At 70.4% G+C, this 112,022-nt stretch carries 103 protein-coding genes and 1 other RNA gene (2 of these 104 running past the window's edge); 44 read left to right on the forward strand and 60 right to left on the reverse strand.

All coding sequences use genetic code 11. The features are described from left to right. From accC to scpA, 4 genes are all read right to left on the reverse strand, one after another. Positions 1–742, reverse strand: partial view of an acetyl-CoA carboxylase biotin carboxylase subunit gene (gene accC, locus ACZ5PP_RS09125; RefSeq protein WP_004314673.1) — the start only. It extends 1,247 nt beyond the left edge of the window; only the first 742 of its 1,989 coding nucleotides appear in the window; the start codon lies at positions 740–742; the stop codon falls past the left edge of the window. A 23-nt stretch (positions 743–765) separates the two neighbouring features. Further along, positions 766–2,298: an acyl-CoA carboxylase subunit beta gene (locus ACZ5PP_RS09130; protein WP_004314669.1), complete on the reverse strand. Its 1,533-nt coding sequence runs from the start codon at positions 2,296–2,298 to the stop codon at positions 766–768. Between the two features lie 15 nt (positions 2,299–2,313). After that, the gene (gene meaB, locus ACZ5PP_RS09135) at positions 2,314–3,357 is read right to left on the reverse strand and encodes a methylmalonyl Co-A mutase-associated GTPase MeaB (RefSeq protein WP_004314668.1); all 1,044 of its coding nucleotides are present in this window, start codon (positions 3,355–3,357) and stop codon (positions 2,314–2,316) included. Positions 3,358–3,565: 208 nt separating this feature from the next. Continuing rightward, on the reverse strand, positions 3,566–5,731 hold the full coding sequence (gene scpA / locus ACZ5PP_RS09140; RefSeq protein ID WP_464826982.1) for a methylmalonyl-CoA mutase: 2,166 nt from the start codon (positions 5,729–5,731) through the stop codon (positions 3,566–3,568). A gap of 410 nt (positions 5,732–6,141) precedes the next feature. Here scpA and ACZ5PP_RS09145 point away from each other — a divergent pair, with 410 nt between their 5' ends. Further along, positions 6,142–6,813, forward strand: a complete 672-nt coding sequence (locus ACZ5PP_RS09145) for a GntR family transcriptional regulator (protein ID WP_004314663.1) — start codon at positions 6,142–6,144, stop codon at positions 6,811–6,813. A 186-nt stretch (positions 6,814–6,999) separates the two neighbouring features. Here the strand turns inward: ACZ5PP_RS09145 and paeA are convergent, their stop codons facing one another. The 3 genes from paeA to ACZ5PP_RS09160 all read right to left on the reverse strand — a co-directional run bounded on the left by paeA (position 7,000) and on the right by ACZ5PP_RS09160 (position 10,704). Continuing rightward, positions 7,000–8,298 carry a polyamine export protein PaeA gene (paeA, locus tag ACZ5PP_RS09150; RefSeq protein WP_012585973.1) on the reverse strand — a complete coding sequence of 433 codons (1,299 nt, stop codon included), beginning with the start codon at positions 8,296–8,298 and terminating at the stop codon, positions 7,000–7,002. A gap of 406 nt (positions 8,299–8,704) precedes the next feature. Then, complete coding sequence (locus ACZ5PP_RS09155; RefSeq protein WP_004314661.1) at positions 8,705–10,384, reverse strand: cation acetate symporter; 1,680 nt, start codon at positions 10,382–10,384, stop codon at positions 8,705–8,707. Next, positions 10,384–10,704, reverse strand: a complete 321-nt coding sequence (locus tag ACZ5PP_RS09160) for a DUF485 domain-containing protein (protein WP_353799366.1) — start codon at positions 10,702–10,704, stop codon at positions 10,384–10,386. Before ACZ5PP_RS09160 ends, ACZ5PP_RS09155 begins: the two co-directional genes overlap by 1 nt. Positions 10,705–10,871: 167 nt before the next feature. Between ACZ5PP_RS09160 and ACZ5PP_RS09165 the strand changes: the two genes are divergently transcribed. Further along, positions 10,872–11,654: an enoyl-CoA hydratase/isomerase family protein gene (locus ACZ5PP_RS09165; protein ID WP_004314659.1), complete on the forward strand. Its 783-nt coding sequence runs from the start codon at positions 10,872–10,874 to the stop codon at positions 11,652–11,654. 231 nt (positions 11,655–11,885) lie between these two features. On the opposite strand, the gene ACZ5PP_RS09170 is transcribed toward ACZ5PP_RS09165, so the two are convergent. From ACZ5PP_RS09170 to ACZ5PP_RS09185, 4 genes are all read right to left on the reverse strand, one after another. Then, complete coding sequence (locus ACZ5PP_RS09170) at positions 11,886–12,530, reverse strand: DUF3299 domain-containing protein (protein WP_004314658.1); 645 nt, start codon at positions 12,528–12,530, stop codon at positions 11,886–11,888. 77 nt (positions 12,531–12,607) lie between these two features. Then, positions 12,608–13,903: an FtsX-like permease family protein gene (locus ACZ5PP_RS09175; RefSeq protein WP_012585976.1), complete on the reverse strand. Its 1,296-nt coding sequence runs from the start codon at positions 13,901–13,903 to the stop codon at positions 12,608–12,610. After that, complete coding sequence (locus ACZ5PP_RS09180) at positions 13,900–14,625, reverse strand: ABC transporter ATP-binding protein (protein ID WP_012585977.1); 726 nt, start codon at positions 14,623–14,625, stop codon at positions 13,900–13,902. The genes ACZ5PP_RS09175 and ACZ5PP_RS09180 overlap by 4 nt, the downstream gene beginning before the upstream one ends. Positions 14,626–14,633: 8 nt before the next feature. Next, on the reverse strand, positions 14,634–15,194 hold the full coding sequence (locus ACZ5PP_RS09185; RefSeq protein ID WP_464826983.1) for a DUF2796 domain-containing protein: 561 nt from the start codon (positions 15,192–15,194) through the stop codon (positions 14,634–14,636). A gap of 169 nt (positions 15,195–15,363) precedes the next feature. Between ACZ5PP_RS09185 and ACZ5PP_RS09190 the strand changes: the two genes are divergently transcribed. The 5 genes from ACZ5PP_RS09190 (at position 15,364) to ACZ5PP_RS09210 (ending at position 18,966) form a co-directional block, all read left to right on the forward strand. Next, positions 15,364–15,822, forward strand: coding sequence for a Fur family transcriptional regulator (locus tag ACZ5PP_RS09190; protein WP_004309844.1), 459 nt, complete (start codon positions 15,364–15,366; stop codon positions 15,820–15,822). Beyond that, positions 15,819–15,986: a hypothetical protein gene (locus ACZ5PP_RS09195; protein WP_004309846.1), complete on the forward strand. Its 168-nt coding sequence runs from the start codon at positions 15,819–15,821 to the stop codon at positions 15,984–15,986. The genes ACZ5PP_RS09190 and ACZ5PP_RS09195 overlap by 4 nt, the downstream gene beginning before the upstream one ends. Beyond that, positions 15,983–16,879 (forward strand): metal ABC transporter ATP-binding protein, encoded by an 897-nt coding sequence (locus ACZ5PP_RS09200; RefSeq protein WP_012585979.1) that lies wholly within the window; start codon positions 15,983–15,985, stop codon positions 16,877–16,879. Before ACZ5PP_RS09195 ends, ACZ5PP_RS09200 begins: the two co-directional genes overlap by 4 nt. Before the next feature lie 35 nt (positions 16,880–16,914). Further along, positions 16,915–17,781 carry a metal ABC transporter permease gene (locus ACZ5PP_RS09205; RefSeq protein ID WP_004309850.1) on the forward strand — a complete coding sequence of 289 codons (867 nt, stop codon included), beginning with the start codon at positions 16,915–16,917 and terminating at the stop codon, positions 17,779–17,781. A gap of 246 nt (positions 17,782–18,027) precedes the next feature. Next, a complete protein-coding gene (locus tag ACZ5PP_RS09210; RefSeq protein WP_012585980.1) occupies positions 18,028–18,966 on the forward strand; it encodes a metal ABC transporter solute-binding protein, Zn/Mn family in 939 nt (312 codons plus the stop codon). A 174-nt stretch (positions 18,967–19,140) separates the two neighbouring features. On the opposite strand, the gene rhtB is transcribed toward ACZ5PP_RS09210, so the two are convergent. Continuing rightward, positions 19,141–19,764, reverse strand: coding sequence for a homoserine/homoserine lactone efflux protein (rhtB, locus tag ACZ5PP_RS09215; protein WP_012585981.1), 624 nt, complete (start codon positions 19,762–19,764; stop codon positions 19,141–19,143). A 34-nt stretch (positions 19,765–19,798) separates the two neighbouring features. Further along, positions 19,799–20,605 (reverse strand): sulfite exporter TauE/SafE family protein, encoded by an 807-nt coding sequence (locus ACZ5PP_RS09220; RefSeq protein WP_012585982.1) that lies wholly within the window; start codon positions 20,603–20,605, stop codon positions 19,799–19,801. Between the two features lie 158 nt (positions 20,606–20,763). Between ACZ5PP_RS09220 and ACZ5PP_RS09225 the strand changes: the two genes are divergently transcribed. Beyond that, complete coding sequence (locus tag ACZ5PP_RS09225) at positions 20,764–21,927, forward strand: sensor histidine kinase (protein WP_012585983.1); 1,164 nt, start codon at positions 20,764–20,766, stop codon at positions 21,925–21,927. Continuing rightward, a complete protein-coding gene (locus tag ACZ5PP_RS09230) occupies positions 21,924–22,670 on the forward strand; it encodes a response regulator (RefSeq protein ID WP_043743171.1) in 747 nt (248 codons plus the stop codon). The genes ACZ5PP_RS09225 and ACZ5PP_RS09230 overlap by 4 nt, the downstream gene beginning before the upstream one ends. Here ACZ5PP_RS09230 and ACZ5PP_RS09235 read toward each other — a convergent pair. The 5 genes from ACZ5PP_RS09235 to ilvD form a co-directional block, all read right to left on the reverse strand. After that, positions 22,627–24,084 carry a TrkH family potassium uptake protein gene (locus ACZ5PP_RS09235; RefSeq protein ID WP_043743169.1) on the reverse strand — a complete coding sequence of 486 codons (1,458 nt, stop codon included), beginning with the start codon at positions 24,082–24,084 and terminating at the stop codon, positions 22,627–22,629. The two genes, ACZ5PP_RS09230 and ACZ5PP_RS09235, sit on opposite strands and share 44 nt — an antisense overlap. A 178-nt stretch (positions 24,085–24,262) precedes the next feature. Further along, positions 24,263–24,446, reverse strand: a non-coding RNA gene (gene ssrS, locus ACZ5PP_RS09240) — 6S RNA. 23 nt (positions 24,447–24,469) lie between these two features. Continuing rightward, positions 24,470–24,772 (reverse strand): cell division protein ZapA, encoded by a 303-nt coding sequence (locus tag ACZ5PP_RS09245; RefSeq protein WP_004309870.1) that lies wholly within the window; start codon positions 24,770–24,772, stop codon positions 24,470–24,472. Positions 24,773–24,776: 4 nt separating this feature from the next. After that, positions 24,777–24,971 (reverse strand): hypothetical protein, encoded by a 195-nt coding sequence (locus ACZ5PP_RS09250; protein WP_004309871.1) that lies wholly within the window; start codon positions 24,969–24,971, stop codon positions 24,777–24,779. A gap of 50 nt (positions 24,972–25,021) precedes the next feature. Further along, positions 25,022–26,872, reverse strand: coding sequence for a dihydroxy-acid dehydratase (gene ilvD, locus ACZ5PP_RS09255; RefSeq protein ID WP_043743167.1), 1,851 nt, complete (start codon positions 26,870–26,872; stop codon positions 25,022–25,024). Positions 26,873–27,020: 148 nt separating this feature from the next. Between ilvD and ACZ5PP_RS09260 the strand changes: the two genes are divergently transcribed. The 12 genes from ACZ5PP_RS09260 (at position 27,021) to ACZ5PP_RS09315 (ending at position 37,340) form a co-directional block, all read left to right on the forward strand. Then, positions 27,021–27,698 (forward strand): YceH family protein, encoded by a 678-nt coding sequence (locus tag ACZ5PP_RS09260; RefSeq protein ID WP_004309873.1) that lies wholly within the window; start codon positions 27,021–27,023, stop codon positions 27,696–27,698. Positions 27,699–27,777: 79 nt separating this feature from the next. Further along, complete coding sequence (gene lgt / locus ACZ5PP_RS09265; protein ID WP_004309874.1) at positions 27,778–28,575, forward strand: prolipoprotein diacylglyceryl transferase; 798 nt, start codon at positions 27,778–27,780, stop codon at positions 28,573–28,575. 121 nt (positions 28,576–28,696) lie between these two features. Beyond that, positions 28,697–30,079 (forward strand): malonyl-CoA decarboxylase domain-containing protein, encoded by a 1,383-nt coding sequence (locus tag ACZ5PP_RS09270; RefSeq protein WP_004309875.1) that lies wholly within the window; start codon positions 28,697–28,699, stop codon positions 30,077–30,079. A gap of 7 nt (positions 30,080–30,086) precedes the next feature. Continuing rightward, a complete protein-coding gene (locus ACZ5PP_RS09275; RefSeq protein WP_464826984.1) occupies positions 30,087–32,552 on the forward strand; it encodes an EAL domain-containing protein in 2,466 nt (821 codons plus the stop codon). After that, the gene (locus ACZ5PP_RS09280; protein ID WP_273423401.1) at positions 32,549–33,751 is read left to right on the forward strand and encodes a hypothetical protein; all 1,203 of its coding nucleotides are present in this window, start codon (positions 32,549–32,551) and stop codon (positions 33,749–33,751) included. The genes ACZ5PP_RS09275 and ACZ5PP_RS09280 overlap by 4 nt, the downstream gene beginning before the upstream one ends. Continuing rightward, on the forward strand, positions 33,738–34,196 hold the full coding sequence (locus tag ACZ5PP_RS09285; protein ID WP_464826985.1) for a hypothetical protein: 459 nt from the start codon (positions 33,738–33,740) through the stop codon (positions 34,194–34,196). Before ACZ5PP_RS09280 ends, ACZ5PP_RS09285 begins: the two co-directional genes overlap by 14 nt. A gap of 91 nt (positions 34,197–34,287) precedes the next feature. Continuing rightward, positions 34,288–34,482: a hemin uptake protein HemP gene (gene hemP / locus ACZ5PP_RS09290; protein WP_245537160.1), complete on the forward strand. Its 195-nt coding sequence runs from the start codon at positions 34,288–34,290 to the stop codon at positions 34,480–34,482. Positions 34,483–34,532: 50 nt separating this feature from the next. Beyond that, positions 34,533–34,772 carry a (2Fe-2S)-binding protein gene (locus ACZ5PP_RS09295; RefSeq protein WP_004309881.1) on the forward strand — a complete coding sequence of 80 codons (240 nt, stop codon included), beginning with the start codon at positions 34,533–34,535 and terminating at the stop codon, positions 34,770–34,772. Further along, entirely contained in the window at positions 34,769–35,248 is a 480-nt protein-coding gene (gene bfr, locus ACZ5PP_RS09300) for a bacterioferritin (protein ID WP_004309883.1), read from the forward strand. Before ACZ5PP_RS09295 ends, bfr begins: the two co-directional genes overlap by 4 nt. A gap of 150 nt (positions 35,249–35,398) precedes the next feature. Next, positions 35,399–36,160 (forward strand): energy transducer TonB, encoded by a 762-nt coding sequence (locus ACZ5PP_RS09305; RefSeq protein WP_052484388.1) that lies wholly within the window; start codon positions 35,399–35,401, stop codon positions 36,158–36,160. Between the two features lie 2 nt (positions 36,161–36,162). Next, a complete protein-coding gene (locus tag ACZ5PP_RS09310; protein WP_012585994.1) occupies positions 36,163–36,924 on the forward strand; it encodes a MotA/TolQ/ExbB proton channel family protein in 762 nt (253 codons plus the stop codon). Then, the gene (locus tag ACZ5PP_RS09315) at positions 36,924–37,340 is read left to right on the forward strand and encodes an ExbD/TolR family protein (RefSeq protein ID WP_004326359.1); all 417 of its coding nucleotides are present in this window, start codon (positions 36,924–36,926) and stop codon (positions 37,338–37,340) included. Before ACZ5PP_RS09310 ends, ACZ5PP_RS09315 begins: the two co-directional genes overlap by 1 nt. A gap of 108 nt (positions 37,341–37,448) precedes the next feature. Here ACZ5PP_RS09315 and ACZ5PP_RS09320 read toward each other — a convergent pair whose 3' ends face one another. After that, on the reverse strand, positions 37,449–37,868 hold the full coding sequence (locus ACZ5PP_RS09320) for a Fur family transcriptional regulator (protein WP_004326360.1): 420 nt from the start codon (positions 37,866–37,868) through the stop codon (positions 37,449–37,451). Between the two features lie 172 nt (positions 37,869–38,040). Continuing rightward, positions 38,041–39,042, reverse strand: coding sequence for a cytochrome-c peroxidase (locus ACZ5PP_RS09325; protein ID WP_004326361.1), 1,002 nt, complete (start codon positions 39,040–39,042; stop codon positions 38,041–38,043). 284 nt (positions 39,043–39,326) lie between these two features. Here ACZ5PP_RS09325 and ACZ5PP_RS09330 point away from each other — a divergent pair, with 284 nt between their 5' ends. From ACZ5PP_RS09330 to ACZ5PP_RS09350, 5 genes are all read left to right on the forward strand, one after another. Continuing rightward, positions 39,327–40,643 (forward strand): efflux RND transporter periplasmic adaptor subunit, encoded by a 1,317-nt coding sequence (locus ACZ5PP_RS09330; RefSeq protein WP_287472007.1) that lies wholly within the window; start codon positions 39,327–39,329, stop codon positions 40,641–40,643. Further along, positions 40,640–42,655: a MacB family efflux pump subunit gene (locus ACZ5PP_RS09335; RefSeq protein ID WP_287472006.1), complete on the forward strand. Its 2,016-nt coding sequence runs from the start codon at positions 40,640–40,642 to the stop codon at positions 42,653–42,655. Before ACZ5PP_RS09330 ends, ACZ5PP_RS09335 begins: the two co-directional genes overlap by 4 nt. After that, positions 42,652–44,067: an efflux transporter outer membrane subunit gene (locus tag ACZ5PP_RS09340; RefSeq protein WP_464826986.1), complete on the forward strand. Its 1,416-nt coding sequence runs from the start codon at positions 42,652–42,654 to the stop codon at positions 44,065–44,067. Before ACZ5PP_RS09335 ends, ACZ5PP_RS09340 begins: the two co-directional genes overlap by 4 nt. Before the next feature lie 229 nt (positions 44,068–44,296). Then, entirely contained in the window at positions 44,297–46,465 is a 2,169-nt protein-coding gene (locus ACZ5PP_RS09345) for a TonB-dependent receptor (RefSeq protein WP_464826987.1), read from the forward strand. 58 nt (positions 46,466–46,523) lie between these two features. Then, entirely contained in the window at positions 46,524–47,702 is a 1,179-nt protein-coding gene (locus ACZ5PP_RS09350; RefSeq protein ID WP_004307531.1) for a DUF1513 domain-containing protein, read from the forward strand. A gap of 238 nt (positions 47,703–47,940) precedes the next feature. Here the strand turns inward: ACZ5PP_RS09350 and ACZ5PP_RS09355 are convergent, their stop codons facing one another. The 3 genes from ACZ5PP_RS09355 to rpsD form a co-directional block, all read right to left on the reverse strand. Further along, complete coding sequence (locus ACZ5PP_RS09355) at positions 47,941–48,624, reverse strand: hypothetical protein (RefSeq protein WP_012586001.1); 684 nt, start codon at positions 48,622–48,624, stop codon at positions 47,941–47,943. A 504-nt stretch (positions 48,625–49,128) separates the two neighbouring features. Then, the gene (locus tag ACZ5PP_RS09360) at positions 49,129–49,425 is read right to left on the reverse strand and encodes a hypothetical protein (RefSeq protein ID WP_464826988.1); all 297 of its coding nucleotides are present in this window, start codon (positions 49,423–49,425) and stop codon (positions 49,129–49,131) included. Then, a complete protein-coding gene (gene rpsD, locus ACZ5PP_RS09365; RefSeq protein WP_464826989.1) occupies positions 49,422–50,033 on the reverse strand; it encodes a 30S ribosomal protein S4 in 612 nt (203 codons plus the stop codon). The genes ACZ5PP_RS09360 and rpsD overlap by 4 nt, the downstream gene beginning before the upstream one ends. Positions 50,034–50,306: 273 nt before the next feature. Between rpsD and feoB the strand changes: the two genes are divergently transcribed. The 3 genes from feoB to ACZ5PP_RS09380 all read left to right on the forward strand — a co-directional run bounded on the left by feoB (position 50,307) and on the right by ACZ5PP_RS09380 (position 54,326). Continuing rightward, positions 50,307–52,271 carry a ferrous iron transport protein B gene (gene feoB, locus ACZ5PP_RS09370; protein ID WP_464826990.1) on the forward strand — a complete coding sequence of 655 codons (1,965 nt, stop codon included), beginning with the start codon at positions 50,307–50,309 and terminating at the stop codon, positions 52,269–52,271. Positions 52,272–52,283: 12 nt separating this feature from the next. After that, the gene (locus ACZ5PP_RS09375; RefSeq protein ID WP_464826991.1) at positions 52,284–52,538 is read left to right on the forward strand and encodes a ferrous iron transport protein A; all 255 of its coding nucleotides are present in this window, start codon (positions 52,284–52,286) and stop codon (positions 52,536–52,538) included. A 147-nt stretch (positions 52,539–52,685) separates the two neighbouring features. Then, on the forward strand, positions 52,686–54,326 hold the full coding sequence (locus ACZ5PP_RS09380) for an acyl-CoA synthetase (RefSeq protein WP_464826992.1): 1,641 nt from the start codon (positions 52,686–52,688) through the stop codon (positions 54,324–54,326). A gap of 100 nt (positions 54,327–54,426) precedes the next feature. Here the strand turns inward: ACZ5PP_RS09380 and ACZ5PP_RS09385 are convergent, their stop codons facing one another. The 8 genes from ACZ5PP_RS09385 to ACZ5PP_RS09420 form a co-directional block, all read right to left on the reverse strand. Beyond that, positions 54,427–54,753 (reverse strand): AzlD domain-containing protein, encoded by a 327-nt coding sequence (locus ACZ5PP_RS09385; protein WP_004323583.1) that lies wholly within the window; start codon positions 54,751–54,753, stop codon positions 54,427–54,429. Then, positions 54,750–55,454 (reverse strand): AzlC family ABC transporter permease, encoded by a 705-nt coding sequence (locus ACZ5PP_RS09390; RefSeq protein ID WP_004323582.1) that lies wholly within the window; start codon positions 55,452–55,454, stop codon positions 54,750–54,752. The genes ACZ5PP_RS09385 and ACZ5PP_RS09390 overlap by 4 nt, the downstream gene beginning before the upstream one ends. Continuing rightward, positions 55,454–56,029 carry a TMEM165/GDT1 family protein gene (locus ACZ5PP_RS09395; RefSeq protein WP_004323580.1) on the reverse strand — a complete coding sequence of 192 codons (576 nt, stop codon included), beginning with the start codon at positions 56,027–56,029 and terminating at the stop codon, positions 55,454–55,456. Before ACZ5PP_RS09395 ends, ACZ5PP_RS09390 begins: the two co-directional genes overlap by 1 nt. 30 nt (positions 56,030–56,059) lie before the next feature. Beyond that, complete coding sequence (locus ACZ5PP_RS09400) at positions 56,060–59,137, reverse strand: efflux RND transporter permease subunit (RefSeq protein WP_464826993.1); 3,078 nt, start codon at positions 59,135–59,137, stop codon at positions 56,060–56,062. Beyond that, entirely contained in the window at positions 59,134–60,129 is a 996-nt protein-coding gene (locus ACZ5PP_RS09405; RefSeq protein ID WP_043743146.1) for an efflux RND transporter periplasmic adaptor subunit, read from the reverse strand. The genes ACZ5PP_RS09400 and ACZ5PP_RS09405 overlap by 4 nt, the downstream gene beginning before the upstream one ends. A gap of 72 nt (positions 60,130–60,201) precedes the next feature. After that, entirely contained in the window at positions 60,202–61,116 is a 915-nt protein-coding gene (locus ACZ5PP_RS09410; RefSeq protein ID WP_004324921.1) for an adenylate/guanylate cyclase domain-containing protein, read from the reverse strand. Between the two features lie 172 nt (positions 61,117–61,288). Further along, complete coding sequence (locus ACZ5PP_RS09415; protein ID WP_004324923.1) at positions 61,289–62,188, reverse strand: ribose-phosphate diphosphokinase; 900 nt, start codon at positions 62,186–62,188, stop codon at positions 61,289–61,291. A 123-nt stretch (positions 62,189–62,311) separates the two neighbouring features. Continuing rightward, the gene (locus ACZ5PP_RS09420) at positions 62,312–63,892 is read right to left on the reverse strand and encodes a thymidine phosphorylase family protein (protein WP_004324925.1); all 1,581 of its coding nucleotides are present in this window, start codon (positions 63,890–63,892) and stop codon (positions 62,312–62,314) included. Between the two features lie 235 nt (positions 63,893–64,127). Between ACZ5PP_RS09420 and ACZ5PP_RS09425 the strand changes: the two genes are divergently transcribed. Beyond that, on the forward strand, positions 64,128–64,550 hold the full coding sequence (locus ACZ5PP_RS09425) for a CBS domain-containing protein (RefSeq protein ID WP_004324928.1): 423 nt from the start codon (positions 64,128–64,130) through the stop codon (positions 64,548–64,550). 72 nt (positions 64,551–64,622) lie between these two features. On the opposite strand, the gene ACZ5PP_RS09430 is transcribed toward ACZ5PP_RS09425, so the two are convergent. The 13 genes from ACZ5PP_RS09430 to arsS form a co-directional block, all read right to left on the reverse strand. Then, a complete protein-coding gene (locus ACZ5PP_RS09430; protein ID WP_004324930.1) occupies positions 64,623–65,720 on the reverse strand; it encodes a DUF5924 family protein in 1,098 nt (365 codons plus the stop codon). Beyond that, a complete protein-coding gene (locus ACZ5PP_RS09435) occupies positions 65,717–66,457 on the reverse strand; it encodes an SDR family oxidoreductase (protein WP_012586007.1) in 741 nt (246 codons plus the stop codon). The genes ACZ5PP_RS09430 and ACZ5PP_RS09435 overlap by 4 nt, the downstream gene beginning before the upstream one ends. Further along, entirely contained in the window at positions 66,454–67,077 is a 624-nt protein-coding gene (locus ACZ5PP_RS09440; protein WP_004323243.1) for a class I SAM-dependent methyltransferase, read from the reverse strand. The genes ACZ5PP_RS09435 and ACZ5PP_RS09440 overlap by 4 nt, the downstream gene beginning before the upstream one ends. Before the next feature lie 59 nt (positions 67,078–67,136). Continuing rightward, a complete protein-coding gene (locus tag ACZ5PP_RS09445; protein ID WP_004323235.1) occupies positions 67,137–67,880 on the reverse strand; it encodes an SDR family NAD(P)-dependent oxidoreductase in 744 nt (247 codons plus the stop codon). Beyond that, positions 67,877–69,157 carry an ABC transporter ATP-binding protein gene (locus ACZ5PP_RS09450; RefSeq protein WP_004323234.1) on the reverse strand — a complete coding sequence of 427 codons (1,281 nt, stop codon included), beginning with the start codon at positions 69,155–69,157 and terminating at the stop codon, positions 67,877–67,879. Before ACZ5PP_RS09450 ends, ACZ5PP_RS09445 begins: the two co-directional genes overlap by 4 nt. Then, positions 69,154–70,185: an ABC transporter ATP-binding protein gene (locus ACZ5PP_RS09455; protein WP_004323232.1), complete on the reverse strand. Its 1,032-nt coding sequence runs from the start codon at positions 70,183–70,185 to the stop codon at positions 69,154–69,156. The genes ACZ5PP_RS09450 and ACZ5PP_RS09455 overlap by 4 nt, the downstream gene beginning before the upstream one ends. Then, on the reverse strand, positions 70,182–71,141 hold the full coding sequence (locus ACZ5PP_RS09460) for an ABC transporter permease (RefSeq protein ID WP_004323229.1): 960 nt from the start codon (positions 71,139–71,141) through the stop codon (positions 70,182–70,184). Before ACZ5PP_RS09460 ends, ACZ5PP_RS09455 begins: the two co-directional genes overlap by 4 nt. Positions 71,142–71,167: 26 nt before the next feature. Next, positions 71,168–72,151 carry an ABC transporter permease gene (locus ACZ5PP_RS09465; protein WP_043743138.1) on the reverse strand — a complete coding sequence of 328 codons (984 nt, stop codon included), beginning with the start codon at positions 72,149–72,151 and terminating at the stop codon, positions 71,168–71,170. Between the two features lie 167 nt (positions 72,152–72,318). Beyond that, complete coding sequence (locus ACZ5PP_RS09470) at positions 72,319–73,914, reverse strand: ABC transporter substrate-binding protein (RefSeq protein WP_004323225.1); 1,596 nt, start codon at positions 73,912–73,914, stop codon at positions 72,319–72,321. Positions 73,915–74,129: 215 nt separating this feature from the next. Continuing rightward, positions 74,130–74,591 carry a CopD family protein gene (locus ACZ5PP_RS09475; protein WP_004323223.1) on the reverse strand — a complete coding sequence of 154 codons (462 nt, stop codon included), beginning with the start codon at positions 74,589–74,591 and terminating at the stop codon, positions 74,130–74,132. A gap of 82 nt (positions 74,592–74,673) precedes the next feature. After that, positions 74,674–75,306 carry a TIGR04282 family arsenosugar biosynthesis glycosyltransferase gene (locus tag ACZ5PP_RS09480; protein WP_012586010.1) on the reverse strand — a complete coding sequence of 211 codons (633 nt, stop codon included), beginning with the start codon at positions 75,304–75,306 and terminating at the stop codon, positions 74,674–74,676. Next, positions 75,303–76,007, reverse strand: a complete 705-nt coding sequence (locus tag ACZ5PP_RS09485) for a TIGR04283 family arsenosugar biosynthesis glycosyltransferase (RefSeq protein WP_245537197.1) — start codon at positions 76,005–76,007, stop codon at positions 75,303–75,305. Before ACZ5PP_RS09485 ends, ACZ5PP_RS09480 begins: the two co-directional genes overlap by 4 nt. Further along, entirely contained in the window at positions 76,004–77,017 is a 1,014-nt protein-coding gene (gene arsS / locus ACZ5PP_RS09490) for an arsenosugar biosynthesis radical SAM (seleno)protein ArsS (protein WP_464826994.1), read from the reverse strand. Before arsS ends, ACZ5PP_RS09485 begins: the two co-directional genes overlap by 4 nt. Positions 77,018–77,193: 176 nt before the next feature. Here arsS and ACZ5PP_RS09495 point away from each other — a divergent pair, with 176 nt between their 5' ends. From ACZ5PP_RS09495 to ACZ5PP_RS09505, 3 genes are all read left to right on the forward strand, one after another. Next, on the forward strand, positions 77,194–78,342 hold the full coding sequence (locus ACZ5PP_RS09495) for an FAD-dependent oxidoreductase (protein WP_464826995.1): 1,149 nt from the start codon (positions 77,194–77,196) through the stop codon (positions 78,340–78,342). Between the two features lie 69 nt (positions 78,343–78,411). Next, complete coding sequence (locus ACZ5PP_RS09500) at positions 78,412–79,521, forward strand: methyltransferase domain-containing protein (RefSeq protein WP_012586012.1); 1,110 nt, start codon at positions 78,412–78,414, stop codon at positions 79,519–79,521. A gap of 46 nt (positions 79,522–79,567) precedes the next feature. Beyond that, positions 79,568–81,736, forward strand: coding sequence for an FAD-dependent oxidoreductase (locus ACZ5PP_RS09505; RefSeq protein WP_464826996.1), 2,169 nt, complete (start codon positions 79,568–79,570; stop codon positions 81,734–81,736). Between the two features lie 13 nt (positions 81,737–81,749). Here the strand turns inward: ACZ5PP_RS09505 and ACZ5PP_RS09510 are convergent, their stop codons facing one another. Beyond that, on the reverse strand, positions 81,750–83,003 hold the full coding sequence (locus ACZ5PP_RS09510) for an MFS transporter (RefSeq protein WP_012586014.1): 1,254 nt from the start codon (positions 83,001–83,003) through the stop codon (positions 81,750–81,752). A gap of 156 nt (positions 83,004–83,159) precedes the next feature. On the opposite strand from ACZ5PP_RS09510, the gene ACZ5PP_RS09515 reads away from it, so the two are divergent. The 3 genes from ACZ5PP_RS09515 to ACZ5PP_RS09525 all read left to right on the forward strand — a co-directional run bounded on the left by ACZ5PP_RS09515 (position 83,160) and on the right by ACZ5PP_RS09525 (position 86,598). Beyond that, positions 83,160–83,993, forward strand: a complete 834-nt coding sequence (locus ACZ5PP_RS09515; RefSeq protein ID WP_004326273.1) for a class I SAM-dependent methyltransferase — start codon at positions 83,160–83,162, stop codon at positions 83,991–83,993. Between the two features lie 157 nt (positions 83,994–84,150). Beyond that, positions 84,151–85,146 (forward strand): ankyrin repeat domain-containing protein, encoded by a 996-nt coding sequence (locus ACZ5PP_RS09520; RefSeq protein WP_464826997.1) that lies wholly within the window; start codon positions 84,151–84,153, stop codon positions 85,144–85,146. A gap of 273 nt (positions 85,147–85,419) precedes the next feature. Next, on the forward strand, positions 85,420–86,598 hold the full coding sequence (locus ACZ5PP_RS09525) for a multidrug effflux MFS transporter (protein WP_004326277.1): 1,179 nt from the start codon (positions 85,420–85,422) through the stop codon (positions 86,596–86,598). Positions 86,599–86,611: 13 nt separating this feature from the next. Here ACZ5PP_RS09525 and ACZ5PP_RS09530 read toward each other — a convergent pair whose 3' ends face one another. Together ACZ5PP_RS09530 and ACZ5PP_RS09535 are read right to left on the reverse strand one after the other, a co-directional pair. Beyond that, positions 86,612–89,683 carry an ATP-binding protein gene (locus ACZ5PP_RS09530; RefSeq protein ID WP_464826998.1) on the reverse strand — a complete coding sequence of 1,024 codons (3,072 nt, stop codon included), beginning with the start codon at positions 89,681–89,683 and terminating at the stop codon, positions 86,612–86,614. A gap of 101 nt (positions 89,684–89,784) precedes the next feature. Next, complete coding sequence (locus tag ACZ5PP_RS09535; protein WP_012586017.1) at positions 89,785–90,657, reverse strand: peptidoglycan DD-metalloendopeptidase family protein; 873 nt, start codon at positions 90,655–90,657, stop codon at positions 89,785–89,787. A gap of 210 nt (positions 90,658–90,867) precedes the next feature. Here ACZ5PP_RS09535 and ACZ5PP_RS09540 point away from each other — a divergent pair, with 210 nt between their 5' ends. Both ACZ5PP_RS09540 and ACZ5PP_RS09545 read left to right on the forward strand, forming a co-directional pair. Continuing rightward, positions 90,868–92,313 (forward strand): alanine/glycine:cation symporter family protein, encoded by a 1,446-nt coding sequence (locus ACZ5PP_RS09540; protein ID WP_004311272.1) that lies wholly within the window; start codon positions 90,868–90,870, stop codon positions 92,311–92,313. 83 nt (positions 92,314–92,396) lie between these two features. Next, the gene (locus tag ACZ5PP_RS09545) at positions 92,397–93,257 is read left to right on the forward strand and encodes a fused MFS/spermidine synthase (RefSeq protein ID WP_004311274.1); all 861 of its coding nucleotides are present in this window, start codon (positions 92,397–92,399) and stop codon (positions 93,255–93,257) included. A 30-nt stretch (positions 93,258–93,287) separates the two neighbouring features. Here ACZ5PP_RS09545 and ACZ5PP_RS09550 read toward each other — a convergent pair whose 3' ends face one another. From ACZ5PP_RS09550 to ACZ5PP_RS09605, 12 genes are all read right to left on the reverse strand, one after another. Further along, complete coding sequence (locus ACZ5PP_RS09550; RefSeq protein ID WP_004311276.1) at positions 93,288–93,563, reverse strand: hypothetical protein; 276 nt, start codon at positions 93,561–93,563, stop codon at positions 93,288–93,290. 163 nt (positions 93,564–93,726) lie between these two features. Then, entirely contained in the window at positions 93,727–94,002 is a 276-nt protein-coding gene (locus ACZ5PP_RS09555) for a hypothetical protein (RefSeq protein ID WP_004311278.1), read from the reverse strand. Between the two features lie 146 nt (positions 94,003–94,148). Then, positions 94,149–94,697 carry a DUF3617 domain-containing protein gene (locus ACZ5PP_RS09560; protein ID WP_004311279.1) on the reverse strand — a complete coding sequence of 183 codons (549 nt, stop codon included), beginning with the start codon at positions 94,695–94,697 and terminating at the stop codon, positions 94,149–94,151. Positions 94,698–94,913: 216 nt separating this feature from the next. Beyond that, positions 94,914–96,026, reverse strand: coding sequence for an ADP-ribosylglycohydrolase family protein (locus ACZ5PP_RS09565; protein ID WP_004311281.1), 1,113 nt, complete (start codon positions 96,024–96,026; stop codon positions 94,914–94,916). Next, complete coding sequence (locus ACZ5PP_RS09570; RefSeq protein WP_004311283.1) at positions 96,026–96,754, reverse strand: peptidoglycan recognition protein family protein; 729 nt, start codon at positions 96,752–96,754, stop codon at positions 96,026–96,028. The genes ACZ5PP_RS09565 and ACZ5PP_RS09570 overlap by 1 nt, the downstream gene beginning before the upstream one ends. Before the next feature lie 97 nt (positions 96,755–96,851). Next, positions 96,852–96,977, reverse strand: coding sequence for a hypothetical protein (locus ACZ5PP_RS09575; protein ID WP_004311285.1), 126 nt, complete (start codon positions 96,975–96,977; stop codon positions 96,852–96,854). Between the two features lie 111 nt (positions 96,978–97,088). Then, positions 97,089–97,712 (reverse strand): hypothetical protein, encoded by a 624-nt coding sequence (locus ACZ5PP_RS09580; RefSeq protein ID WP_004311287.1) that lies wholly within the window; start codon positions 97,710–97,712, stop codon positions 97,089–97,091. A 12-nt stretch (positions 97,713–97,724) separates the two neighbouring features. Continuing rightward, positions 97,725–98,867, reverse strand: a complete 1,143-nt coding sequence (locus ACZ5PP_RS09585) for a chitosanase (RefSeq protein WP_004311289.1) — start codon at positions 98,865–98,867, stop codon at positions 97,725–97,727. Between the two features lie 24 nt (positions 98,868–98,891). Beyond that, the gene (locus ACZ5PP_RS09590) at positions 98,892–99,812 is read right to left on the reverse strand and encodes a hypothetical protein (protein WP_004311291.1); all 921 of its coding nucleotides are present in this window, start codon (positions 99,810–99,812) and stop codon (positions 98,892–98,894) included. Beyond that, entirely contained in the window at positions 99,809–100,120 is a 312-nt protein-coding gene (locus tag ACZ5PP_RS09595) for a hypothetical protein (protein ID WP_004311293.1), read from the reverse strand. Before ACZ5PP_RS09595 ends, ACZ5PP_RS09590 begins: the two co-directional genes overlap by 4 nt. Before the next feature lie 178 nt (positions 100,121–100,298). Continuing rightward, positions 100,299–102,482 carry a 5-histidylcysteine sulfoxide synthase gene (gene ovoA, locus ACZ5PP_RS09600; RefSeq protein ID WP_004311294.1) on the reverse strand — a complete coding sequence of 728 codons (2,184 nt, stop codon included), beginning with the start codon at positions 102,480–102,482 and terminating at the stop codon, positions 100,299–100,301. 335 nt (positions 102,483–102,817) lie between these two features. Next, positions 102,818–104,116, reverse strand: coding sequence for an MFS transporter (locus ACZ5PP_RS09605; protein WP_273422443.1), 1,299 nt, complete (start codon positions 104,114–104,116; stop codon positions 102,818–102,820). Between the two features lie 284 nt (positions 104,117–104,400). Here ACZ5PP_RS09605 and ACZ5PP_RS09610 point away from each other — a divergent pair, with 284 nt between their 5' ends. The 4 genes from ACZ5PP_RS09610 to ACZ5PP_RS09625 all read left to right on the forward strand — a co-directional run bounded on the left by ACZ5PP_RS09610 (position 104,401) and on the right by ACZ5PP_RS09625 (position 108,680). Then, a complete protein-coding gene (locus ACZ5PP_RS09610; protein WP_012586022.1) occupies positions 104,401–104,580 on the forward strand; it encodes a hypothetical protein in 180 nt (59 codons plus the stop codon). Between the two features lie 230 nt (positions 104,581–104,810). After that, positions 104,811–105,683 (forward strand): hypothetical protein, encoded by an 873-nt coding sequence (locus ACZ5PP_RS09615; RefSeq protein ID WP_043743251.1) that lies wholly within the window; start codon positions 104,811–104,813, stop codon positions 105,681–105,683. 14 nt (positions 105,684–105,697) lie between these two features. Continuing rightward, positions 105,698–106,510: a hypothetical protein gene (locus ACZ5PP_RS09620; RefSeq protein ID WP_464826999.1), complete on the forward strand. Its 813-nt coding sequence runs from the start codon at positions 105,698–105,700 to the stop codon at positions 106,508–106,510. Positions 106,511–108,047: 1,537 nt separating this feature from the next. Further along, positions 108,048–108,680: a LysE family translocator gene (locus tag ACZ5PP_RS09625; RefSeq protein WP_012586025.1), complete on the forward strand. Its 633-nt coding sequence runs from the start codon at positions 108,048–108,050 to the stop codon at positions 108,678–108,680. Between the two features lie 74 nt (positions 108,681–108,754). On the opposite strand, the gene ACZ5PP_RS09630 is transcribed toward ACZ5PP_RS09625, so the two are convergent. Continuing rightward, a complete protein-coding gene (locus ACZ5PP_RS09630) occupies positions 108,755–109,657 on the reverse strand; it encodes a LysR family transcriptional regulator (RefSeq protein WP_004313300.1) in 903 nt (300 codons plus the stop codon). Positions 109,658–109,774: 117 nt separating this feature from the next. Between ACZ5PP_RS09630 and ACZ5PP_RS09635 the strand changes: the two genes are divergently transcribed. Both ACZ5PP_RS09635 and ACZ5PP_RS09640 read left to right on the forward strand, forming a co-directional pair. After that, positions 109,775–111,013, forward strand: coding sequence for a benzoate/H(+) symporter BenE family transporter (locus ACZ5PP_RS09635; RefSeq protein ID WP_004313301.1), 1,239 nt, complete (start codon positions 109,775–109,777; stop codon positions 111,011–111,013). A gap of 79 nt (positions 111,014–111,092) precedes the next feature. After that, positions 111,093–112,022: the 5' portion of an MATE family efflux transporter gene (locus ACZ5PP_RS09640; protein ID WP_464827000.1), read on the forward strand. It continues 489 nt past the right edge of the window; only the first 930 of its 1,419 coding nucleotides appear in the window; it begins with the start codon at positions 111,093–111,095; the stop codon falls past the right edge of the window.

The raw sequence follows: 112,022 nt of genomic DNA on the forward strand, positions 1-112,022 counted from the left end.
CGACGAAGGGGCTGGGGGCTTCCTCGATGACCTTCTGGTGACGGCGCTGGATGGAGCAGTCGCGCTCGTTCAGGTAGACGTAGTTGCCATGCGAGTCGCCCAGCACCTGGATCTCGATGTGGCGCGGCTCGAGCACGTACTTCTCGATGAAGACGCGGTCGTCGCCGAAGGCGTTGCGCGCCTCGTTGACGCAGGAGGCGAAACCCTCGTGCGCCTCCTTGTCGTTGAAGGCGACGCGCAGGCCCTTGCCGCCGCCGCCGGCGGAGGCCTTGATCATGACCGGGTAGCCGATCTTCTTCGCGATCTCGACCGCCTCGTCGGGGCCGGAGATGGCGTCGTTGTAGCCGGGGATGGTGTTCACGCCGGCCGCGATGGCGAGCTTCTTGGACTCGATCTTGTCGCCCATCTTGGCGACCGAGTAGTGCTTCGGGCCGATGAACTTGATGCCTTCCTCTTCGAGGCGGCGCGAGAACTCGGCGTTCTCGGACAGGAAGCCGTAGCCCGGGTGGACCGCCTCGGCGCCGGTCTGCTTGCAGGCGGCGATGATCTTGTCCATGACCAGGTAGGACTCTTTCGAGGCCGCCGGGCCGATGCAGACGGCTTCGTCGGCGAGTTCGACGTGGAGCGCGTTCTTGTCCGCCTCGGAGTACACCGCGACGGTCTTGATGCCCATCTTGCGGGCGGTCTTGATGACGCGGCAGGTGATTTCACCGCGGTTTGCAATCAGGATTTTCTTGAACATTTGGTCGGTTCCTCGTGCGCGGGTCAGAGCGGGATGTTGCCGTGCTTGCGCCACGGGTTGTCGAGCTGCTTGTCGCGCAGCATGGCCAGCGAGCGGCAGATGCGCTTGCGGGTGTTGTGCGGCATGACCACGTCGTCGATGAAGCCGCGGCTGGCGGCGACGAAGGGGTTGGCGAAACGGGCCTTGTATTCGGCTTCGCGCTGGGCGAGCTTCTCGGGGTCGCCCTTCTCTTCGCGGAAGATGATCTCGACCGCGCCCTTGGCGCCCATCACCGCGATCTCGGCGCTCGGCCAGGCGAGGTTCACGTCGCCGCGCAGGTGCTTGGACGACATCACGTCGTAGGCGCCGCCGTAGGCCTTGCGGGTGATCAGGGTGACCTTGGGCACGGTGCACTCGGCGTAGGCGTAGAGCAGCTTGGCGCCGTGCTTGATGATGCCGCCGTATTCCTGCGCGGTGCCGGGCATGAAGCCGGGGACATCGACCAGGGTGACGACCGGGATATTGAAGGCGTCGCAGAAGCGCACGAAGCGGGCGGCCTTGATCGAGCTCTTGATGTCGAGGCAGCCGGCCAGCACGAGCGGCTGGTTGGCGACGATGCCCACCGGCGAGCCTTCCATGCGCGCCAGGCCGATGATGATGTTCTTGGCGTAGTCGGGCTGCAGCTCGAAGAAATCGCCGTCGTCGACCATCTTGAAGATCAGCTCCTTCATGTCGTAGGGCTGATTCGGGTTCTCCGGGACCAGGGTGTCGAGCGACAGGTCGATGCGGTCGGCGGAGTCGGCGCAGGGGATCGCGGGCGGCTTCTCGCGGTTGCTGGAGGGCAGGAAGCCGATCAGGCGACGCGTCATCATCAGCGCCTCGACGTCGTTCTCGAAGGCGAGGTCGGCGACGCCGGACTTGGTGTTGTGGGTGACGGCGCCGCCGAGCTCCTCGGCGGTGACTTCCTCGTGGGTCACGGTCTTCACGACCTCGGGACCGGTCACGAACATGTAGGACGAGTCCTTGACCATGAAGATGAAGTCCGTCATCGCCGGGCTGTACACCGCGCCGCCGGCGCAGGGGCCCATGATCAGCGAGATCTGCGGGATGACCCCGGAGGCCAGCACGTTGCGCTGGAACACGTCGGCGTAGCCGCCGAGCGAGTCCACGCCTTCCTGGATGCGCGCTCCGCCCGAGTCGTTGAGGCCGATGACCGGGGCGCCGACCTTCATGGCGTGGTCCATGACCTTGCAGATCTTCTCGGCGTGGGTCTCGGAGAGCGAGCCGCCGAAGACCGTGAAGTCCTGCGAGAACACGAAGACCAGGCGGCCGTTGACGGTGCCGTAGCCGGTGACCACGCCGTCACCGGGGATGTGCTCGGCATCCATGCCGAACTCGGTGCAGCGGTGCTCCTTGTACATGTCCCACTCTTCGAAGCTGTCGTCGTCGAGCAGCAGTTCGATGCGCTCGCGCGCGGTGAGCTTGCCCTTGCGATGCTGCGCGTCGATGCGCTTCTGGCCGCCACCGAGGCGGGCCAGTTCGCGCTTTTTCTCGAGCTGGCGAATGATGTCTTGCATGAGTGCGATCTCCTGTCAGATCTCGGTTTCGGCCGGCTGTCGCGGCAGTCGGCCCTGTTCGTTGGATTGGAGGTGGCCGAGCAGCCGGAAGGCCGCGGCCGCGGGCGTGGTGTCGCCCTCCTCGACCGCGCGTGCGAGGGCGGGAAGTTCCTCGCGCACGCGGGGATGGCTGCGGAAACGGCTGCGCAGCCCGGAATCGATCATCTCCCACATCCAGGCCAATGCCTGGTGGCGACGCTTGGCGGCGAACTCCCCGGAGGCGCCGAGCGCCTCGCGGTAGTCGCACACCGCCTTCCAGAAGTCGGCGATGCCCTGCTTCTGGAGCGCCGACAGGGTGAGCACCGGCACGGTCCAGTTGGGGCTGGCCGGGCGCAGCATGTGCAGCGCGGTCTTGATCTGCGCCTTGGCGCGCATGGCCGCACCGGCGTCGATGTCGGCCTTGTTGATGACGATCAGGTCGGCGATCTCCATGATCCCTTTCTTGATCGCCTGCAGGTCGTCACCGGCGTTGGGCAGTTGCAGCAGGCAGAAGATGTCGGTCATTCCGGCGACCGCGGTCTCGGACTGCCCGACGCCGACGGTCTCGACGATGATGACGTCGAAGCCCGAAGCTTCGCACACCAGCATGGTCTCGCGCGTCTTTTCGGCCACGCCGCCGAGGCTGCAGGCCGAGGGGCTGGGGCGGATGAAGGCCGCGGGGTTCTGTGACAGCAGCTCCATGCGCGTCTTGTCGCCGAGGATGGAGCCACCGGTGACCGACGAGGACGGATCGACCGCGAGCACCGCGACGCGCAGGCCCTGCTCGATGAGGTAGAGCCCGAGCGCCTCGATGAAGGTGCTCTTGCCCACGCCCGGCACACCCGAGATCCCCACCCGCATCGCCCCGCCGGTATGCGGCAGCAGCGCCTCGAGCACCTTCTGCGCGCGCGCCTGATGGTCCTCGCGCTGCGATTCGATCAGCGTGATGGCCTTGGCCAGCGGCCGCAGCTGGCGCGCCAGCACGCCAGCGACCAGCGACTGGTCGGCGGGATCGAGAGGGGTGGATATCGGAGCAGGCATGTCGGGTCTTATAGGGGGCGTCCGTTCTACGGTTTGCGGTTCGTGGTTCTTGTAGGAGCGACGCAAGTCGCGATTCCCGCCTCGACGATGCGCACGCCGCCCGCTGATCCGCTGCAATCGCGACTTGCGTCGCTCCTACGGGAAGCGTGAGGTCGGCGGCGCCTGCCCGGGCGCTGCGATCGCGACTTGCCTCGCTCCTACATCGACCTTACGTCGCCTTGCGTGCGGCGCGGATCTGCTTCAGCACCTCGCGTGCGGCCGCCGGGATCGGCGTGCCGGGGCCGAAGATCCCCTTGGCGCCGGCGGCGTACAGCGTGTCGTAGTCCTGCGCCGGGATCACGCCACCGACGAAAGTGATGATGTCGTCGGCGCCGAGGCGCTTCAACTCGTCGATGACGGCCGGGACCAGGGTCTTGTGGCCGGCGGCGAGGCTGGAGCAGCCGACCGCATGGACGTCGTTCTCGACCGCGTGGCGGGCCGCTTCTTCCGGGGTCTGGAAGAGCGGGCCGATGTCGATGTCGAAACCGAGGTCGGCGAAGGCCGAGGCCACCACCTTGGCGCCGCGGTCGTGGCCGTCCTGGCCGAGCTTGGCGATCATCACGCGCGGGCGGCGGCCTTCTTCGGCGATGAAGGCCTCGATGTCGGCCTTGAGGGTCTTCCAGTCTTCCTGTTCTTCCACGACGGCTCCATAGACGCCGGAAACGGCTTGCGGATTGGCACGGTAACGGCCGAAGACCTTCTCGAGCGCGTCGGAGATCTCGCCGACGGTGGCACGCAGGCGAATGGCCTTGACCGACAGGTCGAGCAGGTTGCCTTCGCCCGTCTCGGCGCACTTGGTGAGCGCAGCGAGCGCGGCCTGCACCGCGGCGGTGTCGCGGGTGGCGCGGATCTTGTCGAGGCGGGCGATCTGCGCCTCGCGCACCGCATGGTTGTCGATGTCGAGGATGTCGATCGGGTCTTCCTTGGCGAGCTTGTACTTGTTCACGCCGACGATCACGTCCTTGCCCGAGTCGATGCGCGCCTGCTTGTCGGCGGCGCACTCCTCGACCTTCATCTTGGCCCAGCCGGATTCGACCGCGCAGGTCATGCCGCCCATGGACTCGATCTCCTCGATCAGCGCCCAGGCCTTGTCGGCCATGTCCTGGGTGAGCTTCTCCATCATGTAGGAGCCGGCCCAGGGGTCGACCACGTTACAGATGTGGGTCTCTTCCTGGATGATGATCTGGGTGTTGCGCGCGATGCGGGCGGAGAACTCGGTAGGCAGGGCGATCGCCTCGTCGAGCGCGTTGGTGTGCAGCGACTGGGTGCCGCCGAACACCGCAGCCATGGCCTCGATCGTGGTGCGCACGACGTTGTTGTAGGGGTCCTGCTCGGTGAGCGACCAGCCGGAGGTCTGCGAGTGCGTGCGCAGCATCATCGACTTGGCGCTCTTGGGGTTGAACTGCTTCATGAGCCGCCACCACAGCAGGCGCGCGGCGCGCATCTTGGCGATCTCGAGGTAGAAGTTCATGCCCACCGCCCAGAAGAAGGACAGGCGGCCGGCGAAGGTGTCGACGTCCATGCCGGAGTTGATGCCGGTGCGCACGTACTCGACACCGTCGGCGAGCGTGAAGGCGAGCTCGATGGCCTGGTTGGCGCCCGCCTCCTGGATGTGGTAACCGGAAATCGAGATGCTGTTGAACTTCGGCATGTGCTGCGCGGTGTAGCCGAAGATGTCGGCGATGATCTTCATCGACGGGGTGGGCGGATAGATGTAGGTGTTCCGCACCATGAACTCTTTCAGGATGTCGTTCTGGATCGTGCCCGAGAGCTTGTCCTGGCTCACGCCCTGCTCCTCGGCGGCGACGATGTAGCCGGCGAGGATCGGCAGCACGGCACCGTTCATGGTCATCGACACCGACACCTTGTCGAGCGGGATCTGGTCGAACAGGATCTTCATGTCCTCGACCGAGTCGATCGCCACGCCGGCCTTGCCGACGTCGCCGGTCACGCGCGGATGGTCGGAGTCGTAGCCGCGGTGGGTCGCCAGGTCGAACGCGACCGACACGCCCTGGCCGCCGGCGGCGAGCGCCTTGCGGTAGAAGGCGTTGGACGCTTCGGCGGTGGAGAAGCCGGCGTACTGGCGGATGGTCCACGGCTTGACCGCGTACATGGTGGGCTGCGGGCCGCGCAGGAAGGGCTCGAAGCCGGGCAGCGTGTCGGCGTGCTGCAGGCCTTCGGTGTCGGCCTTGGTGTACAGCGGCTTGACCGAGAGGCCCTCGGGCGTGATCCAGTTCAGCTTGTCGAGGTCGCCCCCCGGCGCCTGCTTGGCGGCAGCCTTTTTCCAGGCCTCGATGTCGGGCTGGGGATAGACGGGATCGTTGGCTTTCGACATGGGAAACCTCGTGAGATCTGCGGCGGCCTGGGGTACAGGCGCGACCCGGATTGGTGATTTATCGGCAAGCCAAACCCCCCCGGGGCGGCGACGAAGCCGCCCGTGGCGATCCCACGAGCGGCCGTCGACGCTCCGGCAAGCGACGCGTCCCCTCTCTTCCGCCGGGTGGTCCCGGCGCCTCCCATGACGCATCGCGCTTCGGAAGTTGACTTGCACTGCAGGAAAAATAATACTTTATCCATAATTATGAATGCAATAGGCGGCAGCGGGCGAATGCGTTCCGACGGTCGGAAAGGGCGCGCAGCGAGCCGGGCCCGTCCGGCGAGAGAGGGCATGCACGCGCCACCACCACCCGTGATGGCCCTGCCCCGCGCCACCTTTTGAATCCGCTCCGAAGAAAGAATCCGCCCATGAACGCCACCCGCATCGCTCCGATCGCGCTCTACCAGGAAGTGGCCGAGCGCCTGCGCCAGCGGATCTTCTCGCACGAGCTGCCGCCCGGCACCTGGGTGGACGAACAGGCGCTGGCCGAGCACTACGGCATCTCGCGCACACCGCTGCGCGAGGCGCTGAAGGTACTGGCCTCCGAGGGCCTGGTGACGCTCAAGCCGCGGCGCGGCTGCTACGTGACCGAGATCTCGGAGCGCGATCTCGACGAGGTGTTCAGCGTGATGTCGATGCTCGAAGGCGAGTGCGCCCGGCTGTCGGCTGCGCGCGCGACCGAGGACGACCTCGCCCGCCTGCGCGCGATCCACGCCAACCTCGAGAAGGCCGCCGGCAAGCCCGACATCGACCGCTTCTTCGAGGCCAACCAGGCCTTCCACCTCGCCCTGCAGGAGATCGCCGACAATCGCTGGTTGCTCCACGTGATCGAGGACCTGCGCAAGGTGATCAAGCTGTCGCGCCACCACTCGCTGTTCTCGGAGGGCCGGCTGGAGCAGTCGCTCGCCGAGCACCGCGACATCCTCCAGGCCTTGCTCGACCGCGACGGCGCGCGCGCCGAGACCCTGATGCGCACCCACATCCTCAGCGGCCGCGCCGCCCTCGCCCGCATCGCCGAGGCGAAGACGCAGGCCGCGTGAGGCCTGGCCACATTGATTTCGTGTGGGAGCGACCCGGCCGACACGCCCGCAATCGCGACTCGCGTCGCTCCTACATCCCACCGAAGCCGCCGCCGGTTTTCGTGGGAGCGACGCAAGTCGCGATTGCGGCGATTCCGCACCCGACAGGCGCCGACGCGGACGACGGGCGTCGGAACCGGCTTGTTGTTACACGGCGCCGACCGGGGTCTCGCGGGTGACCAGCACTTGGTCGATGCGGTAGTTGTCGATGTCGACCACCTCGAACTTGTAGCCGAGGTAGGTCACGAAGTCGGTGCGCTTGGGGACCTTGCGCAGGCGGTACATCAGGAAACCGGCGACGGTCTCGTAGTTCTGGAAGCCCTCGAAGACCTCGATCTCGAGCGCCTGCATGACGTCCTCGATCGGCGTGGCGCCGTCGATGAGCCAGGAGTTGTCGTCTCGGCGCACGATGAGCTCTTCCTGGAAGGGGCTGACGAGATCGCCCATCACCGTGTTCATCACGTCCTGCAGCGACAGCAGGCCCACCACCAGCGCGTATTCGTTGAGGATGAGCGCGAAATCCTCCTTGGCGTCGCGGAAGCGCTCGAGCGCCTCGAAGAGCGTGAGCGTGTCGGGCAGCATCAGCACCTTGCGCACGATCGGCTGGGTGCGCAAGGACAGATCCTGGCCCTGCACGATGCGCGGCAGGATGTCCTTCGAGTCCACATAGCCGATCACGCTGTCGATGCCGTCCTCGCACACCGGAAACTTCCCGTGCGGGTGGGCGGCGATCTTGCGCCGGATGCTCTCCTCGGACTCCGACAGGGTGAGGAAGACGATGTTCTCGCGCGAGGTCATCGCCGAGGGCACGATGCGCGAGTCGAGCTCGAACACGTTGCTGATCAGGTGCTGCTCCTGGCGCAGCAGCGCGCCGGCCTGGGCACCGGCGTCGGCCATGGCCATGATGTCGTCGGCGGTGATGTCCTCGATGCGCACGCTCGGCAACTTGAACCAGCGGAAGATGAGGTTGGCCGCGCCGTTGAAGACCCACACCAGCGGCGCGAACAGCCACATGCACACCTGCATCGGCTGCACCACCGCCACCGCGATGCGTTCGGGCTGGACCATGGCCAGGCGCTTGGGCATGAGGTCGGCAAAAAGCACGAACAGCGAGGTGACGAAAACGAAGGAGACGACGAAGGCGATGGTGTCGAGCATCGGGCCGGCGTAGGCCCGGCGCAGCAGCTCGGTGACGTAGGGAGAAAGCGCCTGTTCGCCGACTACGCCGCCGAGAATGGCGACGGCGTTGAGGCCGATCTGCACCACGGTGAAGAAGTGGCCCGGACTGTCCTGCAGCGCAAGCACGCGCCGGGCGTTGAGATGCCCTGCCTCGGCCATGACGCGCAGCTTGATCTTGCGCGCAGCCGCGAGGGAGATCTCGGACATGGAAAAGAAGGCGCTCGCTGCGATCAGCAGCAGGATGACGAGCAGTTCGTTGACAGGCACGACGACTCCTTTGGGATGAAGGTCCCGCCGGAAGGCAAAACCAGAATCTAGTCTGCGAGTCTACCACCGCGGCCTGAAGGGCAATCGGTGCCCCGGCGCATCGCCGCCCCCCCCGGGAAGGGATGGAGGAGGAATGCAGGAGGAATGTAGGAGCGACGCGGGTCGCGATTGCGCCCCCGCAGCCCTTTCCGGCCGCGCATCGCCCGCCACATCGCCCGATCGCGGCTGGCGTCGCTCCCACGAAAACCGTCGTGGCCCGACCAGCGCCTCGAGTTTCTTGCAGGAGTGACGCCCGTCGCGATCCGGCGGCGAAGAGGCGCACCGCCGGTCGACGAAAAACCCGCCCGGCGCGGGAGCGCGGGGCGGGTCGGGGATGCGGCGCGGTTCGGGGAACCGCGCGCTTCGGTCAGTGCGACGAGGCGGTCGCGGCGCCGACACCGGTCTGGGCGCGCACGTACTGGTCCTCGAAGGCTTCCTTCTCGGCCTCGGCCGCCTTGCTCTTGTCGAGCGTGGAGAACAGCCAGGTCATGAAGAAGGCGATCGGCATCGAGAACAGCGCCGGCTGGGTATAGGGGAAGATCGCCGAAGCGTTGCCCAGCACATCCACCCACACCGACTTGGACAGCAGCACGAACAGCACTGCGCTGACCAGGCCGGAGTAGCCGCCCACGAGGGCGCCCTTGGTGGTGAGGCCCTTCCAGTACATCGACAGGATCAGCACCGGGAAGTTGGCCGAAGCGGCCACGCCGAAGGCGAGCGCGACCATGAACGCGATGTTCATCTTCTCGAAGGCCATGCCGAGCAGCACCGCGACCACACCGAGGCCGATGGTGGCGAACTTCGACACCCGCAGTTCGGTCGCTTCGTCGGCCTTGCCCTTCATGATGACGCGCGAGTAGATGTCGTGCGAGATCGCCGAGGCACCGGCCAGCGCCAGGCCGGCCACCACCGCGAGGATGGTCGCGAAGGCCACCGCCGACAGGAAGCCGAGCAGAAGGTTGCCGCCGACCGCGTTGGCCAGGTGCATGGCGATCATGTTGCCGCCGCCGATGACCTTGCCGCCGATCACGCCGCCTTCGAAGAACTGCGGGTTCTGGCCGACGATGATGATCGCGCACAGGCCCATGATGGCGATGACGTTGAAGAAGTAGGCGACGATACCCGAGGCGTAGAGCACGGACTTGCGCGCTTCCTTGGCATCGGTCACGGTGAAGAAGCGCATCAGGATGTGCGGCAGGCCGGCGGTGCCGAACATCAGGCCGAGGCCGAGCGAGATCGCGGTCACCGGATCGGCGAGCAGGCTGCCGGGGTTGAGCAGCTTCTGGCCCAGCTTGTGCACTTCCATCGCACGGTTGGTGAGCTCGTCGAACGAGAAGCCGAACTGGCTGAACGCGAGCACGCCCACCGCGGTACCGCCGATCAGCAGCATGCAGGCCTTGATGATCTGCACCCAGGTGGTGGCGACCATGCCGCCGAAGGTGACGTACACCATCATCAGCGCGCCGACGACGACGAGCGCGATGTTGTAGTCGAGACCGAACAGCAGCTTGATGAGCTGGCCGGCACCGACCATCTGCGCCACCAGGTAGAAGCACACCACGGTCAGCGAGCTCACCGCGGCCATCGTGCGCACCTTGCCCTGGTCGAGGCGGTAGGCAGTGATGTCGGCGAAGGTGAACTTGCCCAGGTTGCGCAGACGCTCGGCCATCAGGAACAGGATGATCGGCCAGCCCACGAAGAAGGAGAGCATGTAGATGTAGGCATCCACACCCTGCGCGTACATCATCGCGGTGAGACCGAGCAGCGTGGCGGCGGACATGTAGTCGCCGGCGATCGCGAGGCCGTTCTGGAAGCCGGTGATGCCACCGCCGGCGGTGTAGAAGTCGGCGGTCGACTTGGTGCGGCTGGCCGCCCAGTAGGTGATGCCCAGGGTCATCAGCACGAACACGAAGAACATGCCGATGGCGTGGAGGTTGAGCGGCTGCTTCTCGGCGGCGTCCATCGCGGGACCGGCGGCGAGCACCAGCGGGCTGGCGGCCAGCGCGAGCAGGCCGGCGGCGCTACGGGAAAGGCTACGGGCGTTCATCATTTTTCCTCCTTCCAGGCGGCCTTCACGAGTTCCTTGTTGATGTCGTCGAACTCGCCGTTGGCGCGGCGGACGTACACCAGGGTCAGGACCCAGAAGAAGATGAACTGCAGCAGGCCGGCGAGGATGCCGAAGGTCAGGTTGCTGCCCTCGAACAGACGCTTGCCGATGAGCTCGGGCGCGAACGCCACGAGCAGCACGAAGCCGTAAAAGACGATCAGGACGATCGCCGCCAGAATGCCCGCGAAGCGGGTGCGCTTGGCGACAAGCTCCGCGAACCGCGGGTTGCGCCGGATGTGCGCATACATCGAGCTAGACACTTTCACTCCCTCCCAAGGATAAGCAACACGAACTGCTTTGCCTCCACCTTTCCTCCTGCCTCGGCGGCCGTCTGACGCGGCATCGTAGGCGAGCGGATGATATATCATCCATAAGACTCCATACACATCCGTATGGAAAAATTTTATTTATCGAAAACGGCGAACCGATGAACACAAGAATCGACCTCGACATCGACCAGGGCATCGCCACCGTGACCCTGCACAACCCGACCAAGCTGAACGCTGTGAACGCGGCGATGTGGCGCGGACTCTCGGCGGCGATGGCGCGCATCGCCGCCGACGATTCGGTGCGCTGCGTGATCGTGCGCGGCGCGGGCGAGAACGCCTTCGCCGCCGGCGGCGACATCGAGGAGTTCCGCAGCGTGCGCGCGACGGTGGACGATGCGCTGCACTACCACGAGGACCTGGTGGCGAGCGCGCTGAACGCGATCCGCGACTGCGCCGTGCCCACCGTGGCGGCGATCCGCGGCGCCTGCGTGGGCGGCGGGCTGGAGATCGCCGGCTGCTGCGACATCCGCATCGCGGGCGAGTCGGCACGCTTCGGCGCGCCGATCAACCGCCTGGGGTTCTCGATGTATCCGGGCGAGATGGCCGGCCTGCTCGCCCTGGTCGGCCCGGCGGTGGTCCTGGAAATCCTGCTCGAGGGCCGCATCCTGGATGCGCGCGAGGCGCTGCAGAAGGGCCTGCTGACCCGCGTGGTGGACGACGAACGCGTATTCGAGGAGGCCGCCGTGTCGGCCGAGCGCATCCGCGCGGGCGCGCCGCTGGTGGCGCGCTGGCACAAGCAATGGGTGCGCCGGCTGACCACCGGCGTGGCGCTGGACGAGGAGGAGAAGCGCCGCGCCTTCGACTTCCTCGCCACCGCGGACTATCGCGAGGGCCTTGCCGCATTCAGCGAGAAGCGGGCACCGGTGTTCCGGGGGCGCTAGCCGCGGCGCCGCAATCGCGACTTGCGTCGCTCCTACGGCACGTCACCGCGCTTCCGAAGGCGCCTGTAGGAGCGACGCGAGTCGCGATCGGGCGATCCGGTCGGCGATGCGCGGCCGGCGAGGACTGCGGCGCCGCAATCGCGACTTGCGTCGCTCCCACGGCACGTCACCGCGCTTCCGAAAGCGCCTGTGGGAGCGACGCGAGTCGCGATCCCGGCGCGGGCAGGCGCTTCATCGCCGCTTCGGCTTCTCCTCGACGTACTCCTCCACCTTCACCGCGCGCAGCTGGTAGCCCGCGGTACCCATGTCGGAATCGATGCGCCCCACCGCCATGACCCCGTCCACCCACACCGGCAGCATGTTCCAGCCGCCCGGCACGGGCTTGTCGGGGATGACGTGGATGAGCTGGTTGGCGGGCGGCGGCGGGACGTGCACGCAGGCACCGAAATACGGGACGAGGAGAAACTCGCGGATCTTCTCGCCGCTGGTCTCGAGCGGCACGACGAAGCCGGGGATGCGCACGCGCGCACCGGCCATGCGCTCGACCAGGGGCGCACGGTCCCACTCCTCGCGCATGCGCTGCAGCGCCTCGGCGGCGCGCGGGTCGTTGTCCTCGAGCTTGTCGAGCTCGAGGCCCGAGAGGAAGCCCTCGGGGTTCCAGTCGGCAGGGATGAGGTCGTCCCAGCTGATCTCGCGGAACTCGCCCTTTCCCGGCGCGGGCGCAGCGAGGCGGTCGCCCACCGCGTACTGGCCGGCGGACTCGCCGGCCGGGGCCTGCGCGCCAGCCGGCAGCGGCGCGAACGCCAACAGGGCAAGCAGCGGTACGACGCGCAGCGCGCGCGGGACCAAGCGGGCGAGGTGCAGATTCGTGTTCATTTCCTGCCTCCGGTTGCAGGCGTGCGGTGATGGATCCGGGCCCTCCCGGCCCCGCGAACGAGGCGGTGCATCCCGCCTCAGGTCCGCACGGTCATGCCGTCGGCGAGCGACTGGCGGTAGGCGCGCAGCGCCGGCAGCAGGCTGGCGACCAGGCTGGCGGCGAGCACCGCGCCGAGCAGGCGCCATTCGCCCGCCGCGGGCCAGCCCAGGCTCGGCTGCAGACCATGCTGCGCGGCGAGCCAGGGGGCGAGCGCGGCGCCCGCACCATACAGCAGCCCGAGGCCGAGCGCGATGCCCGCAGTGGCGAGCAGCAGGCTCTCAAGCGCGAGCAGCGCGAAGACCTCGCGCGGGCTGGCACCCAGCGCACGCAGGATGGCGAGCTCGCGGCGGCGCTCGCCCAGGCTTGCCAGCACCACCGCCACCATGCCCGTCAGGCCGACCACGACCACCAGGGCCGAGACCGCGAGCAGCGCGCGCTCGGCGATGCCGACGAGGTCCCACAGCTGCTGCAGGGTCGCACCGGGCAGGATGGCGGTGAGCGGTTCGCCGGCGTAGGCGTTGATCTGGCGCTGCACGCGGAACACCGCGCTGCGGCTGTGCAGCCCGACGAGCGCGGCCGTGACGGATTTGGGGCGCAGGTCGAACTTGCGCACCTGCTCGGGCGTGATCTTCAGGCCCGGGATGGGCGCGCCGCCATGCCAATCGACATGAATCGCCTCCAGGCCCTCCAGGCTCACCAGCACGGCGCGGTCGAGCGGCGTGGCGCTGGGCGCGAGGATGCCGACCACGGTGAAGGGCTTGTCGGCGTGCTCGGCGAAGCGCGCTCCGCCCTCCCCCGCGCCGCCGCCGTGGCTGAGCACGATGCGCTCGCCGAGGCGGTAACCATGGCGGGCGGCGACCTCGGCGCCGATCACGGTCTGGAAGAGGTCCTCGACGCGCGCGGTTGCGCCGGCGAACGGGCCGCCGGCCGCGAAGACCAGACTGCGCCCCTCGCCATGGCGGTATTGCGCGAAGAAGTCCGTGGTGGTGCCGACCACGCGGTGACCGCGGTGCGAGTCGCCGAGCGCGAGCGGTACCAGCCACTTCACCTGGGGCAGCGCGGCGACGTGCTCGATGCTGGCCCACGACAGGTTGGCGGTGGCGTCGCCGATGTGGAAGACCGAGTACAGCAGCAGCTGCACCGGGCCGCTGCGCGCGCCCACCACCAGGTCGGTGGCGGAAATCGTCTGCGCGAAGCCCGCGCGCGCATCGTTGCGCAGGCGCTCGACCCCGAGCAGCAGCGCCACTGCCAGCGCCACCGCGACCACGGTGAGCGCGGCCGACAGCCTGCGGTTGGCGATGCTGCGCAGCGACAGCATGAAGACGGGGCTCATCGCGCGTCCTCCGCAGCGAGGCCGGCGCGGACGAGCGCACCGAGGTCGAGCACGCGGTCGAAGTGCGCTGCCAGGCGCTGGTCGTGGCTGACGAAGAGCAGCGCGGCGCCGACCGCGGCGCATTCGTCGAGCAGCAGGTCGATGAAGGTCTGCTGACGATCGGCGTCGAGCGCGGAGGTGGGCTCGTCCGCCACCACCAGGCCGGGACGGCCGATCAGCGCGCGCGCCGCGGCCACGCGCTGCTGCTGGCCGACCGAGAGCTGCGTGGCCGGGCGCTCGAGCAGCTCGACGCCGAGGTCGAGCCGCGCCGCCAGGCGCGCCGCCTCGGCAGCCGGCGTGCTGCCCGCGGCCGCGATACGCGCGCGCCGCTGCGGCGCGAAGCGGCAGGCGAGCAGGATGTTGTCGCGCGCGGACAGCCAGGGCAGCAGGTTGAAGAGCTGGAACACGAAGCCGACGTGGTCGGCACGGAAGCGGTCGCGCGCGCCCGCCGACAGCGCGCCGAGCGCCTGCCCGCCGACCTCGACCGTGCCGGCCTGCGGCAGGATCACCCCGCCGACCAGCGACAGCAGCGTGGTCTTGCCGCTGCCGCTCGGCCCGCGCAGGAAGACGCGCTCACCGGCGCCGAGCTGCAGCGCGTCGATCGCCAAGCAGTCCTGCGCGCTGCCCGGCCAGCGGTAGCGCAGGCCGGAGATGCGCACCGCCGGCGTCGGGTGCGCTCGCACTGCCGCGCTCACAGCGCGAGCGCGGCGGCGCCCGAGGTGAGCACACCGCCCCCCTGGCCGCGCGGGGTGGCGAACTCGGCGCGCACGCGCTGCAGGCGCGGGAAGTGCTTGAAGACGCGCAACTCCAGCCGACGCAGCGCCTCGGGATGCGCGCACTCGAAACCGTAGCTTGCCACCATGTCCTCGTGATCGCCGCGGGCCGGCCGGTTGTGGTCGCGTGTTTGGCCCCGACCGTGTTCGCGCCCGCTGTCCCGCCACGGCGATTCGATGCCGACCTCACGGGTCACGCAGCCAGCTTCCGGCGGGAGCGCGAACACCGCCTCGCTGTCGCGCAGAAGGCGCTCCGCATCGGCGAGCGCACCGCGCTGCGTCTCGTTCGCCGGCGCATGCTCGAAGCCGACGAGGTTGTCGAGCGGCGAGATCAGCTCCAGCTGCAACATGCGGCCTTCCAGTACAACGGTCAGTTCGGCGACGCCGTGCTGGTGTGCGCCATGCGCATGCTGTGCCGGCGCGGCGACAGGGAGCGCGAGGGCCAGGACGATGACGCTGGAGAGGAGGATCGGACGCAAGCAGGCTGGCATGGTCGTGGGAAGTGGAGACAAGCGATTCGGGGCGCGTGACGAGTGCTGAAAACCATGCAGCGCGGGGCACGCAAGTCTAATGCTACAATGTTGCATCAAAAGCGACCGCCCTGCCACAAGAGCCGTTTCCCCGCGCCCCGCCGCAACAGGCTTCGATATGCCCCTGCACGAACACCCTGCCGCCACCGACGCTGCCCGCGAGCTCATCGCCGCACGCGGCGGCCGCGTCACGCGCACGCGGGTGGCGGTGATCCAGGCCTTGCAGCGCAGCGCCCATCCGCTCTCGCACGACGAGCTCGGCGCCGCGCTCGACGGGGCGGGCATCGCCCACGACCGTGTCACCCTCTACCGCGCGCTCGACTGGCTGGTGGAACAGGGTATTGCGCAGCGAATCGCGGGGGGCGAACGCGCCTGGCGCTTCGAGATCCGCCGCGACGGCGACCACCGCCACGCCCATTTCCACTGCGAGCGCTGTGGCCAGATCGTGTGCCTGGAGGACGTGTCCGCCGCCGCGCCGACCCTGCCCGCCGGCTTCGCGGTCGCACGCGCCGAGCTGGTGCTGCATGGCGCGTGCGCCGATTGCGGCCGCGAGGGCGTGGAGAGGAAGGAACGATGAAGCGCGCGCCCCCCGTCCTGCACGGCACCGATCCCCAAGCCGACGACGACACGCGCCCCTTCCCGGCACGTAGCCTGCTGGGCGCGGGCCTGGCCGCGCGCCTCGCCCTGGTCGCCGGCGCGCTGGCGCTGCTATGGGCGACCGTGCTGTGGGCCTTGCAATGAACCGCCTCGCGCTGCCGATGATCCGCCTCGACAACCTCACCCTGGGCTACGACCGCCACCCGGCGGTGCATCACCTGTCGGCCGAGATTCCCGCGGGCGCGCTCGTCGCCGTGGTGGGCCCCAACGGCGCAGGCAAATCCACCCTGCTCAAGGGCCTCGCCGGCGAGCTGCGGCCGATCGGCGGGCGCATCCTGCTGCCCGAGCTGCCCGCGGGGGGGCTGGCCTACATGCCACAGCGCGGCGAGATCGACCACAGCTTCCCGGTGTCGGTGTTCGACGTGGTCGCGATGGGCCTGTGGCACGAGATCGGCGCCTTCGGCGGCGTCTCGCGCGAGCAGCGCCGACGCGTGCGCGCCGCGCTCGAGGCGGTGGGCATGGCGGGCTTCGAGTCGCGCCCCATCGGATCGCTCTCGGGCGGCCAACTGCAGCGCGCGCGTTTCGCCCGCCTGATGTTGCAGGACGCGCCGCTGATCCTGCTCGACGAGCCCTTCGCGGCCATCGACAGCCGCACGGTGGACGATCTCGTGGAGCTGATCCTGGGCTGGCACGACGAGGGCCGCACCATCCTCACCGTGGTGCACGACCTCGAGCAGGTGCGCCGCCACTTCCCGACCGCACTGCTGCTGTCGCGCGAGCCGGTGGCCTTCGGCCCCACCGCCGAGGTGCTGACGCCCGAGCGCCTGGCGCGCGCGCGCCGCCTGTCGGAAGCCTTCGACGAGCACGCGCACGAATGCCACATCGAGGAGTTGACGGTCGCGGTGGCGCCCGATGCGGCGGCACATCCGCACGCGCATGACCATGGACATGCGCACGACGAAGGCCACGGCCACGCCCATCCGCACCCCGCGGCACACACCGCGCCGCGTCCGCGCCGCGGTCTTCCCCGCCACTGAATCCGCAACCCGCGCCAGCAAACCAGGCCTTCGCAGTGTTCGACCTCCTCATCTCCCCCTTCACCGAGTTCGCCTTCATGCGCCGCGCGCTCGCCGGCTGCCTGGCGCTCGCGCTCGGCGCCACGCCGGTGGGCGTGTTCCTGCTGCTGCGCCGCATGAGCCTGATGGGCGACGCGATGAGCCACGCCATCCTGCCCGGCGCCGCGCTCGGCTACCTCGCCTTCGGCCTGTCACTGGGCGCGATGACGGTGGGCGGCATCGTCGCCGGCCTGGTGGTGGTGTTCGCCGCGGGGCTGGTGACGCGCGCCTCGGTGCTCAAGGAGGACGCCAGCCTGGCCGCCTTCTACCTGCTCTCGCTCGCCGCGGGGGTCATGATCGTGTCGCTGCGCGGGCAGAACCTCGACCTGCTGCACGTCCTCTTCGGCTCCGTGCTCGGGCTCGACGACGCCTCGCTGCTGCTGATCGCGAGCATCGCCAGCGTGACCCTGGCGAGCCTGGCGCTGCTGTTCCGCCCGCTCGTCATGGAGTGCTTCGACCCCGCCTTCCTGCGCGGGGTGAGCCGGTGGTCGCCGGTGGCGCACTACGGCTTCCTGATGCTGGTGGTGGTGAACCTGGTGAGCGGCTTCCACGCGCTCGGCACGCTGATGGCGGTAGGCATCATGATCCTGCCCGCGGCCGCGGCGCGCCTGTGGACGAACGGCCTGCCGATGCTGCTGCTGCTCGCGGTGCTGTTCGCCTTCGGCAGCGGCGCGAGCGGGCTGCTGCTGTCCTTCCATGCCGACGTGCCTGCCGGGCCGGCGATCGTGCTGGTGTGCGGCGTGGTCTATTTCGTGTCGCTGCTCGCGGCCCCCGGTGGCCTGCTCGCCGGACGCCTGCCGGTACGGCACCACCTCGAGTCGTGAGGCCCGATGTCGCCTGCGGGCAGCTCGACTGCTCCGGCAGGAGCGACGCGGAGACGTGATGGCTCTTGTGGGCGCGACGCAAGTCGCGATCGCAGCGCTTGGTCAGTCGCCGACACGAGCGACCGCCCTGCGACCGGAGTCGCGACTTGCGTCGCTCCTACGAAAGCGATCGCGGCGGAAATCCGCGGTGGGGCCCTGCGGCTCGAGTACACCTTCTTTCCTTTCTTCAACCCGGACCCGACGACGATGAGATTCCCCTACCGCTTGCGCCGCCTGCGCATCCTCGCGGCCTGCGCCGCCCTGCTCCTGGGCGGCAGCGCCCACGCCCAGGCGCTCGAAGTGGCGACCAGCTTCAGCATCCTCGGCGACCTCGTCGCCCAGGTCGGCGGCGAGCGCATCAAGGTGCGCACCCTGGTCGGTCCCGACGAGGACGCCCACGCCTTCCAGCCGCGTCCCTCGGACGCGCGCGAGATCGGCAAGGCTGCGCTGGTGGTGGTCAACGGCCTCGGCTTCGACGACTGGATGACGCGGCTGGCGCGCGCCGGCGGATTCAAGGGGGCGGTGGTGGTGGCGAGTGCGGGGATCTCGACGCTGGAGATGAGGCGCGACGACGGGCACGACCATGGCCACGATCATGGCAAGGGCAAGGCGGTCGACCCGCACGCCTGGCAGGACGTGGCGAACGTGCGCCGCTACGTCGCCAACATCGCCGCCGCCCTCGCCACCGCCGACCCGGACGGCGCGGCCATCTACCGCGCCGCGGCCGCACGCTACGACGGCGAGTTGCAGGCGCTCGACGCGGAGATCCGTGCCGCCTTCGCGGCGCTGCCCGCCGAGCGCCGCAAGGTGGTGAGTTCGCACGCGGCCTTCGGGTACTTCGCGCGCGCCTACGACATCCGCTTCCTGTCGCCCGTCGGCGTGGCGAACAACGCCGAGCCCACCGCCAAGGGCGTGGCCGGCCTGATCCGCCAGCTCGCGGCGGAAAAGGTGCCGGCGGTGTTCATCGAGAACATCGCCGATCCTCGCCTGATCGAGCGCATCCGCAGCGAAAGCGGCGCGGTCGTGGGCGGCACGCTGTATTCCGACGCACTGTCGAAGGCTGACGGCCCGGCGCCCAGCTACGTACGCATGATGCGCGCCAACCTGGCGACGCTGCAGAAGGCACTCGCGGCACCCGAGCGCTGAACCGGATCGGTTTCCACGGAGCGGCGGCGGGTCTCGGGGCGCGGGGGATCGCGACTTGCGTCGCTCCTGCCGGGGCTCGGGGGCGGCGGAGCGTTCTTGTGGGAGCGACGCAAGCCGCGATTGCGGCGCCGCCGTTCGCGCCATCGCCCATTGCCGGCCCGGACCCGGGGCGGCTCAGCGGCTCGAGGCCGCCAGCATCGCCCCGGCGCCGACGAAGAGGCCGCCGAACAGGCGGTTCTGCAGGCGCAGCAGGCGCGGGTCGCGCAGCAGGGGGCGGAAACGCGTGGCGAGCAGCGCATAGCAGGACATCACCATCACGTCGACCCCGACCATGGTTGCGCCGATGATCGCGAACTGCGGCCACTGCGGCCGGTCGGGCACGATGAACTGCGGCACCAGCGCGGCGATGAACACGATCGCCTTCGGGTTGGTCAGGTTCACCAGGATGCCCTGAGCGTAGAGCTGGCGGCGCGACTGCACCCGCACGCCCTCGCCGTCCCCGTCGATCGGCTCGGGCGGCGAGCGCCACTTCTGCACGCCGAGCCAGATCAGGTAGGCCGCGCCGGCGAATTTCACCACCGCGAACGCCGTCTCCGAGGTCGCGAGCACCGCACCGAGGCCGAGCGCCACGACGCCGAGTTGCAGCAACAGCGCGATCTCCAGGCCGGTGATCGCGCGCAGCGCGGCGGTGTAGCCGTAGCGCAGGCCGGTCGACATCGACAGCACGGCGCCCGGTCCCGGCGAGACCGCGATCACCAGTGCGGCGGCAAGAAAGCCAAGCCACATCGTCCAGCTCATGGAAGTCTCCGGCAGATTCGTCCAGCGAGTTCGTTCAGGCGAAGATGCTGTGCAGCATCTTGGCACACAGCAGGACCAGCATCCCGGCAAACACCTTCTTCAGCGTCGCCACCGGCAGGCGGTGGGCCAGCTTCGCGCCGAGCGGGGCGAAGAAGGTGCTGACCACGGAGACCAGCACCAGCGCCGGCAGGTACACATAGCCGAAGGTGAGCGCCGGCATGTCGGGTGCGCCCCAGCCATTGACCAGGTAGCCGACCGTGCCGGCGAGCGCGATCGGCAAGCCGATCGCCGCGGAGGTACCGATCGCGTTCTGCATCTTGACGTTGCACCAGGTCATGAAGGGCACCGACAGCGAGCCGCCGCCGATCGCGACCAGCGCCGACACACCGCCGATGCCGAGGCCGGCCGCGCTCATGCCGAGTGCCCCGGGCAGCTCGCGCGCGGGCTTGGGCTTGATGTTGAGCAGCATCTGGATCGACACGTAGGCCATGAAGACGGCGAAGAAGATCGCCAGCGGCACGGTGGACACGCGCGCGGCGATGAAAGTGGCGGCGAAGGTGCCGACGAGGATGCCGGGCGTGATCGCGCGCACCACGTCCCAGCGCACCGCTCCACGCGCGTGGTGCGCACGCAGGCTGGACACCGAGGTCAGCACGATGGCCGCCATCGAGGTGCCGAGCGCCATGTGCACCACCTGGGACTGCGGGAAGCCCTGGGCAAGGAAGAAGGTCGTCAACATCGGCACCATGATGCCGCCGCCGCCCACACCGAGCAGGCCGGCGAAGAAGCCCACCGCCGCGCCGAGCACCGGGTAGGCGAGCCACCAGAGGTCGAAGGTCATTGCGTTTCCGTTCGGGTTCGAGGCACGCCGCGTGTTGCAGTGCGCAAGGAGCGGAACTATCGGTCAAAGCCGAGGGGCAGTGCAAGCGGACCGTGGGAATCCTCCCGGGCAGGGCCGGCGCGGACGCGGCGGGATGGGCACGCTGGTACCATCGCGGCATGGCCCTGCCGACACCACGCGACCGCCTTCCCGACCGCGCCCCGCTGCGCAATTACCTGCTCGCTGCGCTGGCGGCGGGTGCGGTGGCGCTGGTCGGTGCGCCGCTGCTCGGGCAGTTCGATCTCGCCAACATCGCCATGCTGTTCCCGCTCGCGGTGCTGTTCGCAGCGATCCGGCTCGGTCGCGGGCCGGCCGTGTTCGCCGCCTTCCTGGCGGTGGCGCTGTTCGACTTCTTCTTCGTGCATCCGCACTTCACGCTGGCGGTCTCGGACCTGCAGTACCTGCTGACCTTCGCCGTGCTGCTCGCGGTGGCACTGACCACCGCGGAGCTGGCCGCGCGCCTGCGCCGCGAACGCGACTCTGCCGAGGCGCGTGCGGAAGAGGCGGCACAGGCGCGCCTCGCCGCCGACACCGAGCGCCTGCGCAACACCTTGCTCGCCTCGCTGTCGCACGACCTGCGCACGCCGCTGACCGCACTCGCCGGACTCGCCGAGTCGCTCCCGCTGGCCGGACCGCCGCTGCCCCCGGCGCAGGCCGAGCTGGCCGAGGCGATCCGCGCCGAGGCCTTGCGCACCCATGCGCTCGCGCGCGACCTGCTCGACCTCTCCCGCCTGCAATCCGGGGCGCCGCGCCTCGCGCTCGACTGGCTGGCGGTGGACGAGCTGCTCGGCAGCGCGCTGCAGGCGCGCGCCCACGCCCTGCGCGCGCACGTGTTCGCGCTCGAGCTGCCCGAGGAACTGCCACTGCTGCACGCCGACGCGGTGCTGATGGAGCGGGTGGTGTGCAACCTGCTCGACAACGCGATCGCGCACACCCCGGAGGGAGGGCACATCGTGCTGGCGGCGCAGGTGGGCGCCGACTGGATCCGCATCAGTCTGTGCGACGACGGTTGCGGCCTGCCGCCGGGGCGCGAGCAGGCGATCTTCGAGCGCTTCGTGCGCGCCCCCCATCCGCGCGGCGCGGCCGACGCAACGACGGCGACCGGCGATGCCGGCACCGGGCTGGGTCTGGCGATCGTGCACGCCATCGTCGCGGCACACGGCGGCAGCGTGAGCGCACACAACCGCGCCGGCGGCGGCGCCTGCTTCGTGCTGCAGCTGCCGCTGCCACGCCAGCCGGACCGACCGCCTCCCGAGGACGAGGCCGGAGCGCCCCCACGATGAAGAGCGCCCAGCCCCCCTCCCCGGTCGTGCTGCTGGTCGAGGACGAGGCCGGCATCCGCCGTTTCGTGCGCACGGCGCTGGAATCCGAGGGCTGCACGGTGCGCGAGGCCGCCGCGCTCGAGCGCGGCCGCATCGAGCTCGCCAGCCGCCGGCCCGACCTGCTGGTGCTCGACCTCGGCCTGCCCGACGGCGACGGCACGGCGCTGCTGGCCGAGCTGCGCGGCTGGAGCGGCATGCCGGTGCTGGTGCTGTCGGCGCGCAGCGACGAGACCGACAAGGTCGCGGCGCTCGACGCCGGCGCCGACGACTATCTAGCCAAGCCCTTCGGCGTCGCCGAGTTGCTCGCCCGCGTCCGCGCCCTGCTGCGCCGCGCGCTGCGTCCGCCGCAGGCCGCGGCGTGCATCGCCTTCGGCGACGTGGAACTCGACCTCGAGCAGCGCCGGGTGACGCGTGGCGGCGCGCCGGTCCACCTGACCCCGATCGAGTTCCGCCTGCTCGGCCTGCTCGCCACCGCAGCGGGTCGCGTGGTGACGCAGCGCCAGCTGCTGGCCGGCGCCTGGGGCCCGAACCACGTCGAGCACGCACATTACCTGCGCGTCTATATGGCCGGTTTGCGCCGCAAGCTCGAACCCGACCCGCGCCTGCCCGTCCACATCCTCACCGAACCCGGCGTGGGCTACCGGCTGGTGCCCGAGCCGCTCAGCGCCGCCAGAACGCCGGCGTCAGCACCACCAGCAGGGTGAAGATCTCCAGGCGGCCGAGAATCATCGCAAAGCTCATCACCCAAGTCTGGAAATCGCCCAAGCCCTGGTAGTTGCCCGCCGGCCCCAGCGCGGCCAGCCCTGGCCCGGCATTGTTGATGCAGGCCACCACGCCCGAGAACGCGGTGATCAGGTCCAGCCCGGAAGCGGCGAGGATCAGCGTCAGGCTGACGATGCTGACCATGTACATGAAGCTGAACGCGAGTACCGCGTGCAGCACGTTGTCGGACACCGGCTGCCTGCCCAGACGCAGCGGCACCACCGCGCTCGGATGCAGCGAGCGCACGATCTCGCGGTGAACCTGCTTGTACAGGATGATCGCGCGCATCATCTTGATGCCGCCACCGGTCGAGCCGGAGCAGGCGGCGAAGCTGCTCAGGAACAGAATCCACACCTGCGCGAACATCGGCCACACCGTGTAGTCGTAGGTCGCCAGACCGAGCGAGGTCGCTAGCGAGACGGCGTGGAAGGAGACGTGGCGGAACGCGAGCGCGCCATCCCGATAGGCGCCCGATTCGAGCAGATACACGGTCAGAAAGACCACGGTGACCCCGAGCACGCCGAAGAACCAGCGTAGCTCGGGGTCCTCGCCGTAAGGGCGCGGCGTGCGCCGCACGAGGGCGAGGTAGTGGGTGGCATAGTTGATGCCCGAGAGCAGCGCGAACACGATGGTGACGGTCTCGATCGGCACGCTGTCGAAGGCGCCGAGGCTGGCGTCCCGGGTGGAGAAGCCGCCCAGCCCCATGATCGAGAAGGCATGGATCAAGGCATCCCACGGCGCCATGCCGGCCTGCGAGAGCGCGAGGGTGCAGCCTGCGGTGAGCACTACATAAACGCCCCACAGGCCCTTGGCGGTCTCGGCGATGCGCGGGGTGAGGCTGGACTCCTTCATCGGCCCGGGCGTCTCGGCGCGGAAGATCTGCCGCCCGCCGATGCCCAGCAGCGGCAGCACCGCGACCATCAGCACGATCACGCCCATGCCGCCCACCCAGTGCATGAAGCAGCGCCACAGGTTGATCGACACCGGCATCGTGTCGAGCCCGGTAAGCACCGTGGCACCGGTCGTGGTGAGCCCGGAGGCGGCCTCGAAGTAGGCGTCGGTGAACGAGAGTTCCGGAAGGTAGAACAGCAGCGGCAGCGCCCCGAACACCGGCGTGATCAGCCAGGTCGCGGCCACGAGCAGGAAGCCGTCGGAGACGTGCAGGTCGCGCCGCGCCCGCCGGCCCGCGGCCCACATGAGCAGCCCGGTCGCGAAGGTGGCGAGGATGGCGAGGTCGTAGGCCTCGGTGGCACCGTCTTCGAGCGCGAAGGACACCGCGAGCGGAAAGCCCATCACCAGCCCGAACAGCATCAGCATCATGCCGAGCACACCGAGGACGGGGAAATAGGCTTGCATCGCGACAAGGACGGCAAACGCCGCGAGACTGTGTATGGACGCTGCGGATACTAGGCGGCCATGCGTAAAGATTGCGTTAAGAGTTTGCAGTGCAGCATGAGCGTGAGGCGCAGGGAGCGAGGTGTCGGGCGCGTGGACGTGAAGAGGGCGCGGTGATCGCTCACCGCGCCCTCTTGTAAGGCCCCCCGCCTGTGCCGTCTCCGCCGGGCATCCTGAACCTTGGGTTCAGGGAGGTCGCGTCCCTTCCGCTTCAGGATCACCCGGCGAGGGGCGTTCACACCAGCGGCATCGATGGTTGGCGACCGAGTCTCTCGACTATTGGTTCAAGGAATCTACGACTTCGACGAACACTGCAGGGGATTGACCGGTACTGCTCGAACTGCCTTCAGAAAAGCTTGTCCTGCTGCCCCAGAACACCGTCCAGGCGCGCTTTCATGAGACCGATTCTACGCTTCATGCCCGGCATGTCAAACCCGTTGCCGCGCTGGTGCAGGAGGAACTCGTGGGCGATGTTGAGCGCGGTCATGACCGCCAGCTTTTCGCCGGAGGAGCCGGTGCGGGCACCGATCTCACGAAGCTTGTCGTCGAGGAAGGCGACGGTGGCGAGCAGTTCGTCGCGCGATTCGGGCGTGCAGGAGATGCGGTACTCCTTGCCCAGCAGCATCATGTCGAGGTGATCGGCGGACATCGCTTCAAGCCTCCGGCAGTTTGTCGAGCAGGCCCGCGAGGCGGTCCGCGGCGACGCGGACCTTGTCGGAGAGCCGGCGATTCTCGCCCTCGAGCTGCACGACGCGACCGCGCAGGGCGGCGTTGTCGGCCTTCAGGCGCTCGTAGTGGCTGATCAGGTGCTCGAGCTGGGCTTCGAGCTGTGCGAGTTCGGTATCCATGGCGTCGATGGTAGTGAGCGGCCGATGACGGGTCAATCGGCCGGGGTCGATCAGCGCTGGACCTGGGTGACGTCCCGCACCGCGCCGGTGTCGGCCGAGGTGGTGAGCGCGGCGTAGGCCTGCAGCGCGGCGGAGACCACGCGTTCGCGCTTCACCGGCTTCCAGGCCGCATTGCCCTTCGCCTCCATCGCGGCACGACGGCGGGCGAGCTCGGCGTCGGCGACGGCGAGGTGGATGCGGCGCGCGGGGATGTCGATCTCGATCGTGTCGCCGTCCTCGACCAGCGCGATCGCACCGCCGCAGGCCGCCTCGGGCGAAGCATGACCGATCGACAGGCCCGAAGTGCCGCCCGAGAAGCGTCCGTCGGTGAGCAGCGCGCACTGCGCGCCCAGGCCGCGGCTCTTCAGGTAAGAGGTGGGATAGAGCATCTCCTGCATGCCGGGGCCACCCTTCGGGCCTTCGTAGCGGATCACCACCACGTCGCCCGCCTGCACCTGCTCGCCGAGGATGCCCTCCACCGCGTCTTCCTGGCTCTCGTACACCCTGGCCTTGCCGGTGAACTTCCAGATGGATTCATCCACCCCGGCGGTCTTCACGATGCAGCCCTTCTCGGCGATGTTGCCGTAGAGCACGGCCAGCCCTCCGTCGGCCGTGAAGGCATGTTCCTTGTTGCGGATGATGCCGTGCTCGCGGTCGGCGTCGAGCGACTTCCAGCGCCGGTCCTGACTGAAGGCGACCTGGGTCGGCACCCCGCCCGGCGCAGCACGGAAGAAGGTGTGCACCGCTTCGTCTTCGGTGCGCTTGATGTCCCACTTGTCCAGGGCTTCGCCCAGGCTCGCGCTGTGCACGGTCGGCACATCGGTGTGCAGCAGGCCGGCGCGGTCGAGTTCACCAAGGATGGACATGATGCCGCCGGCACGATGCACGTCCTCGATGTGCACGTCGGCGATCGCGGGCGCGACCTTGCACAGGCAGGGCACGCGGCGGCTGACGCGGTCGATGTCCTTCATCGTAAAGTCCACGCCGGCCTCGCGCGCGGCGGCGAGCAGGTGCAGCACGGTGTTGGTCGAGCCGCCCATGGCCACGTCCAGGCTCATCGCGTTCTCGAAGGCCTGGAAGCTGGCGATCGAGCGCGGCAGCACCGAGGCGTCGTCCTTTTCGTAGTAACGACGCGCGAGATCGACGATGCGGCGGCCGGCTTCCTTGAACAGGCGCTCGCGGTCGGCGTGGGTGGCGAGCGTGGTGCCGTTGCCGGGCAGCGACAGGCCGAGCGCCTCGGTGAGGCAGTTCATCGAGTTGGCTGTGAACATGCCCGAGCACGACCCGCAGGTCGGGCAGGCCGAGCGCTCGATGGCGTCGACTTCCTCGTCCGAACACGACTTGTCGGCCGCCTTGACCATCGCATCCACGAGGTCGAGCGAGATCACCTTGGCTTCCCACTTGACCTTGCCGGCCTCCATCGGACCGCCGGAGACGAAGATCGCCGGGATGTTCAGGCGCAGCGCGGCCATCAGCATGCCCGGGGTGATCTTGTCGCAGTTCGAGATGCACACCAGCGCGTCCGCCGTGTGCGCGTTGCACATGTACTCGACGCTGTCGGCGATGAGCTCGCGCGAGGGCAGCGAATACAGCATGCCGCCGTGGCCCATGGCGATCCCGTCATCGACCGCGATGGTGTTGAATTCCTTGGCGACGCCGCCGGCGGCCTCGATCTCGCGCGCGACGAGCTGACCGAGATCCTTCAGGTGCACGTGGCCGGGCACGAACTGGGTGAAGCTGTTGGCGATCGCGATGATCGGCTTTTCGAAGTCGCCGTCCTTCATGCCGGTGGCGCGCCACAGGGCGCGGGCGCCCGCCATGTTGCGGCCGGCGGTGGACGTGCGGGAACGGTACTGGGGCATGGGGCGCTCCGGGAAATCGGCGGGAAAGGGTTCGATTCTAACGCGCGTGGGGCGAGCGTCGGCAAGCTGCGGTGCATGCGGGGACGCCGCGGTGGGGCGGACGATCCGGCTGGCGTATCATCCGAAGTCCGACACCGCAGGAGGCTCCATGCAGGACACGACCCCCACGACCGAGGCCGGCTTCGACCTCGACCCGGCCGAGATCCGCGTGCTCGGCGTGCTGATCGAGAAGTCCTTCATCACCCCCGACGCCTATCCGCTGTCGATCAACGCCATCACCACCGGATGCAACCAGCTCACCGCGCGCGAGCCGGTGATGAGCCTGTCCGAGGCCGAGGTGCAGGACGCGGTCGACCGCCTGATCGTCCGCCGCCTGGTGTCCAAGCGCGACCAGCAGAGCGCGCGCGTGGCCAAGTACGAGCACCTGGTCCGCCTGCGCCACTCGTTGCCGCCGGCCGAACAGGCCGTATTGGCGATCCTGCTGCTGCGCGGCGCGCAGACCGCGGGCGAGCTGCGCCAGCGCTGCGAGCGCCTGCACCGTTTCGACGACGTCGCCGCGGTCGATGCCGTGCTCGAGCACCTGGCCGAGAAGTACCCGCCGCTGGTCGCCGAGCTGCCGCGTGCGCCCGGCACCAAGGAGACCCGCCACGTTCACCTGCTCGGCGGCGACGCCGCGGTGCAGGAGATGGCCGAGGCGCAGTCCGTCGGCACGGCAGGCGGCGGGCGCGGGCGCATCGGGGAACTCGAGGACGAGGTCCGCCGTCTGCGCGAGGAACTCGAGGCACTGCGCGGAGCGTTCGCGGAGTTCCGCAAGCAGTTCGACTGAAGGCCGGCAGCCCTGCGCTCGGCGCCTCACACCTCACACCTCACACCTCACACCTCGCGCCTCGCGCCTCGCACACTCCATGCTCGTCCACCCCCAATTCGACCCGATCGCCTTCTCCCTCGGCCCGCTTTCGGTGCGCTGGTACGGGCTGATGTACTTGGTCGCCTTCGTGCTCTTCGTCGTGCTCGGCCGCCTCCACGCGCGGCGCCGTCCGGAGCTGGGCTGGGACGAGCAGGGGATCGACGACCTCCTGATGTACGGTGTGATCGGGGTGATCGTGGGCGGGCGCCTCGGCGAGGTGTTGTTCTTCCAGCCCGGCTACTATCTGCAACACCCGGGCGAGATCCTCGCGGTGTGGAAGGGCGGGATGAGCTTCCACGGCGGCTTCCTGGGCGTGCTGGTGGCGATGTGGCTGTACGGTCGCCGGCACGGCAAGGGCTTCTGGCAGGTCACCGACTTCATCGCGCCGCTGGTGCCGACCGGGCTGGCGGCCGGGCGGCTCGGCAACTTCATCAACGGCGAACTGTGGGGCCGGCCGGCGGAGACGGAGCTGCCGTGGGCCATGATCTTCCCCTGGGTGGATGCGCTGCCGCGCCATCCCTCGCAGCTCTACCAGGCCGCTGGCGAGGGATTGCTGCTGTTCCTGCTGCTGTGGTCTTACTCGGCCAGCCCGCGCCCGCTGCGCGCGGTGTCGGCGATGTTCCTGGTCGGCTATGGCGCGCTGCGCTTCGTCGCGGAGTTCTTCCGTACGCCCGATCCGGGCATCTTCGGCACCTTGTCGCTCGGCCTGTCCACCGCACAATGGCTTTGCGTGCCCATGGTGCTCGCCGGGCTGCTGATGCTCGCCGCCGCGCGCACGCGCGGGACCGGAAGGTAGGCGGGGCTGCGGCAGGGACGTGAATATCGCACACAGTCCATTCGCAGGCTGCACAAGCGACTCCCCAAAGCGGGCTATCATGTAAGCACGATATCCGAACTGAATCGGACAGGAGGACGACATGGGCGGTGCAGGACTGGTCTCCCGGGGACTGAACCGCGTTCGCGAGCTCGTCGCGAGCGCCGCGCACCTGGGCAAGCCCCCGGATGAGAGCGATCTCGAGCGCCTGCGCACGCAGTTGCAGGAGTGCGCCGAGGGCCGCGGCGGCGAAGTATCGACGCGCCAGCGTGCCGCCCGCCTGGCCGAGACCTATCTGCGCCTGGACGACGTCGGCCGCCACGCCTTCCTGCGCCTGATCGCCCACGAGTTCGGCCCCGATCCGGCGCGGGTGGCGCAGGCGCACGCCGCCTACCAGGCCGCGGTCGGCACGCCGCGGCAATGGGACGCGGAAGCCGAGCTGCGCGCCGCGCTGCGCTCGCGCCGGCTGCGCATCCTCACCCAGTTCAACGCGATCCCGCAGGGGGTCAAGTTCCTCGTCGACCTGCGTGCCGACCTGCTGCGCTTCATCGCCGACGATCCGCTGCTCAAGCCGCTCGACCGCGAGCTCGAGACGCGCCTGTCGGCGTGGTTCGACGTCGGCTTCCTGGAACTGCAGCGCATCACCTGGAGTTCGCCCGCCGCCCTGCTCGAGAAGCTCGTCGAGTACGAGGCGGTGCACGAGATCCGCTCCTGGAAGGACCTCAAGAACCGGCTCGACTCCGACCGCCGCTGCTACGCCTTCTTCCATCCGCGCATGCCGCTCGAGCCGCTGATCTTCGTTCAGGTCGCACTGCTCGAGGAGATCGCCGACGACGTGCAGCGCCTGCTCGACATCGAGGCGCCGCTCGCCGATGCGAGCCGGGCGACGACCGCGATCTTCTATTCGATCAGCGCCACGCAAAAGGGCCTGCGCGGGGTGAGCTTCGGCAACTTCCTGCTCAAGCGGGTGATCGACGACCTCAAGCGCGACTTTCCGCGCCTGAAGACCTTCGCCACGCTGTCGCCGATGCCGGGCCTGGTGCGCTGGGCGCAGCGCGACCCGGAGGCCTTCGCCGAGGCCTTCACCGCCACCGACTGGAAGCGCCTGGCGACGCTCGGCATCGAAGGCGTCGACTCGACGGGCCTCGCCGCGGTGCTCGCCGGCGACCCGGCGTGGGTCGAGGACGAGGCGCTCGCCGAGTCCTTGCGCGAGCCCCTGCTGCGGCTGGGCGCACGCTACCTGAGCGAGGCACGCCGCGGCGACCGCCCGGTCGACACGGTGGCGCGCTTCCACCTCGGCAACGGTGCCCGCATCGAGCGCCTGAACTGGCTCGCCGACCGCTCGGACAAGGGCCTGCGCCAGTCTTGGGGATTGATGGTCAATTATCTGTACGACCCGGACCGCCTGGAAGCCAACCTGGAGAGCTTCGCTGCCAACGGCAGCATCGCAGCCTCGTCCGCGGTGCGCAGGCTCGCCCGGCGCTGAGGTTCGCGTGCCGCCCGAAACATCGCCGAGCTCGTTCGCCCTCCGCCCCTCGTCGATCCGCATCCGCCTGTTGCTCGCGAGTACGGTGGTGCAGGTGGTGTTGCTGAGCATGTTGCTCGCGAACAGCGTGCGGCTGATGAACAACGCAATGTCGGCGAGCCTGGAGACGACGATCGGTCAGACCGCGAGCATGCTGCACGCGATGGCCACCGCCTACGGCGAGCAGGGCCGGCTCGACGGGCTCGAGGACGTGCTCGGCGAGCTTCTTGCCGACGCCGACGAAGGCCTGCTCTATGTGCGCATCCGCGACGCGCGCGGTCATCTGCTGGTGAGCGCCGGCATGCCCGGGCTGGAGCAGGTGCCGGAGCCGGACGAACAACGCCACCGTTTCTTCGAGACCCTGCTCGCCGACGACCTCGTGCATGTGCGCCGGCAACTGCTGCTGCCGCGCAACCAGGTCGGCGTGCTGCAGTTCGGAGTCTCGGTCTCGGTACTCGCCGCGGCCCGCGAGGCGATCATGCAGCAAGGCCTGGCGATCGCGATCGCGGAGATCCTGCTCACCTTCGTCCTGCTCTCCTCGCTCGGCTATCTGCTCACCCGCAACCTGCGCCTGCTGCTGGAGGGCAGTCGTGCGATCGCCAACGGCTTCCTCGCGCACCGCGTCGAGTCGCGTGGCAAGGACGAGCTGGCGGTGATCGCCAACCACTTCAACCTGATGGCCGAGGCGCTGCAGAACCGGATCGCCGAGCTGCAGGATACGGCGGTGCGCCTGCGGGCGAGCGAGGAGCGCCATGCCCTGGCCCTGCGCGGGTCCAACGACGGCCTGTGGGACTGGGACATCGACGCCGACGACGTCTATTACTCCGAGCGCTTCTGCCAGATCCTCGGGGTCCAGCCGGGAACCCTGTCGAACCGGCCGGAGGACATGCTTGCCTACCTCCACCCCTACGAGCGCGACGCCTACCGCCAGCGCCTGGTCGAACACCTCAAGGGCGACAGCAACCATTTCATCATGGAACTGCGCGTCCGTCTGCCCGACGGCGCCTACCGCTGGGTGCTGATGCGCGGAGTCGCCGATCGCGACGAGAACCTGCATGCCTACCGCATGGCTGGTTCGCTCGGCGACATCGACCTGCGCAAGCGCGCCGAACAGCAGCTGGTGCACGATGCCTTGCACGACGGGCTCACCGGCCTGCCCAACCGGGCAATGTTCATCGAGCACGCCAACCGCGCGCTTGCCCAGCGCCGGCGCGGGGACCTCACCCAGATCGCGATCCTGGCGATCAACCTGGAGCGCTTCAGCCTGGTCAACGACAGCTACGGGCACCTCGTGGGCGACGAACTGCTGCGCCGGATCGGTGCCCACATCGCGGCCCTGATGCGCGATGGGGACGTGTGCGCGCGGGTGGGGGGTGACCAGTTCGCGGTGCTGCTCAACGGTGTGGAGAGCTCGATCGACGCGCTGCGCATCTGCGAGCAGCTGGTCGCGCTGCCGGCCTTCGCACCCGACGACGACGGTCAGCAACTGCACCCGCGCTGCCGGGTGGGCGTCGCCATCAGCGACAACGAGCGCGAGGACGCCGAATCGCTGCTGCGCGATGCCGACAACGCACTGCACAAGGCCCGTCGCAGCGAGCGGGGGCCGATCGAATTCTTCCACACCGAGATGCACGCCGCCGCGGTGCGCGCGCTGCAGGTCGAGGCCGAACTGCGCAAGGCGCTCACCCAGGGCGGGCTGCAGGTGTGGTACCAGCCCATCGTCGAGCTCGCGAACCTGCGTACGACCAGCTTCGAGGCCCTGGTGCGCTGGCCGCACCCGACGCTCGGCCTGCTCTCGCCGGGCGAGTTCATCCCGCTCGCCGAGGCGCTCGACCTGATCCACGACATCGGCACGCTCGTGCTCGAGCGCGTGTGCGCCGACCTGCGCGAATGGGCGGGCCGGCTGCCAGCCGACGCGCCGCTGCGCGTCAGCGTGAACCTGTCCGCGCGCCAGCTCGCACGCCCGGATCTCGCCGCCGAACTGCTCGCCGCCATCGACCGCATCGGCGTGGCGCGCGAACGCATCCGCTTCGAGGTCACGGAGAGCGTGCTCGCCCATCCGGACGGCCCGGCGATCGACCACCTCCATGCCCTGCGCGCCGCCGGACTCGACATCCTCATCGACGACTTCGGCACCGGCTACTCGACGCTGAGCTACCTGCACACGATGCCGTGCAACCAGGTCAAGCTCGACGGCTCCTTCGTGCGCTCGCTGCCGTACGACCAGCGCCTGCGCGCGATCGTGCGGCACAGCATCGAACTCGCCCACGACCTCGGCATGACCGTCGTCGCCGAGTGCATCGAGGATGAGGCCCAGCTCGAGATCCTGCGCGCGATGGGCTGCGATTTCGGACAGGGCTACCTGTTCTCGCGGCCGCTCGACCGCGACGCCACCTTCAACCGCTTGCACAATCCCGCTCCGGAGCGCCGATGACCCCTCGCCGCACCTTGTTGCTGCTCGCCGGCATCGCCGCGCTGGCGTCCAGCCCCGGCACGGGCGCCGCACCCGACCTGCAGGTGTCGGGCTTCGCGACCGCCGGGGCGGTCTACAGCCGCGCGGACGACCTGGAGTTCGCCCGCGTCGGGATCGACGCGCCGGGCGGCAACCGCGTCGACACCGGGCCGGACTCGGTGCTCGGGGTACAGCTCGGCTGGCAGTCCGGTGACGGCACCGGAGCGGTGCTGCAGGTCGTGACGCGCGAGACCCAGCGCGGCGACTACACGCCGCGGCCTGCCCTGGCCTTCCTGAGCCACGCCCTGAGCCCCGCGCTGACCGTGCGTGCCGGGCGCCTGCGCAGCCCCTTCTTCATGCTGTCCGAGACCGCCGACATCAACTACAGCCAGCCCTGGGTCCGCCCGCCGGCAGAGGTCTACGCGCTCAACCCCTTCGCCGACATGGATGGCATCGACCTGCTGCATCGCAGCCCGATCGGCGGATCCTTCATCGAGCTGCACCCGTATCTTGGCAGCAGCCGCATCCCCGTGATCGGTGGCGGACGCGCGAATCTGCGCCGGCTGCGCGGCCTCACCGTGACGCTGGAGCGCGACGAGTTGAGCTTCAGCGCGAGCCACGCGGAGGCGGAGCTGGCGGTGATCCGGACCTCGCAGTCGTACCGGGACCTCGTCGACACCTGGCGGATCCCGCCCGACCTGCAGGCGCGATTGAGCGGGAAGGGTGCCCACGCCAGCTTCAGCTCCCTCGGCATGCAGTGGGACGACGGGCGCTGGCGGGTGATCGCCGAGCTCGGGCGCCTGCAGGCGGACGCCTTCGTCAACAGCGCGACCGGAGCCTATCTCGCGGTCGGGCGGCGCTTCGGCGCATGGATGCCTTATTTCGGTCTCGCCCGCCAGCGCCAGGACGCGCCGCTGGCCGACCCCGGGCTGGCGGACTCGCCACAAAGCGCCGCAGCGGTCGCGGTCTTCAACCGCTCGCGCAACCAGGCCCAGCGCAGCGTGACCCTCGGCACGCGTTGGGACTTCACGCCGAATTCGGCGGTGAAGGCGGAATTCAGCCACATCGAAACCGATCGCGGCGCGCACGGCAGCTTCATCGCGCGGGGCAACCCCTTCGCCCCCGGTCTCGACGATCGCAGCATCAATCTGCTGAGCGTGTCGGTCGATGTGGTGTTCTGATCCGGCGCGCCTGCTCCGACGGCTCGGCCTCGCGCCGATGCTGACGCTCGTGCTCGCCCTCTGGCAGGCCGGAGCGCACGCGCAAGGCGTCGTCCTGGTCAGCGCCCACGCCGGAGGCATCGCCGAAGTCGACCGCGAGACCGCCGCCCAGCTCTACCTCGGCCGCCGCACCACCCTGCCCGACGGGCGTGGCGTCCGCCTGCTCGACCTGCCGGCCGGCGCCGAACGCGACCTCTTCTATCAGCGCCTGACCGGCAAGAACCCCAGCCAGATCCGCGCCTACTGGTCGCGGATGGTCTTCACCGGGCGCGCCCATCCGCCCCACGAGGCGGCCGACGCGGCCGACGCGCTCGGCCGCGTGCTCGCCGACCCGAACGCGCTCGCCTACCTGCCTGCCGCCTCTGCCGCCAACCAGCCCCTGAACGTCCTGATGCTCCTGGAGTGAAGCCAGCGGGCAGCGGATGCGCGCCGGCATTGCATGCGTCGGCGACTCGTGATTTAATGCGAATCATTCGTATTTTTAACGTCGTTCGATCATGCAACCTTGCGAATTCCCCGTTTCCGCCGCCATGCCGGCCAGCCGGCCCGATGCGGATTCGACTGCACAGCGGCGCCCCCTGCTCACCAGCAAGGAGCTCCTCGGCGGCCGGCGCGAGTTGCGGATCGAGCACGAGGGCAGCGAGTACATCTTGCGCACGACGCGCAACGGCAAGCTGATCCTCACCAAATGACCTTCCAGGCGATGCCATATCGGGGCAAAACCCCGTCAGGAGGCTAGACTATGTACGTGTGCGTATGCAACGCGGTCACCGAACGCCAGATCCACCACGCCGCGGCGCAGGGCGCGCGGACCCTGCGCGACCTGCGCCATTCGCTCGGCGTGACCGCAGAGTGTGGTCGCTGCGCCCGCTGCGCGCACGAGTGCCTGCGCTCGGCCGTACCCGCCACGCCCCGCCCGGGCGTGACCGCGCTGTTCGCAGGCATCGCTCCGGCATTCACCGCATCCCTGGAGGCAACATGAAAGGCGACAAGAAAGTCATCCAGTACCTCAACAAGCAGCTCACCATCGAACTCACCGCGATCAACCAGTACTTCCTGCATGCGCGCATGTACAAGAACTGGGGTTTCACGCGGCTCGGCAAGCACGAGTACGACGAGTCGATCGAGGAGATGAAGCACGCGGACATGCTGATCGAGCGCGTGCTCTTCCTGGAGGGGCTGCCCAACCTGCAGAATCTCGACAAGCTGCTGATCGGCGAGAACGTGCCCGAATGCATGCAGGGGGATCTCAAGCTCGAGCTCGGCGGACGCGCCAACCTGATCGAGGCGATCGCCTACTGCGAGTCCAGCAAGGATTACGTGTCGCGCGAGCTCTTCGAGCACATCCTGGAAGACACCGAGGAACACATCGACTACCTGGAGACGCAGCTCGGTCTGGTCGACAGCGTCGGCCTGCAGAACTACCTGCAGTCGCAGATGGACCCCGGCGCCTCCTGATCCCGGCCCGCCCGATCGCTCCCGACCAACCCAACGCTGCCTCCGCGGAGGCGGCTCGTCGCCTCCGCCCCGATGCACCCAGCTGCCCAAGCATTGTCGCTGTTGCCTTCCCCTTCGCCGTCGCTGTCCACGGATCCTGAGGCGCAGCCCATGCGCGCCCCTGCCTCCGGAGCGGAAGTCGCTCCGCGCCCGACCGCGGCAGCGCGCGGGAGCTCGCCGCTGCGGCGCGGCGCCCTCCTCGGCCTGATCGTCGCCGCCCACCTCGGCGGGCTGGCGATGCTCGCCAGGCTCGCCGGCGAGCGCCCCGTGCCCGCCGAGCTGATGCCGATCCAGGTCGCACTCATCGCAGCGCCCGCGGTCGCCGAGCCCTTACCGGCGCCTCCCGAACCCGTCGTGGAGCCGCCGCGCCCGCCTGAACCTCGGCCGGTGGCGCGCCCGCCCGAGCCCACGCCGCCAACCCCGCCGATGGTGAAGAAGCCGACGCCCAAGCCCGTGGTGAAGAAGCCGGCGCCAGTCACCGAGTCGCCCACCGCGCTGAGCGCGGCCGAAGAACCCGCAGCCCCTCCGCCGCCCGCGCCGGCACCACCCGCCGCAGCACCCGCAGCGACGGCCGCGCCCGCCACGGTCACCGCCGCGCGCTTCGACGCCGCCTATCTGAACAACCCGCATCCGGCCTACCCGGCGCTGTCGCGCCGCCTGCGCGAGGAGGGCCAGGTGACGCTGCGCGTGCTGGTGTCGCCCGACGGCCAGCCCGCCCAGGTCGAGCTGCGCACCAGCTCCGGCTCCGAGCGCCTCGACCGCGCCGCGCGCGAGGCGGTGGCGCGCTGGCGCTTCGTGCCCGCACGGCGCGGCGACAGCGCGATCGAATCCTGGGTCCTGGTGCCCATCGTCTTCAAACTTCAAGGAAACTGAGCATGGACAGTTCGCAGGCCTTCGGCCTCGCCCACCTGTGGGCGCAATCCGACAACATCATCCGCGCGGTGGCGCTGATCCTGCTGGTGATGTCGATCACCAGCTGGTACCTGATCCTCAGCCGCTCCCTGCGTCAGCTGCGTGCGCGCAGCCACAGCGGCGCCGTAGAGGCCTTCTGGGCCGCCCCCGACCTCGACGCCGGTCTGCGCGTGCTCGCCGAGCGCGCCCCGGAGTCGCCCTTCGAGGCGCTTGCCCAGCAGGGCGCCGCCGCCGCCCAGCACGTGCGCCGGCACACCCACAGCAACACCCTCGGCGGCAAGCTCGACACCGACGAGGTCATCACCCGCGCGCTGCGCAAGTCGATCGCGCTGTCGACCGCGGCGCTCGAGTCCGGCCTCACCGTGCTCGCCTCGATCGGCTCGACCGCCCCCTTCGTCGGCCTCTTCGGCACGGTGTGGGGCATCTACCACGCGCTGGTGAACATCAGCGTTTCGGGCATGGCGACGCTGGACAAGGTGGCGGGCCCGGTCGGCGAGGCGCTGATCATGACCGCCTTCGGCCTCTTCGTCGCCATCCCGGCGGTGCTGGCCTACAACGGCATCACGCGCGCCAACCGCGTCGAGCTCTCCGAACTCGACGCCTTCGCCCACGACCTGCACGCCTGGTTCGCCACCGGCGCACGCATCGCTGCAGTGCCCGGCGCCGCGCCACGCGCGGCCGAAGTCGCCACGGGCACGCCGGCCGGCGCGCACGGAGCGGCGTGATGGCCTTCGGGGGATTCAGCCAGGGCGAGACGCGCGCCCCGCAGAGCGACATCAACATGGTGCCGCTGATCGACGTCATGCTGGTGCTGCTGATCGTGTTCATGATCACCGCGCCGCTGCTGACCCACTCGGTCAAGATCGACCTGCCGCAGGCCTCCAGCGCGCCGACCGAACAGAAGCCGGAGACGGTGGCACTGTCGATCGACGGCGACGGCCGCGTGTTCTGGAACAACGAGGCGGTCGACGAGGTGGCCCTTCCCGCCCGTCTGAGCGCCGCCGCGGCGCAAAAGCCCCAGCCGGAGCTTCACCTGCGCGCCGACCGCAACACGCGCTACGAGGTGATCGCGGAGGTGATGGCCGAGGCGCGCAGCGCCGGCATCGAGAAGATGGGCTTTGTGACCGTGCCGGAACGCTGAACGTCGAGGAAGGAATGAAAGGAGGCGCCAGGATGCGGAGCGATTCCGCGCCCTGGCGCCCTTATTTCGATTGCGGCCCCCTCGCTCCCGGCTCCCGGGAGCAGGCGATCAGACGGCGCGGTTGCGCACGCGGACGATGACGTCGATTGCGTCGAGCACCACGCCCGCGGGCAGGCGGGGCTGGCCGATCACGCGCAACTCGTCGTCCGAGATGTCGCGCACCTCGCCGCTGTCGATGTTGTAGAGGTGGTGGTGCGGCGCGGTCGTGGAGTCGTACACCACGCGCTGGGGATCGACGAACAGCTCGCGGATCATCTTCTTCTCGCTGAACAGCCGCAAGGTGTTGTACACCGTGGCGCGCGAGACGTCGGGCGAGGCCTCGAGCACCTTCGCCCAGATCTGGTCCGCCGAGAGATGCACCGGCGCCGAAAACAGGGCGCGTGCAATCTCGATGCGCTGGTGCGTGACCGGAATGCCGGCCTGGCGCAGGCAGGCGATGGCGTCGGAGGATGCGTAGGTGTTCATCATGGCAGTCGACCTTCTGGTTGCGCATCCGCACCCCGTGCGGATTTGCATTGGACCCTGTCTGAATGCTGGACCGGGTCCCGGATCGTGTCAATAATCCATGAGAACTAGTACCGGGGCACGAACCTGCGTCCGTGCCCCGGCATTCCTGCGACAAGCCGGATGGCTTTTCGGATTACTTGAACGGATCGGGACGCGGCGTCGCGTTGCTCGACGGCGGCAGCACCGGCATCGCGATCTGCGGCAGTTCGCCGGTCAGCGTCTTCAGGAAGGCGACGATCTGTCCGATCTCATCCTTGCTGTAGGTGCGGCCGAGCTGCAGGCGCCCCATGGTATCCACCGCCTGCTCGAGCGTCGCCGCCTCGCCGTCGTGGAAGTACGGGTAGGTCAGCGCGACGTTGCGCAGGGTCGGCACCTTGAAGTTGAAGCGGTCGGCATCGGCACCGGTGACCGCCGAGCGGCCTTCGGCGGGCGAGCTGCTCTTGTACGGCTCGACCACGCCCATGCGCTGGAATGACGTGCCGCCGGCCGCCGGACCGTTGTGGCAGGCCACGCAGCCGCTTTCCTTGAATAGGGTGTAGCCGGCGAGCTCTTTCTCGGACAGCGCCTTGTCGTCGCCCCTGAGCCACTTGTCGAAGCGCGAATCGGGCGTGACCAGGGTCTTCTCGAACTCGGCGATCGAGTCGGTGATCATGTCGATGTCGATCTTGTTCTTGCCGTACACCGACTCGAACTCTTCGACGTAGCCCGGGATCGACTGCAGGATGCCGACCGCCAGGGTGTGCGGCATGTTCATCTCGACGCCGGCCTGGATCGGGCCGCCGGCCTGCTCCTTGAGGTCGGCCGCACGGCCGTCCCAGAACTGGGCGATCGCCAGGCTGGAGTTATAGACGGTCGGCGAGTTCACCGGACCGGCTTTCCAGCCGTGGCCGATCGAGGTCTTGAGGTTGTCGGTGCCCCCCATCGACAGGTTGTGGCAGGTATTGCAGGAGATGATGCCCGACATCGACAGGCGCGGCTCGAACCACAACTTCTTGCCGAGCTCGACCTTGGCGGCGTTCTCCACCTTCGCCGGCTCGATCGGCTTGATCGGTTCGTCCCGCACCGCCACGGCCGCCCAGGCGCTGCCAGCCACCACCAATGCCACCGCCACGCTCGTTGCCTTCAACTTCATCATGATGCTTCTCCTTGCCAGTTCGGCGAATTGTCGCTTCTTGGTTTCCCACCCTGCCCGGAGCAGGATGTTCCGACGCGCTAATTAGACTCTGTCTAAACAAGCCATTTCTTGATTACGGTCAACGTTTTGGAGTCGCGCGCCGGAACGATGCGTCCCACGGGCGGTCTCTCCAGCCGTAAACGACGCGGCTTCAATCCGATACAAGCGCAGGTCTCGCGGGCCGCTATGCTCTTGCCCACGAATCGATGCAGCGCCCGGCGGTCCGCCGGCAAGCCCTGAGCCCAATGAACGAAGACAAGCCCTCCAACCGAACCGCCCGCCCGCGCTGGGGACGCCGCGCCCTGCTGATCCTGGTGCCGCTGCTGCTCGCCGGCGCCTGGTACGGTCGCAGCGCCTTCATCGGTGAGCGCGACCCCACCGCCAACTACCAGTTCACCACCGTGCAGCGCGGCGACGTCGAGGACGTCGTCACCGCCACCGGCACCCTGCAGCCGCGCGACTATGTGGACGTGGGCGCGCAGGTCTCCGGTCAGTTGCGCAAGATCCACGTCGAGGTCGGCGACACGGTCGAGGCCGGCCAGCTGCTTGCGGAGATCGACCCCACGGTCTATCGCGCCCGCGTCGACGCCTCGCGCGCCCAGTTGAAGAACCTGCGTGCGCAGCTGAAGGACCGCGAGGCCCAGCTCGCCCTTGCGCAGATCCAGCAGCGCCGCCAGCGCGCGCTGATGGCCGAGGACGCCACCACCAAGGAGAGCCTGCAGACCGCCGAAGCCTCGGCGATGTCGGCGGAGGCTCAGCTCGAGGCGCTGCGCGCGCAGATCGAGCAGATCGAATCGACCCTGCGCGCCGACGAGGCCAACCTGCAATACGCCCGCATCCTGTCGCCGATGGCCGGCACCGTGGTGTCGATCACTGCGCGCCAGGGCCAGACGCTCAACACCAACCAGCAGGCACCGGTGGTGATGCGCATCGCCGACCTGTCCACGATGACCGTGCAGACCCAGGTATCGGAAGCCGACATCGGCCGCCTGAAGCTCGGCATGGAGGCCTACTTCACCACCCTGGGCGGCAGCGGCAAGCGCTGGCAGGGCAAGCTCGAGAAGATCGAGCCCACGCCCACGGTGACCAACAACGTGGTGCTCTACAACGCGCTCTTCGACGTCCTCAATCCCGACGGCCGGCTGATGACGCAGATGACCGCACAGGTCTTCTTCGTGGTCGCGCAGGCCAAGGATGCGCTGCTGATCCCGATGGCCGCACTCGCCCAGGGCCAGGCGCGCCCGCCCCAGGCAGGGGCCGGCCCCGCCCCCGCAGCCCCGCCCGGCGCCGGGGCGCCCGCAGGCAATGGCATGGGCTCGGGGCGCGGCATGATGAGCCAGGGGCGCGGCGCAGCGTCGGGCACCTCCGGCGCCGGACCGCGCCAGGGTACGGTGCGGGTCGCCGATGCACGCGGCGCGCTGGAAGAACGCAGGGTCGAGCTCGGCGTCTCCAACCGCGTGCAGGCACAGGTGCTGTCCGGGCTGGCCGAGGGCGAACGCGTCGTCTCCGGGCTGGTGGTCGGAAACGGCGCCGGTCGCCCGCAAATGACGCCGCGGCTATGAAGATCGAACGCCTTCCCGACGAGGACGCGACCTCGTCCGCCAGCGCGCGCGCAGCGGCCACGCGGCCCGCCGCCCCGCCCACGACCGCAACACCGCTGATCGAGCTCTCGGGCATCACGCGCAGCTTCGTCAATGGCGAGGTCGAGACCCGCGTGCTGCACGGCATCGACCTCACCATCCACCCTGGCGAGTTCGTCGCCATCATGGGCACCTCGGGTTCGGGCAAATCCACGCTGATGAACATCCTCGGCTGCCTCGATCGCCCCACCGGCGGCACCTACCGCTTCATGGGCACGGACGTCGCGGCGCTGGACCGCGACGCGCTCGCGCGCCTGCGCCGCGAGGCCTTCGGCTTCGTCTTCCAGAGCTACAACCTGCTCGGCGGCGCCTCCGCGCGCGACAATGTCGAGGTGCCGGCGGTGTATTCCGGCATGCCACGCGAGGAACGCCATGCCCGTGCCGAGGCGCTGCTGGCGCGCCTCGGGCTCGGCGAGCGCATCCACCATCGCCCCGGCCAGCTCTCCGGCGGCCAGCAGCAGCGCGTGTCGATCGCGCGCGCGCTGATGAACGGCGGCCGCATCATCTTCGCCGACGAGCCCACCGGCGCGCTCGACAGCCGAAGCGGCGCCGAGGTCATGAAGCTGCTTGCCGAGCTCTCCGCCGCCGGCCACACCATCGTGCTGATCACCCACGAGCGCGAGGTGGCCGAGCAGGCGCAGCGCATCATCGAGATCCGCGACGGCCGCATCGTCGCCGACCCCGGGCCGCACCCGCCGCAGGAGCCGGAGCCCGACTTCGCCCCCCACATCGATCGCACCTCGCCGCTGTCGGACGTGGTGGAGGCCACCCGCACCGCGCTGCGCGCGCTGCGCGCCAACCTCTTCCGCACCGTCCTGACCCTGCTCGGCATCGTCATCGGCGTCGCCTCGGTGATCGCCATGCTGGCGATCGGCGACGGCGCCAAGCAGAAGGTGATCGACCAGGTCAGCGCGATGGGCACCAACCTGCTCACCGTGCGTCCGGGCGCACCCAACACGCGCGGACGCGATGCCCCCGCCACCCTGGTGATCGAGGACGTGCAGGCGATCGCCGAGTTGCCCAACGTGCTCGCCTCGGTGCCCGAGCAGGGCGCCACCATCACCCTGCGCGCAGGCAACATCGACCACCGCAGCAGCGTCAACGGCACCTCGGCCGACTACGTCGTGGCGCGCAACTGGGCACCGGCGAGCGGCACCTTCTTCAGCGCGGAGGACGAGGCGCGCTACGCCACGGTCGCCGTGCTCGGCCAGACGGTGGCGCGCGCCCTGTTCCCCGGGCGCGACGCGGTGGGCGAGTTCATCCTGGTCAACAACATCCCCTTCCAGGTCATGGGCGTGATGACGCCCAAGGGCGCCACGCCCTGGGGGCAGGACCAGGACGACATCGTCTTCATGCCCTACACCACGGCGAGCCTGCGCATCACCGGCCAGCGATTCCTGCGCAATGTGACCGTGGCGGTCGAGGACGTCGGGCAGATCGACGACACCCAGGCCGCGGTAAGCGCGCTGCTGCTCGCCCGCCACGGCGTGGAGGACTTCCAGATCCGCAACATGGCCTCGGTGATCGATACCGTGTCGGAGACGCAGAACACGCTCACCGTGCTGCTCGGCACGGTGGCGGCGATCTCGCTGCTGGTGGGCGGCATCGGCGTGATGAACATCATGCTGGTGTCGGTGACCGAGCGCACCCGCGAGATCGGCATCCGCATGGCCACCGGTGCACGCACCCGCAACATCCTGCAGCAGTTCCTCATCGAGGCCCTGGTGGTGTCGGCGGTGGGCGGGCTGATCGGGGTCGCGGCCGGGCTCGGCGCCGCCGCGATCATCGAGGCCTTCGGCACCGCGGTGCAGTACTCGCTGACGCCGGTCGTGCTCGCCTTCAGTTGTGCCTTCCTCACCGGGCTGGTGTTCGGCTACCTGCCCGCGCGCAAGGCTGCCCGACTCGACCCCGTCGTCGCCCTCGCCTCCGAATGACAAATCCATCCGGTTTCCCCCTGCGCACCCGTCTGCTCCCTGCCCTGCTCGCCGCCCTGACCGCCGGCTGCGCGCTCACCGAGCCCGTCGTGCGTCCCGAGCAAGCGCTGCCGGCGCAGTGGGCGGAACCCGCCCGGGCGGCAGAACCCGCCACACCGCCGCATGACACCTGGTGGCAGGACTTCGGCTCGGCCCGGCTCGATGCCTTCGTCACCGAAGCGCTGGCCACCACCCCCGACCTGCGCATCCAGGCCGAACGCGTGGTCCAGGCCGAGCTTGCGCTGCGCCAGGCCGGGGCGTCGCTATTGCCGTCACTTGACGTGAGCGGCGGGAGCAGCGCGCGCAATGTCGACAGCAATGAATCCAGCTCGACCGGCATCGACCTCGGCGCCAGCTACGAGATCGACCTCTGGGGCCGGATCGCCGCCGGTGTCGACGCCAGCCGCGCCGGTCTCATGGCCACCCGCTTCGACTATGACGCGGCCCGCCTGTCGATCAGCGCCAGCGTCGCCACCACCTGGTTCCAGGTCCTGGCGCTGCAGGAGCGCCTGGACATCGCGCGCCGGAACCTCGCCACCGCCGAGCGCGTGCTGCGCGTGGTGCAGGCGCGCTACGACAACGGTGCGGCCTCGGCGCTCGATCTGAGTCAGCAGCGCACCACGGTGCTTAACCAGCGCAAGGCCATCGAGCCGCTCGAGGTGCAACTGCGCCAGACGCGCAGCGCGCTCGCGATCCTGCTTGGCCGCAACCCTCAGGCCGGACCCACCCCCGACGGCGCTGGCGGCATCGAGCGCCTGGGCGCCCTGCAGGTGCCCACGGCCGATGCCGGGTTGCCGTCGGAGCTGCTGCTGCGCCGCCCCGACCTCGCCGCCAGCGAAGCCCGGCTCGCCGCCGCGGCCGCCAACATCGCGGCCGCGCGCGCCGCGCTGCTGCCCGGGATCAGCCTGTCGGCCGGTGCGGGCGTGGGCAGCGCCGCACTGCTGGCGCTGGCCGACACCACACGCACGCTGTCGATCTCGGCCAGCGTGCTGCAGAAGATCTTCGACGGCGGCCGCCTGCGCGCGGACGTCGACATCCAGCGCTCGCGCCAGCGCGAACTGGTCGAATCCCACCGCCGCGCGATCCTCGCCGCGCTCAAGGAAGTCGAGGACGCCCTCGCCAACGGCGTCCGCGACACCAACCAGGAGGCCGCCGAGCGCGAGATCCTCGCCGAAGCCGAGCGCAGCCTGCGCCTGGCCGAACTGCGTTACCGCGAAGGCGCGGACGGCCTGCTCACGGTACTCCTCGCCCAGCGCACCCTGTTCGCGTCGCAGGACCAACTCGCCCTCACGCGCCTGGCCCGACTCACCGCTGCAGTGAATCTGTACAAGGCGCTCGGGGGCGGGTGGAGCGCGGGGCAGGCGGGCAACTGAGCCGCAGCCGGCACGCGCACCGCGGGCCGCAAGCCGCTTGGCGGAGCGAGAACAACACGACCACGAGCCGGGATCCATCTCGACTCACTGAAATTTGTTGCGAACGATTCTCGTTTTTTACATAATTCTCAACGTCTCGCCCAGCCAGCCACCTGAAACGGTCATCGTCACTCCGTCGATCGGGAAGCCAGCCAGCACCGACTTCCCGATCCAACCCTAGAGAGTCACGATGAAAGCTGCCGTTCGTTCCGGCGCGGCGCAGTCCGCGCACGCCCCCGCCCGCCCGCTGCTACCCCTGAGCGCGATCATGCTCGCCGTCCTGTCGGCGGGCGCGCAGGCGCAATCCACCCCGTCCTCGGCCAAGACGCTCCCGACGGTCACCGTCAACGCTGCCGAGGAAGCCCCCCACGACGGCCACCGCGCCACCGCCACCCGTGTCGGCAAGGTCCTGCAGGACCCGCACGACATCCCCCAGGCGGTCACCACGGTCACCAACACCCTGATGGAAGAGCAGCAGGTCGGCAGCCTCAAGGAGGCGCTGCGCAACGTCTCCGGCCTGTCGTTCAACGCCGCCGAGGGCGGCCGCTCGGGCGACAACATGAACCTGCGCGGCTTCTACACCTTCGGCGACATGTACCTCGATGGCATCCGCGACACCGCGCAATACAACCGCGAGACCTTCAACCTCGAACAGATCGACGTGCTGCGCGGCTCGGCCGCGATGCTGTTCGGCCGCGGCCAGGCCGGCGGCGTCATCAACCAGGTCACCAAGACGCCGCTGCTCGGCAACCGCGGCAGGATCACCGGCAGCGTCGGCATCGACGACTATCGGGAAGTGACTGGCGACTTCAACAAGGAGCTCGGCGACACCACCGCCGTGCGTCTGAACGTGATGAAGCGCGACGAGGGGAGCTGGCGCAGCAACCCGGCCGATGGCGCCGAACCGGAGATCCACCGCGAGGGCGCCGGCCTGAGCCTGGTCACCGGCCTGTACACCGACAACGAGTTCACCTTCAACCATTACTACCTGAAGACGCGCGACAACCCGGACTACGGCATCTCCTTCGATCCGGCGACCAAGCGCCCGACGAAGAACTTCTCCGCCGACACCTTCTGGGGCACGAACAACACCTTCGACGACAGCGACACCTCGATGACTTCGCTGGTGCACCAGTACAAGCTGTCCTCGCAGGCCGAGATCCGCACCCAGCTGCGCCATGCGAGCTACGAGCGCGTGTACTGGGCGCAGGCACCCGAGCGCATCAACCCGCCGAGCTTCGATGGCAGCACCGGCAGCCCGAAGGTGCGCCAGACCGACACCGAGAACCTGACCCTGCAGTCCGACCTCACCGCACGTGCGGAGCTCCTCGGCATGAAGCACGAGCTGCTCGCCGGCGTCGAGTACCTGAAGGAAGACTCGAGCCGCTGGGGGCTGCGGGATCTGGATCCCGGTGCAGGCCGCTTCTATCGTCCGGGCGCCTTCACCTCGGCGCCGGCGATCACCTACCAGGGCGACACGCTCGCCTTCTACGCCCAGGACACGATCGAGTTCGTGCCGAACTGGAAGCTGACCCTGGGTGCAAGGCATGACTCGCTCGACGCCGAGTATTCCAGCCTCAACTCGCCGCAGCTCGACTTCAGCGAGACCAGCCTGCGCACCGGCCTGTCCTGGCACCCGAACGCATACACCCACTACTACATCAGCTACAGCGACTCCTTCAGTCCGACCGCCGACCTCTACCAGCTCTCCGGCGGCAGCTACCCGGCCGAGCGCAGCAAGGTCACCGAACTCGGCGCCAAGTGGATGCTGATGGAGGGCGACCTCGCCCTGCGCGCCGCGTTGTACCGCGCCGACAAGGAGTGGGAGCGCAACACCGACCTCGAGTCCACCGCCGCAATCCTGACGAAGAAGCGCCGCACCGACGGTCTGGAGCTCGAGGTCGCCGGTCGCGTCACGCCGAACTGGGAGGTCTTCAGCGGCTTCTCGCTGATGGACGCCGAGATCCTCGAAGTCGCCCCGGGCGCGGACGTCCGCCTCGAAGGCCAGCGCCCGCGCAACACGCCCAAGCTCACCTTCAACCTGTGGTCGACCTACGCGCTCGGCGGCGGCTGGAAGATCGGCGGCGGCGTCGAGGCCAAGAGCGACCGCTACGCCTACGTGCCGACGGCTGCCAACGCGAACAGCAACTTCGTCAACGGCAAGTTCTCGCCCAACACGGCACCCGGCTACGCGCGCTGGGACGCGATGCTGGCCTACGAGCAGAAGAGCTGGGCCGCGCGCCTCAACGTCAAGAACATCTTCGACCGGGTGTACTACGACGCGGTGTATGACCAGGGCGGCTTCGCCATCCCCGGCAGCGGCCGCGCGATCATCCTGACCGGCGAATACAAGTTCTGATCCGAGCCTATCGATCGGCGGGCCCCTGCGGGCCCGTCGCTTCCACTGGAACATCCCGATGAACAAACGCGACTTCCTGCGCACACTGGGCGGCGGCCTCTCGCTCGCCCTGCTGCCCCGCACCCTGTTCGCCGCCACCACGCCCGGCGAACTCCCCGCAATCCGCCTGATCGCCGCCTGGCGCAGCCTGCACGACCTTGGCCGCGACGGCGCCTCGCGCGGCGCGAAGGCGGAGGGCAGTACCGACTACGTCGGCATCCTGGCCACCGACTGGCAGCAAGGCCTCGCCCGCATCGAGACCGCGGTCGCGGTTCCCGATCGGGTCCACGGCCTGCTGCCCGACCGCGACGGCGGTTTCCTGGTGTGCGCCAACCGTCCCGGCCCCTGGCTGATGCGCTGCGCCGCCGACGGCGAAGTGCTCGCCCGCCAGGTCCTCGAGGACGAGAAGAGCGGGCGTACGCTCAATGGTCACGCGGCCTTCGACCCCGCGGGCGAGTGGCTGTACACCACCGAATCCGAGACCGGCTCCACCCAGGGCTGGATCGCCGTGCGCCGGCGCGACAGCCTGCGCAAGGAGGCGGAGTTCTCCACCCGCGGGATCGAGCCGCACGAGCTGCTGTTCGACGCCGAGGGCAAGCTGGTGGTCGCCAACGGCGGCATCCTGCGCGCCGCGGGCGACCGCAAGCGCGACCTCGAGCGCATGGACTCCTCGCTGGTGCGGCTCGATCCGCGCAGCGGCGAGCGCCTGGGCCAGTGGTGGCTGAAGGACAAGCGCCTGAGCCTGCGCCACCTCGCCCTCGGCTCCGCGCCGGCAGCGGGCGGCCCTGCGCTGGTAGGTATCGCACTGCAGGCCGAGCACGACGACCCTGCCGAGCGCGCCGCCGCCCCCATCCTCGCGGTGTGGAATGGCGACAGCCTGGCAATCCCCAGCCGCGAGACCGTCGGCGCGGGCTACTGCGGCGACATCGCCACCGGCATGGACGGCGGCTTCTACCTCTCCGCCGAGCGCAGCCATCGGGTAGCGCGCTGGCATCCGGCGGCCCCCGCGCGCCTGGAGATCATCGCCGAGCTGAACAAGGCGGGCGCGCTGGCCGAACTCCCGCTCGACGGTACCCACGCCAGCCTGATCGGCTCACCGCGCGGCCTCGGCTTCTGGCACCCGCAGCACGATCCGATGCTGCTGCGCTGGCCGGTGGAGATCGCGCCGGACAACCACTGGACGCTGGTCGGAGCCTGAACCCCGCCACCCGCCTGGATCGCCGTATCGCGACTCGCGTCGCTCCTACAGGAAGCTCCGAAGCGGGGGTTTTCTGCAGGAGCGACGCGCGTCGCGACATGGAGCGGAGAATTCGCCCCGACGCGTTTCCCGCTTACGGGAAACGACCGCCACGACGACCCGCGGCTCTCGAGAAAACGCGCTACAAGTTGGTATTTTCTTTGCGAACCCATTCCACCGCGGGCGGGGGATGGGACGCTCAGAACTCCCAGGCCACGCCCACGTTGGCGATGTTGCGATCGTTGCCGCGACCGACCGCGCCAGAGATCTTCACGCCCTCGGCGATCGTGTAGCGCAGACCGACCTGGCGATCCGGGCCGGAATGCTCCGCACCGAAGGTCTCGACGACGAAGTCGAGCTGCTCGCCGAGCGGCACGTCGAGGCCGATGCCCCAGAAGTCGAGGTCCTCGTCGTCGCGCGCCCACTCGCGGCCGAGGTTCACATGCACCCGCGGGCCCTGCTCGAACGCCCAGGTCGCCAGGCCGGCGAGCGCGTCGACACGCGAGGAGTCCTCGCCGCTGACGCGCTCGCGCCCATACTCGTATTTCAGGCCAGCCGAAAGCCCGCGCTCGGACTGCAATGGCACCCATTTGACCGCCGCGCCGACGGCGCGGATCTTCGCGTCTGGATCGGCGTCACGATCCTTCCCGCGGCCATAGCCCACCTCCACTTCGACATTGTCGATCGGACCGAAACCGGCCGCGCCCTCGTAGCCGCGCACCGCGTCGTCGCGGCTCCAGCCGAACTCGAGCTTGGCGCCGCCGCGCTCGAGCGTGCCGGCATCATCGACCGCCATCGGGCGTTCGGCGAGAGCCGGAGGGGAACACAAGGCGAACAGCGAGGCCAGCACGATCGGGCGCAGCCCGGACTTGCGTTGAGACATGACGATTCCTTTGCAGGGAGAGGTGGACAAAGACGGGCCGCCCACACGAGCGGCCCGAAAAGGGATGCGCAACTCCGAACGACCGGGGCTACGAGGTGATCGCTAGACAAGACCCACGCCGTCGATGCGGCAGGGACGCCCGACACTCGGGCCTCGGACGTGCCCGCATGCGCCCGGAGGGGCTTCTTACTCGAACACCTGGCCAGACACGGAAAGGGCTGTGCGGCCATGTTCGAGCACCGCATCGCGATCGAGCTTCCCGGAATATTCGGCCCCCGCCTCAATGCAGCCGATGATCGCGGTCGCCGGGCCTGGGGATGGGTTAAAAAATATTAACCGCAACAACAATCATTACCGTTTGATAATCATCAACAGCGCGCGGGATTCCGGCTTACTTTGCGCGCCGCGGACATCCCTTGCAGGGCTTGTCCTTCCTGCAGCATTTCTTGCTCATGGACTTCTCCTCGTGGAATGGAAAGGACGGACACGATCGAACCGGACTGCTCAGTGCAGCGCCCGCGGATCATGGCCGCCATCGCCCGCATCGCCCAGCATTGCATAGGCCTCCCACTCCGCCACCAGCCGGGCGGCGCAGTCGCGCACGCAAGCGGAAAGGCGCTGATCGCTGCCGATCACCCGGAAGTGACCGGCGATCGCCTGCGCCAGCGCGGGCGAGCGCCGCGCCGGGAAGCGCGACAGCAGCTGCAGCACCGCCGCCAGCGCGAGCTCGGGATGGGTGTCGTACTCCGGCCCCGCGTTCGCGGCAACCCTTCGCCGGCTGGCGGATGAATGCGCGCTCACAGCCGCACCGCGTAGTACTCGACGACCTGCTGGACGTCGACCGGGAAGGGCACCTCGTCGGGCGAAGGGGTGCGCGTCACCGTCGCCGCGAACGCCCCTTGGTCGAAGGCGATCCACTCGGGGCGGGTCAGCGCCGGCTCGGCGAGCGCCTCGACCACCACCGGGATGCGCCGCGCACGCTCGGTAAGCTGGATGCGGTCGCCCGGCCGGATGCGGATGGAGGGGATATTCACCGCCCGCCCGTTGAGCAGCACGTGCTTGTGGCGCACGAGCTGGCGCGCCGCCACCGCGGTGGGCGCGAAGCCGGCGCGGAACACGAAGTTGTCGAGGCGGCGCTCGAGCAATTCCAGCAGCTTGTCGCCGGTCGGGCCACGGTCGCGCTTGGCCTCGCGGAACAGGCGCTGGATCTGCTTCTCGCCGAGACCATAGTTGAAGCGCAGCTTCTGCTTCTCGATCAGCTGCACGCCGAAGCCGGACTTGCGCCTCGGGCGCCGGCCGTGCTGGCCAGGGGGATGGTTGCGCTCACCCAGCGGCTTGCGCGACAGGCCGGGCAGCTCGGCGCCGAGGGCACGCATCACTTTCAGGCGGGGGCCGGTGTATCGGGACAATGGGTTCTCCTTCATTCAGGGATTCTTGCTGCGCCGACGCACGAAGAGCGCCAGCAGGACAGCCTCGAAGTCGAGACAGGGTCGGTTGAATATCGTCTTTGCGAATGATTCGCCATATCGTTAAAATCCGAATCACTGTCAAGCCTCTCTGTCCTGCGGTCCGGACCGCATCGAATACACGCCGGGCGCACGACCTTTGAGCTAGATCAGTAAAAGTCATAATGCGACCCATTATCGTTCTAGGCTTACTCCGCCCTCCGGACACCCGAGTTCATGGACTGCGCCACTTCGCCCTCCTCCCCCGCCGCCGCCGCGCTGCGCACCCTGGCCCTCGTCGGCCACCCCAACGTCGGCAAGTCGGTGCTGTTCCACCGCCTCACCGGCACCTACGTCACGGTGTCCAACTATCCCGGCACCACGGTCGAAGTCTCGCGCGCCACGCCACGCTTCGACCGCGAGGCCTCGCTGCTCGACACCCCGGGCGTGCTCGCCCTGCCCTCGCGCAGCGACGACGAGCGCGCCACCATGCGCGCGCTGCTCCATGAGGACATGCGCACGCTGATCCAGGTCGGCGACGCCAAGAACCTGCGCCGCACGCTCAACCTCACCGCGCTGCTGGCCGAACTCGGGGTGCCGATGGTGATGGCGCTCAACATGACCGACGAGGCCAAGGCGCGCGGGGTCACGGTGGATGCCGCGGCCTTGTCGGAGGCACTCGGCGTGCCGGTCGTGGCGACGGTGGCGACCGGCGGGGAAGGAGTTTCCGCGCTCACCGAAGCGCTGCAGCGTGCGGCGGTGCCGGCACCACTGCTGCGTTACGACCCGGTGCTCGAACGCGACATCGCGCGTGTCGAACAGCTCATCCTGGTCAACTGCCCGCACCCGCGCCTGGCCGCGCGCGGGCTGGCCATCCTCGCCATCGGGCGCGACCCGGAGGTGGACGCCTGGCTCGCCGCGCAGGCGAACAGTGCGACCGTGCGCGCCGTGCTCGCCGAACTCACCGCCGCCACCGGCCGCGACTCGCTCCCGGCGCGGCTCGCGCGCGAGCGCGGCGGCGCCGCCGAGGCGCTCGCGCGCACCGTCACCCAGCAGGCTGCCGGCAAGGACCGCACGCTGTCGATGCTGCTCGGCCGCGTCGCGGTGCACCGGCTGTGGGGCTGGCCGATGCTGCTCGGCGTGCTGTATCTGGTGTATCTCTTCGTCGGCGACTTCGGCGCCAGCACCCTGGTCGGGCTGCTCGAAGAAGACTTCTTCGGCGAGGTCCTCAACCCGGCGGTCACCGAGTTCGTCACGAGCCACATCTCCACGCCCTGGCTGGCCGACCTGATCGTGGGCGAATACGGCCTGTGGACCATGGGCATGACCTACGCGCTCGCGCTGATCCTTCCCATCGTCACCACCTTCTTCCTCGCCTTCGGCGTGCTCGAGGATTCGGGCTACTTCTCGCGCCTGTCGGTGATCGCCAACCGCATGTTCGCCGCCATCGGCCTCAACGGCCGCGCGGTGCTGCCGATGGTGCTCGGCCTGGGCTGCGTGACCATGGCCACGCTCACCACCCGCATCCTGCACACCCCGCGCGAGCGCCTGATCACCATCTACCTGATGGCGCTGGCAATCCCGTGCTCTGCGCAGCTCGGCGTGGTGCTCGGCCTGCTCGGCGGCATCTCCTTCGGCGCCACGCTGATCTGGGTGCTGGCGATCGTCGGCGTGCTGCTGTTCACCGGCTGGCTGGCGAGCAAGGTCGTGCCGGGCCGCCGCGTGCCGCTCGTCACCGAACTGCCGCCGATGCGCATGCCGGTGCTGGGCAACGTGCTCAAGAAGACCGGCGGCCGGCTCAAGTGGTACCTGATCGAGGTGATCCCGCTGTTCCTGATCGGCACCCTGATCATGTTCGGGCTCGACCGCAGCGGCGCGCTGCCATGGATCATCGAGGCCGGCGAGCCGCTGGTGGTGGGCTGGCTCGGCCTGCCGCCGGAGGCGAGCGCCGCCTTCGTGATGGGCTTCCTGCGCCGCGACTTCGGCGCCAGCGGGCTCTTTGCGCTGCAGAGCGAGCTGTCGATGATCCAGGCCGTGGTGGGCATGGTCACGATCACGCTCTTCGTGCCCTGCATCGCCAGCCTGATGATGATCATCAAGGAGCAAGGCATGAAGGTCGCCCTGCTGATGCTGGCGATGATCATCCCCACCGCCTTCCTGATCGGCGGCCTGCTCAACCACGGCCTGCACCTGATCTTCTGAGGAATCCGCGCCATGAACGCCACACACGTCCAGCCCCACGAGCGCATCCGCCTGATCGGCACCCCGGTCGGGCGCATGGTGCGCATCGACGACTTCGACGACGAGATCGACCCGCTGCAGCGCGAGCAACTGCACGCCTACGGGCTCTCTGCCGCGCACGCGGTGAAGGTGCTGCAACAGCAACCGATGACGGTGCTATTGTGCGAGCACGTCGAGCTCGCGATCGAGCACGCGGTGTCGCGCCATATCTGGGTGCAGCCCGCCTGAGCGCTCCAACCTGCCTTCGCAAACGTTGCGCGCGGGAGAACTGCAGACAAGACCGACGCCATCCTCCATACTATACAGTATGGACCGAACCCCGCGTGGGACGCCGGCCCGACCAGTTTGTTTGACAATGAACGGGAGAGGAAAAGGATGTCGCAAAACGCATATCAGCAAGGCCTCGACAAGAACGCGGCCAACTACGTGCCGCTGTCCCCGCTGAGCTTCATCGAGCGCACCGCCATGGTCTATCCGACGCGCACCAGCGTCGTCCATGGCACGCTCGCCTACACCTGGAGCCAGACCTACGAGCGCTGCCGCCGCCTCGCGAGCGCCTTGGTCGCGCATGGCGTGAAGAAGGGTGACACGGTCGCCTGCATGCTGCCCAACGTGCCGTCGATGTTCGAGGCCCACTTCGGCATACCGATGACCGGCGCGGTCCTCAACACCCTCAACACCCGGCTCGACGCCGACGCCATCGCCTTCATGCTGCAGCACGGCGAAGCCAAGGTGCTGATCACCGACCCCGAGTTCGCCGGCGTGGTCCGCGCCGCGCTCGAGCTGCTGCCGGGAGACAAGCCCCTGGTGGTCGACGCCCTCGACCCCGAGTATCCGGGCACCGAGCGCATCGGCACCGTGCTCTACGAGGACTTCCTCGCCGGCGGCAACCCCGACTTCCAGTGGAAGCTGCCCGAGGACGAGTGGGACGCGATCGCGCTCAACTACACCTCCGGCACCACCGGCAACCCGAAGGGCGTGGTCTACCACCACCGCGGCGCGTATCTCAACGCCGCCTCCAACATCATCAGCTGGGGCATGCCGCAGCACTCGTCCTACCTGTGGACGCTGCCGATGTTCCACTGCAACGGCTGGTGCTTCCCGTGGACCATGGCGGCCAACGCCGGCGTCAACGTCTGCCTGCGCAAGGTCGACCCGGCGCTGATCTACGAGCTGATCCGCCGCCACAAGGTCACCCACATGTGCGGCGCGCCGATCGTCTACGGCATGCTGATCAACGCCCCCGAGGGCCTGCGCGCCGGCATCGAGCACAGCGTCGCCGGCCTCATCGCCGGCGCCGCGCCCCCGGCGGCGATCATCGAGGGCGCCGAGAAGATCGGCTTCGACATCACCCACGTGTATGGCCTGACCGAAACCTACGGCCCGGCCTCGGTGTGCGCCAAGCACCCCGAGTGGGATGCGCTGCCGATCGACCGCCGCGCCGAGCGCAACGGCCGCCAGGGCGTGCGCTACCACATGCAGGAAGCGATCACCGTGCTCGACCCGGTGACCATGGAGCCGGTGCCCGCCGACGGCGAGACCATGGGCGAGATCATGTTCCGCGGCAACCTCGTCATGAAGGGCTACCTCAAGAACGAGAAGGCCACCCAGGAGTCCTTCGCCGGCGGCTGGTTCCACACCGGCGACCTCGCGGTCATGCACCCGGACGGCTACGTCAAGATCAAGGACCGCTCCAAGGACGTGATCATCTCGGGCGGCGAGAACATCTCCTCGCTCGAGGTCGAAGAGGTGCTGTACCGCCACCCGGCGGTGCTGACCGCGGCGGTCGTCGCCAAGCCCGACGAGAAGTGGGGCGAGGTGCCGGCGGCCTACATCGAGGTCAAGGAAGGCGCCGGCGTGACCGCCGACGACATCATCGCGCACTGCCGCGAACACCTGGCGCGCTACAAGGTGCCCAAGTTCATCGAGTTCTGCGTGCTGCCCAAGACCTCGACCGGCAAGATCCAGAAGTTCGCCCTGCGCGAGATGGCGAAGTCGGCCTCCGCGATCGAGTGATCGTGTCACGCGGTCGGCCCGTCGGGGCCGACCGCACTCGCCGCGCGCCGATGCCGCGTTCCGTCACCGGACGGACGCGGCATTTTTCCTTCCACACGTACTACCAGCCGAATCCCTTGCGCAGCAACAGCAGCATCGCCATGCCGAGGATGAAGGGCAGCCACGGATTGCGCGAGCGCAGCGCGACCAGGATCACGACTCCCCCCGCCGCGAGCTTGGGATTGAGCGGATCGAACGCACCGCCATCGAGCAGCAGGTCGGGCATCACCAGCGCCGACAGCGCCGCCGCCGGCGCGTAGCGCAAGGCACGCTGCAAGGCTGGCGGCAGACGCCCCTTCTCGCCGGCGAGGATGAAGCTGCCACGCGTCATGATCGTCGTCGAGCCGATGGCCAGCAGCGTCAGCCATAACCACAACCCCTCGCTCATCGCGCGGCCCTCCCTGCCAGCGCACGCTCGGCAATGAAGCCCGCGCCGATGCCGAGCGCGATGCCGGCAATCAGCCCCAGGCGCAGCGGCAGCTCGCGCAGCAGCACCGCACCCAGCCCGCCCACCAGCGCAGCCACCCACATCGGTCGCTCGCGCAGCATGGGGATCATCATCACCGTCAGCGCGATCGTGGTCATGAACTCCAGCGACCAGTCGCGCGGAATCGCCCCTGCGCCGAACACGCCGACCGCACCGCAGAGCTGCCAAAGCAGCCAGCAATACACCGAGGGCACGATGTAGTACCCCCATCGCCAGTGCGGATCGTCGGCCCTTTGCAGCTTGTCCGCGCCGACTGCGAACATGCCGTCCACCAGCAGATAGCTCGACGCCAGCCGGCGCATGAAGCGGTGATCATGGAAGACCGGCGCCAGCGCGGCACTGAAGATGATGAAGCGCAGGTTGAGCACCAGCGCAGTGAGAAAGATCAGCCATAAGGGTGCACCGCTGCCGATCAGCGGCAGCGTGCCGAGCTGGGCGGTGCCGGCATAGACCAGCAGGTTCATGCCCATGGACTCGGCCGGGGACAGGCCGATCGAGCGCATGGCGATGCCGGTCACGATCGCCCAGGGCACCAGGCCGACCGAGAGCGGCAGGAAGTCGCGCATGCCCTCGCGGGCACCGCGGCGGAACGAGGATTCCATCAGAACCCCAGTCCCTCGCCCGCACCGGCCAGGGTCGCGATGCCCAGGCCGAGGAAGATCGCCGCGGCGATGCCGTGCACCAGCTTCACCGGCATGCGCGTGGCGATGCGGTCGCCGAGCAGCACCGCGGGCACGTTGGCGATCATCATGCCGAGCGTGGTGCCGGCCACCACCGCGACCAGGGCCTGGTACTGCGCCGCCAGCGCCACCGTGGCGATCTGCGTCTTGTCGCCCATCTCGGCAAGGAAGAAGGCCACCAGCGTGGCGCCGAACACGCCCAGGCGCGGCAGCCTGGCCTCGTCCTCGTCGAACTTGTCGGGGATCAGCGTCCACACCGCCATCGCGATGAAGGACAGGCCGAGCACCCAGCGCAGGGTGTGCGGCCCCATCAGCGTGGTCAGCCAGGTGCCGACCGCGGCGGCGAAGGCGTGGTTGGCCAGCGTGGCGACCAGGATGCCGAGCACGATCGGCCACGGCCGGCGGAAGCGTGCGGCAAGGATGAAGGCGAGCAGCTGCGTCTTGTCGCCGATCTCGGCGAGGGCCACGATGGCGGTGGAGACGAGAAAGGCGTCCATGGGAATTCAGGTGGTGGCGGGAGCGCGATTCTAGCCGCCACCGCGCTGCATCGCCATCCGATACACCAGCGGCACCGCGAACAAGGTCAGCACCGTGGAAAAACCCAGCCCCCACACGATGCTCGCCGCCACCGGTCCCCACATCAGCGACTTGCCGCCCAGGCCGATCGCCAGCGAAAGCAGCCCGCCGATGGTGGTGGTGGAGGTGATCAGGATCGGCACCACGCGCCGGCGCGCGGCGTAGATCGCGGCGTGCTGCACGCTCATGCCGACGGCGCGGCGCTCGTTGGCGGCGTCGATGAGCACGATCGCCGAGTTCACCGCGATGCCGGTGAGCGCGATCACCCCATACAGCGTGTATAGCGACAGCGGATTGCCCGACACCAGCAGTCCGAGCACCACCCCGGTGAAGGCGAGCGGCACGGTCAGCAGGATGATCAGCGGCTGCCAGTAGCTGCGGAACTGGGTGGCGAGGATCAGGTAGATCAGCCCGACGCCGAGCGCGAACAGCTTGCCCATCGCATCCAGACTCTCCTGGATGTCCTCCAGTTCGCCGGAGAAATCCAGCTCCACGCCCGGGAAGCGCGGCTGCAGCTGCGCCCACGCGGCCTTCAGGCGGTCGTTGGCTTCGACCGTGTCGAGGCGCTCGCGATCGAGCTCGGCCTCGACGGTGATCGCGCGCGTGAGCTGGTAGTGGCGGATGTAGCCCTTCGACAGCAGCAGCTGCCGGCTCACCAGCTCGCCCAGCTGCACGCTGCGCCCGTCGGCCAGCGGCACCGGGCGCTGCAGCAGCCCGGTGACGTCATCCAGGCTCTCCTGGCGGGCGCGCACCACCACCTCCACCTTCTCGCCGCCGTCGCGCGTCGTGGCAACGATCTCGCCCTCGCCGTACAAACGCAGCAAGCGCGCCACCTCGGCCGGCTGCACCCCGGCACGCGCCAGCTTCTCGCGATCGAGCGCGAGGCGCATCTCGCCGCGCCCGGGCACATCGTCGTCGGTGAGATCGCGCACCCCGGGCAGCTTTGCCGCCTCGGCGAGGAGCGCATCGGCCGCGGCGCGCAGCTGCGGGTAGTCGTCGGACTTCATCTTCACCGAGATCGGCTTCGCCGTCGGCGGCCCGCCCTTCATCTCCATGAAGGAGAGCTTCGCTTCGCCGGCGAGCGCCTCGATCGCCGGACGCACCGCGTCGATGATTTCGCCGGTATCGCGCCCGCCGGCCGCGCGCGGCAGCAGCGAGACCAGCACCTGGGCGTACTGGTCGCCATACACCGGCTCGGTCTCGGTGAACTTCAGGCCCGCATACACCGCGACCGCGCGCAGCTCGTCGGCGCCGATCGTCTCGCCCAGCACCTTCACCGCGCGCTCGGCCTCGGCCAGCGTGCGCTGGGGCACGACACCGGCAGGCATGTCGACGTTCACATAGAAGAGCCGCATCGAGTCGAAGGCGAAGAACTGCACGCGCACCAGGCCGGTCGCCACCGCCGCGCCGGCACCCGCCATCATCAGCACCAGGACCGCGACGGTGAGGCGGCGGCGGCGCATCACCGCCACCAGGGCACGCGCATAGGCGATGCGGATGCGCAGGGTGAAGCGCTCGCGCAGCCGCTGCGACCGCGAGGGCCGCTGCGCCGGCTGCGGGCGCAGCGCCAGGATGTGGGTGGGCAGGATCCAGTAGGCCTCGACCAGGCTGACCAGCAAGCCGACGGTCACCACGAAGGGCACCACGAACATGAACTTGCCGAGGATGCCGGGCAGCAGCATCAGCGGCAGGAAGGCGGCGATGGTGGTCAGCACCGAGGACAGCACCGGCAGGCCGACCTCCTCCACCCCGGCCACCACCGCCTCGTGCGGAGGATCGCCGCGCTGCAGGCGGTAGTAGATCGCCTCGACGATCACCACCGCGTCGTCGACCAGCATGCCGAGCGCGATCACGACCCCGAGCAGCACGGTGAGGTTGAGCGTGGAGCCGATCAGGTCGACCGCGATGAAGGTGCCGGCAAGCGCGAACGGCACGCCCAGCCCGACCAGCACCGACAGGCGCGAGCCGAGGAAGATCCAGCACATCGCCAGCACCGCGAACAGGCCGAACACCGCGTTCGACTCCATCACCCCGATCGCGTGGCGGGTGGCGTGGGTCTGGTCGTCGATCAGGCGCAGCTGCACGCCCTGGTCGGCGAGCAGCGGGTTGCGCCGGGCAGCGAAGTCCTGCAGGCGCTCGACCAGCTCGAGCGTGTTGGCGTCGGCATCCTTGGTGATCGACAGCATCAGCGCCGGCGCGCCGTTGTAGCTCACGAGCTGGCCCGGACGCTCGTGGCCGCGCGCCACGCTGGCAACCTCGTCGAGCGCCACCCGGCCCGCCGGCGTCACCACCGCAGCCTGGGCGAGCGCCTCGGGGTCGGGCGTCTTGCCCTCCATGCGCACCAGCCACTCGCGGTCCTGCACCCGCACCCGGCCGGCGAGGGTGTTGCGGAACCAGGCCGCCACGCTGTCGGCGACCTGCAGCGGCGACAACCCGGACGCCGCCACCCGGGCGGAATCGAAATCGACGTGGAGCTGCGGATCTTCCAGGCCGGCGGCGATCACCTGGTCCACGCCGTCCAGGCCCTCGAGCTCCTTCTTCATCACGAAGCCTGCGCGCCGCAGGGTCTCGCCGCCGGCGCCATGGAGCACCAGGATCGCGGTCGGGAAGCCGTTCGAGCTGGTGAACTCGACCACCACGGGGTCGTTGGCGTCCGGCGGCAGCTCTGCCGAGGCCTTGTTCTGGATCTCGCGGCGCAGGTCGTTCACTCGCTTGTCGAACACCCGCTCGGGGAGCTCCTCGAAGCGCACCAGGATGGACGACACCCCCTCGCGGCTGGACGAGGAGCTGAAGCGGATGTCCTTGACCTGCTTGAGCGCGTCCTCGAGCGGCCCGGTGAGGTCGCGCTCGACGTCCTCCGCCGAGGCGCCGGGCAGTGCGGTGACGATGCTGACCCAGTTGAAGTTGATCTCGGGGTCCTGCGCCCGCGGCATGGAGAGATAACTGAACAGGCCGCCGAGCAGCACCATCACGAAGGCGATGTTGGCGAGCGGGTGATTGTCGATCAGCCGCCGGTACAAGCCGTTCAACGCGAGCCCCCGGCCGCCGCGGTCGGCGCCCGCAGTCCGAGCGCGAAGCGCCCCGCGTCCACCACCCGGGTGTCCGCGGGCCAGTCGACCGCGACGGGGCGGCCGGCCTGCGCGTCGGGGAGCGCCACGAACGCCGGCTCGCCGCCGCGCACCAGCCAGGCGCCGAGGCGGCCCTCGCGCTGCTGCAGGTAGGCGGCCGGCAGGTGCGGCACGACGCTGCGCCAGCGCAGCTCGCCGGCCAGGCCCGGCGGCAGCGCGGGCGCGGCGGCGAGGATCACGTCGCGCGCCTGGCCCGCGGCATCGAGCACCGGCGACACGCGCACGATGCGCAGCGCATGTTCCGCGCCGCCCGCGACCAGCACCGGCGGCGCAGCGGCGAGCAGTCCGTCTATCTGCGCTGCGGGCACGCGCGCGTGCACCTCGGCGCCGGCGCTCGCCGCCAGGCTCAGCAGCGGCGTGCCGGGGGCGGCGAGATCGCCCACCGCGGCGAGGCGCTCGCGCACCACGCCGGCAAAAGGCGCGCGGATCACGGTGCGGGCGAGCGCGAGCTCGGTGGCGGCCTGGGCCGCGCGTGCCGCGTCGCGCTCGCGCTGCAGCACGCCGAGTTCGGTCTCGCGGATGCGCAGGCCGTCGGCGCTGATGAAGCCGCGTCCGGCGAGCGCGCGCGCCTGGTCGAGCTGGGCGCGCGCCAGCCCGATGCGGCTGTCGATCAGCGCCACCTGGGCGCGCGCGCGGTCGCGCTCGATGCGGAAGGCGGCCTCGTCCAGGCGCACCAGCTCGGTGCCGCGCGCGACCTCCACGCCGGTACGCGCCGGCATCGCGACGATGCGCGCGCCGACTTCGGCGGCGATGCGCGCCTCTTCGCCCGCGACCACGCTCGCCGGGGCGCGGAACTCGGGATACACCGCGATCTCGCCGAGCGCACGCGCGCTCCAGTCCTGGGCGGTCGCACAGAAAGGCAGCAGGAGCAGGAGGATACTCAGGATTCGCATCGGAACACACCGCAATGCATGGGCGAGGCCGCAGACGGCGGGCGCACCCGCAGACCCGTCGTGCATGGGCCCTCAGCCTTCGTCTATGACGCGGAAGGAGAGCGTGGGTGCGGTGAAATCGTCGGGGGCGGCGCCGAGGCCGATCTCCCCCTCGCCGTAGAGCGTGCAGCTGTCGCGGCGCAGCACCACGGGCGCCGAGTTGCCGCGCAGGCGCACCCAGCTGCCGTTGCTGCTGAAATCGGTGAGCACGCACTGCCCGGCGGTCCATTCCAGGCGCGCATGGCGGCGCGACACGCGCGCGTCCTCGACCGGGAAGCCGGCACCGTCGCCACGCCCGAGAATCAGCGGGGGATCGTCGGCGTGCAGTTCGACGCGCTGGTCGAGGCGCTCCAGATCGACCCGGCGCACCGGGCGCACGCCCGCGACGAGGTCGTCGAAACCGAGCAGCGTGGTGAGCGTGGTCTCCGCGGTGCGGGCGAAGTCCACCCGCCACACGCGCATCGGCTCGGCCTTGCCCTTGATGCTGATGCGGTCGAGGCTGTGGCAGGCCACGCGCAGCCCCTCGGGGAGGCTGGCGAACACCGCCTCGCCGATCAAGGTCTCGCCGGTCTGGGCGCGATCGCTCAGGCGCGCGGCGACGTTGACCGGATCGCCGTAGCAGTCGCCATCATGCTCGACGATGGGGCCGAGCGCGATGCCGGTCTTGACCCCGATCGGAGCCCGCCGCAGCTCGGCGCTGGCCAGCTCCTCGAGCACGTCCTGCAGGCGCGAAGCCGCCTGCACCGCGGCGACCGGATCGTCGAACAGCACCAGCACGCCATCGCCGAGATACTTGACGATGCGCCCGCCGGCACAGGCGAGGTGGCGGCCGAGCGCGTGCGTGCACCGGGTGACGATCTGCGTCGCCGCCACGTTGCCAGCCGATTCGAACAGGCCTGTGCTGCCTGTCAGATCGGCGAAGATCACGGTCCTGACCGCTTGCTCCACTGAATTCCTGCCCCGACGGATGTGCGGGCACTGCCCGCGACCCCGAAAAGCGGGGCTCGCTGCAGTGCGCAAGCAAGAATCCTAGCATTAAGGACCGTGATCGTCATCGCCGCGCACGCGACGATGCGCCCGCGGCAAGGCACGCGCGGGGCCGGGTGCGCGCTGCAGGACGCTAGTCGGCGAGGACGGCCCGCAGGGCCTCGGCCAGCATCGGCGCGATGTGAACGGCATTGCTCGGGTGGGCGATGCAGTCGGTGCTCCAGACTTCGCCCACGCCGGCGGCACGGATCACCTCGAGCGCGTCGCCGGCGAACAGCGCGTGGGTGACCGCGACATCGACCGAGGCCGCACCCGCCGCGCGCAGGCGCTCGGCCGCACGCGCGAGGGTGTGCCCGGAGCTGGCGACGTCGTCGAGCAACACCACCGCACGCCCGGCCACCTGCGCGCCCTCGGGCAGCGCGATATCGACCTCGCGGTCGCCGTGGCGGAGCTTGGTGCACACGATGGCATCGAGCCCGTGGCGCCGCGCCGCGGTCTCGACCCACTGCGCCGACTCGGCATCCGGCCCCACCAGCAGCGGGCGGTCACGGCGCGCGACCGCCACGTCGGCGAGCAGGCCGGCGCCCGAGAGCGCGACCGCATGCGGCACCGGAATCGCCTCGGCGAGGCTGGAGATGCGGTGCAGGTGGGGATCGACCGTGATGACGCCGTCGAACAACCCGGCCAGGAATCCGCCGACGATGCGCTGGCTCACCACCTCGCCCGGATGAAAGGCCTTGTCCTGGCGCATGTAGGCCAGATAGGGCGCGACCAGGATGAGGTGGCGCACGCCGCCGCGCCCGGCGCTGCGCGCCACCAGCAGCAGCTCGAGCAGTTTCTCGTTGGGACGGTGCAGGCTGCGGAACAGCACCGCGTTGGCCGGCAGTTCGGCCGGCAGGCGCAGGCGCAACTCGTCGTCGGGGAAGCGGTGGCGCTCGATCTCCGCCGCCTCGAGTCCCGCCGCACGCGCGAGGCGCAAGGCTTCCTCGCGCTCGTCGTCGAAATGCAGCAGCAGGGTGTCTTCAGTACTCATTGGCAGAAGATTACACGCCGTGCGGCGGCGGTCGCCGCGCAGAAATTCACGCCCCGGCTGCAAAACGGAACGCGGTCCGCGGTCCGCCCGGAAGCCTGTCACGTCGCCTCGGCAACGTCGAGTTCAGAACTCCACGAACAGATGCGGCACACCATCCGCCGTCCCCAGCGCGTAGCCGCTGGCGCGCACGCTGGCCTGGCGGGCGAACTCGAGATCGGCCGGATAGTCGGCGTGGACGCGGTAGAGAGGCTCGCCCCTGCCCACCGGCTCGCCGAGCTTCCTGAGCAGATCGACGCCCGAGCCCTGCATCTTGGGCGCCCCCGCCAGGCGGGCGATGCGCGCGAGCTGGTGGTTGTCGATCGCCACCACCACACCGTCGGCCTCGGCGCACACCTCGAAGCTCAGGCGGGCGAGCTGCGGCGCGTTGTGGTCGAAGGCGCGCGCGCCCTGGGCGCGGATGATCGCGTCCATCTTCGCCAGCGCGCGACCCGAGTCGAGGATGTCGCGCGCGATCGCGAAGCCGTCGCCGCCGCGCACGTCGGGGTCGAACTCGAGCATGCGCCCGGCCAGACGCAAGGCCTTCTGGCGCAGGTCGTAGGGCGCGCGCGGGTCGTTCTCGAGCACGCGCATCACATCGCGCGCCTCCAGCACCGGCCCGATCCCGCTGCCGATCGGCTGGCGGCCATCGGTGATGACCACGTCGATGGTCAGGTTCATGCGCCCGGCGACGAACTCGAAGAGCTTGCGCAGCTTCTGCGCCTCGGCCATCGAGCGCACCTTGGCCGTCGGTCCCACCGGGATGTCGAGTACTAGGTGGGTCGAACCCGCGGCGAGCTTCTTGGACAGGATGGAGGCCACCATCTGCCCCGGCGAGTCGATCGACAGCGGACGCTCGACCGAGATCAGCACGTCGTCGGCCGGCGACAGGTTGGCGGTGCCGCCCCAGGCGAGGCAGCCGCGATGCTCGCGCACGATGCCCGACAGCTCCTCGGTCGGCAGCTCGACGCGCGCGAGCACCTCCATGGTGTCGGCGGTCCCCGCGGGCGAAGTGATCGCGCGCGAGGAGGTCTTGGGGCACAGCATGCCGTGCGCGGCGACGATCGGCACCACCAGCATCGAGGTGCGGTTGCCGGGGATGCCGCCGATGCAATGCTTGTCCACCACCGGGCGCTCGTGCCAGTCGATGCGGTCGCCCACCGCCGCCATCGCCTCGGTGAGGAAAGAGACCTCCTCGCGATCGAGTTCGCCCTGGTTGGTGGCGACCACGAAGGCGGTGAGCTCGATCTTGGAATAGCGGTGCTCGGCGATGTCGCGGACGATGGCGCGGAAGTCCTCACGGGCGAGCCGCTCGCCGGCGATCTTGCGATGCAGCGCCGGGATGGAGGACGGCGGCTCGGCCTGCGCGATCATCGCGGGATGGCCGTCATCGACGCCGAGCTGGAAGAAGGCGTCGATCGACACCCCGAGTTCTTCGGGCTCGACGATGCAGCCGTCGTCGACGACGTTGAGGGTGGCGAGGATGCGGCGCCCGTTGGCCCGCACCTCGACCTTGGAAAGGGCCTGGAAACCCTCGGCGCGATAGATCGCGCAGTCGCGGTGCAGGTAGGCGACGTTCTCGCGCCAGGTATCGATCGCCACCCTGCGCAGGCGCAGGGGAGAGGCCGACTCGGCGGTGGCGGGAAGCGGTCCGGCTTGTGGTTCCATAAATTCAGCCTACACCCGCATGGACAGACGAAACAGGACGCAGTTCACACGCAGACGGCGCCACGACGGCGGCGATCGGCGGCGCGGCGAGTCTCTCGCCACCGCGAGACCGTGCCGAAGCCACCAGGCCCCTTCGATCGATACCCATGAACCTTAACCAATATCAAGATCGCGCTCCGGTATTCGTCCTATGGTGTGACAGAAATCACACCAAGCAGAACAAGAGGAGGCCGCCATGACCAACCGCAACATCTCCTTCATCGTCAAGGACCAGAACCCGCTGATGCTGCGTCCCACGGACACCGTGCAGACGGCCTGCCGCAGCATGTGCGAACGCAGCGTGGGCGCGGTGCTGGTGACCGACGCGCGCGCGCACCTCAAGGGCATCTTCACCGGCCGCGACGCGGTGCAGGTGATCGCCAACGGCGGCGACCCGGCCAAGGTGCAGCTGTCCGAGGTCATGACGGCGAAGCCCGACACCATCGACCCCGAGCACAAGGCGATCGACGCGCTGCACATGATGTGCGACGGCGGCTACCGCCACCTGCCGGTGGTGGTCGACGGCAAGGTGGTCGGCATCGTCTCGCGCAGCGACTTCAAGGGCCTGGAGCTCGACCAGTTCGAGGACGAGCAGAGCCTCTGGGAACGCATCTGCTAGCCGCCACGGCAAGCCGGCCGGCAAGACGTCCAGGCCCGCGCGCACCACGGCAGGGGCGCGCGGGCCTTTTCTTCACTCCACCCTGAAGCGCAGCGTGCCGATCATGCGGTCGTCGGCGGCGAGCACCTGCACCTGCCAGCGCCCGCGCGGGTCGTCCGGGAAGTTGCGCTTGCGCGTCCACGCCCGGTAGCCCTCGGCACGGCCGCCGTTCACCTCCAGCTCGATACGGTCCACCACGCGTCCCTCGTGGCGCCACACGTGCACGACCTTCTCCGACAGGCCCAGCGGCGCATGGATCGCGGTGTAGGCGTACAGGCCCTCGGCGAGCAGCTGCCCGGCCTCGATCTGGCGCAGGCTCTCGGCGGGCGCGCGCTGCGCCTCGTCCACCACGCTGGTCACCGCGACCTGGGTCAGGCGCAGCGTGGCCGGCGGCACCCACAGCCGCGCCAGCCAGCCCGCAGCGCCGAGCGCGGCCAGCAGCGCCAGCACCAGCAGCCCGCGCCACCAGCGCGGCACGCTGATCGCCCCGGTCAGCGTCGGGAAGGACAGCACCACCGCGAGCGCGAGCGCGAGCTGGTAGCTCGCCAGCGCCGGCACCTGCAGCACCAGCGGGAACACCACCAGCAGCAGCGCGAACAGGGTCAGCGTGTGGTAGCCGAGGAAGAGCCAGCGCCGTGTCGCCAGGCGGCCGAAGTAGACCGGGTCGAGGATCGCCACCAGCGCCATCAGCCCGAGGGCGCCGGTAAACACCGCCTGCCCGCTGTTCCACGAGGTACTCGCGAAGAAGAAGGGCAGAGCGAAGAACAGGCTCTCCTGGTGGGTGAACTGGGTCAGGTAGCGCACCAGCGCCGGCGGCAGGCCGAAACCGAAGCGCCGCTCGAGCGCGCGGTCGAGCACGCGCTCGAGCACCAGCAGCAGCCAGCCCGCCAGCATCGCCACCGCCATCGCGCGCGCCACACCCTCGTGGCGCTCGACCAGTAAGAAGCTCGACACCCCGGAGACGAAGCCGAAGGTGGCGATCAGCCCGGGATGGCGGCGCAGCCACACCACCACGCACAGGCCGCGCCGCTTCAGGCGGGCGAGGCGGCTCCCACTCGTCCCCGGCGCCGACTCGGTTTCCTGAAGCGAGGCGACCAGGGCCTCGGTCGTCGGGTAGGACTCGTCCTTCATCGTCCGAGGTCGCGCAGGTCGGCCACCGCCTCGCGGCCGAAGTCCTCGTCGAGCAGGAAGTCGACCAGGTGCATCGCGCACTCGGCCGGGGCGACCAGACCGCCGCTGGCCTGCATCTCGGCGAAGCGGTCGCGCAGCGGGAAGCGTTCCGACGTGCTGGCGCGGATCTCGGCCTGCATGCCGGTATCGATCACTCCCGGGGCGAGCGCGCAGATGCGCAGCCCCGGCACGGCGTCGAGCTGCACCGCGCGGGCGTGGTGGTCGAGCGCGGCCTTGGTGGCGCAATACACGCTCCAGCCCGGGTAGGGCTTGCGCGCCGCACCGCTGGAGACATGCAGCACGCGGCGCGCCTGCGGGCCTTCGGCGGCGGCGAAGGCGGCGGCGAGCGCCAGCGGCGCGCCGACGTTGCTCGCCACCGCACGCGCCACCGCCGCCGGGTCCTGCAGCGCGAGCGGTCCCATCGGCTGCAGGGTGCCGGCGTTGTTGATCAGCAGCGCCTCGTCGGCGTCGGCGAGCCAGCCTTGCAGCATGCCCGAGCCGAGCCAGGCGGCGAGCGCCGCGGCGTCGGCGAGATCGAGCGCGACCTCGCGCAGGCGCTCGCCGTGGCGGGCGGCGAGCGCGGGATTGCTGCGGCGTGCGAGCGCGAGCACCGCGATGCCGCGATCGAGCAGCTCCGCGGCGACCGCCTCGCCGAGGCCGCGGTTGTGTCCGGTGAGTACGGCGCGCATCGCGTTCATCGGCGCCCCTCCCCCAGCGCGGGCGGACGGCGCGCGACCAGGCCGACCAGGGCCGAACGCCCCTTGTGGCCCACACCCTCCTCCAGCACGTCCTCGTATTCCTGCACATGCACGATGTCGAGCCCGGCGCAGGCCTCGCGCAGCAGTGCGGCCGTATACAGGTTCTCCACCGCGGACGGGCCGCCGGTGCGGTATTCGAGCTGTTGCGGCGTGTAGCCCTGCAGGATCAGGTGGCCGCCCGGCTTCAACGCGCGCGCCATGCCGGCAAAGATGCGCGCACGCTGCGCCGGGTCGGCGAACTGGATGAAGATCGCCACCACGAAGTCGAAGGCGGCCTCCGGGTAGTCCCACTCGACCGCGTCGGCGAGCACGAAGTCGACCTCGACATGGCGGCCGGCGGCAAGCTTGCGCGCCTTCTCCAGCGCCACCGGGGAGATCTCGGTGGCGGTCACCGCGAGCCCCTGCTCGGCCAGCCACACCGCGTTGCGCCCCTCGCCGTCGGCCACCGAGAGCGCGCTGGCGCCGGCTGCGAGCAGCGCCGCCTGTGCGGCGAGGAAGCGGTTGGGGGTGGTGCCGAAGACGTAGTCCTCGCCCGCGCTGCGATAGCGGGTGGACCACATGTGTTCCTGTTCCTGTGCGTTCATCCCTGGTCCCTGAAAGCGCCGCGGCGGCGCGGCGGTCACCACGGCACGGGTTCGCCGCGGTGGTCGAAGAATTCGCCCGAGTCGCCCGGCCCGAGGCCCTCGATCACCCCGAGCAGGCGCGCCGCCGCCTCGGCGGGGGCCTGCACCTGCAGCCCGGACTTGGCGAAGGGCGCCGACAGCCCGGTGTCGACCGTGCCCGGATGCAGCGCCACGCAGATCGCCTGCGGCCGGCTGCGGCGCAGCTCGACCGCGGCGGTGCGCACCAGCTGGTTGAGCGCCGCCTTCGAGGCGCGGTAGGCGTACCAGCCGCCGAGCCGATTGTCACCGATGCTGCCCACGCGCGCCGACAGCGTGGCGAACACCGCGCGGCGGTCGCGCGGCAGCAGCGGCAGGAAATGCTTCATCAGCAGGGCCGGGCCGATCGCGTTGATCGCGAACGCGTGCGCCAGGTGGGCCGCATCGAGCTCGCGCCAGCTCTTCTCCGGCTCCATGCCCGCGCCATGGAGGAAACCGGTGGCGTCGAAGACCAGGGTCGGCACGCCGCGCGCACGCACCGCGGCGGCCGCGGCGGCGATCGAGGCCTCGTCGAGCAGATCGAGCGCGGGGCTGCTCCGGCGCCCGAGGGCAAGGACCTCGTCGTGGCCACCCGCCTCGCGCAACGCGGCGACCACGGCCGCGCCCACCCCACCGCCGCCGCCCACGACCACGGCGAGCGTCCTGCCGCCGGCTTCCTCCACGCGCACCTCGGCGCGCGCCGCCTCGCTCGTACCGCCGCTCATGACACCTCCGTGCAGATCTCCGCGCCCGCCTCGATCGTGTCGCGCCCCTCCTCCACCGCATGACAGGCCACGCGCCGGCCGTCGTCGAGCTCGCGCAGGACCGGCGCCTCGCCCCGGCAGCGCGCGTCTGCGAGCGGGCAGCGCGGGTGGAAGCTGCAGCCGGATGGCGGGGTGATCGGGTTGGGGACCTCGCCACGCACCGCATCGTCGCCCCGACCACGGCGGGAAAAGTCGGGGATGGCCGCCAGCAGCATGCGCGTGTAGGGGTGGCGCGGGCGCTCGAACAGTGCGCGGCTGGCGGCGATCTCGACGATGCGGCCGAGGTACATCACGCCCACCTCGTCGGCCATGTGGCGCACCACGGCGAGGTCGTGGCTGATGAACAGGAAGGTGAGCCCGAGTTCGTCCTGCAGGTCGCGCATCAGGTTGAGGATCTGCGCCTGCACCGACACGTCGAGCGCCGAGGTCGGCTCGTCGCAGACGAGGAACTCGGGCCGGTTGGCGAGCGCGCGCGCGATGCAGATGCGCTGGCGCTGCCCACCGGAGAACTCGTGCGGATACTTCGCGCCGTCGGCCGGCGACAGGCCGACCTGGCCCAGCAGCGCGGCCACGCGCGCACGGATCGCCGCCTCGTCCCGCTCCAGTCCGAACACGCGGATCGGCTCGGCGATGATGCGCTCCACGCGCCAGCGCGGGTTGAGGCTGGCGTAGGGGTCCTGGAAGATCATCTGGAAGCGGCTGCGCAGCTGCTGGCGCTCGGCGCTCCCGCGCACCTCGGCCACGTCGCGGCCGTCGAAGACGATGCGGCCGGCCGAGGGCTCATGGAGGCCGACGATCAGGCGCGCGACCGTGGATTTGCCGCAGCCCGACTCTCCCACCAGCGCGAAGGTGCATCCGCGCCCGATCGCGAACGAGACCCCATCGACCGCGCGCAGCCAGCGCCGCGGCTCGCGCGCGAGCACCCGCTCGAGCCAGGGCCGGGAGACGTCGAAGGCGCAGCGCAGGTCCTCGACGTACAGCAGCGGCGCCGCGGCACGCGCATCGCGCACACGGCGCGCGCCAGCCGCAGCCGGCGCCGGTGCAAGCGCTGCGGGCTCGATCTCGGCTTCGACCGCGGCCGCCACGGCGGGATGGTCCGCCACATCGCCCGTCCGCTCCGCGACCGCTCCCTGCGCGTCCTGCCCGGCCTGCGGCCGATGCACCAGGCCCTCGGCCTGCTCGACCGCGGCGCGGTCCTCCTGCTTCGCCTTGGCGAGCGCGCGCTCGATGATGCTCACTGCGGGCCTCCGTCGGTGTTCTCGCGCGCCGGCGCGTACAACCAGCACGCCGCGCGCGTGGCGCCGGCCGGCAGCAACTCCGGGCGCTCGACGCGGCAGCGCGCGCTGGCCTCGGTGCAGCGCGGATGGAAGGCGCAGCCGGACGGGATCGCATCCAGGCGCGGCATCGCGCCGTCGATCTGCACCAGGCGCTCGACCTCGGCGCCGAGCACGGGAATGGCGCCCATCAGGCCGCGGGTGTAGGGATGCGCCGGAGCGCGCACCACCTCGGCCACCGGCCCGATCTCCACCACCCGCCCGGCGTACATCACCGCGACGCGGTCGGCGGTCTCGGCGATCACGCCCATGTCGTGGGTGATCAGCATCACCGCGGTGCGGTGCTGGCGGCACAGGCGACGCAGCAGCGCGATGATCTGCGCCTGCACCGAGACGTCGAGCGCGGTGGTGGGCTCGTCGGCGATGATCAGCTCGGGCTCGGCGCACAAGGCGAGCGCGATCACCACGCGCTGGCGCATGCCGCCGGAGAACTGGTGGGGGTAATGGTCGATGCGCTGCGCCGGCGCCGGGATGCCGACCTCGTCGAGGAGCGCGAGCGCGCGCTCGCGCGCGGCGGCGGGCGTCAGGTCGAGGTGGGTCAGCATGGTCTCGACCAGCTGCTCGCCCACCGTATATAGCGGGTTCAGGCTGGTGAGCGGATCCTGGAAGATCATCGCGATGCGGCGTCCGCGCAGGCGCCGCATGGCCTCGCCGCGCAGCGCGTGGATGGCCTCGCCATCGAGCAGGATGTCGCCGCCGGCGATACGCCCGGGGGGCTCGAGCAGGCCGATGATGGCCGCGCCGGTGAGCGACTTGCCCGCACCCGACTCGCCCACCACGCCGAGCACCTCGCCGCGCGCGATGTCGAAGGAGACGTCGTCGAGCGCCACCAGCGTCCCGCGCCGGCGGGGAAATTCCACGCGCAGGTTGCGTACCGACAGCAGCGGCAGGTCGCCACCGGCGTTCATCCGGTCGATGTGCGGCACGTTCATCGGCGCAGCCTCGGGTCGAGCGCGTCGCGCAGCCAGTCGCCGAGCAGGTTCACCGACAGCGCGAGCAGCAGCAGCGTCAGCCCGGGGAAGAACACGATCCACCACTCGCCCGAGAACAGGTAGTCCTGGCCGACGCGGATCAGGGTGCCGAGGCTGGGCTGGGTGGGCGGCACGCCCACGCCGAGGAAGGACAGCGTCGACTCCAGGATGATCGCCAGCGCGAGGCCGATGGTGGCGATCACCAGCACCGGCCCCATCACGTTGGGCAGGATGTGGCGCAGCAGGATGGTGGGCGCCGGCACGCCGATCACGCGCGCGGCCTGCACGTATTCCTTGTTGCGCTCGGCCAGCGTGGAGCTGCGCACCGTGCGCGCGTACTGCACCCAGTCCGACAGGCCGATCGCCAGGATCAGCACGTAGATCGCCGCCTTGTCGTGCAGCGCCGGCGGCACCACGCCCTTGAACACGCCGAAGATCAGCAGCGCCACCAGGATCGCCGGGAAGCTCAGCTGCACGTCGGCGATGCGCATGATCAGGCTGTCCACCCAGCCGCCGCGATAGCCGGCGATCAGCCCGAGCGCGATGCCGAGCACCGCGGCGAAGGCCACCGCCGCGAAACCGACCAGCAGCGACACCCGCGAGCCGTAGAGGATGGCCGAGAAGAGGTCGCGCCCCTGCGCGTCGGTGCCCAGCCAATACACGTTGCCGGTGAACGCGTTGGCCTGCATGGGGCGGCTGAAGCCGTCCATCAGGTTCAGCGTGGCGGGATCGAAGGGGTTCTGCGGCGCGATCACCGGCGCGAGCAACGCGGCGATCAGGATCGCCAGCACGATCAAGGCCGAGAGCACGGTGATCGGCGAGCGGAGGAAGCCGTGCAGGAGGTCGCTGTCGAGCAGGCGTGCGAGCGCACCGCGCGGTGCGGCAGCGGTGGTGGGCGTGGGGGATTCGGTGCTCATGCTGGGTTCCGGGGTTCCGGGGGCGCTCACTGCCCGCGCCCGGTGCGCTGCACGCGCAGGCGCGGATCGACGACGAAGTAGAGCAGGTCGACGATCAAGTTGATGACGACGAAGATCAGCGCGATCAGCACCAGGTAGGCCGCCATCACCGGGATGTCGACGAACTGCACCGCGGTGATGAAGAGCAGGCCCACGCCCGGCCACTGGAATACCGTCTCGGTGATGATGGCGAAGGCGATGATCGAGCCGATCTGCAGCCCGGTGATGGTGATCACCGGCAGCAGGGTGTTGCGCAGCGCGTGGCCGAAATGCACCGTGCGGTCGGTGAGCCCGCGCGCGCGGGCGAACTTGATGTAGTCGGTGCGCAGCACCTCGAGCATCTCGGCGCGCACGAGGCGCATGATCAGCGTGAGCTGGTACAGGCCGAGCGTGATCGCCGGCATCACCAGCGACTTCAGCCCCGAGGTGGTCAGCAGCCCGGTTGTCCACCATCCCAGGTCCACCACCTCGCCGCGGCCGAAGGCGGGCAGCAGCTTCAATTCGACCGCGAACACGTAGATCAGCAAAATGCCGATCAGGAAGGTGGGCAGCGATACCCCCACCAGCGACAGGCTCATGATCGCGTGGCTCAGCCAGCCGTCGCGGCGCAGCGCGGTATACACGCCGAGCGCGATCCCCAGCGCGAGCGCGCCGAAGCCCGAGATCAGCGCCAGCTCCAGCGTCGCCGGCAGGCGCTCGGCGATCACGTCGGCCACCGGCCGCGCCATGCGGTAGGACACGCCGAACTCGCCCTGCGCCGCATTCACGACGAAGCGCAGGAACTGCACCGGCACCGGGTCGTCGAGGCCGAGCGACTCGCGCAGCGCCGCGCGCTCGGCCATGGTCGCCTCCTGACCGACCATGTTGTTCACCGGGTCGCCGATGAAGCGGAACAGCCCGAACGCGACCAGCGCCACCGTCAGCATGACGAGGACGGACTGCAGCAGGCGGCGCAGGATGAAGGCGGGCATTCGGGGGAGCGGGAGTGAGGAATCGGATGCGGGGTGCGAGGGAGGGGATGGGAGCGTGATCGCGGGCGGGGGAGCGGGGGATCGCGACTGGCGTCGCGCCTACAGGGCGGTCGTCGCGTCCGGTGAGCTTTCTGTAGGAGCGACGCAAGTCGCGATCCCGCGGGTCATCACTTCCTGTACTTCAACAGCTTGAAGTAGGGATAGTTCTCCGACTGCACCGGGAAGTCGATGTCGTCCTTCATCGCCCAGTTCAGCATCTGGTGGTGGATCGGCAGGTAGACGACGTCGTCCTGCACCGTCTTCCACACTTCGGCGACCATGCCGGCGCGCTTGCCGAGGTCGATCTCGCGGTTCATCGCCTTGGTCAGCTCGTCCACCTTCGCGCTGGAATAGCCGGTCACGTTCCACGAGCCGCCCTTGTCGGTCCTGGTCTCGTAGAGGTAATGGAAGACGTAGTGCGAGTCCATGGTCGGCACACCCCAGCCGAGCATGTAGAGGTCGAGCTCGCCCTTGGGCAGCTCGGCGAAGTGGATGCTCTTGGGCCGTGCGTCCAGCCGCGCCTTGACGCCGATCTGGCCGAACATGCCGGTCACCGCCTGGCAGATGGCCTCGTCGTTCACATAGCGGTCGTTGGGGCAGGACAGCGTCACCGCGAAGCCGTTCGGGTAGCCGGCCTCGGCGAGCAGCGCCTTGGCGCGCGCGACGTCGGGCGCCGGCACGACGTCCATCGCCTTGTCGTAGCCGTCGATGAAGGGCGGCGCGACGATGCCGGCGGGCACCGACTGGCCGCGCATCACCACGCGCTTCACCGCGTCGCGGTTGATCGCGATGTTCATCGCCGCGCGCACGCGCTTGTCCGCGAAGGGGTTCCTGCCTTTCACGTCCGCGCTGCGCAGCTCCGCCGCGCCCTGGTTCATGCCGAGGAAGATCGTGCGGTTCTCCGGCCCGGAGCGCACCACGATACCCTTGGCCGCGGACAGGCGCTCGAGGTCCTGCACCGGCGGGTCGAGGAGGAAATCGACCTCGCCCGAGAGCAGCGCCGCGACCCGGGTGGCGGCCGAGCGCACCGGGGTGAACACCACCTTGGCCACCTCCATGGGATAGGTCCCCTTGCCCCAGTAGTCCTCGTTGCGTTCGAGTTCGGTGCGCACGTCGGGCTCGCGCTTCACGAGCCGGAAGGGACCGGTGCCGTTGGCATTGCGCACCGCGAAGGTCTCGTCGCCGGCCTTGTAGTTCTGCGGCAGCATGACCTTGTTCGCCTCGGACCACTCGCGGTCCATGATGAAGAGGTTGGTCAGGTTGTTGGGCAGCAGCGGGTTGGGGCCGTCGGTGCGCATGCGCACGGTGTGCTCGTCGACCTTGACCACCTCGACCACGCTGGTGAGCAGGCCCTTCATGTCCGAGTTCTCGTGCTTGGCACGCTGAATGGAGAACACCACGTCGTCGGCCGTGAAGGGGTTGCCGTTGTGGTACTTCACGCCCTCGCGCAGCTTGAACTCCCACACGTTGGGGTCCTCGGTGATCTTCCACGCGGTCGCCAGCCGCGGCGCCAGCTTCATGGCCTGGTCGCGGAACACCAGCGAGTCGTAGACCTGGTGGTTCATGACGTGGGTCGGGCCCTCGTTCTGAGAATGCGGGTCCATGGTCAGCGCGTCCCCGGCCGCCGCCCAGCGCACGGTCTGGGCGGCCGCGGGGGCGGCCGCCACGCTGGCGAGCGTCGCGAGGGCGAAAGGCAGGGCGAGGGCAAGTCGGGTCTTGTTCATTTTTCGATCTCCGTCGGGTGCTGCCGGGATTGAGGAACGGGTGGGCCGGGGGACTGCCGGACCGGCTCGGCACCCAGCATGGCGGTCGATTGTTGCACCGGCCGGGTCGGCCGGCCAAGCACGCAGCGTCAGGATCAGGGTTCTCCCCGATCCGGCCGTTGCGACGAGCGGTGTGCATGGGTGGCCACCGCCCCGCCGCGAACGGGCGCTGCGGCTCAGCCCAGCCAGCGCCCGATCGTACCCATGGCGATGGTGAGGAAGCCGAGCGTCAGGTTCGTCCCCACCAGCTGCCGGATACGCCCGAGCGCCGCACCGCCCGCCTTCCACTCCTCGGCCGCGACCGCCTTGCTCAGGGCTGCGTAGGGCACGGAATAGACGAACACATAGATCGCGATCATCACCAGGCCCATCAGCAACATGAGGTGCTGGTGCGGCGGCGCCGCCGCGAAGCCGATGCGCAGCAGCAACGCCAACCCGCTCGCCAGCACCGCAGCCACCGCAACCCACACCCAGGTGAAGAAGCGCGCCAGCACCCCGCGCCACAGCCGCAAGCGCGGCGGTGGCTCGAGCTGGCTGGCGGCCTCGGGACGCAGGCAGACGTAGGCGAAGAACATCCCGCCCACCCAGACGACGACGCCGGCGACGTGCACGAAAAGCAGCAGCGGATGGAAGTCCATGGGGATTCTCCTTCGTGGGATCGGGAACCCGATTGTGCCGCAAAAGCCGGCCCGCACCGGCGGATCCCGGCTTGCCCCGGCTTCATCCGGCGGATGGAAGATGGACGAGGTCGGCCGGGACGTCGATGTCTTGCAGCGCGGGCAACACCTGATACGACCACGCCAGCGCATCGAGGCGCACCCGGGTCGCCGCCGCGACCGTCGATGTACTCCAGGCGATGCCCTCGAACAGGCTCGGGTCGAAGCGGCGCAGGCCGAGAAGCACGTAGCCGCCGTCGAAGCTCGGCACGATCACCGCCTCGACCTCGTCGAGCGCCTCGGCCGCGGTGCGCAGGCAGGCTGCGTCGAGCGCCGGGCAGTCGGTGCCGATCAGCAGCACGCGCTCGCCGCCGGCAAGCACCCGCCGCGCCGCGCCCGCCATGCGTGCGCCGAGATCGCCCTCGCCCTGCGCGGACCAGCGCAGGCCTGCCGGGACCACGACGCCCTGCCAGGCCGGATCGCCCGGGGCGGGGCTGGCGCACAGCTCGACCACGCCGAGCGCTGGATCGGCGGTATCGGCAGCCCCGGCGGCCTCGAAAGCCACCGCCAGCGTGCACGCCAGCATGCGGGCAGCCAGCGCCGCGGCTCCTTCCGCACCGAGCGCCGGGATCAGGCGCGTCTTCACCCGCCCCGGCTGCGGCGCCTTGGCGATCACCACGATACGGGTCGTGCTCACCGGTAGGCCTCGGCGAGGCGCTCGGCCGGCACGCCGCGCCAGTAGGCCCAGCGCAGGCGCCACATCAGTACGATGGTGCGCCACACCCCGCGCTGCTCCCAGCGTCGCCCCGAGGTCCGCACCCGCGCCCGCAGGCAGGCCGGGCGCGACACGCGCAGCAGCCGGCGCGAGAGCTCGATGTCCTCCATCAGCGGCTGGTCCGGGAAACCGCCCACCGCCTCGAACACCTCCCGGCGCACGAAGATGGCCTGGTCGCCGGTGGCGATCCCGCTCGAGCGCGAGCGCAGGTTCATCAACGCTGCCACCACGCGCAGCATGCGCGGGCGCCCGTCGATGCGCACGTCGAAACGGCCCCAGGCACGGCCGGCCTGCACGGCCCGCAGCGTCGCGTCCGCATCTTCCGGCAGGCGCGTGTCCGCATGCAGGAACAACAGGATGTCTCCGCCGCACGCCGCCGCACCCGCGTTCATCTGCCTGGCGCGGCCACGCTCGGCGACCATCACGCGGAAGCCGGCTGCGCGCGCGATCGCCACCGAGTCGTCGCGGCTGCCGCCGTCCACCAGCACGATCTCGCAGCCGCGGTCGCGCCAAGCGGCGAGATGGGTGAGCAGTTCGGGCAGCGTGGCCGCCTCGTCCACCATCGGCACGACGATGGAGAGCGAAACCGGGCGCCCCTCCATGTCCGACACCGCCGCACTCACGCCTTCAGCGCCCCGCCGCAGCTCGAACCGCTGCCCGCGGTGCAGCCGAAGCAGTGATCGGCGACGCGGATCGGTGCGCCGGCGAGATCTCCCGCGAGCAGGTCGCGCAGATGCAGTCGTCCCGGGCGCGCCGCCGCGTCGCTGTCGTCGTGCCCCTGCGCGGACGTGAGCGCCCCTTCCGCCCCCAGCGGCAGTCCGAGCTGCTGGTTGAAGTCGCAGTCGTACAGCCGCCCCTGCCAGTCCACGCTGACCAAGGTGCGGCACATCACCGCGCCGAGATTCTCGTCGCGGTGGCTGGCCCGCAGCAGCGCCATGTAGGCGTTGAACTGCCCCTTTGAGATCAGCATCGAGCCGAAGCGCTGGATCGGCATGTTGGCGAGCGCGAACAACTGGTTGAAGACGATGCCGAACTGCGCCGCGAGCTCGCGCCGGTAGTCGGCCTCGAGCCGGGCCTGGTCGGGCGGCAGCACCGGCCCCTGCGGGTTGTACACCAGGTTCAGCACCCGGCCGCTGCCGGCCTGGCCATAGCCGAGCGCATTCAGGCGCAGCAGGCCGGCGATGCTGCGCTCGAACACGCCCTTGCCGCGCTGGCGGTCGACGTTGTCCGCGGCGTAGCAGGGCAGCGAGGCCACCACCTCGACGCCGTGCTCGGCGAGGAATTCGGCGAGATCCTCCTGCCCCGGCTCGGACAGGATGGTGAGGTTGCAGCGGTCGATCACGCGCACCCCGAGCGCCCGCGCCTCCCGCACCAGCGCACGGAAGCCCGGATGCAGCTCGGGCGCGCCGCCGGTGAGGTCGAGCGTTCCGATCGCGCGCGCGGCGAGCACGCGCGGGATCAGCGCCAGCGTGTCGGCGTCCATCATCTCGGTCCGGCCGGGGCCGGCGTTGACGTGGCAATGCACGCAGCTCTGGTTGCAGCGATAGCCGAGGTTCACCTGCAGCGTGGTGATCGCCTCGCGGCGCAGCGGCGGAAAGCGGTGCGATTCGAGCAGCGGGAGGGTGGCATGCATGCGGAGTGTCTCCATCGGGAAAGTCGATTCTTTCGGCACCTGCGGAATCCGCGGCAGCCGGCACGGTCTTTTGTCGTACCTGCCTCGGAAAAGCTTACGCTCGGGAAGTTCGAACCGTTCCCCTCGTCCGTCCCCCCCTCACCCCCCCATCCGCGCCTCCTTGTCCGCCCGAAACCATGAAGCGACTCCTCCTCGTCGGCGGCGGCCACGCCCAGCTCGCGGTCCTCCAGGCCCTCGCCCGACGGCGTCCGCACGGGGTGGAGGCGGTGCTGCTGACGCCCTCGCCCTGGCAATGGTACTCGGGGATGCTGCCCGGCTGGATGGCCGGCCATTACCGCGCCGAGGACTGTCGCATCGACCTGCGCGCGCTCGCCGACGCAGCCGGTGTGCGGCTCTGCCTCGCCTCCGCGATCGCGCTCGACGCAGAACGTCGCATGCTGCTGGACGACACCGGCACCACGCACGACTTCGACCTGCTCGCGCTCGACGTCGGCAGCCTCGTCGACACGCGCGCGCTCGACGCCCTGCCGACGGACGCCTTGCTGGCGGTGAAGCCGTTGGAAGCCTTCATCGCCGCCTGGCCGCAGCGGCTGGCCATGGCACGCGCCGGGCAGCTGCGCCGGCTCGCCGTGGTGGGCGGCGGCGCGGCCGGGGTGGAGCTCGTGCTCGCCGCCGCGGAGGCCTTTCGCCGCGCCGGCTGCGCGGTGGCGCTCGCGCTCGTCGCGCCACCCGGCGGGCTGCTCGCCGGCCATGCCGAAGGTGCGCGGTGGCGCGTGCTGCGCCGTCTGGCCGCGGCCGGCATCGCGCTCCACCCGGCTCGTGCACGGGGCACGCCCGCGGGGCTCGAGCTTGTGGACGCCGGGCGTGACGCGCCGACAACGCTGCCCGCGGACTGCGTGATCGCCGCCACCGGCGCACACGCCCCGCCCTGGACGCAAAGCAGCGGCCTGGCCTGCGACGCCGCGGGCTGGGTCATGGTCGACGCCGGCCATCGCAGCGTCTCGCATCCTTTCATCCACGCCGCCGGCGACGTGTGCACCCGCGCGGATCCCGGCTTCGCGCGCTCGGGCGTGCACGCGGTCCATGCCGGCCCGGTGCTCGCCGCCAACCTGCTCGCCGCACTGGCGGGCGGCCCGGCGAGCGCGCCGGTGCGCAGCTACCGGCCGCGCCCGCGTTCGCTCCACCTGATCGCAAGCGGTCCGCGCCACGCCATCGCCTCGTGGGGACGCTGGTCCGCCGAGGGGCGCTGGGTGTGGCGCTGGAAGGACCGCATCGACCGGGGATTCATTGCACGTCACCGGCGCGCAGCCATCGTGCCGGTGTAAGAATCCGCGGAGCACATGCGACAAAGCCCGAAGCTCCCTTCTCACTCCCTTATTCCCCGGGGCCCCACCATGCATGAACTCGTCCAGGACTACTACGGCCGCACCCTGCAATCCTCCGCCGACCTCAGGACTTCGGCCTGCTGCGATGCCAGCGCCCCGCCGCCGGCGCTCAGGCCGGTGCTCGGGCGCATCCACCCCGAAGTGCTCGCGCGCTACTACGGCTGCGGCCTGGTGAGCCCGCCCCTGCTCGAAGGCTGCCGGGTGCTCGACCTCGGCTGCGGTTCGGGGCGCGACGTGTATGCGCTCGCCCAGCTCGTTGGCGAGCGTGGCGAGGTCGTCGGCGTGGACATGACCGCGGAGCAGCTCGCCGTCGCGCGCCGCCACGAGGACTACCACCGCGAGGCCTTCGGCTTCGCGCGCAGCAACGTGCGCTTCCTCGAGGGCTATATCGAGCGCCTCGGCGAGCTCGGCCTGGAGGACGCCAGCTTCGACGTGATCGTGTCGAACTGCGTGATCAACCTGTGCCCGGACAAGGCCGCGGTGCTGCGCGAGGTCTTCCGCCTGCTTCGCCGGGGTGGCGAGTTCTACTTCTCGGACGTGTATGCCGACCGCCGCGTGCCCGCCGCCGTGCGCGACGATCCGGTGCTGTACGGCGAATGCCTGGGCGGCGCGCTGTACTGGAACGACTTCCTCGCGCTCGCCCGCGCCGCAGGCTTCGCCGACCCGCGCCTCGTGGAGGACCGGCCGCTCGCGGCGACCGACCCCGCGCTGGCCGCGAAGCTGGGCGACGTCCGCTTCTTCTCGGCGACCTGGCGGCTGTTCCGGATAGACGGACTGGAGAGCGCCTGCGAGGACTTCGGCCAGGCGGTGGTGTATCGCGGCACGCTGCCCGAGCAAGCCACGCGCTTCGTGCTCGACAAGCGGCACGGCTTCGACGCCGGCCGGGTCGTACCGGTGAGCGGCAACACCTGGCGCATGCTGCATGACAGCCGGCTGCGGCCGCACTTCGACTTCATCGGCAGCTTCGAGCGCCATTACGGCCGCTTCACCGCAGAGGGCCCGGCGATGCCCTTCGACACGGCGGCGCGCGGCACCGTCACGGACAACCCGGCGCCGACGACAATGCCGGCGCCGGTCCCCGCGACCCTCGGCAGCGCGGCGCGCAAATCCTGCTGCTGATCGGGCCACGACGGCTCCGCACGGCTCACCCGCTCCCGGGACGAAGATGAAGAAACCCCTTCTGCTGCTGCTCGTGCTCGCGCTCGTCGCCGGCTTCTTCGCCAGCGGGCTGCACCGCCAGCTCGACCTCGACACCCTCAAGGCCGGCATGGCCGGGTTCGCTGCCTGGCGCGAGGCCTCGCCGGTCCTGGTCGCCGCCCTCTATTTCGCCGCCTACGTGGCGGTGACCGCGCTATCGCTGCCCGGCGCGGCGGTGATGACCCTGGCCGGCGGGGCACTGTTCGGGCTGGGCTGGGGGCTGCTGATCGTGTCCTTCGCGTCGACCATCGGCGCCACGCTCGCCTTCCTGGTCTCGCGCCACCTGCTGCGCGACAGCGTGCACGCGCGCTTCGGCGCGCGCCTGCGCGCGATCGACGAGGGCATCGCGCGCGACGGCGCGTTCTACCTGTTCTCGCTGCGCCTGGTGCCGGCCTTCCCCTTCTTCCTGATCAACCTGCTGATGGGGCTCACCCCGATCCGCACGCGCACCTTCTACTGGGTGAGCCAGCTCGGCATGCTGCCCGGCACGCTGGTGTATGTGAACGCGGGCACCGAGCTCGGCGCGGTGGACAGCCTGGCCGGCGTGCTGTCTCCGGGCCTCGTCGCCTCCTTCGTGCTGCTCGGCCTCTTCCCGCTGCTCGCACGCTGGATGGTCGAGCGCGTGCAGGCGCGCCGGGTGTATGCGGGGTGGCAGCGCCCGGCACGCTTCGAGCGCAACCTGGTGGTGATCGGCGCCGGCGCCGCCGGGCTGGTGACGTCCTACATCGCGGCGGCGGTGAAGGCGAAGGTGACCCTGGTCGAGGCCGGACGCATGGGCGGCGACTGCCTCAACACCGGCTGCGTGCCGAGCAAGGCGCTGATCCGCAGCGCCAGGCTGGCCCACCAGATCCGCCACGCCGACCGCTACGGCCTGGAGCCCGGCGAGCCGGAGATCGACTTCCGCAGGCTGATGGCGCGCGTGCGCGCGGTAATCCGCAAGATCGAGCCGCACGACAGCGTGGAGCGCTACAGCGCGCTCGGCGTCGAGGTGCTGCAGGGGCGCGCGCGCATCGTCGACCCATGGACGGTGGAGGTGGCGCTGAACGAGGGCGGCACGCGCCGGCTCAGCACCCGCAGCATCGTGATCGCCACCGGCGCCCGCCCGACCGTGCCCGACCTGCCCGGGCTGGAGGCGGTGGGCTACCTCACCAGCGACACGGTATGGGACGCCTTCGCCGCGCTCGACGCGCCGCCGCGCCGGCTGCTGGTGCTCGGCGGCGGGCCGATCGGCTGCGAGCTGGCGCAGGCGTGCGCGCGCCTCGGCTCGCAGGTGGTGCTGGTGGGGCGCGCGCCGCAGCTCCTGCCGCGCGAGGACGCCGATGTCGGCGCCTTCGCCCGCGCCGCGCTGGAGGCGGACGGTGTGGAGGTGCTGACCGGAGTCGCGGCATTGCGCTGCGAGCAGGAAACGGCAGCGGGCGGCACAGACAAATTCCTTGTCGTCGCCGACCCCGCCAGCGGCGGCGAGCGCCGCATCGCCTTCGACACCCTGCTGTGCGCGGTCGGCCGCAGCGCCCGCCTGGAGGGCTTCGGCCTGGAGGCGCTCGGCATCCCGACCGGCGCGACGGTGGCGACCGACGACTTCCTGCAGACGCGCTACCCCAACATCCTCGCCGCCGGCGACGTCGCCGGGCCCCTGCAATTCACCCACGTCGCCGCGCACCAGGCCTGGCACGCGGCGGTCAATGCGCTCTTCGGCCACCTGCGCCGTTTCCGCGTCGACTACCGCTGCGTGCCCCACACCACCTTCACCGACCCCGAGGTCGCCCGCGTCGGGCTCAACGAGACCGAGGCGCGCACACGCGGCATCGCGTTCGAGTTCACCCGCTACGATCTGGCCGAGCTCGACCGCGCAATCACCGATGGCGCCGACCGCGGCTTCGTCAAGGTGCTGACCGTGCCCGGCAAGGACCGCATCCTCGGCGCCACCATCGTCGGCGAGCACGCCGGCGAGTTGCTCGCCGAGTTCGTGCTGGCGATGAAGCACGGTCTGGGCCTGAACAAGCTCCTCGGCACGATCCACGCCTACCCGACCTTCGCCGAGGCCAACAAGTCGGTCGCCGGCGAATGGAAGCGCGCGCACGCGCCGCAGCGCGTGCTGCGCTGGCTGGAACGCCACCACGCCTGGCGGCGGGGCTGACGCGCCGCGCGCATCAGGCGCGCTGGTAGCGCGTCCGGCTCGACAGCACCAGGCCGACAAGGGAGGCGAGCCCGGTGATCACCCAGGTCCATTGCCAGCCGCCGACAGCGCCCGCCACCCAGGCCACCAGCGGCGGGCCGAGGAACTGGCCGGCCGAGGAGCACTGCTGCATCCAGCCCACGGTGGTCGACACCGTGTCGTCGTCGGGCGCCACATGCACCGCGAGCGCGAACAGGGTCGCCGGGATAAGCCCGCCGATCGCCGAGAACAGCACCACGGCCAGGTAACGCGCGACCGGCAACTCTGCCGCGAGCGGCGAGAAGGCGACGAAGGTGGTCGCCGCCATGGCGAGGAAGCCGGCGTACAGCAGGTGGCGCGCGCACACGCCGCGATGCAGCAGGCGGCCGGCGGCGACGTTGCCGGTGACGTTCGCGAGGCAGGCGAAGGCGGTCAGCAGCCCGGCCACCTGGCCCGACAGTCCGGCCTGGGCGTAGATCGACGGCAGGAATCCGATCACCGCCAGCCACTGGCTGGAGTACATGGAGAAGGTGATCGCCACCCGCCACGGCCCCGCGCTGCCGAGCGTGGCGCGCAGGCGTGCGCCCCAGCGCGCACGTGCCGCGACCGCCGCCCCGACGGGGGTGCCCGCCGCAGCACGGCGCGCGTGGTCGGATGGCACGCGCACCGCCAGCCACGCCGCCACCGCAGCCGAGGCCATCGCCAGCAGCCCCCACAGCCCCTGCCAGCCCATCACCCCCATCAGCGCCGGCCCACCGGCCAGCACCAGCGAGGTTCCCGTGGCCATGTAGGTGCCCCACAGGCCCAGGTGCAGCGCCAGCCGGCTGGGGGGCACGAGCTGGCGGATCAGGCTGGGCACCGGCAGCACCACGAGCAGGAAGCCCAGCCCCTCGATCGCGCGCAAGACCAGCAGCTCGCCGGGCTGGGTCGCCCACGCGCCGGCGAGGCTGGCGGAGGCGAGCACGCCCTGGCCGAGCAGCACGCTGCGACGCAGGCCGAAGCCGTCTGCGGCCAGGCCGATGAAGACGCCGCCGAGCATGCCCGCCATCTGCACCATGGAGAGCAGGAAGCCGGCCTCGACCAGGCTCACGCCGAGCGCATCGCGCAGCACCGGGATCGCCGGCGGGATCTTGCCGATGTGCAGCGCGGCGACCATGCCGGCGATGATGACGACGAAGGCGGGCGGGACGCCCGCAGCCGCGGACGGCGCGTGCCCGCCCATGTTCCGGGAAGCTTCTGTGCGGCTCATGGTCTCCTCTCAGCCTCTCGATGGGCGACGAGAGCATAGCCGCGATCGCGCCGGCGTGCGCGCGGGCGAGCCCGCCGCGTTCGCGGCTTGGTGGTCCGCCCCCCGCCGTGTACATTTGCGCCCACCCCGCTTCCGCGCCCGCGCGCCCCGCCCGCCATGACCACCCCGCACCCCGAAATCCGCCCCGGCCAGTCGGTCGAGCTGCTCAAGCAGCTCCACATCCTGACCCGCGACGGCAAGCTCAACCAGGACAGCCGGCGCAAGCTCAAGCAGGTCTACCACCTCTACCAGTTCATCGAACCGCTGCTCGCCGAGGCCCTGGCCGAGCGCCCCGACATCGAGCTGGTCGACCACGGCGCCGGCAAGTCCTACCTGGGCTTCATCCTCTACGACCTGTTCTTCAAGGCGCACGCCCCCGGCGGCCGCATCCACGGCATCGAGACGCGCGACGAGCTGGTGACGAGCTCGCGCCGGCTCGCCGACAAGCTCGGCTTCTCGTCCGGGATGCGCTTCCAGAACCTCAGCGTGGCGGACTCGATCACCTCGGACCGCCTGCCCGGACGCATCGACCTCGTCACCGCGCTGCACGCCTGCAACACCGCCACCGACGACGCCATCCGCTTCGCGCTGAAGAAGGATGCCCGCGCGATCGTGCTGGTGCCGTGCTGCCAGGCCGAGGTCGCCGCGGCGCTGCGCCGGAACAAGCAGCAGGCGCTGCGCGGCCCGATCGCGGAGCTGTGGCGCCACCCCATCCACACCCGCGAGTTCGGCAGCCACGTCACCAACGTGCTGCGCTGCCTGCAGCTCGAGGCCCACGGCTACGAGGTCACGGTCACCGAGCTCGTGGGCTGGGAGCACTCGATGAAGAACGAGCTGATCATCGCCCGCCGCCAGCCCGAGCGCCCGCGCCGGCGCGCGGCCGAACGCCTCGCCGCGCTGCTCGGAATGCTCGGTCTGGAAGAACTTTCCGAGCGTTTCTTCACGAGCTGACCCGTCCGCGCCGACACCGCCGATCCATGCCTTTGTGCTGCGATCGAACTGCTAGAATCGGGGAGTCCGCCACGCAAGGTGGACAGGAGACAGGGCGCCGCGCCCGGACGGAACCGGAAAGTCGAGGAGGACGGATGCGCTCGCATCCGGAACGGACATGGCCGAAATCGAATCACCGCTGGCATTCCTGCTGACCACGCCGTACGCGAGCCGCTATCCGCGCAAGCTCGTCGAGGGCTTTCCCCATGTCGCCCGCCGCATCGCGGAGCTCTGGGACGACAAGGACAAGCTGGGCGAATACTTCACCGAGCTCATGGTCTCGAAACGGCCGAGCCGGCGCGGTTTCCCACCCGAGGTGGGCGCAGAGATCGTTTATCTGAGCATGGCCTACGACCTCCACGGCCCGGTGCGTCCCACCCCGCAAGCGGCCCCCGAGCCCACGACGGCCGCGCGCGACGACGCCTGGGACTACGAGCGCGCGGTCGCCGAGCTCGAGCGCCTCGACATTCCGATCACGATGGCGCAGTTCGTGCGCGCGCTGGAGGCTGGCGACCAGCAACTGTGCTCGCTCTTCCTGCATGCCGGCTTCGACATCGACGGCCGCGACGCGCGCCAGTGGACGCCGCTGATGATCGCCTGCTTCCATGGCCGCGAGGCGCTCGCCCTCGAGCTGATCCGGCTCGGCGCCAGCGTGGATGCGACGGACGCCGACGGCTACACGCCGCTGCACTGGGCCTCGGTGAACGGTTACCAGAAGGTCGGCGAGGTGCTCGTGCGCCGCCAGGCCGAGGTCAATGCCACGAGCAATGCCGGCATCACGCCGCTGCTGCAGGCCGCGGCGCGCGGCCACCTGGGCGTAGTGCGCCTGCTGCTCGACCGCAAGGCCAAGGTCAATCTCGTCGCCGCGGACGGCTCCACGGCACTGCTCAAGGCGGTCGCCAACGGACACTGGGAGATCGTCAACACGCTGCTCGACGCCGGCGCCTCCACGCAGGCGACGATGAAGAACGGCACCACCCTGGTCGACATCGCCGCACGTTCGAAGGACGAGCGCATCCGCGAACGCATCGCCATCGCCGCGCGCATGGAGGCGCGCGGCGATGCGCCGATCCAGCGCGACGAGCCGCCACCGCTCACCGGCACGATCTACTGACGGCGGGGCGCGAACGCCGCCTTGCCGGGACCGTCCGTGCGATCCGTCCGCCCGCTCGCGACTCGCGTCGCGCCGGGGCGCTGCGGATACCGTGCCGGTTGATCGTGGGAGCGACGCGAGTCGCGATCGCTGCGGTGGATGAACGGCGGCGACGGCGCGGAGGCGGGATACAATCACGCTCCGCTGGACCGCCTCATTGCCGATGACGAAACATTCCACCCCGCCCGCGCCACCGGCCCTGCTCCCTTCGCTGCGGACGGATGCGGGCGGCCCATGGCGGTGATGCCCTCCGCAGCGCTGGCGGTGCTGGTGGTGGCGCTGACCTCGCTCGGGCCGCTCTCCACCGACTTCTACCTGCCCGCCCTGCCCGCGATCGCGCGTGCCCTGCACACCGACAGCGCCGGCGTGCAGCTCACCCTGTCGGTCTACCTGCTCGGCTTCGGCGCCGGGCAGTTGCTCGTCGGCCCACTCTCGGATCGCTGCGGACGGCGGCCGGTGATGCTGTGGGGCATGCTGGTGTTCCTGCTCTCCACGCTGGTGTGCGTGTTCGCGGAATCGCTCGCCGTGCTGGTGGGCGCGCGCCTGGTGCAGGCCCTCGGCGCCTGCGCAGGGCCGGTACTCGGCCGTGCCGTGGTGCGCGACCTCTACGGCCCCGCCGAATCGGCGCGCGTACTCTCGCACGTGTCCACCGCCACCGCGCTCGCACCGCTGCTCGCGCCGCTGTTCGGCGGCTGGCTCACCGCCGCCTGGGGCTGGCGCGCGACCTTCGTCGCGCTCGCGATCTACGCCATGGTCCTGATGCTCGCCGTGGCCGCGCTGCTGAAGGAGACCAACCGCCACCCCGATGCCCATGCGATGCGCCCGGCCCGGATGCTGGCCAACTACCGTACGCTGCTCGCCGACCCCGCCTACCGCGGCGCGCTGCTGATCGGCTGCGGCGCCTTCGCCGCGCTGTTCGCCTTCATCTCCGGCTCGCCCTTCGTGTTCATCGAGCACTTCGGCATGTCGCCGCAGCAGATGGGCCTGGCCTTCGGGCTCAACGTCACCGGCTTCATGATCGGCTCGACGCTGTCGGCGCGGCACTCGCGCCGCCTCGGCCCGGCGCGCCTGATCCGCTACGGCGTGTGGATCGGCGCGGCGTGCGGCGTGCTGCTCGCCGCGCTCGCCTTCGCCAGCCCGCAGCACCCGGCGGCGGTGATGCTGCCGATGTGGGGCGTCACCGCGGCGATCGGGCTGATCCTGCCCAACGCCACCGCGCTCGGACTCGCCGGCTATCCCAAGATGGCCGGTGCCGCGGCCTCGCTGATGGGTTTCGTGCAGATGGGCCTGGGCGCCGGGGCGGGCATGCTGGTCGGGCACGGCGTGCAGCACGGCACCGCGGCGCTCGGTCTCACCGTCGCGGCCGGCATGCTGTTCGCCCTCGCCGCATGGAGCCGCTCACCCGCGCGCTGAACGCGGGCGGCGTTCACAAGAACGCACGGCCGGCCTCCACCAGCCCGGCGATGTCCGCCGCGAGTTCGTCCAGGCGCGCCGCCACGTCGGGCTCGTCCTGCGCGATTGCCTTCTCCAGCGCTGCGGCCGCCTGCATGATCGCGAGCGCGCAGATGAAGCCGGCGTTGCTGCGCAGCGTGTGCATGCGGCGCGCCGCCGATTCGCGCTCGCCGCGTGCGAGATCGGCGCGGGTCGCCGCCACCACCCCGGCGTTGTCCTCGATGAAGAGCCCGAGCAGGCCGATGAACATGTCGCGATCCTTGCCGAGGCGCTGCATCGCACGCTCGCGGTCGATGCCGGGCAGCGCGGGGAAATCGTCGCCAGCCGCGGCAGGCGGCGCTGCTGCGCTCTGCGCCGGCGACGCGGGCGGGGGCACGGGCGCGGCGGCCGGCATGGGTGCGGCAGCGACCGCGTGCGCAGGCCGATCACCCGCGCCGGCCGCGGGCGTCGCTTCGGGCAGGCCCGCAGCCGGCTGCGGCATTACCCAGCGCATCAGCAGCTGCGTCATCTGCTCCAGGTCCATGGGCTTGGGCAGCACGTCGTCGGCGCCGGCGGCGCGCGCGGCGGCCTGCTGATCCTCGCCCACGCCGGCGGTGAAGGCGATCACGGGCAGCGCGGCGAGGCCGAGCTCGTCGCGGATGCGGCGGGTGGCGGAGAGGCCGTCGAGCACCGGCATCTGCACGTCCATCAGCACCGCGTCGAAGGCCTGCGGCCGGCCACGCAGCAACTCGATGGCCTGCTGGCCGTCGGCGGCGAGGGTGGCGCACGCGCCCTCCAGCGCCAGCGCGCGTTGCACCAGATCGCGGTTCATCGCGCTGTCGTCCACCACCAGCACCTGCATGCCGGCCAGCCGCGGCCCGGCCGCGCGATCGCCTTCCGGCGCCGCGACCGCTCCGACGCTCGCCGGCTCGCCGCCGGCAACCCGCTCCAGCGGCAGTTCGAACCAGAAGGTGCTGCCCAGCCCGGGCTGGCTATGCACACCGATCGCGCCCCCCATCAGCTCGACCAGACGCTTGCAGATCGACAGGCCCAGCCCGGTGCCGCCGAAGCGCCGCGCGATGCCGGCATCGGCCTGGGTGAAGGGGGCGAACAGGCGCGCCTGCGCCTCGGGCGCGATGCCGATGCCGGTGTCGCGCACCTCCGCACGCAGGCGCAGGCGCACCTCCCCCACCTCGTCGGCGCGCACGCGCAGGGAAACCTCGCCACGCTCGGTGAACTTGATCGCGTTGCTGACCAGGTTGATGAGGATCTGCTCGATGCGCAGCCCATCGCCGCGCAGCTGCCCGGGCGGCAGCGCCGGCGGCTCGATGCGCAGCGCCAGCCCCTTCGCACGCGCGGCCTGGCCCATCAGGCTGTCGAGATTGGCGAGCAGCGCGCGCAGGTCGAAGGGCCGCGGCTCGATGCGCAGCTGGCCGGCCTCGATCTTGGAGAGGTCGAGCACGTCGTCGAGGATCGCCAGCAGCGAAGCGCCGGCGCCGCGGATGCGCCCGACCATGTCGCGCTGCGCAGGCGCGAGCGGCTCGCGCTCGAGGACCTGGGCGAGGCCGAGCACCGCGTTCATCGGCGTGCGGATCTCGTGGCTCATGTGGGCGAGGAACTCGCTCTTGGCGGCGTTGGCCGCGGCAGCCGCGGCCGAGGCCTCGCGCAGGCGCTCCTCCATCTCGATGCGCGCGGAGATGTCCTCGACGATGCCGAGGTAGCGCGGTGCGTCCTCCGAGGCCACCTGCACCGGCGCGAAGGCCAGGCTCACCCACACCGGCGTGCCGTCCGGGCGCAGGTAGCGCTTGTTGAGGCGGTAGCCGGCGATGCGCCCGGCGTCGAGGCGGCCGAGCTGGCGCAGGCTCTCGGCGACGTCGTCCGGATGAGTGAGCGCGATCGGGTCGACGCCGACCAGCTCGCCGACGCTGCGGCCGACGATCGCGGCGAAGCGCGGGTTGGCCTCGGTGATCCGCCGCGTGCGCGGGTCGAGCAGCACCACGCCCAGCGGCGCCTGCTCGAAGATCACCCGAAAGCGCGCCTCGGCGATCTGGCGGGCCTGCAGGGTGGCGCGCTCGCGCTGCTCGCGGTCGCGCCGCCACACCAGGTAGCCGCCCGAGTACACCAGCATGAGGCCGAGCGCCATCACCACGCCCATGCCCCAGGTCAGCGTGCGGATGCCCGAGTAGGCCTCGCGCTCGTCGATCTCGGCGAGCATCAGCCAGGGCGTGCCCTCGACCGCGGCGGCGTAGGCCAGTACCGGCACTCCGCGGTAGTCGCGCCCGCCGGAGAGGATGCCGCGCTCGCCGAGCGCCGCGCGCGCGGCCGGCAGATCGGGAGTGGCGAGCGGGCGCTCGAGCGCGAGCGCCGCATCGGCCTGATGGCGCAGCGGGGTCAGGAAGCGCACGCCCTCGCCCTCGCGCCGCACCAGGTAAGTCTCGGCGCTGCGCGTGGGCACCGGCCAGGCCTCGACCATCGGATACAGCGCGGTCTCGGCCTCCCAGGTCAGGTAGGCCACACCGCGCGACGGCGCGCCCACCGGCGCGAGCACGCCGTAATGCGTGCGCCCCCGGGCGTCCTGGTGCAGGTCGACGAGCTCGACGCGCGGCTGCCGCAGCACGTCGGCGATCAGTTCGGCATGGGCCGAGAGGTCGGGGCTGCCGACCGCGAGCGCAGGCGCGCCGTCGGCGTCGAGCAGGGCCACGCCCTGCCAGCCGCGCAGGCGGGCGAGCTCCTCGACGAGCGCCCGCATGCGCGCGAACGCCGCATCGTCGCGGCGGCCGCCGTCCAGCCAGGCCTCGAACAAGGCCTCGAGCTGCGAATGGCCGGTGAAGACCATCCGCACATCCACGCGCGCCTCGGCGAGCCAGCCTTCGATGTGCTGGCGCTTCTGCTCGGCGATGACCGCCAGCGTGCGCTGGGTCTCGCGGCGGATCTCCTCGCTCAGCGAGCGGTAGCCGAAGGCACCCACGCCGCCCACCAGCACGGTGAGGGCGATGAGCGGAAAGGCGAGGCGCAGGCCGGCATGGCGGCCGCGGGTGGCGGCATCGGCGGCGGGAGCGTGGTTCATGGCGTGGAGGCGTGCGATCGCGGCCGGGCCGGTGCACGCAGACAGAAGAATGTCCGCATTGTTGCGCTGCGGCAAGCGCGCTGCAACCCGCTTCGAGGCGTCTAGCCGCCGCCGGGCAGAAAGAGCGCCGGGTCGACCATGCTGCGGTTGAGCATCACCGACCAGTGCAGGTGCGGGCCGGTGACGCGCCCGGTGGCGCCCACCGCGCCGATGCGTGCGCCGGCCTTCACCGTGTCGCCCGCCTTCACCGCGATCGAGGACAGGTGGCAATACATGGTGAGCAGGCCGCGGCCATGGTCGAGCCATACCGTGTTGCCGTTGAAGAAGTAGTCGCCGGTGTCGATCACCCGGCCCGCCGCGGCGGCCACCACCGGGGTGCCCGTGGGCGCGGCGATGTCCATGCCGCCATGCGGCTTGCGCGGCTGGTCGTTGAACACCCGGCGCAGCCCGAAGGAGCCCGAGCGCCGCCCCGGTACCGGCTGCAGCATGCGCAGGCTGCCGGGATCGAGCGTGCTCCAGGTGGCGACGATCTCGGCCGAGCGCAGGCGCTCGCGCTCGTGGCGGGCGAGGTCGGCGGGCGACAGGTCGACCTTGCCCGGCGCCACCTTCAGGCGCTGCTCGGCGTAGCGCACCGGCCCCACCGCGACCGGCACCCGGCGCGGCGGCTCGCCTTCCGCGCGCACCTCCAGGTCCACGCTGCCCGGCTCGGCTTCGAGCGCAATGCCCACCACCGCGGTCCACCCGCCCGGGCGCCCGGCGACCAGCACCGGCACGCCGTCCAGGCTGGCCTGGGGCGCGACCAGTGCGGGTCCGAGTTCGACCAGGGCGACCCCGCCCGCCACCGCGCGCTCGCGCGGCAGTTCCAGCGCCGCGACCGGCAGGGCAACGCAGGCCGCCGCAGCGGCCAGAACGCGGGCAAGGCGAACGCGGGCAAGGCGTATACGCCACCCGCACGAAGGGAACGAGCGCATCATCGGATTCCTGGATTCGGGGGCCGTGCCGGCGCGTTGCCACGCCTGCAGCATGAAGCTGCGGACGGTGTCGCGACGACGACCGATGCCGCGATGATAGCGGCGAAAAGCGCGGAGATCGCCGATGCGCACGCTAGAATCGCGCCCTCGCTTTTTCCGCCCGCGATCCGGGCTTCATGACGAAACGCCGCCACCCGCGGCTGGAGACCAAACATGGAAGCATTCGCCAACCAGGTCGTCGACCTGCTCAACGGCCTGCTCTGGGGCAAGATCCTGATCTGGCTGCTGGTCGGCACCGGCATCTATTTCACCCTGCGCCTGGGCTTCATCCAGTTGCGCCACTTCGGCCACACCTTCACGGTGCTGCGCGGCAGCCGCCAGTCCGACGCCTCCGGCATCTCGTCCTTCCAGGCCCTGTGCACCTCGCTCGCTGCGCGCGTGGGCACCGGCAACATCGCCGGCGTGGCGGTGGCGATCACGCTCGGCGGCCCGGGCGCGATCTTCTGGATGTGGGTGATCGCGCTCGTGGGCATGGCCACCGGCTTCGCCGAGGCCACGCTCGCGCAGCTCTTCAAGCAGCGCGACGACAAGGGGCAGTTCCGCGGCGGCCCCGCCTACTACATGGAGAAAGGTCTCGGCCAGCGCTGGGCGGGCACGATGTTCTCGATCTTCCTGATCATCGCCTTCGGCTTCGCCTTCAACTCGGTGCAGTCGAACACGATCGCCGGCGCGATGGTCGGCGCCTTCGAGCTCGACATGGGCAGCTTCACGCTGGGCGGCAACGAGGTCGCCGTCGCGGCGCTGGTGGTCGGCGTGGCGGTCACCGTGCTCACCGCGGTGATCATCTTCGGCGGCCTGCGCTCGATCGCGCGCTTCTCCGAGCTCGCCGTGCCCTTCATGGCGGTCGGTTACCTGGTGGTGGCGGTCGGCATTCTCCTCGTCAACCTCGGCGAGGTGCCGGGCGTGCTGGCCATGATCGTCAAGAGCGCCTTCGGCTTCCACGAAGCCGCCGCCGGCGGCATCGGCGCGGCCATCCTCAACGGCTTCAAGCGCGGCCTGTTCTCCAACGAGGCCGGCATGGGCTCGGCGCCCAACGCCGCCGCCGCGGCCACGCCCTACCCGCCGCACCCGGCCTCGCAGGGCTACGTGCAGATGGCCGGCGTGTTCATCGACACGATCCTGATCTGCACCGCGTCCGCCGCCATCATCCTGCTCGCCGGTCCGGTCGAAGGCACCGGCGTCGGCCTGGTGCAGAACGCCCTGACCAGCGAAGTGGGCGGCTGGGGCAAGTACTTCCTCGCCGTCGTGGTGCTGTTCTTCGCCTTCACCTCGATCGTCGCCAACTACTTCTACGCCGAGAACTGCCTGGTGTTCATCGAGCACAACCACCCCGCGGGCCTGCTGATCTTCCGCCTGATCGTGCTGGCCATGGTGATGTTCGGCGCGATCGGCTCGCTGCCCTTCGTGTGGAACTTCGCCGACGTGGCGATGGGCCTGATGGCGATCACCAACCTCGTCGCCATCCTGTTGCTCTCGGGCCTGGTGGTGAAGCTGGCGAAGGACTACAACGCCCAGCGCGCCGCCGGCAAGCTGCCCACCTTCGACGCCCGCGCGTACCCCGAGATCCGCAGCAAGCTCACGCCGGGCATCTGGGACTGAGCCGGGCCACGCCCCGAGCGGCGCCACCCCGGCCGGATGCCAGGCGCGTCCCGGAGCGGGCGCGCCGCGCAGCCGCCGATCCGATGCACAGCCTCCTCGAGTTCCCGAGCCCCTTCCCCGCCGAGCCCGGCGTGGTGCGCCTGCTCGAGCCGCCCGGGAGCGACGCCGCCGCGCTCGCCGCCCGCCTCGTCGCAGGCGACTACGGCAAGCCCTTCGTGCTCGAGAATGGCGGCCTGCGCGCGCTGCACTTCAGCCTCGGCTACGTGCAGAGCGTGATGGACATCGCCAATCCCAGCGCGCTCGTGCTCGCCTATGCACGCGCGATGATGGCCTTCCTGCTGTTCAATCCGCGCCCACGCCGGATCGGCATGATCGGCCTCGGCGGGGGCTCGCTGGCCAACTTCTGCCACCGCCATCTGGCGGCGGCCGAGCTGACCGTGGTGGAGATCGACGCCGACGTGATCGCCCTGCGCCGACACTTCGGCGTGCCCGCCGACGACGCGCGCTTTCGCGTCCTCCACGCCGACGGCGTGCGCTGGCTGGGCGAAACGCAGACGCGCAGCGACGTGCTGCTGATCGACGCCTTCGGCGCCGAGGGCGTCGCCCACACCCTGCTCGACACCGATTTCCACGCCAACGCCTTCCGTCACCTGGGCGGGCACGGTGTGCTGGTCATGAACCTCGCCGGCGCACGCGAATCCTTCGCCCCCCACGTCGCCCGCCTGCTCGAGATCTTCGACGAACGCGTGATCGCGATACCGGTGCGCGAGGACGGCAACCACATCCTGTTCGCCTTCCGCGATCCCGCCTTCACGCCGCGCTGGAACTGGATGCGCAGCCAAGCCCACGCCCTGCAGGCGCGCACCGGACTGGACTTTCCCAATCTCGCCCGCGCGCTCGAAGCCGGCGAACGTCAGGGCCATGCCTGGCGGCTCGCGCGCTGAGCGGGCGGCTGCCGTCGGCTCGACGCCGACTCAGCGCCGGTTGTTGAACGGGTAGCCGTACAGGCGCAGCAGCTGGCGGAAGGCCTCCATGCTGACCGCGGGGTCGTAGCTGGCGAACAGCTTTTGCTGGCGCTCGTGCAGCGCCGCGGGCTGTGCCGACAGCAGCATCTCGCGCTCGTCGAGAATGTCGTCGCGCATCCGCGGACTCACGAACAGGAAGGGGATCGGCCGGTACAGGCCGTCGTCGGACGAAAGGTGATAACGGGGGTGGGCGATCTGGATGTTCTCGGCGAGATGACTCTTCATGGCTCCGTCGTACGGTCGAAATCGATGTCCGTCCCGCACCACGCGGGCTCGGAAAGCTGTCGACGCGGGCGGCAGGCCGGCGCGTCCGTCTGAACGACCATGGAAGCGGAAAAAAGATCCCGCCGCACACGCTGCGTGCGCGGCGGCAGCGGCGTGGATCCGCTCAATGCGAGCCGGCGAAGGGGTAGCGATAGAGCTCGAGCAGCTCGGTGAAGCTGCGTGCCCCCGCCACCGGGTCGTAGCGATCGAAGAGCTTCTGCTGGCGTGCGCGCAGGGCCGGGGGCAGGGACGCGACGAGCAGCGAGCGCTCGTTCAGGATGTCGTCGCGCATCCGCTCGGTCACGAACAGGAAGGCGATCGGTGCATAGAGTCCGTCGCGGGTGGGCAGGTGAAAACGCGGGCTGGCGATGCGGATGTCTTCGGCGAGATGACTTTTCATGGTTCCAGGCTCGCAGGCAGTGGGTCTCCGTCCTTCCTGGAATCATCCCTCATACGCCCCGCAACGCGTAGCATGAAAGCGCGGTGTGGCCGCAATCCATCACGCTCGCACGCAAAAGGCGAGCGCGGATTTCCGTCAGCAGCGCGCTAACGCGCCGGCTTCGGCGCGACCGCCGCCGCCCCGCAGCCCGCACCGAGCCAGCGCGCATCCGTCTCGAGATCGAGGTCGCCGCGCACCGAGGCGAGCTTCACGCGGGTCGTGAAATGCTCCGGGCCTTCGACGCGCGCGTGGAAATCGCCCTCGGCGTCCGGATCGGTGCAGCGCAGGCTGCCGCGGATGGTGTTGCCGCTACGCTCGACCCGCGTCAGCGTGCAGTTGCCCTCGACCTTGCCGGCGAAGACGTTGTCCTGGCGCGCCTGCGCGGGTGTGATGCAGCTGCGCACGCTGCCGTCCGCGCCCAGGCTCACCCCGCGCTGCTGCATCTGCTGCTCCAGCATGCGCCGGGTGTCGGCCGGCAGGCCCTTGATGTGTTGCTGCAGCATGCCCATCTGCGCCGCCATGTCGGGCAGGCCGGCCAAGCTCAGGCGGGTGGAGCGGAACTCCCACAGGCCGGGGCGGAGGTCGTCCAGCGCGTGCGCGGCCGGCACGGCGCAGGTCAGGACAAGAGCGAGCGCGGCGGCGCGGATCGGGGTCATCGGGGCGGTCCTCGTGGTTCGGCGTGCGGACGCGGAAGCGCGCCCGACATCGACGCCTGCATTATCGCAGGCCGGGGGCGGGCGACGACGCCTCGCAGCCCCCCGGATCGTGAGCGGATCTTGCGGCGGCACGAAGGAGCGCGGTGCGGCGGACAGCGGCGGAGGAGCCCGGCGTGGCGGGTATCGGCACGCCATGCATCGCGACTTGCGTCGCGCCTACAAGACCCGGCCCGGCCCGATCCGTCCCGCCAGCGCAAGCAGCGCCGCGTGATCCACCAGCCCCTTCACGAAGCGCGCGGGGATCCCCGCCAGACCGACCTGCGCCCCCACCAGCGCACCGGTCAGCATGGTGCGCGCGAGGTTCTGCCCGCCGCCATTGAGCGCATGCAGCACCGCCGACTCGAAGTCGTCGGCGAAGCGCGCCGCGAGGTAATACGCCGCCGGAAACTGGTGATACACCGCGCAGGGCATGCCATACACCAGCGCGACCTTCCACGCCGGCTCGATGCGCACGTCCGGGTCGTGCGCCGCGCGCGCGATCGACGACTGCGTGAGCAGCGCATCCGGCGACGGGAAGCGGCCGGCGGTCGGGGCCTCGGCGGCACCGGGGCGCGGCGCCTGGAGGTTTCCCGAGGTCACGGTGTGAAAGGGCAGCGCGCCGGATTTCACCCGCGCCATCAGCTTGGCCGAGATTGCCGCGTCGAACTTGTGGCCCTCGACCAGCATGCCGAGCACCGCGCCGAAGGCGACGGTCATCGCCACCACGGTGCCGTCGGTCTGGGTCAGCACCGTGTTGCGGGTGACGGCATCGGCGAGTGCGGCGGGGTCGAGGGCGTAGCGCACCGCGATCGCCAGCGTGCGCTCGGCGGCCTCGGTGGTGTCGGCGTTGCCGGCCACCCGGCCCCAGGGCAGGCCCTGCCGGATGCGCTTGCGCCAGGCCTCGCGGATCGACTGGCTGGTGTAGCCGCCGGGCCCCTGCATCGGCGTGCCGTCGAGTCGTGGAAAGAAATCCTCGTCCATGCGGCGGCAGAAGTCGGCCTCGTCGTAGCCGCCGCATTCGGCCAGCGACTCCATCGTGAGCCTCAGCAGCACGCCGGCCTGCGAGGATTCGCCCGCCTTCATGCCCGCATGGTAGTGGTCGGGCATGGGCGCGGTATAGCCGGTGATCCACGGCCCGTAGCGCGCGCGCAGCTCGTCGAGGTCGTAGTACCAGTGCGGGCCGAGCGCCAGCGCGTCGCCGATGAAGGCTCCGAGCAGGGCACCGAGGGCACGGTCCCGCAGGGCGGCGGGCCCGTCGATGCCCGCGACGGAAACCGGGTCGGCAGACATCAGGGGCCGATCGCCACGGTGTCGAGCGCCTTCCAGGTCCGCGGACCGACGATGCCGTCCGGCACCAGGCCGTGCGCGCGCTGGAAGCGCCGCATCGCCGCCTCGGTCAGGGGGCCGAAGGCGCCATCCACCTGCTGTGCGCCGAAGCCGAGCTTGCGCTGGACTTCCTTCACCAGAAAGATCGGATTGCCCGTCGCGCCGCGCCGGATGGTGGGTCGATCCTCCGCATCCTTGCGCGGGATCGAGGGCACGGGCGCAGCCGCGCCGCTCATGAGGGCCGCGACCTCGCTGCGGAAACGCTCCATGTCGAGCGTGTGCGGGTCGCTCTTGCGCCCTTTCGGCAGCGCATATTCCTTGTGACCGCAGCACATCCCGGCATCCTGGCCGAGATGCGCCAGGATGGCGGCCACGCCGCGACGATAGGCGTCGAGCTGCACCTCGGGCCAGGGTTCGAACCCGGGTTTGGTCGGATCACCGATTCCGGTGCTCTCGGCCTCGATGCCGATGAAGCTGCCGTTGCCGTCAGTGATGCCCTTCCACTCGCCCCGCCCCGCGTGATTGGCCCTTCCCGCGGCGATCACGTAGAACGTGCCGTCCCGCCCGAGACCGAGCTGCGCCAGCGGCCCCGCCAGATCGGCACGCCCGTTCTTGAGTACCCCGAGGCTGGGCATGTTTCCGCTCCGCGGACCGGCGGTGTGATGGCAGATCACGCCCTTGACGACACCCATTTCGCTCCGTCCGCGGTTCGGCCAGCCATCGACCTCCGCGACCTTCAAGCCGGCGTCCCTCAGAACGACCGGCAACCATGTCAGCTGGAATGGCATGTCAGGCTACCCCCCCTTCGGCGGCGGGAAGGTCTTCGTCGGGCGTCGCCTCGGTCTCCTGGACCGGGCGGTCGCACACGTCGATCTCCTGCTCGTCGGGTTCGCGTTTTTCGGTCGTTCCGTTCATCTTGCAGCCCTCCTTCCTGTCCTGGGTGCGCCCGCAGGACGGTGACGCCCATGCGGGATACCCTTCAATATAGGCCGTCGATGCGCCCCGACAAGCGGATTCCAGGCCCGATCAGGTCGTCCATTGGTCGTGGATGACCCCCACCAGCAGCCAGCGTCCGTCCACCTGCTCGAAGACCAGGCGCAAGGCGCTCCAGTCGAAGGCCGCGGCCCCGCCACCCGGCGCGGGCTCGACGTAGTACTCCACCCGTGTTCCCTGCGGATACGCTTGGGCAGCGTTGTCGGCAGTGTTGCCGCGCTGCTGGTCGACATTCACACCGATGCTGCCCGCCCCGCGATAGTCGCGGTCGAGCACGAAGCGCTCGACATACTGCGCGGCCGTCAAGGCGATCGGCTCGCCGCTGCCGTCGGCATGGCCCCACACGTGGACCGTGGCGTCGTCCCAGAAGTGGCGCAGCTGTGCGGGCAGGAAGACGCGATCCTCCTCGACATCGACGTAGGCATAGGGCGAGAAGCGCACGCCCTTGTGCGGATGCGCCCTGCCCGCGAGGCGTTCGCCGTCGCGTCGCACAAAGGCCTCCACGACCTCGTTCGCGACCAGGACGATCTCCTCGACCGCAGTGCGGGCCGGAGCCGGCGCTGGCGCCGGCACGCCGCGCCTTTCGCCCGCGTACAGGCCGGCCACGAGCAGCAGCACGGCCAGCGCCACCATCCACAGCGTCTTCGCGCGCTTCATCGACCCGCCCCCTCAGGCCGTCAACTCGCCGATCAGGGCGGGGTCCGCGATGCCGGTGGCCGCCAGCCCGTGCTGCGCCTGCCAGGCCTTGAGCAGGTTGAAGCTGGTCCGCCCGAAGATGCCATCGGCGAGGATGTCCACGCCCCGGTCGGACAGGCCGAGCTGCAGCAGGCGGACATCCAGCCCGCGCGCCAGCGGGGTCGCCAGCGTCAAGGGGCGCGAACCCGGCTGCGGCCCGTCGTAGCAGCCGGGCGGCAAGGCGGCGAGCGTCACGCTCGAGATCTCCCTGCCGCGCACCACGAGCGGCATCTCGAGCCCCCAGAAGCCCTGGTCGATGAGGCGTCCGAACGCTTCCATGCGATACACCGTCTGGCGCAGGTCGGCGCGCGCGTGGCCCTCCAGCCAGGCTCGTCGCGTGCGCACATAGGCGTCGATCCAGGCCTGCTCGCCCACCGCCGCGGGCTCGCCGACCGCGCGCGTGGTGCGGTCGCGCATCGCCAGCCAGGAGCCGTGCACGGCGCTGTCGTACACCACCGCCACGCCGAGCGGGGTGTGCACGCCCAAGCTTGCGGCCGCGCGCAGCGCAGGCTCCCAGTAGGTCCGATCGAAAAACGCATCCTGCGTATCGCGCATCACCGGATCGTCGGCGGTCGCACGCAGCACGTTGTGCAGGCGGGGATCGTCGTCGAGGCTCTCGTCGATGGCCAGGAAGCGCGGCAGGTAGGACGCCAGCCGGCCGGCGAAGCGTGCCCCGGGGTTGGCGCAGTATTGCTGCAGCAGCTTGGCGAGGTTGCCCGAGCCGAGCGTGGTCTGCGATCGGCCGAAGGTCAGGTGGCCGGTATCGCCCGGGATCAGCGTCACCTTCCCGTACTGGCCCAGCACCTCCCCGGTCTCGAACAGGTTGACGATCGCCTTGGCGACCGCCGCCTGGGTGGCGGTGACGCCACCGGCGACCGCCCCCCTCCCCGCGCGCGCCGCTGCGGCGGGGGCTGCGAGGCTTGCCCCGGCCGCCGGCGTGGCGCTGCGATCCTCGAAGCGCAGCACGCAGAACCCGGGCCGCTCGGGATGGGGATCGCAGCTGGTGACCCGGAAGCCGAGCTGCTCGACGTCGAGCGTCTTCTCGGCGCAATCCGTGCAGGGAATGATGCGTTCCATGGCTCGCTCCTTCGGGTTCGGGGATCAACGCCCGGCAAGGCCGCACACGTACTGGCGGTGCAGGGACAGACGCGTCGTGGCGTCCGCGGAATCGGCGTCCAGCAGCGCCAGGTAGCGGGTATAGCGCTCGCGCGCGGCATCCGGGCCCAGGCTGGCGAACGCGCCGGCACCGGCTTCCTGGTCCAGGACCCCCAGCGCCTCGGCGTTCCGCCATACCGCGGGCAGCTTCGCATCGGGCAGCGCGGCCAGGCAGCCCAGCGTGACCAGGGCGTGCCGGGACTGCTGGCGTTCCTCGCTGCGATAGGCGTTCAGCGCGGCGTCGGCCTTGGTCAGGAAGACGTCCCGGACCTCCGGCCGCGCGGCGAGGGCGGTCGCGGCGGCGCCGGTCGCGAACAGCTGCCCGGCGCCGAAGCGCGAGTCGGTCGCGCTGCGGGCGTCGACATCGGTCTGCAGGGTCGCCAGCACCGAGGGGAAGCGGCCTGCGTTCACCGGGATCACCGACAGCTCCTTGCGCTTGTAGCCGAGGGTGAAGGTGGAGGTGCTGCCGCCGGCCTCGTAGCCGATCTTCAGGCCCACCGTGGTCGAGCTGCCGAAGAACATCGGCTTGAAGTCGCCCCCCTGCTCCGGATCGGACGGCAGCGGCGCCGCGGGCGCGAGCAACGCGCGGGCGGCGTCGCCGGTGGCGTAGAGCTGCTTCACCTGGCGATCGAGCAGCTGCCCGTTGGTCATGAACACCGCCAACACGGGCGGCACCGCGCCGCTCTCGTAGCGCGGGCCGAAATAACCCTCGACGCGATCGTAGGCGATGCTGGCCGATGGCGGCGTCTGCTCGACGTCCACGCCGAGGGAGCTCTTGGTCACGAAGACCACGGTGTCCGGTCGACTCGCGCAGCCGGCGACCATCAGCGCGAGCGACAGGAGGATCGAAACGCGGCGAGTGCTCATCTGACGACCTCCGTTCGATCTGCAGCGGGCGCGAGGCAGGCGCCATCGCGCAGGAATCCGAGCGTGGTGTCCGCATAGCCCAGCACGAGCGCGCTGCCCGCCTCGGCACGAGTCCAGCCCAGGCCCAGGGTCTGCACGCGCAAGGTCTCCCCGGCGACCGCGCCTTGCGCCGGCGGGAGGGTCAGATGCATCCAGCCGAGCAAATGCCGCTGCCCCTCGGCATCGACCCACACGTGCGCGCACCCGCCTGCCAAGGCCAGCACGGCCAGCGCTCCACCTCGCAGGATCGAATCGACCAGGGGATTCATGTCAGGCTCGATGAACCACGCCGGCGGAAGCCACCGTGGGCGCTTCGCCCGGTGACGATCCCCGGCCCTCCGGGAGCACCGCCATGCGGGTCACGCTTCCAGCATAGCCCGCGGTCGTGGGCTTGCAAGCCGGCCGCGCCCCGCCGCATGGCACGACGGACGAGCGCGGCGGGGAGGCTCAGGAGCGCTTCCTCCAGACGGTCAGCTCCGACAGCGTGTGCTGGTGCTTGCGCCGTGTCTCGCGGATCACGAAGGGCACCGCCTGCGGCCCCTGCACCAGCTCGAAGTCGGTGGCGAGCAGGTCCTTGAGCCCGTCGAGGGTCGTGTACGACTCGCCATCCTTCTTGAAGCCGCCGATCCACTCCTCGCGCTTGGTGTGCTCTTCCAGCCAGGTGTAGGGCGAGGCGAGCAGCAGCAGGCCGCCGGGCTTGAGCCGCCGCGGCACGTCGGCGAGGAAGCGGCGCGGGCTGTACAGGCGGTCGATCAGGTTGGCGGCGAGGATGAGGTCGAAGCCGGTGAACACGTCCTTGAGGTTGCACGCGTCGCCTTGCCAGAACTCGACGCGGCCGGCGGTCCCGGCCAGCCCGAGGGCGTCGAGCCGGCGCTCGTGGTAGGTGACCAGCTCGCCCTCGTCGGGCATCGTGTAGCGCAGCACGCCGGTCTCGGCGAGCTTGACGCCAGCCTGGATGAAGCGCGCCGAGAAGTCGATGCCGACCACGCGCTCGAAGGCGCGCGCCAGCTCGAAGCTGGCGCGACCGGTGGCGCAGCCGAGGTCGAGCGCGCGGCCGAAGCGGCCCTTGCCGAAGCGGCGCTGGGCCGCGATCGCGATGTCGGCGAGCGCCTTCGGGAAGTTGGGCACGCCGAAGGCCTCGTCGCCGTAGTGGAACTCGGCGTACTGCGACAGCAGGGTGTCGGTCTCGTAGCTCGAGGCCGGGTTGATAACCGGCGCCTCGCTGACGACGTAGCGCAAGCCCGCGTGCTGGAAGAAATGGCGGCGGAAGGCGTAGCGCGAGGCGTGGCGCGACTCGTTGCCGGCGGAAATCCAGCTGCCGCCCTTGATGATGGCATGGCGGTCATCGAAGGTCGGCGTGGTGAAGTCGTCGTAGATCGGGTGCACGTCGAAGCCGTCGAAGGGATAGGTCGGGGTCTCGCACCATTGCCAGACGTTGCCGACCACGTCGAAGAGCTCGCCGTGGGCGAAGCGCGTCACCGGACAGCTCGAGGCCCAGTGGTCCAGATGCAGGTTGGCGTTGGCGGGGGCGTCGTGCGGCACATCGGCGAGGCCCGCGTGGTCGTGGATGCGGTTCCACTCGTCCTCGGTGGGCAGGCGCACCGGCTGGCCGGTCTCGCGCGCTTTCCAGCGGCAGAAGGCGCGCGCCTCCAGACAGTTGACCTCCACCGGCCAGTCCCAGCGCATCGGCACTTCCTCGGTCATCAGGCGCAGCTTCCAGCCCGCGGCGTCGGGGACCCAGAAGGTCGGATGCTCGGCGCGGGCGAACCTGCGCCAGCCCAGGCCCTCCTCGTCCCAGACGCTGTCGTCGGCGTAGCCGCCGGCCTCGACGAAGCCGAGGTATTCGCGATTGGTCACCAGATGGCGGGCGGCCTGGAAGGCCGGCACCTCGGCGCGGTGCGTGCCGTACTCGTTGTCCCAGCCGTAGATCGGCTCGTCGAAGCTGCGGCCGAGCGTGACCGTGCCCGCGGGGATGTCGACCAGGTCGTTGGCGGGCGGCTCGCCATGCTCGGCGCAGGGCTGCCAGGCGGGATGCGGCTTCACGTACTGCAGGGCGTGCTGGCGCATCAGCACCGAGGAGGTCTCGAGGTGGATGCGCTCGTGCTCGATGCCCATCACCACCGCCCAGAACGGGTCCTTCCAGCCGATCGGCAAGGTGAAGGGCGTGTCGCGGATCACGCGCTCGACCACCGCGCGCACCTTGCCCCGGTAGGCGGCCACTTCGGCCACGCTCGGCCAGTCGTAGCGCGCGTCGTCGAGGTCGTCCCAGCTCATCTCGTCGACGCCGACGGCGAACATGGATTCCAGACGCGGGTCGATGCGCTGCTCGATCAGGCCGGCGAGCATGAACTTGTTGATGAAGAAGGTGGCGGTGTGGCCGAAGTAGAAGATCAGCGGGTGGCGCAGGCTGATCGGTTTCCGGTAGTAGGCCTCGTCGCAGGTGAGCACCTCGAACAGCGACTCGTAGCGGTCGAAGGTGGCGTGGAAGTAATGCAGCAGCTCGGCGCGCTTGGCCTCGACATCGGTGCCGGAGAGCAGCGGGGTGCGCGGGAAGAGGGGCGCAGGGCTGCCGGCGGAAGAGGAAGCGGGGGAAGGACGGTCGCCAGGGGTCGCTTGCGATGCGGGGTTCATTGCGGGGGTCCTCGTCATTGGGACGGATGGGCTGCATCTTTCCACGTTTCGGCGCGGGAATGTAGCGTGGGCCGGCATCCTGCGCAGCAGCGACACGAGCCGCGATCTCCGATCCTCCAGCCGGCGCCGTGCCTCAGCCCGCGCCGCGATCGCGACTCGCGTCGCTCCTACCGCTCACACCGGATGCGGTCGCATTTTCGAATCGCGACTTGCGTCGCGCCTACCGCTCGCACCGGATGCGGTGGTTTTGTGGGAGCGACGCAAGTCGCGATCAGGCCGCCCAGAACTTTCGCGCCCTCGCCGATCGAGCGCTGCGATCGCGACTCGCGTCGCTCCTACGGGGGGCCGCCGCGCTGGCGGAAGGCGGGCTCGCGGGCGAACAGCAGCGCGGCGACCAGCGCGTTGAGCAAGGCCGTGGCCAGGAAGAGCTGCGGCACCGCGAAGCCCGCGGCCAGCAGCCCGACGCCCATCGCCGCGGCGGCGACCATGAAGAGCGCGTTGAGGATGTTGTTGCCGGCGATCACGCGCGCGCGGTGCGCCGGCGCGGAGCGCTGCTGCACGAGCGCATACAGCGGCACGATGAAGAAGCCGCCGCACACCCCGATCATCACGAGGTCGAACACCACCCGCCACACCTCAGCGCGGGCAAACAGCGTATCCAGCCCCTGGCCGGGCGGGAAGGCGCCCGCCGCCGGGCTCGCCCACCACAGGTCGAGCGCGAACAGGCTCAGCCCGATCGCCCCCGGCAGCACCATGCGCGGCTCCACCCGCCCGCGCGACAGGCGCCCGCACAGCAGCGAGCCCGCGCCGATGCCGACCGAGAACAGCGCCAGCAGCAGCGTCACCGCGCGCTCGTCGCCGCCGAGATGATCCGCGGCGAAGCCGGGAAACTGCGACAGGAACACGGCACCGTAGAACCAGAACCACGAGATGCCGACGATGGCGACGAAGACCGCGCGCGCCTCGAGCATGAAGCGCAGCATCTCGCGCGTCTGCGTCACCGGGTTCCAGTTCACCCGCAGCCCGGGGTCGGCCGCCGCCGCGGGCGGGATGGCGCGGCTGGACCACCAGCCGAGCAGCGCGATCGCGAGCACCGCGACCGCCACACGGCCGGGCCCGGCATCCCCCGCCACCAGCAGGCCGCCGACGATGGTGCCGGCGAGGATGGCGACGAAGGTCGCCGCCTCCACCAGCGCGTTGCCGCCCACCAGCTCGTCGTCGGCGAGCTGCTGCGGGATGATCGCGTACTTGACCGGCCCGAACAGTGCCGACTGCGCCCCCATCAGGAACAGCACGACGAGCAGCAGCGGCAGCGACATCAGGGCGAAGCCGACCACCGCAAGCGCCATCACGGCGATCTCGAGCAGCTTGGTGGCGCGGATCAGGCGGCTCTTCTCGTACTTGTCGGCGAGCTGGCCGGCGGTGGCCGAGAACAGGAAGAAGGGCAGGATGAAGACACCCGCGGCGAGGTTCACCAGCACCCCGGGCGAGTCCGCCCCCAGACGCGCGGCCTGGAAGGTGATCAGCACCACCAGCGCGTTCTTGTAGACGTTGTCGTTGAAGGCGCCGAGGAACTGGGTCAGGAAGAAGGGCAGGAAGCGGCGCTCCCGCAGCAGGCGGAACTGGCCGCTCATCGTGCGGCCTCGCGGAAATGGGCAAGCGCCGTGCGGCCGCTCGCGGAGATGGGATTGGCGGGAGTCTTCATCGCCCGGCAAGGTAATCGGAAATGGGCCCGGTCGCCACCGCCGCCGCGTCACCTGCCCCGGAGCGACGCGGGATGCATCCTTGCCGAAGGAGCGGCGCATTCGCGATCTTCGGCGCCGAATCCGCCGAGCCGGGGCGGCGCGGACCGGGCGGGGGGGACAATGCCCCACCTCCTGGCCTACAATATCGCCTCTTTCCACCGATCGAGCGCCGCATGACCCTGCCCGCCCGCCTTCGTTCCGCCCATCGTCGCGCCGCGTTGCGCGCGGGCGTGCGTGTGCGTGCGCGCGGCATCGTGTCGCCGCTGCGCGATCTCGCGACCCAGCTCGCATTCAAGGTCACAGGGTCTCCCGCCGTGCTTTCCCAGGCCGTGCGGGGCCACCAAAGGGGCTGAGCCCCACCCCCGCACGGCACCTTGCCCGGGACGCGCACGCCGCGCCTCCCGTTCAACGTGCAGCCGCCGCGGGTCTTTCTCCAGCTTCCCGCCCATCGACCGCTCATCGACCAGACTGGCGGTCCGGCCGCGGTCCATCCGGATCCTCCCGGCCATCGGCACTGCCCCACGGGGCTGCACCCGGAACGCCACGCCCGCCGCGTGGCGATGCGATGCACGAGGGTGATGCGATGGTTCTCACAAGAAGTTTCGTCAGGGCGAAGCGGCCCTGTACCGATGGATTCCGCTGGTTCGTCCGCCAGTTCGGCGAAGGCGGCGACTACCAGGCCATGCTCGACGAGATGGTCGCCGCCGGCCGCGTCGGCGACGCCTGCTGGCTGCTCGAGCAGTTCGGCCCCACCGACGAGTTGCGCGTGGTCGACGCGATCGAGGCCGACGCGATCGTGTTCGCCGGCACCCTCGAGGTGCGCGGCGGCGTGGACGTCGACGGTGTGCTGCGTGTCGGCCGCTCGCTGCAGGCCGGTGCCGGGGTGCGCGCGGGTGGCGAAGTCCACATCGGCGCCGACCTGCGTGTGGAAGGCAGCGTGCGCGCCGAGGCCGGCCTCCAGATCGGCGGCGACCTGCGCGTGGGCTGGGGCGTGGACTGCGCGGGCGAGCTGCGCTGCGACGGCGATCTGCGCACCGGCTGGGACCTGCGCTGCGGCGGGCGCCTGCGCGTCGCCGGCAACGCGTACGTCGGCCTCGACCTGCAGGCCGAAGAGGGCGTGCGCTGCGCCAAGGGCCTGCAGGCGGGCGGCGACATCCAGGTCGAGAACACCTTGCGCGCCGCACAGGGCATCGCCGCGGGCGGCTCGATCCGTTCCGGCATGCACCTCGAGGCCGGCTGGGGCATCAAGGCCGGCGGCGTGATCGCCGCTGCGGGCGCGATCCGTGCCGGCGAGAGCCTGGCGGCGGGCGAGGCGATCCGTGCCGGCACCGGCTATGGCGTGTTCGCCGGTCTCGACGTGCAGATGGAAGCCTGGGAGGCGAGCGCGCGGGTGAGCGCGCCGCAGCGCCCCGAGGGCCTGATGAGCGGCTGGTGGGCCGGCCCCTCGCCGTGCTGAACGGAGGACGCGTCATGAACACTCTCGCCCTGCACCTGCGCGGCCTGCCCGCCCGCCACACCCCGCTCTCCCACCGCGCCAGCCTCTCACCGCGCTCGGTGCTGGCCTTCCCGCAGCCGCCGCCGCGCGTTGCCGGGTCGGCCGTGGCCTTGCGCACCGCACTCGGCACTGCGCTCGCTACCGTCCTGCGTCGCATGCTGCGGCCGCCGCGCATGGAATTGCGCATCGACGTGAGCCCGCCCGACACTGCCATCGAGGCCGAACTCGACACCCTCCACGGCCGGCTCCACACCCCCGGCGACGCCCTGCACGCCTGCACCCGCCTGCCCACGCTGCTGCCCGACCTGGTCTTCCACCACCGCGAGGCCGACGGCGAGCACTACGTCTATGTGGAAGACGTCGCGCGTGGGTGCCTCGCCGGCTACACGGTGTTCAACCGCCTGATCGAGGTCGACCGCCGCACCGACCGCCACGTGCGCTCACCGCACTCCAAGTACGCCCCCGCCTACCAGGGCCGCGGCATCGCCAGCGCGGTGTATGACTGGGCGCTCGGGCGCGGCTTCTGTCTGGTCAGCGGCGCCCGCCAGTCCGCCGGCGCGCACGCGCTGTGGCACGCCCTCGCCCGCCGCCACCCCCTGCGCTGGGTCGCGCTGCGCACCAAGCGCATGCACGACCTCGGCGCCAGCGTCGCCCCGACGCGTGCAGCCGAACTCGACACCCGCATGATCCTGCTCGGCCACGGCTGGAGCGCCGCGCGCCTGCGCAGCCTCGGCCTGCTCCATCCGGCCGCCGAGGCCGCCAACGAGACGATGCGCCGGCGCGCGTGAAACCTCGCGCCCCGCCGCACCCGGCGCGCCCGATCGCGACTTGCGTCGCTCCTACGACGCGGGCCCGGCAGCGCGGCGGGTCTTGCGGGAGCGACGCGAGTCGCGATCGCGGCGCGGCACCGCAGGCGTGACGGTTTCCGTGGGAGCGACGCAAGTCGCGATTGCGGCCGCTCCGGGAGCGCCCACGCAATTCGACCGCCCGATCGCGACTTGCGTCGCTCCTACGACGCGGGCGCGGCGGCGCGGCGGGTCTTGCGGGAGCGGCGCAAGTCGCGATCGCGGCGCGGCACCGCAGGCGTGACGGCTTCCGTGGGAGCGACGCAAGTCGCGATTGCGACCGCTCCGGAGGCGCCCGCGCAATTCGACCGCCCGATCGTGACTTGCGTCGCTCCTACGACGCGGGCTGGGCAGCGCGGCGGGTCTTGCGGGAGCGGCGCGAGTCGCGATCGCGGCGCGGCACCGCAGGCGTGACGGTTTCCGTGGGAGCGACGCAAGTCGCGATTGCGGCCGCTCCGGAAGCGCCGCGCAATTCGACCGCCCGATCGCGACTTGCGTCGCTACTACGACGCGGGCCCGGCGGCGCGGCGGGTCTTGCGGAAGCGGCGCGAGTCGCGATCGCGGCGCGGCACCGCAGGCGTGACGGTTTCCGTGGGAGCGACGCAAGTCGCGATTGCGGCCGCTCCGGAAGCGCCGCGCAATTCGACCGCCCGATCGCGACTTGCGTCGCTCCTACGACGCGGGCCCGGCGGCGCGGCGGGTCTTGCGGAAGCGGCGCGAGTCGCGATCGCGGCGCGGCGCGGCGCGGCACCGCAGGCGTGACGGCTTCCGTGGGAGCGACGCAAGTCGCGATTGCGACCGCTCCGGGAGCGCCCGCGCAATTCGACCACCCGATCGCGACTTGCGTCGCTCCTACGACGCGGGCCCGGCAGCGCGGCGGGTCTTGCGGAAGCGGCGCGAGTCGCGATCGCGGCGCGGCACCGCAGGCGTGACGGTTTCCGTGGGAGCGACGCAAGTCGCGATTGCGGCCGCTCCGGGAGCGCCCACGCAATTCGACCGCCCGATCGCGACTTGCGTCGCTCCTACGACGCGGGCCCGGCGGCGCGGCGGGTCTTGCGGGAGCGGCGCAAGTCGCGATCGCGGCGCGGCACCGCAGGCGTGACGGCTTCCGTGGGAGCGACGCAAGTCGCGATTGCGACCGCTCCGGGAGCGCCCACGCAATTCGACCGCCCGATCGCGACTTGCGTCGCTCCTACGACGCGGGCCCGGCAGCGCGGCGGGTCTTGCGGGAGCGACGCGAGTCGCGATCGCGGCCGCTCCGGGAGCGCCCGCGCAATTCGACCGCCCGATCGCGACTTGCGTCGCTCCTGCAGACTGCGCGCGGGGGAGGAGGCTTGCGGATGGGGTGGGTTGTCGGGACGGTGGGGATACAATCGCACGTCTTGGCGCGATCTGCGCCGCAACTCGCAATCCTCCGCCCGCTGCGCGCTGCCGCCCCCGTCCACGGCCCGCCCCGCGTCTTGTCGCACGGATCCCCCCGATGACCGTCACCCAGAGCCTGCTCGCCTTTTCGCTCGCCGCGGCGCTGCTCGCCGCCACGCCGGGCGTGGACACCGCCCTCGTCCTGCGCACCGCGATCGCCGGCGACCCCCGCCGCGCCGCCGGCGCCGCGCTCGGCATCGCCGCGGGCTGCCTGATCTGGGGCGGCGCGGTCGCGCTCGGGCTGGCCGCGCTGATCACCACCTCGACCCTGCTCTTCGACGCGCTGCGCTGGATCGGCGCGCTCTACCTCGGCTGGCTCGGCGCCCGCCTGCTGCTCGCCCCGCGCCGGGCGGAGGCCGATCCCGGCGCCGCGGGCGACGGCGGCGGCACGCCGGGCGCGGCCTTCGCCGCCGGCTTCCTCACCAATCTGCTCAACCCCAAGGTCGGCATCTTCTACCTGACCCTGCTGCCACAGTTCGTGCCGGCCGGAGTGCAGGTGGCGAGCTTCATCTTCCTGCTCGCCACCATCCACGTGCTCATGTCCCTGCTCTGGTTCGCCCTCCTGATCGCACTCGCGCGCCGCATCGCCCCGGTGCTGCGCCGTCCGGCGGTGATCGCCGGCCTGGATCGGCTCACCGGGCTGGTCTTCGTCGGCTTCGGCGTGCGCCTCGCGGTGACGCAGCCGGGCTGATCGGGCGGCAGGTCCTCCGCGGACGCGGACGCGGCGAACGGGCACTCGCGCACGACAGGGCGGACGCGCCCGGCTCAGCCTGCCGCCGCTCCGCCGAAACGCTCCGCCAGCCAGTCGATGAACACCCGCACACGCGCGGACAAGGGCCGGTCCGCCGGGTAGAGCGCGTGCACCGGCAGCACGGGCGGCGGGAACGCGGGCAGGATCTCGACGAAGCGCCCCTGCTCCAGCGGCTCGCGCACGTGGTAGTCGGGCACCTGGACGATGCCGAAGCCGGCCGCACAGGCGGCCACGTAGGCACCGCCGTTGTTCACCGCCAGCCGCGAGCGCAGGCTGCGCAGCTCGATGCGGCCCTCCACCTCGAACTCCAGCGGCAGCGACTTCGCGGTGGAGGCGGAGACGTAATCCACCATCCAGTGCGCCTCCAGGTCCTCGAGGCCCTGCGGCAGCGGATGCTGCGCGAGGTAGCCCGCGCTCGCGCACGTCACCTGGCGCAGGCGTCCGAGCCGGCGCGCGTGCAGCGGCACGTCGCCGAGCTCGCCGATGCGCAGCACGCAGTCCACGCCCTCGCGGATCAGGTCGATCTGGCGGTCGCCGACGCTGATCTCGATGCGGACCAGCGGATAGCGCGTGTAAAAGTCGGGCAGGGCCGGGATCAGCAGCAGCCGGCAGAAGGAGTCGGGCAGGTCGATGCGGATGCGCCCCTGCGGGTGATGCGCGGCCTGCGAGAACTCGGCCTCGGCGTCGTCGAGGTCGGCGAGGATGCGCAGGCAGCGCCGGTAGTAGCCCGCGCCGTCCACGGTAGGCGTGACCTGCCGCGTGGTGCGCGCGAGCAGGCGCACGCCGAGGTGGGCCTCGAGCTGCTGGATGATCTGCGTCGCCGACGCGCGCGGCAGGCCGAGCTGCTCGGCGGCGCGGCTGAAGCTGCCGAGCTCGACGATGCGGGTGAAAAGGCGCATGGCCTGCAGACGATCCATGGCGGCGATTATTCGTATAAACCAAATAGTGTAGTTGTTTTATGCGTCTTTATCTGTCGATAGCAAACAGCGATCATCCACAGCCCGACACCCTCGACCCCAGCCCCCTCGAACGCCATGCTCGCCCACCTCGAACGCCCCGCCGGCCCCGCCCCGGGGCTGCGCCGCATCCTCGACGACTTCGGCCTGACCTATTTCGCCAACGGCCTGATCGCCTTCATCTTTTCGGCGACCGGTCCGCTCGCCGTGATCCTGTCCGTGGGGACCCGCGGCGGCCTCAGCCAGGCCGAGCTGGCCTCCTGGGTGTTCGGCGTGTTCTTCGTGAATGGCCTGGTCACGCTCACGATGAGCCTGCGCTACCGGATGCCGCTCGGCTTTGCGTGGACGATCCCCGGCACCGTGCTGGTCGGTCCCGCGCTGCAGCACCTGAGCTTCGCCGAAGTGATCGGCGCCTTCTACGCGACCAGCCTGCTGGTGCTGGTGATGGGCGCCAGCGGCTGGGTCAAGCGGGTGATGTCGGCGCTGCCGATGCCGATCGTGATGGGCATGGTGGCGGGGGTGTTCCTGCGCTTCGGGCTGGACATCGTGCGCGCGCTCGACAGCGACGTGGCGATCGCCGCGCCGATGATCATCGCCTTCCTGCTGCTGTCGGCGAGTCCGGCGTGGGCGAAGCGCATGCCGCCGGTGATCGGCGCCTTGCTGATCGGCGCGCTGCTGATCGGTGCGCTCGGTCGTGTCGACACCTCGACGCTCGGCAGCCTCGCCTTCGCCCAGCCGGTGGTGCAGGCCCCGGTATGGTCGCTGGGGGCGCTGGTCGAGCTGGTCGTGCCGCTGGCGATCACCGTGCTGGTGGTGCAGAACGGCCAGGGGACCGCGGTGCTGAGGGGCGCCCAGCATGAGCCGCCGGTCAATGCGATTGCCGTCGCGTGCGGCGTCGGGGCGTTCTTCAGCGCGATGGTCGGCGCGGTCAGCACCTGCCTGACCGGCCCCAGCAATGCGCTGATGACCTCCTCGGGCAGGATGGACCGCCAGTACACCGCCGCACTCACCTTCGGGCTCTTCGGCGTCCTGTTCGGCCTGCTGGCGCCGACCTTCACCGGCCTGATGCTGGCCGCTCCCAAGGAGTTCATCATGGTGCTCGGCGGCCTGGCCATGCTGCGGGTGCTGCAGGCCGCCTTCCTGGGCTCGTTCGGCGGCGGCAAGTTCACGCTCGGCGCGCTGGTGAGCCTGATCGTCACCGTCGCCGACATCGGCATGTTCAACATCGGCGCCGCCTTCTGGGGCCTGGTCGCCGGCTTCGGCGTATCCTGGCTAATGGAAAAGCACGACTTCACCGCGCTCGCCAACCGCGCCTGAGCCGCCGCGGCAGGCCTGCCCCCACCTGCATTCCGGTGCGGCGAGCCCCTCTCCGGGGGCCCGCCGGCGCCACCCCTCCATGCCCCCCTCCACCTCCGCCTCCCCCACCGGCACCCGTGCCATCGTCGGGCAGCTGCTCCACCTGGCGTGGCCGATCCTGATCGCCCAGCTGCTGTCGATGACGATGATGGTGGCGGACACCGTGATCGCCGGGCGCTACGGCACCGCGGACCTCGCCGGCGTCGCCATCGGCAGCAGCTACTACATCTCGGTGGTGATGCTGCTCACCGGCACCCTGCAGGCGATCTCGCCGACGATCGCACACCACGTCGGCGCCGGCCGCCAGGAGGCGATCGCCCCCGCGCTGCAGCAGGGCTTCTGGCTCGCGCTGCTGCTCGCCGGCCCCGGCATCGCACTGCTGCTGAACCCGGGCTTCCTGCTCGAGGCGGCGAGCGTGCCGCCCGCGGTCGCCGCCAAGGCCGCCGACTACCTCGCCGCGACCGCCTTCGGTCTGCCCGCACTGCTGCTCTACCGCAGCTTCTACGCCTTCAACAACGCGGTCGGGCGCCCGCGCGTGCTGATGGCGATCAGCGCGATCACCATGTCTGTCCACATCCCGCTCGCCTGGGCGCTCACCAACGGCGCGCTCGGCTTCGCGCCGATGGGCGGCACCGGCTGCGGCGTATCGACCGCGACGGTGCACTGGATCGCGCTCGGCTGCGGCTTCGCCTACCTGGTCTTCAACCCGGCCTACAAACCCTATCGCCTCTTCCACGCCTGGCAGGCGCCGCGCGCGCAGGCGCTCGGCCAGCTGCTGCGACTCGGCCTGCCGATGGGGGTGTCGACCTTCATCGACATCAGCTCCTTCACCCTGATCGCCATCCTCGCCGCCCGCCTCGGCACCGAGACGGTGGCCGGGCACCGCGTCATCGCCAACTTCACCGGCATGATCTACATGCTGCCGCTGTCGCTGTCGATCGCCACCATGGTGCTGGTGGGGCAGTCGGCC

The organism is Thauera sp. DNT-1 (assembly GCF_055393985.1).

Bases quoted from the DNA above. Each gene is read 5' to 3' on its own strand.
- feoB (WP_464826990.1), top strand. From the start codon at position 50,307: ATGGACTGCGCCACTTCGCCCTCCTCCCCCGCCGCCGCCGCGCTGCGC.
- ACZ5PP_RS09225 (WP_012585983.1), top strand. From the start codon at position 20,764: ATGGCCCTGCCGACACCACGCGACCGCCTTCCCGACCGCGCCCCGCTG.
- ACZ5PP_RS09220 (WP_012585982.1), bottom strand. From the start codon at position 20,605: ATGACCTTCGACCTCTGGTGGCTCGCCTACCCGGTGCTCGGCGCGGCG.
- ACZ5PP_RS09415 (WP_004324923.1), bottom strand. From the start codon at position 62,188: ATGAGTACTGAAGACACCCTGCTGCTGCATTTCGACGACGAGCGCGAG.
- ACZ5PP_RS09510 (WP_012586014.1), bottom strand. From the start codon at position 83,003: ATGAGCCGCACAGAAGCTTCCCGGAACATGGGCGGGCACGCGCCGTCC.
- ACZ5PP_RS09545 (WP_004311274.1), top strand. From the start codon at position 92,397: ATGCACAGCCTCCTCGAGTTCCCGAGCCCCTTCCCCGCCGAGCCCGGC.
- ACZ5PP_RS09525 (WP_004326277.1), top strand. From the start codon at position 85,420: ATGGCGGTGATGCCCTCCGCAGCGCTGGCGGTGCTGGTGGTGGCGCTG.
- ACZ5PP_RS09250 (WP_004309871.1), bottom strand. From the start codon at position 24,971: ATGGATACCGAACTCGCACAGCTCGAAGCCCAGCTCGAGCACCTGATC.
- ACZ5PP_RS09130 (WP_004314669.1), bottom strand. From the start codon at position 2,298: ATGCAAGACATCATTCGCCAGCTCGAGAAAAAGCGCGAACTGGCCCGC.
- ACZ5PP_RS09620 (WP_464826999.1), top strand. From the start codon at position 105,698: ATGAACACTCTCGCCCTGCACCTGCGCGGCCTGCCCGCCCGCCACACC.
- ACZ5PP_RS09385 (WP_004323583.1), bottom strand. From the start codon at position 54,753: ATGAGCGAGGGGTTGTGGTTATGGCTGACGCTGCTGGCCATCGGCTCG.
- ACZ5PP_RS09345 (WP_464826987.1), top strand. From the start codon at position 44,297: ATGAAAGCTGCCGTTCGTTCCGGCGCGGCGCAGTCCGCGCACGCCCCC.
- ACZ5PP_RS09445 (WP_004323235.1), bottom strand. From the start codon at position 67,880: ATGAGCGGCGGTACGAGCGAGGCGGCGCGCGCCGAGGTGCGCGTGGAG.
- ACZ5PP_RS09630 (WP_004313300.1), bottom strand. From the start codon at position 109,657: ATGGATCGTCTGCAGGCCATGCGCCTTTTCACCCGCATCGTCGAGCTC.
- ACZ5PP_RS09320 (WP_004326360.1), bottom strand. From the start codon at position 37,868: ATGATGAACACCTACGCATCCTCCGACGCCATCGCCTGCCTGCGCCAG.
- ACZ5PP_RS09470 (WP_004323225.1), bottom strand. From the start codon at position 73,914: ATGAACAAGACCCGACTTGCCCTCGCCCTGCCTTTCGCCCTCGCGACG.
- ACZ5PP_RS09295 (WP_004309881.1), top strand. From the start codon at position 34,533: ATGTACGTGTGCGTATGCAACGCGGTCACCGAACGCCAGATCCACCAC.
- ACZ5PP_RS09395 (WP_004323580.1), bottom strand. From the start codon at position 56,029: ATGGACGCCTTTCTCGTCTCCACCGCCATCGTGGCCCTCGCCGAGATC.
- ACZ5PP_RS09550 (WP_004311276.1), bottom strand. From the start codon at position 93,563: ATGAAGAGTCATCTCGCCGAGAACATCCAGATCGCCCACCCCCGTTAT.
- ACZ5PP_RS09455 (WP_004323232.1), bottom strand. From the start codon at position 70,185: ATGAACGTGCCGCACATCGACCGGATGAACGCCGGTGGCGACCTGCCG.
- ACZ5PP_RS09350 (WP_004307531.1), top strand. From the start codon at position 46,524: ATGAACAAACGCGACTTCCTGCGCACACTGGGCGGCGGCCTCTCGCTC.
- bfr (WP_004309883.1), top strand. From the start codon at position 34,769: ATGAAAGGCGACAAGAAAGTCATCCAGTACCTCAACAAGCAGCTCACC.
- ACZ5PP_RS09570 (WP_004311283.1), bottom strand. From the start codon at position 96,754: ATGGGTGTCGTCAAGGGCGTGATCTGCCATCACACCGCCGGTCCGCGG.
- scpA (WP_464826982.1), bottom strand. From the start codon at position 5,731: ATGTCGAAAGCCAACGATCCCGTCTATCCCCAGCCCGACATCGAGGCC.
- ACZ5PP_RS09540 (WP_004311272.1), top strand. From the start codon at position 90,868: ATGGAAGCATTCGCCAACCAGGTCGTCGACCTGCTCAACGGCCTGCTC.
- ACZ5PP_RS09580 (WP_004311287.1), bottom strand. From the start codon at position 97,712: ATGAAGCGCGCGAAGACGCTGTGGATGGTGGCGCTGGCCGTGCTGCTG.
- ACZ5PP_RS09230 (WP_043743171.1), top strand. From the start codon at position 21,924: ATGAAGAGCGCCCAGCCCCCCTCCCCGGTCGTGCTGCTGGTCGAGGAC.
- ACZ5PP_RS09325 (WP_004326361.1), bottom strand. From the start codon at position 39,042: ATGATGAAGTTGAAGGCAACGAGCGTGGCGGTGGCATTGGTGGTGGCT.
- ACZ5PP_RS09375 (WP_464826991.1), top strand. From the start codon at position 52,284: ATGAACGCCACACACGTCCAGCCCCACGAGCGCATCCGCCTGATCGGC.
- ACZ5PP_RS09145 (WP_004314663.1), top strand. From the start codon at position 6,142: ATGAACGCCACCCGCATCGCTCCGATCGCGCTCTACCAGGAAGTGGCC.
- ACZ5PP_RS09315 (WP_004326359.1), top strand. From the start codon at position 36,924: ATGGCCTTCGGGGGATTCAGCCAGGGCGAGACGCGCGCCCCGCAGAGC.
- ACZ5PP_RS09340 (WP_464826986.1), top strand. From the start codon at position 42,652: ATGACAAATCCATCCGGTTTCCCCCTGCGCACCCGTCTGCTCCCTGCC.
- ACZ5PP_RS09500 (WP_012586012.1), top strand. From the start codon at position 78,412: ATGCATGAACTCGTCCAGGACTACTACGGCCGCACCCTGCAATCCTCC.
- ACZ5PP_RS09260 (WP_004309873.1), top strand. From the start codon at position 27,021: ATGCAGGACACGACCCCCACGACCGAGGCCGGCTTCGACCTCGACCCG.
- ACZ5PP_RS09190 (WP_004309844.1), top strand. From the start codon at position 15,364: ATGCCCCTGCACGAACACCCTGCCGCCACCGACGCTGCCCGCGAGCTC.
- ACZ5PP_RS09390 (WP_004323582.1), bottom strand. From the start codon at position 55,454: ATGGAATCCTCGTTCCGCCGCGGTGCCCGCGAGGGCATGCGCGACTTC.
- ACZ5PP_RS09495 (WP_464826995.1), top strand. From the start codon at position 77,194: ATGAAGCGACTCCTCCTCGTCGGCGGCGGCCACGCCCAGCTCGCGGTC.
- ACZ5PP_RS09585 (WP_004311289.1), bottom strand. From the start codon at position 98,867: ATGGAACGCATCATTCCCTGCACGGATTGCGCCGAGAAGACGCTCGAC.
- ACZ5PP_RS09405 (WP_043743146.1), bottom strand. From the start codon at position 60,129: ATGCGAATCCTGAGTATCCTCCTGCTCCTGCTGCCTTTCTGTGCGACC.
- ovoA (WP_004311294.1), bottom strand. From the start codon at position 102,482: ATGAACCCCGCATCGCAAGCGACCCCTGGCGACCGTCCTTCCCCCGCT.
- ACZ5PP_RS09605 (WP_273422443.1), bottom strand. From the start codon at position 104,116: ATGAGCGGCCAGTTCCGCCTGCTGCGGGAGCGCCGCTTCCTGCCCTTC.
- ACZ5PP_RS09615 (WP_043743251.1), top strand. From the start codon at position 104,811: ATGGTTCTCACAAGAAGTTTCGTCAGGGCGAAGCGGCCCTGTACCGAT.
- ACZ5PP_RS09235 (WP_043743169.1), bottom strand. From the start codon at position 24,084: ATGCAAGCCTATTTCCCCGTCCTCGGTGTGCTCGGCATGATGCTGATG.
- ACZ5PP_RS09625 (WP_012586025.1), top strand. From the start codon at position 108,048: ATGACCGTCACCCAGAGCCTGCTCGCCTTTTCGCTCGCCGCGGCGCTG.
- meaB (WP_004314668.1), bottom strand. From the start codon at position 3,357: ATGCCTGCTCCGATATCCACCCCTCTCGATCCCGCCGACCAGTCGCTG.
- ACZ5PP_RS09425 (WP_004324928.1), top strand. From the start codon at position 64,128: ATGACCAACCGCAACATCTCCTTCATCGTCAAGGACCAGAACCCGCTG.
- ACZ5PP_RS09195 (WP_004309846.1), top strand. From the start codon at position 15,819: ATGAAGCGCGCGCCCCCCGTCCTGCACGGCACCGATCCCCAAGCCGAC.
- ACZ5PP_RS09590 (WP_004311291.1), bottom strand. From the start codon at position 99,812: ATGAGCACTCGCCGCGTTTCGATCCTCCTGTCGCTCGCGCTGATGGTC.
- ACZ5PP_RS09210 (WP_012585980.1), top strand. From the start codon at position 18,028: ATGAGATTCCCCTACCGCTTGCGCCGCCTGCGCATCCTCGCGGCCTGC.
- rhtB (WP_012585981.1), bottom strand. From the start codon at position 19,764: ATGAGCTGGACGATGTGGCTTGGCTTTCTTGCCGCCGCACTGGTGATC.
- ACZ5PP_RS09305 (WP_052484388.1), top strand. From the start codon at position 35,399: ATGCGCGCCCCTGCCTCCGGAGCGGAAGTCGCTCCGCGCCCGACCGCG.
- ACZ5PP_RS09460 (WP_004323229.1), bottom strand. From the start codon at position 71,141: ATGAGCACCGAATCCCCCACGCCCACCACCGCTGCCGCACCGCGCGGT.
- ACZ5PP_RS09175 (WP_012585976.1), bottom strand. From the start codon at position 13,903: ATGAGCCCCGTCTTCATGCTGTCGCTGCGCAGCATCGCCAACCGCAGG.
- ACZ5PP_RS09505 (WP_464826996.1), top strand. From the start codon at position 79,568: ATGAAGAAACCCCTTCTGCTGCTGCTCGTGCTCGCGCTCGTCGCCGGC.
- ACZ5PP_RS09595 (WP_004311293.1), bottom strand. From the start codon at position 100,120: ATGAATCCCCTGGTCGATTCGATCCTGCGAGGTGGAGCGCTGGCCGTG.
- ACZ5PP_RS09170 (WP_004314658.1), bottom strand. From the start codon at position 12,530: ATGAACACGAATCTGCACCTCGCCCGCTTGGTCCCGCGCGCGCTGCGC.
- ACZ5PP_RS09155 (WP_004314661.1), bottom strand. From the start codon at position 10,384: ATGAACGCCCGTAGCCTTTCCCGTAGCGCCGCCGGCCTGCTCGCGCTG.
- ACZ5PP_RS09635 (WP_004313301.1), top strand. From the start codon at position 109,775: ATGCTCGCCCACCTCGAACGCCCCGCCGGCCCCGCCCCGGGGCTGCGC.
- ACZ5PP_RS09420 (WP_004324925.1), bottom strand. From the start codon at position 63,892: ATGGAACCACAAGCCGGACCGCTTCCCGCCACCGCCGAGTCGGCCTCT.
- ACZ5PP_RS09475 (WP_004323223.1), bottom strand. From the start codon at position 74,591: ATGGACTTCCATCCGCTGCTGCTTTTCGTGCACGTCGCCGGCGTCGTC.
- ACZ5PP_RS09610 (WP_012586022.1), top strand. From the start codon at position 104,401: ATGACCCTGCCCGCCCGCCTTCGTTCCGCCCATCGTCGCGCCGCGTTG.
- ACZ5PP_RS09555 (WP_004311278.1), bottom strand. From the start codon at position 94,002: ATGAAAAGTCATCTCGCCGAAGACATCCGCATCGCCAGCCCGCGTTTT.
- ACZ5PP_RS09440 (WP_004323243.1), bottom strand. From the start codon at position 67,077: ATGTGGTCCACCCGCTATCGCAGCGCGGGCGAGGACTACGTCTTCGGC.
- ACZ5PP_RS09430 (WP_004324930.1), bottom strand. From the start codon at position 65,720: ATGAAGGACGAGTCCTACCCGACGACCGAGGCCCTGGTCGCCTCGCTT.
- ACZ5PP_RS09245 (WP_004309870.1), bottom strand. From the start codon at position 24,772: ATGTCCGCCGATCACCTCGACATGATGCTGCTGGGCAAGGAGTACCGC.
- ACZ5PP_RS09335 (WP_287472006.1), top strand. From the start codon at position 40,640: ATGAAGATCGAACGCCTTCCCGACGAGGACGCGACCTCGTCCGCCAGC.
- ACZ5PP_RS09535 (WP_012586017.1), bottom strand. From the start codon at position 90,657: ATGATGCGCTCGTTCCCTTCGTGCGGGTGGCGTATACGCCTTGCCCGC.
- ACZ5PP_RS09565 (WP_004311281.1), bottom strand. From the start codon at position 96,026: ATGTCTGCCGACCCGGTTTCCGTCGCGGGCATCGACGGGCCCGCCGCC.
- ACZ5PP_RS09520 (WP_464826997.1), top strand. From the start codon at position 84,151: ATGGCCGAAATCGAATCACCGCTGGCATTCCTGCTGACCACGCCGTAC.
- ACZ5PP_RS09270 (WP_004309875.1), top strand. From the start codon at position 28,697: ATGGGCGGTGCAGGACTGGTCTCCCGGGGACTGAACCGCGTTCGCGAG.
- ACZ5PP_RS09560 (WP_004311279.1), bottom strand. From the start codon at position 94,697: ATGACCCCGATCCGCGCCGCCGCGCTCGCTCTTGTCCTGACCTGCGCC.
- ACZ5PP_RS09280 (WP_273423401.1), top strand. From the start codon at position 32,549: ATGACCCCTCGCCGCACCTTGTTGCTGCTCGCCGGCATCGCCGCGCTG.
- ACZ5PP_RS09355 (WP_012586001.1), bottom strand. From the start codon at position 48,624: ATGTCTCAACGCAAGTCCGGGCTGCGCCCGATCGTGCTGGCCTCGCTG.
- ACZ5PP_RS09330 (WP_287472007.1), top strand. From the start codon at position 39,327: ATGAACGAAGACAAGCCCTCCAACCGAACCGCCCGCCCGCGCTGGGGA.
- lgt (WP_004309874.1), top strand. From the start codon at position 27,778: ATGCTCGTCCACCCCCAATTCGACCCGATCGCCTTCTCCCTCGGCCCG.
- arsS (WP_464826994.1), bottom strand. From the start codon at position 77,017: ATGCATGCCACCCTCCCGCTGCTCGAATCGCACCGCTTTCCGCCGCTG.
- ilvD (WP_043743167.1), bottom strand. From the start codon at position 26,872: ATGCCCCAGTACCGTTCCCGCACGTCCACCGCCGGCCGCAACATGGCG.
- ACZ5PP_RS09380 (WP_464826992.1), top strand. From the start codon at position 52,686: ATGTCGCAAAACGCATATCAGCAAGGCCTCGACAAGAACGCGGCCAAC.
- ACZ5PP_RS09530 (WP_464826998.1), bottom strand. From the start codon at position 89,683: ATGAACCACGCTCCCGCCGCCGATGCCGCCACCCGCGGCCGCCATGCC.
- ACZ5PP_RS09435 (WP_012586007.1), bottom strand. From the start codon at position 66,457: ATGAACGCGATGCGCGCCGTACTCACCGGACACAACCGCGGCCTCGGC.
- ACZ5PP_RS09310 (WP_012585994.1), top strand. From the start codon at position 36,163: ATGGACAGTTCGCAGGCCTTCGGCCTCGCCCACCTGTGGGCGCAATCC.
- hemP (WP_245537160.1), top strand. From the start codon at position 34,288: ATGCAACCTTGCGAATTCCCCGTTTCCGCCGCCATGCCGGCCAGCCGG.
- ACZ5PP_RS09515 (WP_004326273.1), top strand. From the start codon at position 83,160: ATGACCACCCCGCACCCCGAAATCCGCCCCGGCCAGTCGGTCGAGCTG.
- ACZ5PP_RS09165 (WP_004314659.1), top strand. From the start codon at position 10,872: ATGAACACAAGAATCGACCTCGACATCGACCAGGGCATCGCCACCGTG.
- ACZ5PP_RS09200 (WP_012585979.1), top strand. From the start codon at position 15,983: ATGAACCGCCTCGCGCTGCCGATGATCCGCCTCGACAACCTCACCCTG.
- ACZ5PP_RS09575 (WP_004311285.1), bottom strand. From the start codon at position 96,977: ATGAACGGAACGACCGAAAAACGCGAACCCGACGAGCAGGAGATCGAC.
- ACZ5PP_RS09285 (WP_464826985.1), top strand. From the start codon at position 33,738: ATGTGGTGTTCTGATCCGGCGCGCCTGCTCCGACGGCTCGGCCTCGCG.
- ACZ5PP_RS09465 (WP_043743138.1), bottom strand. From the start codon at position 72,151: ATGCCCGCCTTCATCCTGCGCCGCCTGCTGCAGTCCGTCCTCGTCATG.